Source organism: Thauera sp. (assembly GCF_047601425.1).
Classification (GTDB): Bacteria; Pseudomonadota; Gammaproteobacteria; order Burkholderiales; family Rhodocyclaceae; genus Thauera.
Genome location: NZ_JASGJL010000002.1, coordinates 1 through 110878, shown reverse-complemented (window position 1 = coordinate 110878; position 110878 = coordinate 1). Strand labels below are relative to the sequence as shown.

Sequence of the window (110878 nt, the reverse complement as noted above, 5' to 3'; positions counted from 1 at the left end):
TTGACCACTTCCTGGATGGAAATCTTCACGAAGGGCGTGGTGTCGTAGGGCACGACGTACTCCACCCCCGCCGGGAAGTAGCGCTTCATCTCGTCGAGCCGCTCGCGCACCGCAGTGGCGGTCTCGAGCGCGTTGGCACCCGCAGCCAGGCGGATACCGACACCGGCGGCGGACTGGCCGTTGAAGCGCGCCACGGTACCGTAGTTCTCGGCGCCGATCTCGACCCGCGCAACGTCCTTCAGCCGGACTTCGCCGCCCTGCGTGCTGCTGCGCAGCAGGATGTTCTCGAACTGCTCGACGGTCTGCAGCCGGCTCTGCGCGGTGATCGTCGCGGTGAAACCCTGGCCCGGCACCGCCGGCGTGCCGCCGAGCTGGCCGGCCGACACCTCGGCGTTCTGCGCCACGATGGCGGCACGCACGTCGGCCGTGGTGAGCTTGTAGTTGGTCAGGCGGGCGGGATCGACCCACACCCGCATCGAATACTGCGAACCGAACACCGTCACTTCGCCGACGCCATTGACCCGCGACAGCGGATCCTGCACCGAGGCGACGAGGAAGTCCGACAGGTCGGTGCCGGACTGGCTGCCGTCCGCGGACACGAAGCCGATCACCATCAGGAAGTTGCGCGCCGACTTGGCGACCGTGACGCCCTGCTGCTGCACCGGCTGCGGCAGCAGCGGCAGCGCGGTCTGCATCTTGTTCTGCACCTGCACCTGGGCGATGTCCGGGTCGGTATCGGCGGAGAAAGTCAGCGTGACCGAGGCCTGGCCGTACGAATCCGAGTTCGAATTCATGTACAGCAGGCCGTCGATCCCGGTCATCTTCTGCTCGATGACCTGGGTGACCGAATCCTCGACCGCCTTGGCCGATGCGCCGGGATAGCGGGCATTGACGACGATCGCCGGCGGCGCGATGGACGGATACTGGGACACCGGCAGTTCGAGGATCGACAGCGCGCCGGCCAGCATGATGACGATTGCGATGACCCACGCGAAGATGGGCCGGTCGATGAAGAAGCGTGCCATGGAGCGCTACCTCACTTCGCTTCAGGCGCGGCAGGCGCCTGCGCGGGCGCACCGCCCGCCTCCTGTGCCTGCACCTGCGCGCCCGGGCGCACCCGCTGCAGGCCTTCGACGATGATGCGCTCGCCGCCGGCAAGCCCGCCGGTCACCACCCAGTTGGAGCCGATCGACTGCACCGCCTGAACGGTCCGTGCCTCGACCTTGTCCTCGGCGCCGACCACCATCACCACCGCATTGCCGTGCGGATCGCGCGACACCGCCGCATGCGGCACCAGGATGGCTTCGTTGCGCATGCCTTGCGGCAGGCGCGCACGCACGTACATGCCGGGCAGCAGCACGCCGTCCGAGTTCGGGAAGCGGGCGCGCAGCGTGACGCTGCCGGTGCCCGAGTCGACCGTCACTTCCGACAATGCCAGGCGGCCTTCGGCGCCATATTCGGTGCCATCCTCCAGGATCAGCTTCACCGGCACGTCACCCTTGGCGTTGGTCTGCAGGCGGCCGGCCTCGATTTCGCGGCGCATGCGCAGCATCTCGGCGCTGGATTGGCTCAGATCGACGTAGATCGGATCGAGCTGCTGCACGGTGGCCAGCGTCTGGGCCTGATTGGCAGTGACCAGGGCACCGGGCGTGACCGCCGAACGGCCGATGCGGCCGGCGATCGGCGACTTGAGCTGGGTGTAGTCGAGGTCGATGCGGGCCTTGTCCAGCGCCGCCTTTGCCGCCGCGACTTCGGCCCTGGCCTGCTGCAGCGCGGCCTGGGCGTTGTCGTTGGCCTGCTTGCTGACCGCTTCGATCTTGACCAGGCCGGCATGGCGCTGGGCCGTCAGGCGCGCCGCCTCGGCATTGGCCTCGGCACGCGCGAGCGACGCCTTCGCACTGTCGAAAGCGGCCTGGTAGGGAGCGGGATCGATGCGGTACAGCACCTGCCCGGCCTTGACCTCGCTGCCTTCGTTGAAGGCACGCTGGGTGACGATGCCGGAAACCTGCGGACGAAGCTCCGCGATCAGATAGGGACTCGTGCGCCCCGGCAGTTCCGACACCATCGGCACCGCTTCGGTCCTGACCGTCAGCACGGTGACGGCAGGCGCCTGCGGCGCGGCCTGCTGTGCCGAAGCGCCCCCTTGCTCTGCACCGCCGCCGCAGGCAGCGAGGAACAGGGTACTCAGCGCAAGCACGACAGCAGGCTTGATGACGGCGCTATTGATTCTCTTCATTGGAGCCTCGTGAATTCGAGAAACAGGATCGTCATGGGAGATCTTCCGTCGCACGATGATCCCGCCCTTTTAGAAGGGTTGTTCTAGATTGAACGCTCATTCTATGTTAGCCTCTGCTGCATCGCAAGAACTTCCACCCTGCAGCGACAGCAGGGCCCGGCTCTATATCAAACGCATGCAAGACACGGATACGACGACGCCCCACGCCGACGCCCCGCGCGCCACCGCCCGCCGCCAGCAGATCCTGTGCGCCGCCGCGCAGTGTTTCCGTGAACATGGCTTCCATGGCGCCAGCATCGCCAAGATATCCGCCATCGCGGGCATGAGCCCCGGCCACATCTACCATTACTTCGAGAACAAGGAAGCCATCATCGCGGCGATCGTCGCCCAGGATCTCGAAAGCGTGCTGGAGATGACCGCGCAGTTCCGCGCGGCATGCAACGTCCGCGCCGCACTGATCGAACGCGCCGCCGAAGGCGTCGCCAAGCAGCTGGACCCCGCCGCCGCCGGCCTGAAGCTCGAGATCGTCGCCGAAGCCGCGCGCAATCCGCGCGTGGCGCAGATCGTCAGCGAGGCCGACACCACTTGCCGGCGCGAACTCGCCGCCCTCATCCGCGACATCCGCAGCCGTGCCGGCCTCCAGGACAGCGATGCCGCCATTGGCGGCATGGTGGAAGTGCTGGCCTGTCTGTTCGAGGGGCTGGTGCTGCGTACCATCCGCAACCCCGGCCTCGACCGCAACCTGGTCACACAGCGGCTCCAGATCGCCATCAGCGACCTGCTCAACCAGCCCTGCACGGACACACCTGGATCGCGCCCATGAAGAAACGCCCGCCCCGGCATCGGCCAGGGCGGGCGCAGCGTCGTGATGGAACCTGTCAGGGCGCGTTCAGACGCGGAAGTGCTCCACGCTCCGCTTGAGCCGGCTGGCGACCTCTTCCAGCGCCTTGCTGGCCTCGGCCGACTGGCGGGCATCGGCATTGTTGCGCTCCGCCATCTGGGCAATCTGCTCGACCCCTTGCGCCACGCTGGCGGCAGCCGCGCTCTGCTCCTTGGCTGCATTGCTGATGCTCGCCACCGCCTCCGAAGTCCTCATCGCACCATCGTAGAGGCGCCGGATCGCCTGGTCGGCCTCGGTCGCCAGCTTGACGCCGCTGTCGACCTGCTCGACGCCCTTGTTCATGCTCGCCACCGCGTCCTCGGTGTCATGCTGAATGTGATCGACCATGCGCGAGATTTCCTTGGTCGAACTCGAGGTGCGCTCGGCCAGCTTGCGCACTTCGTCGGCCACCACGGCGAACCCCCTGCCCTGCTCGCCCGCCCGCGCGGCTTCAATGGCAGCGTTGAGCGCCAGCAGGTTGGTCTGTTCGGCGATCTCGTGGATCGTGTTGACGATGCTGGAGATTTCCTTCGACGACTGCCCCAGCTGGCTCAGCTTTTCCGATGCCTGGCCGACGGTGCCGGCAATGTCCTGCATCGCCTCGGTGGCGAGCCGGATGATGCGCGAGCTGTCGGCCGATATCTGCGCCGCTTCCGAACTGGTCTCGCGCGCTTCGTCCGTATTGCCCGCGATCAGGTCGATGCTGGTGCTCATCTGCTCGACCGCTGCCGCCATCCCGGCCGTCGCGTCGCTCTGCTTGTCGGAATTGACCGCGACCTCATCGGCCTGCCGCCTCAGCACATTGGCATCATCGCTCACCGTGGTGGCGGCGTCGCGCACTTCGGCAATGGTCTTGCCCAGGCCGCCGACCATGCGCCCCAGCGCCGCCATCAATTGCCCGGCTTCGTCCTGCGAGGCAGCACTGACCTTGACACTCAGGTCGGCATCGGCGACGCGCGTGGCCAGCGTCACCGCTTCCTTCAGCGGCTTGCTCACCCAGTGCCGGGTCGCCACGACGATGATCAAGGTCACGATCGGCACCAGCACCAGGAACAGCAGGATCATCCCCTGTCCCACCAACCGGCTTTCGCTGTTGAACTCATCCAGATAGCTGCCGGAGATGATCACCCAGTCCCACGGTTCGTAGTAATTGAATACCGCCACCTTGTCGCGGGCATTGCTTTCGCCCGGGTTTTTCCACACATAGGACTGGAACCCGTTCTTGCGGTCGAGCATTTCGGCAATGAACGGCCGGCCCGCGGCATCGACGGCGGAAAGCAGGGACTGCCCTTGCACCTCCGGATGCACCATCACCGTGCCACGTTCGCTTCCGCCTGCGCTGATCGCGTAGGGATAACCCGTCTCACCGATCCGGATGCTGGTGATGGAACGCCGCAGATCCGCAAGCCCGCCGGTGAAATCGATGGCGACGGACAGAGCGCCGATGACCGTGCCGGAGGCGTTCTTGATCGGCTGATAGTGCGTCATCAGTTCCCGGCCGGAGACCGTGGCCTTGCCGGAAAAGGATTCGCCGCGCAGCAGCCGGGCCGTTGCCGGGTGAGCCGCGCCCAGGAAAGAGCCCGTCAGGCGCTTGCCCTGGCTATCGGTCAATGACGTCACGACCCGCAGGAAATCGTTGTCGGCCAGCCGCATCACCGTCGGCGCCGCACCCGAATCCCTCGTGAAATCATCCAGAACCCTGGTGTCATGCTCGGAGATCGGCACCCCACCATGGTAGAGCGCGCCCTGCCGCAGTTCGAACCCTTCCGGGAACTCCCTGGCAAACAGCCTGCCCAGGCGCTCGGTACTCAGCGTCAGCCCGCGGTTGAAAACCTCGATCATCTTGACGACGCTGGCATTCGTGTCCTCCAGTACCCGTACCGATCGTTCCTCCAGTTTGGTGCCCAGATAATTCGACAGCCCTGCAGTGCCGGCCAACAGCAGGATGCTGATGGAAGCAACCAGAATCAGGCTGAGCTTGAGGCCGATGGAAAGGTTCTTGAACATGATTTCGCTCTGCTTGTCGTTGTCCGGCGTGCCGATGCAGCCGTCACGCCATTAGCGGCAGGGAACGAAAAAACTTGAACCTGGCCTGCAGCTCGTCGGGCGGCGGGGTCCGTTCCTCAGGCGTGCTGTCCGAAAACCAGCGTGAAGCAGGTGCCCCTGCCGTCACCCACCGGCGAAACCACGTCCAGTGTCCACGACTGCATGATGCAGACGCGCTTGGCGATCGCCAGCCCGATGCCCGCCTGGTCCATGCCCGCGGCGGCACCCGGCTCACGCTGTTCATGCGGGCGCTGGTCGACGCGGCGGTTGCTGAAATAGCGATCGAACACATGCGGCAGTTCGGACGGCGCAATGCCGGGGCCGGAATCGGTGAACTGCAGGCCATGCGCGACGCTCGAGACCGTCAGCCTTGCCGGCGCCGCATGCAGCACCGCGTTGCGCACGATGTTTCGCATCACCGTCAGCAGGGCATGGCGGCTGATCGTTTCCTCGTGCCCCGGCTGCACGGCATTCACGAACTCGAGGCCCGCCTTGCCCGCCTCCACGCTCTGGCTCTCGAAGATGTCCTCCACGCAGGCATGGATGTCGACGCACCCCTTGTCATCGAAGCGGGCATGGGCAAGGCTGAAGGTACTTTCCAGCGACTGGCTGATCTCATGCACCGACTTGACGATGCGCTCCAGCCGCGGCCGCCGCTGTTCCAGCCCCATCGTGGAATATCTGAGCATCAGTTCGGCATCGCTGCGGATCACCGTCAGCGCGGTGCGGATCTCGTGGTGCAGGTTGGCGGAAAACTCACGCTGGTCGGCGATGGCGCCATCCACCTGATCCTGCACCCGATTGAACACTTCCATCAGGCGGTCTGCCTCGTTGGCATGCGGACTATCCACCGCGACCGAACTCGGCACCCAGCGCGTCAGCCGCTCGGTGAGCGCATTCAGTGGCATGACGAGCCGCCGCGCCACCCCGCTGCTGAGCAGCATGGCGACGATCGAACAGCCGATAACGATGGCCAGCAGGGCGCGGGTGAAATCGTGCAGCTGCTTTTCCAGCACCACGGTGTCGTAGACCACGTACAGCAGCCCGTCCCTCGCTTCGACCACCGCCACATGCCAGGTGCTCTTGTCCCTGGGCAGTTCGTGCAGGCCGATGGAAAGGCCGCGCAATTCGTCGGGCAGGCTGGCTGCCCGCACCGTGGCCGACTCGGCCCAGACGTACATCGACGGCCCCATGTCGCGCTCCAGGGCCTCCGTCCATTTGTCGCCGAAGCGCGACACCCGCGGCACCAGCCGCTTCGACTCGGTGTCGATCAGGTCGCGGATCATCTTCTTCTCGACGTGGAGATAGACGCCATAGGTCAGCGCCGCCGTCACGCACACGGCCAGGCTGACGAGGCCGGTAAGCACCAGCGTGATGCGCCGCTTGAGCGATTTCTTCATGGCTGCATGGCATTCGGCACCAGCCGCCAGCCGATGCTGTGCACGGTCTCGATGCCATCGAAACCGTGTGTGGACAGCGCCTTGCGCAGCAGGTGCATCTGGCTGCGCAAGGCCTCGGCCGAGGGCGGTTCCCCCTGCCACAGGTATTCCTCCAGGCGGCGGCGCGGCACCACCCGTCCGCCATAGCGCAGCAACAGTTCGAGAATCATCAGGTTCTTGCGCGACAGCTTGATCTCCCGCCCGTCCACGGTGACGAACTGGTCCGCCACCACATAGCGCAAGGGTCCGTAGTCGAGCACGAAGGCGGTGTCGGAAAGCTGCCTGGAACGGCGGATCAGCGCCTTGCTGCGCATCAGCATCTCTTCCAGCGCAAAAGGCTTGACCAGATAGTCGTCGGCGCCGCTGGAAAAACCCAGTGCCTTGTCCTCCAGCGTGGAGCGCGCGGTCAGCATCAGCACCGGCGTCGATAGCTGCAGGTCTTCCCGCATCTGCCTGAGCAGGGCATAACCATCCATGCCGGGCAGGCCGATGTCGAGCAGCACCAGATCATAGGGCTCGTGCCCCAGCCGTTCGAGGGCAGCGGCGGCGTCCCGTGCCATGTCGGCGATGAAGCCTTCGGTCTCCAGGGCAAGAAGCAGGTTCTCCGCAATGGCAAGTTCGTCCTCGACGATCAGGACGGTATAGGGAATCTGCTGCTTCTTGCGGGGTGGCATCCAGACCTCGCGGCGACCACGCGGGTCGCACGGCACGTATATCGGCAAATCAGCGCGTTCGGGCAGGCTATCAGCTCGCATGTGAAAAAAACGTCGAATAACAATCACGTAAGAATCTAATGAGTACAGTTCTCATTATTCTTCCGTTCCGCGTTCTTTTTCAACGGAAATTCGACGCACGGCTTCCTATTCTTGCGTGGGCTCTACCCCGACAGGTCAGGCCACTCCTGCGCCGGGCCTGGACGTTCGGCGCACTGCGTCCGCATGCAGCGTGCTGGGCGGCGCATCTTTTTCCCCAGAATCCGCAAAGGAAGCCGTGTACATGAACAATGATGGAAAGCAGACGGCACCGGCCGTCACGCTGTTGCCGCTGGAAAGTTTCCAGTCGGCCTTCGAGCCTGCCCGGACCAGCGTCCGGACCAGCTCCGTGCTGATGGGTGCAATGATCAGCGGCGCGGTCGCCATCGCACCGGCGGCCCATGCCCAGGATGCGACCCTCTCGCCCGTCCTGGTCGAAGGCCAGCACGAAAACGCCTATCAGGCTCCGGCGGCAGCCAGCAGCCCCAAGATCACCGCACCGCTGCTGGAAACGCCCAAGACCATCACCATCATCACCGAGGAGCTGATCAGGCACCGCGGCGCCACCTCGCTGACCGATGTGCTGCGCACCACGCCGGGCATCACCCTCGGCGCCGGCGAAGGCGGCACGCCGAACGGCGACCGTCCCTTCGTGCGCGGTTACGAAGCCAGTACCGACATGTTCATCGATGGCGTGCGCGACTATGCCCGCGGCTCGCATGAAACCTTCAACCTCGAAGCCGTCGAGATCATCAAGGGCCCCAGCTCCGCCTATACCGGCCGCGGCGGCACCGGCGGCAGCATCAACCTGCAGACCAAAAAGCCGAAGCTGGAGAATTTCGCCGAGGTCACCGCCGGATTCGGCAACGCCAACCAGTGGCGCACCACGGTGGATGGCAACTTCGTCCTCGCCGAAACCATTGCCGCACGCCTGAACGTGATGAAGATGGGCGGCGAGATCCCCGGCCGCGACGGCGTCGACATCGACCGCTGGGGTATCGCCCCCTCGATCGCCTTCGGCCTGGGCACGCCGACACGCCTGACGCTGGCTTACTCGAAGGTCGAGAACCACGACATGCCCGACCAGGGCATTCCGTTCAGCAACGCAGCACATCCCGAACTGAAGAAGCCGCCCAAGGTCGACCGCGACAAGTTTTATGGCCGGCTGAAAACCGATTTCCGCGAAAACGACATGGAGACGACGACCGCGACGATCGAGCACGACTTCTCCAATGAGCTGAAGCTGCGCAACATCACGCGCTACACCGAAACCGTCAACCACTACCTGCTGTCGCGCCCGTCGTTCGACAATTGCCGTGCCGGCAGCACCAGTGCGGCCTGCGACCCGCGCAGCCCCAACGCCCAGTTCACCCGCGGCAACCGCACCTGGTGGCGCGGCAGCGATTCGCTGATCAACCAGACCGATCTGTACGGCAGCTTCGTCCTCGGCGGCTTCAAGCACACCTTCAGCACCGGCCTGGAATTCGGCAAGGAGAAGATCTACAACCGCTCGATGAGCGGCGCCCCGGCCAACGACATCGATTCGCTGCAGAACCCGACCGCCGACCGCCATTACAACTACAGGCTCGTCTATGGCAAGCGCACCGGCGCGGGCGAAATCAAGACGCGCTCGTTCTATCTCTTCGACACCATGGAGATCAACGAGCAGTTCTCGATCAACGTCGGCCTGCGCCGCGACCATTTCGATGTCGACAACTACACGACCAGCCGCAGCGATGGCTTCTGGAACTACCAGGCCGGCATCGTGTACAAGCCCGCGCCGAACGGCAGCATCTATCTGTCCTACGGCACCTCGTCCAACCCCGCCGGCGAGAACCTCGGCCAGGGCGGCGGCGCGGACGGCGTTGCCGGTGGCGCGCAGATCCGCGACCTGAAGCCGGAAGAGAGCCGCAGCTGGGAGCTGGGCACGAAATGGGACGTCATGAACGGCATGCTGTCGCTGACCGCCGCGGTGTTCGAGACCAAGAAGACCGACGCGCGCACCACCGACCCGTTCGGCTGGGTCACGCTCGACGGCAGCAACCGCGTGCGCGGCGTGGAGTTCGGCGTGGCCGGCGCCATCACGCCGAAGTGGAACGTGTGGGCGGGCTACACCTACCTCGATCCGGAAGTCCTGAGCTATCGCAGCGGCGCCACGTTCGACGGCAACCGCATGAAGTTCATCGCCAAGCAGAGCGCCAGCCTGTGGACCACCTATGAGGTACTGCCGGGCCTGACCCTGGGCGGCGGCGCCACCTACATGGGCATGCGCTACGCCAACGACGCGAACACGCTCGAACTGCCGAGCTACACCCGCTACGACGCCATGGCCAGGTACGAGATCAACAAGCGCTTAAACCTGCAGCTCAACGTCAACAACATCACCGACGAGGAAATGCACGAAGCCTCGCACGTCGGCCTGTTCGCGATGGTGGCTCCGGGCCGCTCGTACATGCTCAATGCAACTTATCGCTTCGACTGACGGTCAATGACCCTTTCGGGAGCACGGCCATCGCATCCGGCCGTGCCCCCGGAATGCCCGATGGCCGCATCCAACGGAAACACCCGACCATGATGCTCGTGATTCCAGACGTGCTGACCCCGCAGGAAGTCGCCGAAATGCGCAGCCGGCTCGACCAGGCCCACTGGCACGACGGCCGCGAGACCGCGGGCTACGTCGCGGTGAAGCAGAAGAGCAACGAACAACTGCAGGTGCAGGACGAAACGGCCGTCGAACTCGGCCGCATGATCCTTCGCGCCCTGTCCACCAATTCCTGTTTCATCTCCTTCGCGCTGCCGCTGAAGATCCTCCCGCCGATGTTCAACCGCTACCGGAGCGGCGGCGAATACGGCTTCCACATCGACAATGCAATACGCGTCGCCCCAGCGTCCGGCGAACGCATCCGCACCGACATCTCCACCACCGTGTTCCTGAACGAGCCCGGGGAGTACGAGGGCGGCGAACTGATCATCAATGACACCTATGGCGTCGAGAAAGTCAAACTGCCCGCCGGACATGCCGTGGTCTATCCCGGCACCAGCCTGCACCGCGTCAGCCCGGTCGTGCGCGGCCAGCGCCTGGCCTCCTTCTTCTGGACCCAGAGCATGGTCCAGGACGATGCAAGGCGCGCCATCCTGTACGACCTCGACAACAGCATCCAGCGGCTGGCCACCCGGCCGGACAACGCCGACGAGGTCAATCGCCTCACCGGCACCTATCACAACCTGATACGACAATGGGCGCAAACCTGATGATGCTGAGTCCGGAAACCCGCATGCCTTCCCTGGTCCACGCCAACGATTCGACCAGCGCCGCCATCCACGCCGTGCGCAAGGCCGGCGTCTCCGTCACCGTGCCCCGCCTGGCGGTATGGACGGTGCTGGCCCAGGCGGACGAGCCGCTGCAGCCCTACGACATCCAGGCCTGCCTCACCGAGAACGGCGTCACCCTGTCGCTGTCGTCGATCTACACCGTGCTGAAGCGCTTCGTCGAAGCAGGCGTGCTGACCCTCCATGCCATCGATGCCGGGAAATCCCACTATTCCCTGGCTGAAAAGGACTTCCGCCAGCACATCCTGTGCGAAGACACCGGGCGCGACTACTGGCTCGCCGACGAAGCACTCAGCCATGCCATCGAAGATTTCTGCCGCCAGCACGGCTTCGAGCTGTCCACCTACTCGTTGATGGTGAAGGCGAGGCCATCGAGTTCGACGGGCGACGTGCGCAAGACCCGACCCACCTGAACAGCCCCCGCCGACGTATTCCGGCACACAGGAGACAGCATGATGAAGAAAAGCAAAACGGCCCTGCTCATCTTCTGCTGCGGCTTCGTCCTGCTCGGCGTCCTGGCCTTCTTCATCGCCCCGCCCGCCCTGTTCTCCTTGCTGTCGGGCGGTGCCTGCTATGGCTTCTGGGTCCTTTTCGGACGACTCGCCGGCGACAAGCCAGACGATGGATCGCCGCTCTTCGGCATCCCGCAGGTGAAGTTCGGCTCCGCCAGCATCGTGATCGGTCTGCTTGCCTTCATCACCGCCATCTTCATCGACTCCCTGTTCCTCACCTCCATCAGCAGTGGAATGATGCTCTTCGGCGCACACATGGCGATCGGCTGTCTCAGGACGCAGGAAGAGCGGGCCAACGCAAACTCGGCCCAGGCCTGACGCACGCCCCCGGCCGTTTCCTCTGTCCCGGCGCAATCGCGCACGAGTCGCCGAAAAAATTCCACAAGCATCAACCGGCCGGTACCCGCACACGGGCCATGCACCATTCTGGTCATGCCGCCCCATCTTAGAGCATTGAAAATACTGATTAATTTTCGCTTTCCATCCCCATCCAGCTGCCTCAGAATGCGCCCCGATCAAACGACCAGACTGAGCACCATGTCCTTCATCGACGCGCAATTCTCCCCGGCCGCAGCTGCCGCCCGGCTCGGCTACAACCACGGCTATGCCTTCGACGGCGATCAGGTCAGCCTGCGCGCCGACATCCGCATCCTCGACCCGCTGGCGGCGGCCGGGCGGAACTGGGTGCTGCAGCTGTGGGCGGGCGACACGCTGATCGCCAATGCAGGCTGCGGTGCGCTGTGGGCCGATGCATCCGGCAACACGTCGGTGCAAACCACGGTGGCTGCCATGCTGCCTGCCGGTACGGCCGAACATGCGCTGAGCCTGGCGCTGGCGTGTGACGACGGCAATGGCCTGCAGCGCTGCGACAGCGCCGGTTATCCGCGCAGTGAACGCTTCTGCCTGCCGCGCATCGACGGCTCGGTCGGCTACACGCTCGCCGCGGGGCATACCGCCATCCACGCCGACAGCATCAGCAATCCGCGCACTGCCGGCAATCTGTCGGGCTCGCTCATCCTCGAACTGTGGGCGCTGCCCGAAACCTACCGCGGCGGTGCGTTCAGCGGCATCCTGGTCGGCAGCACGGACCTGGGCTGCATCGCCGGCCAGCATGCGACGGGCGCGGTGGACGCCGAATTGCCCGCCTGCACCTTGCCTGCCGGACGCTGGCACCTGACCCTGATGCTGCGTGAATGGACCGGCTGCGGCTATGTGACACGCGACTATCGGACTTTCTCGCTGCCGGTCGACGGCCCGCTGCCCGCCCCCACCGCCGAACTCGCCGCCGCCGCAGCGGAAGCGGAAGCGGCCCCCGATGCTGCACCCGCAGCCATCGAAGCCGTTCCCGAGGTGGCCGTCGAGGCCGACGAAGCGGCCGCTGCGCCTGCCGAAGCGCCGAAGCCCTCCCGGCGCACCCCGGCCCGCACAGCAAAGGCCGCCAAGCAGACGCCGGCAAACGTGCAGATCTCGATCAACGACGCCGACGCCGCGACACTTGCCGGGCTGAAAGGCGTCACCGCCGCGATCGCCAAGGGCATCGTCGCCGGCCGGCCATGGAAGTCGGTCGATGCGCTGATCGAAGTCAGGGGCATCGGCGCCAAGCTGCTCGACAAGCTGCGTCCGCAGCTTCGCGTCTGACGCTCCGTCAGTCCATCACCCAGCGCAGGCCGCCCGGCTCGCGTTCGAACAGGCGCCAGCCGCCTTCGCGGCCGCACAGCCCGTAGCGGAAAGGCGTCTCGTCGCGGCCCGGGGTAATGAAGCGCAGGTCGACGAAGTTGGCGCAGAACTGGCCGGACGGCCCGCTCCCGGCATGGTCGAGCACCGGGAACATCGCAAACCAGCGGAAGAAGGCGAAATCCTCGGCGCTCCAGACCTGCTGGACAAGCCGGCTCACGCCATTGTCGCCGAAGCGCTCGCGCACCTCCCACCGTGCCTGGGCAAGCGGCTGGTAAGGGGCGGAAAAGCGGCGGATGAAGTTGTCGCCGTCTCCGGCAACGAGCGGCTCGCTGCGGCGGGTGTTGATGTGGGCGTAGTGGTAGCGCTCGCCGTCGAAGACGATCGCCGTCCAGTTGAAGGGCGAGGCCGGACGCGGCGCGGCATCGACCAGCACAGCCCGGATGCCCTGCCGCTCGGCATAGGCATGGGCCGCATCGATCGCCTCGCCGCGCCCGGTGGCCTGGACGCCGATCCAGCCTGCCAGTGCCACCAGCGCCAGCGCCGACGGCACCCGGCTGCGCTGCCACAAGGCGCTGCCGAGCAGGCCGGCGAGGATGATCCCGGTCAACGGCAGGTCGATGATGAAGCTCGTCCCCCAGCCGAAGCGGCGCTCGGAAAACGGCGCGAGGATCATGGTACCGAACTGGGTGATGAGATCGCCCAGGATGTGGATCAGGATCGCCGCGCAGACGACGACATACAGGCTGCGCCAGTCCGGTCCGCGGCGGCGGCCGCGCTGCCAGAAGCGCGACAGCAGCCAGGCGATCAGCAGCCCCCACAGCGGCAACAGCAGCAGCGAATGGGTGACGCCGCGATGGCCGCGCAGGTAGGTCAGCTCCGACACCCAGCCGAGGACGAAATCGAGGTCGGGGAAAGTTGCCGCAACGGCACCGGCGGCCACCGCCTGCCAGGGTCTCGGCAATGGCACCGCTGATGCGGATTTGCCGCGCGGTGCCAGCAGGCGCCCCACCAGCGCGCCGGAAAGTGCATGCGTCAGCGTATCCATGTTGCCTCCCGCACGAATGTGCCCTGCACCAGCGCCAGTTTCTCCATCGCTTCTCCAGATGGCGTCAGGCTGCCCCGTCTCTCAGCGGCAGCCCACGCCCTTGCACATGCGCCACGCCGGTTCTCCAGCCGCGCGCTCCGGCTTCGAGCGCGTTGCGCGTGACAAGTTGCGCACGGGATCTCATTCGACACCGGTTCCGGCGCCCGACGATACACGTACCGTGTCTTTCTTCCTCATTCCCAGCGGACGGAATGGTCAGAATTGCCATCAACAGCTTATTTCGCAATTCTCTCTTCAACGCGAACATCGCGCGGGGATGTCGTACCCGGATGAATGTTCAGCTCACCAAGGAGCCCATTTGATGATCAAGACCCGCATTCTCGCCCCTGCCCTGCTGGCCGCCTCGCTGTCCGCGATCTCCACCACCGCAGCGGCAGCCTTCGTGGTCACCTACGAAGCAGCGGGCGTGACCAACACCACCGCCTCGTTCAAACCGGGCTCCAGTACAAAGGGCGAGGAAATCGTCGGCGTCGAGCGTTTCGATTCGCTGTTCAACCGGCGTCGTCGGCACCTACGACTCGAATTTCGGCAATGCGGACCTCGGCATCACCGGCACCTACCGCGGCGTGAACATCAGGCCCGCCGACCAGTATGGCGGCGCCGGCGGCCAGGGCAGCTATGCGGTCTCCGGCCTCGGCACCACATCCAGCTATTCGATCAGCTTCGACCAGAGCCTGACCTATTTCGGCTTCTGGCTGTCCGCGCTCGACGGCGGCAACCACGTCATCTTCTACAGCGGCGGCGACGAAGTGTTCTCCTTCAGCCCGGTGGATGTGCTCAATCTCGTGTCCGGCATGCCGGACTACCGTGGCAACCCGAACGGCAAGTTCAGCGGCCAGAACCGCAGCGAACCCTACGTCTTCCTGAACTTCTTCGCCGACGACGCTTACAGCTTCGACAAGATCGTCTTCAAGCAGACTAACGGCGCAGGATACGAATCGGACAACCATACGGTCGGCATCTGGAAGGAACAGTCCGGCACCGTGGTGCCGAACTCGCAAGTGCCCGAACCCAGTTCCCTGCTGCTGCTGATGGGCGCCCTGCTCGGCGTCGCAGGCACCCGCACGCTACGGCGCCAGGCCTGACACAGCCGGCCGGAGGCGCGGACGGCGAGGAGAAGGCTTACGCACCGCTGCCCCTGCGGCCGGGGCAGCGGACGGCCGCGTGCCGTCATGGGATGAGAACAAGTTCCTGGTTTGTCGCCCAGCATTTGCGACATAATCCCGCACCATCTCATTTGACATAACCGGAAGCCTCCCATGCGCGCCCTTCCCGTCTCCCGCAAGCTCGCCACCACCTGCGTTCTGGCCGCCGCCATCCTTGCCGGCTGCGCCACCGAACAGCACCGCACGCTCGAAGTCCCCAAGGTGGCATCGGCGACTACGCCCTACACCGGCCAGCGCAGCCTGATCGCGGTCGGCAAGTTCGACAACCGCTCGAGCTTCATGCGCGGCATCTTCAGCGACAACGTCGATCGGCTCGGCAGCCAGGCCAAGACCGTGCTGATCACCCACCTGCAGCAGACCGGCCGCTTCAATGTGCTCGACCGCGACAACATGGCGGAGATCAAGCAGGAAGCCGAACTGTCCGGCGCCGCGCAGAAGCTCAAGGGTGCCCGCTACGTCATCACCGGCGACGTCGCCGAGTTCGGCCGCAAGGAAACCGGCGACCGCCAGCTGTTCGGCATCCTCGGCCGCGGCAAGTCGCAGGTCGCCTACGCCAAGGTCAACCTCAACGTCGTCGACGTCGCCAGTTCGGAAGTGGTCTTCTCGACCCAGGGCGCCGGCGAGTACAGCCTGGACAATCGCGAAGTCGTCGGTTTCGGCGGCACCGCCAGCTACGACTCGACGCTGAACGGCAAGGTGCTCGACCTCGCCATGCGCGAAGCGGTCAATCGCCTGGTCGAAGGCATCGAATCCGGTGCCTGGCAGCCTGCCCGCTGAGCCAGCGCCGCCACGACGACCAGACCAGCATGAAGTCTCTTGCCCTCGCCCGCCTCGCGGCCGCACTGCCGGCCGCGAGCGTGCTGCTGCTGGCCGGCTGCGCCAGCAGCACCCATCACCCGCTTTACTACTGGGGCGAATACCAGCCCGCGTTGTACGGCCATTTCACCAAGGAACAAGGCCCGCAGGAGCAGATCGCCGCGCTCGAGGCCGGGCTGGAAAAAGCCCGCGCCAAGAGCCTGCCGGTGCCGCCGGGCTACCACGCTCACCTGGGCATCCTGTACGCCGAAAGCCAGCAGCCCGACCAGATGCTGCGGCACTTCGAGGCCGAAAAGTCCCTGTATCCGGAAAGCACCGCCTACATGGACTTCCTGATGCGCAAGGCAACCAAATCCGAGTGAGATCCCGATCGATGCATTCCACGACATCCGGCCGCCTTCGCCTGAGGACCGGCCTCATCGCCGCATTCACGGCCTTGTTCGCCTCCGGTTGCGCGACGCAACAGGCCAGCTACGACTATTCAGCCTTCAGGCAGAGCCGCCCTGCCTCCATCCTGGTACTGCCACCGCTCAATGGTTCGCTGGAAATCGAGGCCACCTACAGCATGCTGTCGCAGGTCACGATGCCGCTGGCGGAATCTGGCTACTACGTGTTCCCGGTCAGCCTGGTCGACGAAACCTTCCAGCAGAACGGCCTGCACAATCCGGGGGAAATGCACGGCGTGCCGCTGGCCAAGCTGCGTGAAATCTTCGGCGCCGATGCCGCGCTGTACATCAACATCGAGCAGTACGGCACCAGCTATGCCGTGCTTGCCAGCGAAAGCCGCGTCACGGCACGGGCACGCCTGATCGACCTGCGCTCGGAACAGACACTGTGGCAAGGCTCGGCAACCGCCTCCAGCGCCGAAGGCCGCAACTCCGGAGGCGGCCTGGTCGGCATGCTCATCACGGCGGTGGTCAACCAGATCGTCGAGAGCAGCACCAACCGCTCGCACCCGATCGCCGGCATTGCCAGCCACCGTCTGCTGCAGGCCGGCCCGCCCAACGGCATCCTGTACGGTCCGCGCTCGCCGAGATACGAACTGGAAGCGACGCCGCGCTGAGCGCGGCGCCCGTTCAGCTCAGCTCAGAGGTAGCCCAGGCGGCCGGGCAGCCACAGCGCGATCTGCGGGAACACCACCATCAGCGTCAGCGCGCCCAGCATCGCCAGCAGCAGCCAGGTCACCCAGCGGAAAGTCTCCTCCATGCCGATGCCGGCGATGCGCGAGGTGATCATCAGCGACACCGCCATCGGCGGCGTGAACTGGCCGATGGCGAGGTTGATCGTCATCATCACGCCGAACCACACCAGATCCCAGCCCATCGCCACCGCGATCGGCACCAGGATGGGCAGCAGGATCAGGAAGATCGAGATCGCATCGAGGAACATCCCCGCCACCAGCAGCAGCAGGTTGATCGACACCAGCATCATCCATTCGCTCGAATGCAGCCCGACCAGGGCCCTGGCGGCGACGTCGAAGATGCCCAGCGTATTGCCCGCCCAGGCGAACACCGAGGCGATGCCGATGACCATCATCACCACGGCCGACAGTTCGCCGGCATCGACCATGATGCGGAACAGCCCTTTCAGGCTGATGGTGCGATACACCACCATGCCGACGAAGATGCCGTAGGCCACCGCCACCACCGCTGCCTCGGTCGGCGTGAACAAGCCGGTGCGCAGACCGCCGAGGATGACGATCGGCGCCAGCAGGCCCCAGATCGCGTTGACGAAGCTCTTGCCCAGCGGCGGCCGCTCGGCCTTGTAGCCGCGGCCGAAGCCGTACTTGCGGCTGATCAGGATCGCCGGCAGCAGCAGGCTCAGCGCCGCGAGCATGCCGGGGAACAGGCCGGCGGCGAACAGCGCCGGCACGGTCGCGGCCGGCACCATCACGCTATAGACGATCAGCGCCACCGACGGCGGCGTCACGATCGCGGTCGAACCGGATGCTGCGATCAGGCCGGCAGAAAAGCCCTTGGGATAACCGCGCGCCACCATCGACGGCAGCATCACCGCCGCCACCGCCGCCGCATCGGCCGGGCCGGAGCCGGACACGCCGCCCAGCAGCATCGACACCAGCACCGCCACCACCGCCAGCGAGCCCGTCCATTCGCCGACGATGGCGGTGACGAAGCGCACCAGCCGCACCGCCACGCCCGAACGCTCGAAGATCATGCCGGCCAGCACGAACATCGGTATCGCCAGCAAGGGATACTTGGCGATGCCGGCGTAGATGTTGGTCGGCACCGCAAGCTGGTCGAAACCCGCCATCGCCAGCACGATGACACTCGCCACCCCCAGTCCGACCGCCAGCGGCACGCCGGCCACCAGCAGGAGCATGAACACCCCGATCAGCATCGCGCCGGTCATGCGCGCCTCCGCAGGCGATTCACCACCAGACGCAGCACCAGCGTCACGGACAGCACCGGCATCCACACCGTGTACCACCACTGCGGCACACCGAGCGCCGGCGAGGTTTCCTCGAAACGGTACTGGTCCCAGGTCAGCAGCCCGGCATACCAGGCGATGAAGGCAAACAGGCCGGCAGTGACGGCGAAGGACAGCCAGTCGAAAAAGGCCCGCGCCCGCGGCGACATGCGCTCGACGAAAAAGCTCACGCGGATGTGGCGGTCGAAGGCGAAGGCCACCGACGAACCGAGAAAGGCAACCAGAATCATCAGCGCGATCGAGAACTCCTCGGTCGCCGCAAAGGACTGCGAGGTGAAGTAGCGCACCAGCACGTTGCCGAAGGTGACCAGCACGATCAGCGCCATGGCGACGCCGGTCAGGACCTGTTCGATCGTATAGGACGGCGGGGCGGCCTCTGACTCGGCCGGCGGCACTTCCACTTCGGTACTCATGGCGTGAAACGGTCCATCAAGATTGGAAAAAAATCATGCGGCCAGCGCCCGCCCCGGAGGGGACGAGGCTGGCCGCAGTCTGATCCGGCATCAACCGTGCCGGAGCGTCACTCAACGCTTGGCGACGTCTTCCTCGGCCTGCTTGACCAGGTCTGCGCCGATGCGCTCGGCCCATTCCTTGTACACGCCGGCCGTCGCCTTGCGGAAGGCGTCGCGCTCGGCGTCGGTCAGGCGCACCACGGACACGCCGTTGGCTTCGATCTCCTTCAGCAACGACTGGTCATCCGCCGAAATGCCGGAGCGGGCGCGGGCGATCTCCTCGGTAGCGGCCTGCTGCGCCGCCTCTGCGACCAGCTTGCGGTCGGCCTCGGTCCAGCTGTTCCACACCTTCTTGTTGACCACGAAGATCAGCGGATCGGCGACGTAGCCCCACAGCGTCAGGTGCTTCTGGCCGACGGTGTGCAGCTTGGCGGCATTGAACACCGCCAGCGGGTTCTCCTGGCCATCGACCGCCCCCGTCGCCATCGCCGGCTGCGCGTCAGCCCAGCTCATCTGCGTGGGGTTGGCGCCGAGCGCATTGAAGGTCGCCAGGAACAGCGGCGAACCGACCACCCGCACCTTCATGCCTTTCACGTCCTCGGGCGTGCGGATCGGCTTCTTCGAGTTCGACACCTCGCGGAAACCGTTCTCGCCCCAGGCCAGCGGCACCACGTCGCGCGCGGACAGGATCTCGAACATCTTCGTGCCGACACGGCCCTGGGTCAGCGCATCGATCGCCTTGTGGTCCGGCATCAGGAAAGGAAGCGCGAACAGGTTCAGCTCCTTCACCTGCGGCGACCAGTTGATCGTCGAACCCACCGCCATGTCGATGATGCCCTGGCGCAGCGCGGTGAACTCCTTGGTCTGGTCGCCCGACACCAGCGAGGTGCCCGGATAAACCTTGATCTTGATCCGCCCCTGGGTCTTCTCGGCCACCAGATCGGCCCAGCGCTGCGCGCCCCAGCCCCACGGGAAGGCATCGCCGAGCACCGTTAACAGGTTGTACTCGTCCTTGTACTGCTGGGCCGTGGCCGGCATCGACAGGCCGAGCGCGGCCGAAGCGAACAGGCCGGCGATGAGGGCGGTGAAGCGTCGTTTCTGCATGGGATGTCTCCGTTTCTCGTTTTTGGGCGCAAGGCCCGGTGAGGCGGCACTGGCGCAGGGGAAGGGGCGATTCTACAAACCGGGGGGCTTGGGGGCCAGCGCAAAATCATGCGGGACCGGATGCTCCAAGCCCTACAATCAAACCCGCAAGTGACCGATGAAGAACACAGACAGCGGGTCAAGCCGATACCGGGTCACCATCTTTCCCCCTGAAACAACCATGGCTCGAATCGAGGAAAACGGCGGCGCCGCCAGCATTGCCCATAGCTGGAGCGAGGACATCCAGGCGCTGCTGACCAGTTCCATCATCCTGAGCCTGGGTCTGCAGTGCTTCTCCAGCGCCCAGGTATTCCCCGGCGGCGTGACGGGCCTGGTACTGCTGATCCAGCACTGGACCGGCTGGCCCTTCGGGATCGTCTTCTTCGCCCTGAACCTGCCTTTCTACGGCCTGGCGATCCGGCACATCGGCCTGCGTTTCACGATCAGGACGCTGGTTGCCGTCAGCCTGGTGTCCATCATGTCTGAAGTCGCGCCACACCTCATCGGCATCAGCAGCATCAACCCCGTGTACGGCGCAATCATCGCCGGCGTGCTGTTCGGCCTCGGCCTGCTGATTCTCTTCCGCCACCACGCCAGCCTGGGCGGTTTCAGCGTCCTCGCGCTGTACCTGCAAGCCCGCCACGGCCTGCGCGCGGGCTACGTGCAGATGGCCATCGACGCCGTGATCGTCGGCGCTTCGGCGATGGTGGTGAGCCTCGAAGCGGCAGCCTGTTCGATTCTGGCGGTGATCGTGCTCAATCTGGTGATCGCGTCGAACCATCGGCCGGGGCGCTACATGGGCGTCTGAGCATGGTGCTTCACCAGGCAGCCTGCAGCACCTACGGATCAACTTGCCCGCCCCATTCGAGACGGGTCAATAAACCAGTCCATAGCCACAGAAGCGCATGAACCTCGAGATCGGCTCGTATCACGCCACGCACGCCCCTACAACGCCCCCGATTCCACCGCCTCCCTCACCCTCTCCAAGGCCCACCGCAAGCGCGCCACATCCACCGACCCCAGCGCCAGCCGCAACGCGCCGGGCACATGGACGGTCGTGGCGAAGGGCTCGGCAGTGGATACCGCGATGCCCTGCTCGTTCAATGTCGCCGCGACCCGATCGGCGCGGCAGTCGGGGCCGAGCGGAAGCCAGATGAAATAGGAGCCGGGATGGCACACCATCGGCAGTCCGGCCAGCACTTCGGCTGCGATCGCCTGCCGCTGGCGGGCATCCTCGCGCTTCTGCGCCTCCAGGCGGGCGGCCGTGCCATCCTCGATCCAGCCACAGGCAATGGCGGTCATCAACCCGGGGGTATTGGACGTCGTCGCGCGGATGGCGCGCTCGATGCTGCGGATGTGGGCCGGTGCTGCCGCGACGAAACCAAAGCGCAGGCCGGTGGCGACGCTCTTGGACAGGCTGGAGACGTATATCGTGCGCTCTGGCGCCAGTTGGAACAGCGGCGGCGGGGGCTGCTCGACGAGGAAGGCATAGGCGGCATCCTCGATCAGCAGCAGGTCGTGGACACGGGCCAGGGCCACCAGCCGTTGCCGCGTGGCTTCATCCATCACACAGCCCAGCGGGTTGTGCAGCGTGGGCATGACGTACACCGCGCGCACCGGGCGTGTGCGGCAGAGCTGCGCCAAGGCTTCCACATCCGTGCCCTGCGGGCCGACGGGGACGGGCAGCAGTTCCAGCCCCCGCATGTCGGCCAGCACACGGAAGCCCGGGTAGGTCAGCGCGTCCACCGCCACCACGTCGCCCGGCCGCAGCAAGGCCATCAAGGTCACTGCGAGGCCGTGCTGCGCGCCGTCGACGATTGCCACCTGTTCGGCTTCGACCCGTAGCTGGCGGCTGCGCAGGTGGCGCGCCACGATGGCCCGCTCATGCATCCGTCCGGCGTGCGGCTGGTAATGCAGCGCCGGCTCCAGGTCTCCCGCGCGAGCCAGCCTGCGCAACGCGTCGCGCAGCAGGCCGGCCTGTCCGGGCACGCTCGGATCGCTGTAGTTGAGATCGACCATGCCGGGCGCCGCCAGCCGCAGATCGCTGCCCAGATCGCGGGGCCAGGCAGCGTCGCGCACGAAGGTGCCGCGCCCGGTTTCGCCGCTCACCAGGCCCATCGCTTCCAGTTCGGCATACACCCGGGTGGCGGTGCCCAGCGCCAGTTGGTGGCCGCGGGCCAGCATGCGGTGCGTGGGCAGGCGCTCGCCCGGGCGCAAGCGTCCGGCACGGATGTCGGCGGCCAGCTTGTCCACCACCTCCTTGTAACGTGTCCGGGCCATCGGTACTTCCATTGTATCTATGACAATTTTTTGATTGTATCGATTTCGGCACCTACGATCCATCTCCCACGTCCTGGAGAACTCGCATGCACATCGCCATCCTGACTTTCGACGGTTTCAATGAACTGGACTCGCTGATCGCGCTCGGCATCCTGCGCCTGGCCGCCCAGCCTGCCTGGCGGGTATCGATCGCCAGCCCCTCCGCTCGCGTCACGTCGATGAACGGCGTGGTCGTCGAGACGCAGGCGACGCTGGCCGAGGCGGCCACGGCCGATGCGGTGATCGTCGGCAGCGGGCTGGCCACGCGCAGCATCGTCGACGACCCGGCGATGATGGATGCGCTGCATCTCGACCCGGCGCGACAACTGGTGGGCGCACAGTGCTCCGGCGCGCTGGTGCTGGCACGCCTGGGCCTGCTGGGCGAAGTGCCCGCCTGCACCGACCTCACCACCAGGCCATGGGTGCAGGCGGCCGGTGTCCGCGTGCTTGAGCAGCCCTTCTTCGCGCAGGGCAAGGTCGCCACCGCCGGCGGCTGCCTGGGCTCGCAATACCTGGCGTTCTGGATCGCCGCCCGCCTGGGCGGCATCGAAGCGGCAACGCGGGCCCTGCATTACGTGGCACCCGTCGGTGAAAAGGACGAGTACATCGAGCGGGCGTTTCGGAATGTGGTGCCGTACCTGCCGACCCGGCACGAAACCGCTGCATCACTCCCTTAGCTCACCCCGACCATTCGCACCCTGCTCCCCCTCAGCCCCTGCACCACCTCGATCGCCGTGCCGATCTGCTGTTTCATGTCCTCGACGTGCGAGATCACGCCCACGGTGCGGCCGCGCTGCTGCAGGTCGATGAGGGCACGCATGGCCATGTCGAGCGATTCGGGGTCGAGGCTGCCGAAACCTTCGTCGATGAACAGGGTGTCGAGCTGCACGCCGCCGGCGTAGGCCTGCACCACGTCGGACAGGCCGAGCGCGAGCGACAGCGAGGCCATGAAGCCTTCGCCGCCGGACAGCGTGCTGGCCGGGCGGGCGCGGCCGGTGTAGTCGTCGAACACTTCCAGATCCAGCCCGGCGGCGCGACGGGCGTCGGCGACGTCCTCGCGCCGCTGCAGCAGGTAGCGGCCGCGGCTCATCGCCTTCAGCCGCAGCGAGGCGGCACGCAGCACGTCGTCTAGCAGGGCGGCGAGCACATAGCGCTGGAAGGTGAGGTTGCGGCCGTTGCCGCCGTTGGCGACCTCGGCCAGGTGGCCGACGACACGGTATTCGGCTTCGATGGCGCCGTGCTCGCGGGCGATGTCGTCCAGCAATGAAAGCGTGCGCGCGAGCTTGTGCTGCTCGCCGCGGTTGTGGGTGATGCGGGCGACGACCGCTTCGACCTGTTCGCGGCAAGCGGCGGCGCGGGCGTCGAGGGCGGCGAGATCCGGCGCCGTCAGTCCGGCGATGGCCTGCGCGGCGCGTCGGCTGCGCTCCTGCGCGGCGGCGAACTGTTCGTCGGCGCCGCGGATCTGCCGGGCGAGTCCGTCCATCTGCTCGGCAGGCAGCACGGCCGCCCGCCAGGCGGCTTCGGCGGTATCCGGCCTGGCGCTGCCGGCCGTGCCTGAGCCGGCCGCAGCGAAACCTGCTGCATGCAGCGCATCGGCAAACTGCGCGGCGGCTTCGGCCACGCGGACCTCGGCGGCGCGGGCGGCGAAGGCCTGGGCATCGCGCTGGGCGCGTTGCGCTGCATCGTGGTTCAGGGCCTGCCGTTGCGCTTCCTGCGCGGCCCGCAACGCCGCCTCCAGTTGCTGGCGCCCGGCCCGCGCCGCCGCCAGTGCGGTGCCGAGCGCCTGCGGCGAGCGCAAGGCTTCTGGCACGGCGCCGCGCCTTTCCTCGGCCACGCGCAAGGCGCCTTCGGCCATGCTGGCCGCCGCCGCTGCCTGTTTGCGCGCATCGTCGAACGCAATCCGGGCAGCAGCCAGTGCAGCCTCCCTTTGCTGCAGCTGTCCGCGTACTTGCTCGACTTCGGCCGCCGCGGCACGCGCGGCCTGCAAGGCTGTCCGCAATGCGGGCAAGTCCTCGTCGACACTGGAGCCGAACAGGTCTTGCTGTACCTGATCATCGGCAGCGCCTCCGTGCAGCGCAGCCCGGCGTGTGTCCACTTCGGCTTGGGCAGCAGCGCGTTGCTGCGCGGCAGCATCCCTGCCGTGGCGGGCGGCTTCCATCACGGCCTCGGCTTTCCGAAGAGCGTCGCGCGCGGCCTGCAAGGCCTGCTCGGTGGGCAGTTCGCCGTCGAAGCGGGCCGGCGACGGGTGCGAGGCGCTGCCGCACACCGGGCAGGCGTCGCCGTCGTGCAGGTGCTGGGCGAGGATGGCCGCCTGCGCGCGGCGCCAAGCCTCATCAAGCGCATCGCAGACTTCGCGCCGGCACAGCATCTGCTGCTGCGCGGCTTCGAATGCCCGCCGCTTCCCATCCTCCAGCGCTTGCACCTGCTTCAGCCTGGCGAGGCTGGCATCGAGGCCGGCGCGGGCCTGCTCGCGCCGTTCGGCCTGCTGCGCGCGCAAGCCCAGCGCCACGACCTGCGCCGCCTGGGCCTGCAAGGCGTCGATGCGGCTGGCGAACTGGCCGCGCTGGCTTTCGAGCGCCTTGCACTCGGCCTCTGCCTGCGCGAACCGTGCATCGGCCGCTGCACGCTGGCGCAAGCAGGCCTGCAAGGCGGCTTCCGCTTCGGCGAGGCGGGCGACGGCATCGGACAGGGCTTCGAGCCGCATCTGTTCGCGTTGCGCGGCTTCGCGCTCGTCACTACGCGCGGCCTCGGCCTGCAGCGCTGCATCGGCGTCGTGCAATGCCTTGGCCGCCTGCCCGGCGGCTTGCGCGGCCTGCCACGCGCGCTGTTCGGCCTCGGCTGCATCACCGCGGGCGGCCGACAGTGCGGTAGCGGACGGCGACACCTGTTGCGCACGCCGGGCCTCCTCCAGGCGCAGGCGCTGGGCATCGGTTTCCGCCCGCCCGGCCGCCAGTGCGGCAAGTACCGCAGCAGCGGCCTGCGCTTCGGCGAAATCGGCCGCGGTCGCCTGGCCCTGCCGCAGCGCGGCGCGGGCGGCCGCATCCGCATCACGGGCGGTTTTTTCCTCCGTTTCCAGTCCCGCCAGCGCAGTGCCGAGCGCACCCAGGCGAGCAGCCAGGTCTTCAGCAGACTCTGCCTCGGCCTGCTGCAGCAAGGTGGCGCGCCGCAGGCTGGCCTGCTCGCCGCGTTCGCGCAGCGCGGCGGCCTCGGCTTTCAGCGCGTCCTGCAGGCGCTTGTAGGCGGCGGTGCCGAACAGGGTTTCGAGGATCTTCTCGCGCTCGGCCGAACTCGCCGCCAGCAGCTTGCGGAACTGTCCCTGCGGCAGCAGCACGACCTGGCGGAACTGCTCGGCCTTGAAGCCGAGCAGGGCTTCGACCTGCTGGGTGACTTCGGTCGTTCGCTGCGCCAGCGGCTGCCAGCTTTGGCCGTCGGCATCGAGGCGGAAGAGTTCGGCCTTGGCCGGCGCATTGACCACGCCGCCGCCACGCTGGGCCGCGCGCACTTGCTCCGGCACACGTCGCACCCAGTAGTGCTGGCCGCCGAGAGCGAACTCCAGTTCGACTTCGGTCTGCAGCGCGGCGTCGGCATGGTCGCTGCGCATTTCGCGCGCGCTGCGCTCGCCGCCGGAGGTGTCGCCGTACAGCGCGTAGGTGATGCCGTCGAGGATCGAGGTCTTGCCCGCGCCGGTAGGGCCTGAGATCAGGAACAGCGCGCCGGGCGGCAGGCGGGTGAAATCCACCGTCTCGCGTCCGGCGAAGGGCCCGAAAGCCTGCAGGGAAAGCTTGAGCGGCTTCATGCGTGGCGCGCCTCCCGCTCCAGCCGCTCGGCGACGCGCTCGAGCACCGTCGCGCCGGCGTCGTCGAGCGGCTGGCCGGTGGTGTCGCGATGGAAGCTGGCGAACAGATCCTGCATGCGCACGCGGCGATGGTCCGCCCCTGCGCGCCCCGGCCCATCACCTGCGAGCAGCGGGCGCTCGATGGCGAGCGCATTGGGATAGGCGCTGCGCAGCCGGCCCATGGCATCGAGCAGCGCGCCGCTGTCGGTGAGGCGGGCGAGGATGTAGTCGTCGCGCGCCGGATCGGCTGCACCGGCGGCGAGGATGGCGTCGAGCGGACCTTCGACGATGCGCAGGTCGCGGCGCGGCGTCAGTGCGATGCGCTCGACGGTGCAGGCGCCGGCAGCGTCCAGTTCGACCAGATTCACCGACTTGACGTGGTCCGCCTCGGAAAACGAATACTTCAGCAGCGAACCGGAATACTGGATTCGCCCTTGCCCCACCTGCTGCGGCCGGTGCAGGTGGCCGAGCGCGACGTAGTCGAAGCCGTCGAACAGCGCCGCATCGACCGCGCCGCTGGCGCCGACCGACAGCGGCCGTTCGGACTCGCTTTCGCTGCCGCCGAGCACGAAGGCATGGGCGACGACGACGCTGCGTGTTCCCGGCGGCTGCGCCGCACGCGCCGCCTGCAATTGCACGGCCAATGCAGCCTGGTGGCAGTCGATCACGCGGACACCCTCTTCGCCGTCCCCGCCCTGCCGGCTGGCGACCGCGCTGCGCACGACGGCAGGCTCCGCGTAGGGCAAGGCATGGACCGCCACCGTTCCGTGCGCGTCGTGCAGCAGCAGCGGCCTGGCTTGCGCGTCGAACGGGCCGCGCACGGTCAGCCCCGCACCGCCGAGCAGGCCGGCGCCAAAGGCAAGGCGGTCGGGGCCGTCGTGATTGCCGGCGATCATCACCACCGGAATGCGCAGCCCCTGCACCAGTTCGGTCAGCACCAGGTCGAGCAGGCGCACCGCTTCGGCCGGCGGCACCGAGCGGTCGTAGATGTCGCCGGCCAGCAGGATGGCGTCGGGCCGGGCGTCGGCGGCGAGGCGGACGAACTCGTTCAGGATGTGGGCCTGGTCCTCGAGCAGCGAAATGCCGTGATGCACACGGCCGAGGTGCCAGTCGGCAGAATGGAGGAAACGCATGGCGGCTGGAATGTTCGGTGGATGCCGGATGGCAATGCGAAGCGGCTGACAGAATCGTCCTACATCGCAATCCGCGCTGTCGGACAGCACCGGAATGGCCCCGAGGATACATTTGAATCGCACCTGCAGGCGGACGCCAAACCCGCCGCCAATACCACAAAGATCCATGCGTACCGAGGAGAGATCATGAAACACACTGCCGCCACCCTCGCCCTGTCCGGTCTGCTCGCCTTCACCGCAGTCGGCTGCGCCGTCACCCGTGACCAATCCACCGTCGGCGAGTACGTCGATGACGCCACCATCACCACCCGGGTGAAGGCCAAGTTCGCCGAAGACCCGACCGTCAGCGCCATGGCGATCAGCGTCGAGACACTGAAAGGCACGGTCCAGCTTTCGGGCTTTGCCAAGAGCGCGGCCGAACGCGGCCGCGCGGCCGAAATCGCCCGCGGCACGCCGGGCGTGAAAGCGGTCAAGAACGACATCGCCATTCGCCGGTAGGCCTGGGCTGCAGCATGCGCGGGAAGGGGGGCAATCCCCCTTCCCGCGCATGCTGCGCCATCAGGGTATGGCCCGTCTGGTCGATGCGGCATGCATCCGCTATAACCTCCCCACGACCCGACGACACCACTTGCCGAGAAGCCTCTTGCCCCGCCTCCCTTCCCGCCTGCCACGCGCTTCCACCTTGCTTCTGCTGGTGGTGCTGCTGCTTGGCTTCGTGCTGGGAGCGGTATGGCTGATGGCCGCACAGCATCATGCCGAAGCGAGCCGCGACGCACTGCAGAAACTGCAGCAGCAATCGAGCCGCGTCGCCCACCTGGACAGCCTGCTGGTGCATCTGCTCGACGCCGAATCGGGCGTGCGCGGCTTCATCCTGACAGGCGACCCGGTCCACCTCGCGCCCTATCGGGATGGCGCTGGCGACATCGAAATCGCACTCGCCGCCCTGCGGGCCGAACGCTGGCCGGACGCCAGCCAGCGCGATACGGTCGAACAGCTGGCCAGGCGGGTCGAAACCCGCTGGGCGCTGCTGGCGCGGGCCATCGAGCGCAGCGCGAGCCCCGAGGCCGGCGGCGACGCTGAAAGCGGTCAGCAGATCACCCAGGACATCCGCAGCTTCGTCGAAACGCTGCGGACACAGACGATGGACCAGATCAACACCACCATCCTGAGTTCGTTCGACAACCTGAGGGATGCGCGGCGGACCAATACCGTGCTGGGCATGGGCGTGCTGGCGCTGCTGGCGACGATCATCGTCCTGCTTTACCGCCAGGACCGCCTGAGCGACCAGCTCGGAGCGCTGCTGCAGTCCGAGAACGAGCGCCTGCAATCCCTGGTCGAGGTGCGTACCGCCGCGCTGAGCAACCTCGCCACTTACTTGACCAATGCCCGCGAAGCCGAGAAGGAAAGCCTTGCCCGCGAACTTCACGACGAGCTCGGCTCGCTGCTGACCGCAGCGAAGATGGATGCCGCCTGGATCGTGCGCAAGCTGCCTGGCGAGGCCATCGCCCCGCTGCGCGAACGCTTCGACCGCCTGCTCGACACGCTGAGCCAGATCATCTCGATCAAGCGCCGCGTGGTCGCCAACCTGCGCCCGCCGCTGCTGTCCGACCTGGGCCTGGTCGAGGCCCTGCGCTCGCTGGCACAGCCGGGAACGGGGGAGGAAGACGGCGGCCGGATCACGCTCGACCTCCCTGACACCCTGCCCGATCTGCCTGCGCCGGTGTCGCTGGCGCTGTACCGCATCGCGCAGGAGGCGCTCACCAACATCCGCCGCCACGCCCAGGCCACGCAGGTCCGCCTGAGCCTTGCGGAGGAAGCCGACCGCATCGTGCTGAAGGTGGAAGACAACGGCACCGGCTTCAACCCCGCGGTCCGCCAGCCCATGCGCCACGGCCTGACGGGCATCACGCACCGCGTGCAGATGCTGGCCGGCCAGCTCGACATCGACAGCCGCCCGGGCGGCGGCACCCGCATCGTGGCGCGCATCCCGCTTGCGGCGGCGGAGCGCTGAGGACAGGTTCAGCGCCCTGCGGCAGCGCGCTGGATGAATTCGAGCAGTTCGTCCATCTGAAAGGATTTGTCGAAGAAATGCTCGACGCCCAGCGCCTTGCAGCGGGCCCGCAGCGTGCTGTGCCCGTAGTTCGAGAACACCACCGCGCACGGGCGGCCGTAGCGCTCCGGCTCGGCCTGCAGACGGCCCAGAACGCCAAGTCCGCTGCCCTGGCGCAATTCCAGGTTGACGCTGACGACGTCGGGCCGGTGGCATTCGAGTTCGGCCAGCGCCTCATCCTCGCCGTCCGCCTCGCCCACGATCTGGACACCCTCGAGTTCATTCAACATGTCGCGCAGCATCGCGCGGAGGATCGGCGAATCCTCGACCAGCACGACGCGTAGCGCAGAAAAAGACGTGGTGGCAGCCATGATTCAAAACCGGTCATTCAATCATTCGAGAATCAGCCCATGGCGCAGGGCATAGGTCGCCAGTTCGGCATTGCTCGACACCTGCAGCTTTTCGAGCAGGCGCGAGCGGTAGGTGCTGACCGTCTTGACGCTGAGATTGAGCACGGCGGCGATGTCGGACACCGACTCGCCGCGCGCGAGGCGCAGGAAGACCTGCAGCTCGCGGTCGGACAGCTTTTCGTGCGGTGCGCCGCCACCTCCGCCGGTCAGTTCTTCGGCCAGCAGTTCGGCGGTGCGCGGCGACAGGTAGCGACGGCCCTGGGCAACGGCATGGATCGCGCTGATGAGGTCCTCGCGCGAGCAGTCCTTGCACAGGTAGCCATCGGCCCCATTGCGGATCATCGCCAGCGCGTAGCGTTCTTCCGGAAAGCCGGACAGCACCAGGATGCGCAGCTTGTCGTAGCGCTGGCGCGCTGCACGCAGCACATCGACGCCGCTCTGGCCAGGCAACGACAAGTCGAGCAAAAGAACATCCACCTCGTGCTCGCGCAGGCCCTTCAGCGCCTCTTCGCCGGACGCCGCCTCGAATGGAAAGGCGAAGCCCAACTCATCGGCAAGCATCTCGCGAAAGCCTGCGCGCACGATCTGGTGGTCATCGACAATGGCGATACGCAACATCTCGGTTCATCCGGTCCGGGGTCGGTCATCGCCCCCTGAGGAGATTGACCAGGAAGCTGGCAATCGCCATCACCAGGAAGACGACGAACAGGATCTTGGCGATGCCCGCCGCTCCAGCGGCAATGCCGCTGAAGCCGAACAGGGCCGCGATCAGGGCGATGACGAAGAAAACGACTGCGTAGTGAAGCATGGTTTTCTCCTTGCAGGTCGGAAAGTTCACCGGAAACCCGCCCGGAGGCGGGAAACCGGCGACGAATGAAGGCGCTCATCGGCGAACGGGCTCAAAGACGGCTCTGCCAGTCCTTGACCTGCTTCTCTGCCTCGTCGCGGCTGATGCCGTAGCGTTCCTGGATGCGGCCGGCCAGCTCGGTGCCGCGGCCGGCGATGACGTCGAAGTCGTCGTCGGTGAGCTTGCCCCATTGCTGCTGGACCTTGCCCTTGAGCTGCTTCCAGTTGCCTTCGATGATGTCCTTGTTCATGGCGGCTCTCCTTCGGGGTTGGGATGCGGCTCGGTGTCTGAGCACGCCTTCACTTTAGGCAAGGCTGCCCGCGCGCCCCATCAGCCCGATCCGAAAGCCGCGTCGGACGATTCCGACAGCCGGCCGCCATCATTCCCGAGGCCCGCTCCAGCTGGCGCGGCGCACGCCCAGCTGCAGGCGCTGGATGCGCCGGTGTACCGTGGAACGGCTCACACCCAGGCGCCGCGCCACTTCCGAGACGTTGCCGCGGCATTGCGCCAGCAGCTGTTCCAGTGCCACGGCCGTGCCGAACTGCAAACGTCCGCCAGCGCCGTCCGCCGCGTCCAGCCCGGCGGTGCAGTCCATCTGCGGCATGGGAGGCCCGGCATCCAGCACATCGGCCGCCTGCAGGCTGTCGGGCAAATGGGCCGGCTCGATGACGCACTCCCTGACACACTCCCAGGCCGCCGCGCCGGCCTGCGGCCCGTCGCCGCACAGCGCGACGGCGTAGCGCAGCACGTTGTGCAGTTCGCGCAGGTTGCCGGGCCAAGGGTGGGCGAGCAGCATCGCCCGCGCCGCCTCGCCGAGGCTGTACTGGCTGCCCAGCTCGGCCAGCATCCGGTCCATCATGCCGCCGAGGTCGCGCCGCCAGCGCAGCGGCGGGAGCTGCAGCTCCGCGGCGTTGAGGCGGTAGAGCAGATCCTGGCGGAACTGGCCGGACTGCACCAGTTCCGCCAATGGTCGGTGCGAGGCCGACAGCACGCGGATATCGACCGTGCGCGGCTCGCGCGCGCCCAGCGGCAGGACCTGCGACTCCGACAGCACGCGAAGCAGCTTGGCCTGCAGCGCCAGCGGCATGTCGCCGATCTCGTCGAGGAACAGGGTGCCGCGATGGGCGGCTTCGATCAGGCCCTGACGGCCCTTGCTGGCGCCGCCCGTCCATGAGCCGGGCAGGTAGCCGAACAGCTCGCTCTCCAGCAGCGACTCGGGAATCGCCGCGCAGTTAATCGCGACGAACACGCCGCTGCGGCCGCTGGCGCCATGGATGGCACGGGCGAGGAATTCCTTGCCGGCGCCGGTTTCGCCCTGCACCAGGATCGGCAGGTTCTGCGGCGCCAGCCGCGCGGCCTTGTGCAGCAGCGCATCCATTGCCGGGTCGCCGGCGCTGAGCGTCTGCAATGCGGCGGGCAGCGGCGCGGGCGCCGCCGGCCGTGAGGCCGGGCTCAGCACCCGCATCGGCTCGATCGCGTGGGCGAACAGCACCCTGCCGTCGCAGGCGCGGACGATGCGCTGTTGCGCCGGGCGGTCGGCGCGCAGACTGGGCAGGTGGCGCGCGTCGAACTGGAAGAAGCGTTCCAGCGGCTGGCCGATCAGGGCATGGCGCTGCCGCCAGTCCAGCCGTGCCGCTGCAGCCAGCAGGCGGGCACCGGCGTGGGTCATGGCGTTGATGCGGCCATGCGCATCGAGCGCGATGGCGGCGTCCGGGTCCACGTCGAGAAAGTCTGGCGACTGGGAAAAGCGCAGCACCCAGTCCCTGCGCGACTGCGCCATCAGGTTTGCCAGCTCCACGCGCCGTGCCGCCGCAACCACCAGGTTCAATGCCAGGCTCTGGCTGGCGCGCTCCTCGGGTGACCTGAGCTGGGAAAGATCGAGCACCGCTGCCAGCTCACCGCGCAGGTCGTAGATCGGTGCCGCGGTGCAGGACAGCCGCGTGTGGGTGAAGTCGAAATGATCGCTCTGGTGCACCGTCAGGGCATCGCCGGTGGCCAGGCAGGCGCCGACGGCGGAGGTGCCGGCACGGTCCTCGCGCCATTCGGCACCCAGGTACAGGCCTGCGCGGCGCAGGTCGCCGCTGGCGGCTTCCTGACCGAGGAAATCCACCGCCACGCCGTGGCGGTCGGCCAGCAGCAGCACGTAGTCCAGGCCCTTCAGTTGCTGGTAGAGCCGCTCCAGCCCGCTGCGGGCGATGCGGATCAGCGACTCGGATTCTTCCCGGTGCTGACGCAACTGCCCTTCGGGAACGATGACGGCTTCGCAGGTCCGTGCCGGGTCCAGCCGGTGGTGGTCCAGGCAACGCCGCCAGCTGTCGAGCACGGCTTCGTCCCTGCTGCCCCCCCCCGTGCATGGGCTGCCCCAGCCCGAAGGCTTCGATCTCCTTGATGTGCGAGGCATAGGACTGGGGTGGCATCGCAGACTCTGGCGCAGGGTGTTTGCACTCCGACGAAGGGCTGCCACAGGCACGCCCCCCGTCCCCGCGCTGCAGTTTATCGGCTGTCAGCGCAGCACGATACCGCCATCGATCATGATGGACTGCCCGGTCATGTAGTCCGAATCGGGCGAGGCCAGGTAGTGAACGAAATCGGCCACGTCCTTGGCCGTCTGCGGGCGGCCCAGCAGGATGCCCGCCGAAAAGCGCTCGAAGGCTTCGCCCGGCTTGGTGCCGAGATACTTGCCCATCTCCTCGTCGATGCGGTCCCACATCCTGGTCGCCGCGACGCCGGGGCAATAGGCATTGACGGTGATCTTGTGCCGCGCCAGTTCCTTGGCGGCGCTTTGCGTCAGCGAACGCACGGCGTGCTTGGTGGCGCAATACACGCTGAGGAATTCATAGGATTCATGGCCCGCAATGCTGCAGGCATTGATGATCTTGCCGCCCGTGCCCTGCTTCTTCATCTGCTCGGCGGCAGCCTGCGTGCCATAGACGACGCTGTAGACGTTCACCGCAAAGACTTTCTCCAGATCCGGCTCGCGCACCGCATCCAGCGGCATCACGTCCTCGATGCCGGCATTGTTGATGAAGACATCGACCTGGCCGAAAGCGGCCACGGCATGCGCCACCAGCGCGAACTGCTCGTCGCGTTTGGCGACGTTGCCGACGAAGGACGCCACTTCGAAGCCATTGCTCCTGAATTCCTGCTCGGTCGTGGCGAGCAGCCCGGCATTGATGTCCGACAGCACGATGCGAAAACCGTCTGCGGCGAGACGCTCGGCAATCCCCTTGCCCAGGCCATCGGCGGAACCGGTGACGACTGCGACTTTCTTGCTCATGAAGCCTCCTCGTAATTGAACGATCGAAAAACCGACAACACCGAAATTGAAGAACCAGCCAGCAGGCAGGGCAGCTCATCCAGGCACACCGGGTTTTGAATGACTGGCATGGATATCCGCCATATTCACGCCCGGAATCCGAATTGCCTGAACGACGAGGCATATTGCGCGGCGGAAAGTGCCAGGGATTCTGGAATCAAAGCATCTGGGCGTGAATGACGGTTTACCCAGAAACTGCATTGCACCGCAGCATGGGCAATGCGACACCTGTCGCACCCATTGCAACAGCTGAAGCGGCGAAATGGGCCAGCACGGCACAGCGCCTCGATCCGAGGCTCGGCAAGGCATTGATTTCATGCTGTTCGAGTTGCCCGGGCAGGCATGGCACGGCGTTTGCGATACCTCCTCCGCCCGCACACCGCTCGGGCACACATCAACAACAATTCTGGAGACATCATGACCACAAGCCCCGCCGCCTGCGCCCAGGCAATGCTGGACCAGCTCAATGCCGCGCTGGCCAGGCGCGACACCCAAGCCGCAGCCGCGCTGTTCGCCGACGAATCCTACTGGCGCGACCTGGTGCTGCTGACCTGGAACCTGAAGACGATGGAAGGCCAGGCCGCGATCCGGCAGATGCTGAATGCGCAGCTGGACACCGCCGCGCCTGTCGTCTTCAGCCTCAGCCCCGGCGAAACGGTGGATGAAGCCGACGGCGTGGTTTCCGCGTGGATCGACATCGACACCCGGCTCATCGCCGGCCACGGCCACATCCGCATCAAGGACGGCCGCATCTGGACGCTGCTGACTACCGCGCAGGAACTCAAGGGCCACGAGGAGCCGCTGGGCCCGCGCCGGCCGATGGGCGCCGAGCACGGCATCCAGCGCGGACGCAAGACCTGGCTGGAACGCCGCGAGGAAGAAGCGGCCGAACTGGGCCGCAGCCAACAGCCTTTCGTGCTGGTGATCGGCGGCGGCCAGGGCGGCATCGCGCTGGGCGCGCGGCTGCGCCAGCTGGGCGTGTCGCACATCGTCATCGACCGCTATCCCCGCCCCGGCGACCAGTGGCGCAGCCGCTACAAGTCGCTGTGCCTGCACGACCCGGTGTGGTACGACCACCTGCCCTACCTTCCCTTCCCGCCGAACTGGCCGGTGTTCGCGCCCAAGGACAAGATCGGCGACTGGCTGGAGATGTACACCAAGGTCATGGAAGTCAATTACTGGTGTTCCACCAACTGCGTGGGCGCCCGCTACGACGAGGCCCGCAAGGAATGGGAAGTGACGGTGGAGCGCGAAGGCGAGACGCTGGTCATCCGGCCGAAGCACCTGGTATTCGCCACCGGCATGTCGGGCAAGGCCAACGTGCCGAAGATCGAGGGCCAGGACGTCTTCAAGGGCGAGCAGCAGCATTCCTCGCAGCACCCGGGGCCGGACGCCTACAGCGGCAAGAAGGTGGTGGTGATCGGCGCCAACAACTCGGCGCACGACATCTGCGCCGCGCTGTGGGAACACGGCGCCGACGTGACCATGGTGCAGCGCTCCTCGACCCACATCGTGCGCTCGGACTCGCTGATGGACATCGGCCTGGGCGACCTGTACTCCGAGCGCGCCGTCGCCAGCGGCGTGACGACCAAGAAGGCCGACCTGATCTTCGCTTCGCTGCCCTACCGCATCATGGCGGACTTCCAGGTTCCGATCTACGACCGCATCCGCGAACGTGACGCCGAGTTCTACCGCAAGCTCGAGGAAGCCGGCTTCATGCTCGACTTCGGCGACGACGGCTCGGGCCTGTTCATGAAATACCTGCGCCGCGCCTCGGGCTACTACATCGACGTCGGCGCCTGCGACCTGGTCATCGACGGCAGCATCAAGCTGCAGTCGGGCAAGGGCATCAGCCACCTGAGCGAGAACGCCGTGGTGCTGAACGACGGCACCGAGCTGCCCGCCGACCTCATCGTTTATGCCACCGGCTACGGCTCGATGAACGGCTGGGTGGCAGACCTCGTCAGCCAGGAAGTCGCCGACAAGGTCGGCAAGGTCTGGGGCCTGGGTTCGGACACGACCAAGGACCCCGGCCCCTGGGAAGGCGAACAGCGCAACATGTGGAAGCCCACGCAGCAGGAGAACATGTGGTTCCACGGCGGCAACCTGCACCAGTCGCGCCACTACTCGCTCTACCTGGCGCTGCAGTTGAAGGCGCGCCAGGAAGACCTGCCGGTGCAGGTTCTACGGCATGCAGGAAGTGCATCACCTGCGCTGAGGGAGGTTTCCGGAGCGCCTCCCCGGCAAGGGGCGAGGTGCTCCGGCGACGGCCACAGGAATTCACAACCACGGAGTTTGATCCATGAAGGCAGCACGCTTTTACGACCGCGGCGACATCCGCATCGAAGACATCCCCGAACCCGTCGTGGCGCCGGGCACCGTCGGCATCGAAGTGGCCTGGTGCGGCATCTGCGGCACCGACCTGCACGAGTTCATGGAAGGGCCGATCTTCATTCCGCCCTGCGGCCATCCGCACCCGATTTCCGGCGAGTCCGCCCCCGTCACCATGGGCCACGAGTTTTCCGGCGTGGTGTATGCCGTCGGCGAAGGCGTGACCGACATCCGGGTCGGCCAGCACGTGGTGGTCGAGCCCTACATCGTCGCCGACGACGTGCCCACCGGGCCTGGCGAGAACTACCACCTGTCGAAGAACATGAACTTCATCGGTCTGGGCGGCCGCGGCGGCGGCCTGTCGGAGAAGATCGCCGTCAAGCGCCGCTGGGTGCATCCGATCTCCGACAGGATCCCGCTGGATCAGGCTGCGCTGATCGAGCCGCTGTCGGTGGGCCATCACGCCTTCACCCGCAGCGGCGCCAAGGCCGGCGACGTCGCCCTGGTCGGCGGCGCCGGCCCGATCGGCCTGCTGCTATCGGCGATCCTGAAGGCCAAGGGCCTGACCGTGATCATCACCGAGCTGAGCGCCAAGCGGAAGGAGAAGGCCCGCGAATCCGGTGTCGCCGACCACATCCTGGACCCGTCCGAAGTGGACGTGGTCGCGGCAGTGATGAAGCTGACCGGCGGCAAGGGCGTGGACGTGGCCTTCGAATGCACCAGCGTGAACAAGGTGCTGGACGCGCTGGTGGCCGCGACCAGGCCCACCGGCGTGGTGGTGATCGTGTCGATCTGGAGTCATCCGGCCACCATCAACGTGCACAGCGTGGTGATGAAGGAGCTGGACGTGCGCGGCACCATCGCCTACTGCAACGACCACCAGGAAACCATCAAGCTGGTCGAGCAGGGCAAGATCGACCTCGAACCCTTCATCACCCAGCGCATCCAGCTCGACGACCTGGTTTCGCAGGGCTTCGAAACGCTGATCCACAACAACGAATCGGCAGTGAAGATCATCGTTCAGCCGCGCCTGAAGTAAGCAGCACTCCTCCTGTCCTCCTTTCACCCCTCCCGCGCCCCGCTCCGGTGGCGCCGGAGGGTTTTTCTTTGCTGGAGCTGCCGCGGCGTCCATGTGCGTCACCGTCCTGCAACACTCACGACCAACAGCCTGAGCTATAATGCAAGGCTTTGTTTTATCTGATAAACAGGATTTTCCGTGCTCGTCGCAGCCAACATCACCATGCAGTTCGGGGCCAAGCCCCTGTTCGAGAACGTTTCCGTCAAGTTCGGCGACGGCAACCGCTACGGCCTGATCGGCGCCAACGGCGCGGGCAAGTCGACCTTCATGAAGATCCTGTGCGGGATTCTCGAACCCTCCGCCGGCAACGTCTCCAAGGACGTGCATGAGCGCATGGCCTACCTGCGCCAGGACCAGTTCGCCTACGAAAGCATGCGCGTGCTCGACGTCGTGATGATGGGCCACGAGGAACTGTGGGCCGCCATCCAGGAGCGTGACGCGATCTACGCCAACCCGGAAGCGACCGAGGACGACTACATGCACGCCGCCGAGCTGGAAGGCAAGGTCGGCGAATACGACGGCTACACCGCCGAGGCGCGCGCCGGCGAACTGCTGCTCGGCGTCGGCATCGACACCGCCCTGCACAACGGCCCGATGAGCGAAGTCGCCCCCGGCTGGAAGCTGCGCGTGCTGCTGTGCCAGGCGCTGTTCGCCAACCCCGAGATCCTGCTGCTGGACGAGCCGACCAACAACCTCGACATCAACACCATCCGCTGGCTGGAAGACGTGCTGAACAACCGCGACTGCACGATGGTCATCATCTCGCACGACCGCCACTTCCTGAACCAGGTCTGCACCCACATGGCCGACCTGGACTACGGCACCATCACCATCTACCCGGGCAACTACGACGACTACATGGAAGCGTCGACGATGGCGCGCGAGCGCCAGTCGGCCGCCAACGCCCGCGCCAAGGACAAGATCCAGGAACTGCAGGCCTTCGTGCGCCGCTTCTCGGCCAACAAGTCCAAGGCCAAGCAGGCCACCAGCCGCCTGAAGCTGATCGACAAGCTCAAGCCCGAGGACGTCAAGCCGTCCAGCCGCCAGTACCCGTGGATCCGCTTCGACTACGACGAAAGGGACAAGCTGCACCGCCTGGCCTGTGAAGTCGACAACATCAGCTTCGGCTACGAGGGCATGGAAAAGCCGCTGATCAACAAGTTCTCGATCGCCATCGAGGCCGGCGAGAAAGTCGCCATCATCGGCGAGAACGGCGTCGGCAAGACCACCATGCTGAAGCTGCTGGTCGGCGAACTGAAGCCGCAGAAGGGCCAGGTTAAGTGGGCCGAGAAGGCCAAGCCCGGCTACTACGCCCAGGACCACTCGGCCGACTTCGCCGAGGACGTCAACCTGACCGACTGGATCGCGCCCTACTCCCGCATCACCGCCGCCGCCACCGGCGAGGACAACGAGACCCTGCTGCGCGGCACCCTGGGCCGCCTGCTGTTCTCGGGCGACGAGGTCAAGAAGTCGGTGAAGGTGATCTCCGGCGGCGAGCAGGGCCGCATGCTGTTCGGCAAGCTGATGCTGTCGCGGCCCAACGTGCTGCTGATGGACGAGCCGACCAACCACCTCGACATGGAATCGATCGAGTCGCTGAACGGCGGCCTCGACAAGTTCAACGGCACGCTGATCTTCGTCTCGCACGACCGCGAGTTCGTGTCCTCGCTCGCCACCCGCATCATCGAGATCAAGCTCGACGGCCAGATCATCGACTATCGCGGCACCTACGAGGAATACCTCTCGAGCCAGGGCCTGGAATAAGCAGTCCCGCGCGCTCCCTGTCGCCCAACGCCCGAAGGCCCGCAAATCCGCGGGCCTTCGGCGTTTTCGGGGCGGCGTGCCGATGTAGGCCTGGGCCTACGCCATGTCGGCGACATCCCACACACGCAAGCGGCATGCGCCTATGCACGCGTCCTCCCCCGCCGCCTATCTTGTAGACCACAGGGACGACGGACGCGGCGACGCTCCCCGAGCTGCCGAACCGCCACTCCCGGTCACCCGCAACCCGGCTGCAAAGGAGATCGCCATGCGCTCGCTTCTGCTGTTCCTGCTCGGCGTACCCATCCCGATCATCATCCTGATCTGGTTGTTCACCTGACACGCCGCACGACCGTGTCCTTGCACGGTCCCCAATCCCAAAAGGAGACTCGACCATGAACAAGGTTCTCGCCACCACGCTCACCGTCATCGGCCTTGCCGCGCCGGCCGTCTTCGCAGCCAGTTCCGACATGGCTCCCGCCGAGCAGAGGCCTGCAGCCAGCGACAGCAAGCGGGAGTCCGGCTCGGTCGGCCAGTTCATCGATGACGCCACCGTCACCACCCGGGTCAAGACCGCGCTGGCCAGGGACGAACTGACCAAGGCACGCAACATCGAGGTCGAAACCGTCAAGAACGTCGTGACGCTGAAAGGCGAAGTCGACTCCCGCGCCGAAATCGAGCGCGCCTCGGTGGTCACCACCGGCATCGAAGGCGTGTCCTCGGTCAACAACATGCTGACCGTCAAGCAGTGACGGACAGGCCGGCACCCACGCCGGCCCACGACAAGGAGACAGCCATGAACTACACCACCACCCCTGCCGGCGCCAGCACCGCACAATCGCTGCAAGGCGCCAGGATCATCGGCGGCAACGACGATCACGACGGCCCCGGCCCCGCGATCATGGCGGCCGACACCCTTGGCGGCAACGAGGTCTACAACCTCAACAACGACAAGCTGGGCACCATCGAGCACATCATGCTCGACGTCGGCCACGGCCGCATCGCCTACGCGGTGCTCGCCCGCGACGGCGTGCTGGGCATCGGCGAAAAGCTGCACGCGATCCCGTGGAGCGCGCTGACGCTCGACGCCGAACGCAAATGCTTCATCCTCGATGCCGACAAGGAAAAGCTGAAGGAATCCGACGGCTTCGACAAGGAGCACTGGCCTTCCTTCGTCGATCCCGACTGGGCCGCCGACCAGTACGCCAACTACGGCAGCGCGCCCTATTGGCAGCCTCGCCTCTGAGGTCTGCCAGGACTTGCAGACAGGCGGCCGGCAAAAGGCTCCCCCTTGCCTCGATGCGGGAGTCATTTGCCGGCCGCCTGCATTGCTTCTCCCTCACCCGCCCTGCCGTCTCCTCACAACCACAACTCGCTCAGCAAACTCTCCGGAGAAAAGCGATGCGCCACCTGCGCCTGCAGCAGTTCGGCGGTGGCGAGCGCGTCGGTCAGCGCGTGGTGGGCACGGTAGCGCGGCAGCCTGTAGCGGCTACGGCTGTCGGCGAGGCGGATCGATTCGGTCCGCCGGCGCCGGCCCAGCAGCCAGCCGAAGAAACCGGGCGGGCTGCGGTACAGGCGGGCTTCGAGCTCCATGGTGTCGATGACCGGGAACTCGATGCCTTCGCCGATGCGCGCCCTCAGCGCGGCATCGAGGAAGCCGCGTTCGATACCGCGGCAATGGACGACGACGATGCGGCCGGCCAGCGCTTCCAGCAGTTCGCCGAGAACTGCATCGAGGTCCGGCGCTTCGTCGACCTGGGCATGGGTGATGGTGTGGATCGTCACCGACTCCGGCTTCAACTCCCCGTTCGGGCTCACCACCCAGTAGCGCGAGGCGCTGGCCCGGATGTAGGCCACCGTCATCGGCACCACGCCGATGCTGACGATCTCGTCACGCGCCGGGTCCAGGCCGGTGGTTTCGATGTCGAGCGCGGCCATCGGGCACGTCCTTCAACAGACAGTCGCCGGCCGGTGCCCCCTGCGCGTAGAAGGCACGCAGGCGCGGGTCGCGCGCTGCGGCAGCGAGCGTGGCGAAACGCCGCGGCCAGTCGACACCTGCGGCAGCACCTGCCTGGCGCGAACTGCGCGCGAGCTTCGCTTTCACATTGCCCAGATGCAGCATCGTGCCGTGCTCAGTTGGCCCGCCCGGGCTGGTAGCGATATTTGAGGTACTTCTGTGCGTTGCCCAGGATCAGGAAGGCGTCGCGCAGGCTCTTGCGTTCGAATTCGGACAGCTTCTCGGGTTCGATGCTGTTGTCCGGTTCGTTGCCGACGGCGAGGTCCTCCGCCTGGTTGCGCGCCCGTACGGCCGAGATGAACTCGAGCGCATCGTACAGATCCTGCCCGCGCCCCAGCGGCAGGATGGCTGCATCGATGATCTCGCGCAGGCGTTCGAAGGAGTTCAGCGACTGCGCGCCGATCGCCAGCGCATGGACGCGGATCAGGTCGGACAGCGGCCCGGTGCCGCGGCGCTTGATGTTGATCGCGCGCGAGTGGCGGCCGTCGGATTCGACGACGAAGTCCTTGAAGAAGCCCAGCGGCGGCGTGCGCAGCAAGGCGTTGCGTGCCATACAGGCGAGAAAGCGCGGATTGTTGCGGGCCTTGCGCGCGACCAGTTCGCGCAGGCGCACGGCCCATTCGGTGCGCCCCCAGACGCCGTCGAGATCGAAGAAGATGCCGGCGTGCAGCAGCGACTCGGGCATCGGACGCTCGATCCAGTCGGTGAAGCGGCGCTCCCACTCCCCGAGCGGCTGGCGCCACTTCTCGTTGCTCGCCATCACGCCGCCGGTACAGTAGCTATAGCCGCAGCGCGCCAGCCCGTCGCAGACGAAGTCGCCGAGCGCCTTGAAGTAGCCGTCGTGGCGTGCGGGATCGAAGCGGTTGTGCAGGATCAGCGCGTTGTCCTGGTCGGTGACGATCAGCTGTTCCTGGCGCGCCATCGAGCCCAGCGCGAGGAAACAATAAGGCACCGGCGGCGGGCCGAGTTCGGCCTCGGCCAGTTCCAGCAGCCGCTGCTTGAAGCTGCGGCCGATCGCCGCCATCGCGCTGCCCACCATGTGGGCGCTGGTTTCCTCGCCGGCCATGCGGCTGAAACAGGCGCGTACGTCCGGCACCAGCGCGACCAGATCATCCACCGACTGCGCACGGAAGATGCTGCCGACCACGAACAGGCTGTTGCGCGATTCGTAGCGGATGATGTCCGACAGCGCGACGATGCCGAGCGGGCGCTGGTGCCTCATCACCGGCAGGTGATGCACGTTCCGGCGCAGCATCGCCAGCATGGCTTCGAACACCAGCTGGTTGTGCTCCACCGTGACCACGCCCGGGCTCATGATCTCGCTCACCGGCGTGTCGTGGCCCAGGCCCGGCGCCAGCAGGCGGGTGCGCAGGTCGCGGTCGGTGAGGATGCCGGACAGCAGCGGCAGTTCGGGCACGTCCGGGTTGTCATCGACGATCAGCAGCGAAGAGACGCCCTCCTCGGTCATGCGCTGCGCCGCCTCGCGCGCGGTGGCGCCGCTGCCCAGCGTCACCGCCTCGCGGCCGACGAGGGTTTCGACGGTGGCCGACAGCAGGTCGTTGGCGTCCTCGCGGCGCGACATCACCTGCCGCAGCCGGGTGCGGTCCTCGACTTCGACGTAGTCGGCAAAAACCTCGTTGCCCTCGAACAGCTCGAGGAACACCGGCTGCGGAATCAGGTAGAGCAGCGAGTCCTCCAGCGCGCACACCGGAAAACGCACCCGGCCATGGCGCAGCAGGCCGAACTCGCCGAAGTAGCCGCCTGAGGTCAGGCGGTTGTACAGCGTGCCGTTGCGGCGGAAGACCTCCACCGCGCCGCTGCGCACCACATGCCAGAACTCGGCAGGCAGGCCGAACTCGATGATCTGCTCGCCGGCCTTGTAGTAGCGCACATCGACCGCCGCCGCCACGCGCTGCAGCACGTCTTCCGGCAAGGTGTCGAAAGGCGGATGGGCGCGGAGGAAGTCGAGGATTTCGAGCTGTTCGACCTGCATGGGATGGATCAGTGAGTGTCGGTCGAGGCGAACATACACCGGGACGGCGGTTTCAGTCGCCGTCCGGCTGCATGTTCGCCCCCGTCGCCGTCATCTGGCCAGGCGAGGCGCCGCTGCCGGGCGGGGTTCCGATGCCAGGCCCTTGACGATTGCCAGGCTTGCCACCAGCAGCACGACGGCGAACGGCAGCCCGGTCAACACCGCCATCGCCTGCAGCGACACCAGCCCGCCGCCAAGCACCAGCGCGACCGCCACCAGGCCTTCGAAGATCGCCCAGAACACGCGCTGCGGCATCGGCGCGTCCATCTTGCCGCCCGCCGAGATCGCATCGATGACCAGCGAGCCCGAGTCGGACGAGGTGACGAAGAACACCACCACCAGCACGATGGCGAGGAAGGAGGTGATCTGCGCCAGCGGCAGCGCGTCGAGCGTCAGGAACAACTGCAGCGGCAGTTCGGCATCGCGCGCAGCCTGGTAGCCGTCGCGCACCACCTGGCTGATGGCGGTCTCGCCGAACACCGTCATCCACAGCGTGCAGGCGAGCGAGGGCACGATCAGCACCGAGACGATGAATTCGCGCACGGTGCGGCCGCGCGATACCCGCGCGATGAACATGCCAACGAAGGGCGACCACGAGATCCACCATGCCCAGTAGAAGGCGGTCCATCCCTGCAGGAAGTTGGCGTCGTCGCGGCCGACCGGGTTGGACAGCGCCGGCAGGTGCTGCAGGTAGGCGCCCAGGTTGGCGAAGAAGCCGCCGAGGATGTCCAGCGTCGGCCCGACGGCGATCACGAACAGCAGCAACAGCAGCGCCAGGATCATGTTGATCTCGGACAGCAGCTTGACGCCGGCATCCAGCCCGGACACGACCGAGCCGAGCGCGATCGCGGTGATGCCGATGATCAGCACGATCTGGGTGGTGGTGCCCAGCGGCACGTCGAACAGGAAGTTCAGGCCCGAACTCGCCTGCGCCGCGCCGAAGCCGAGCGAGGTCGCCAGGCCGAACAGCGTCGCCAGCACGGCGAGGATGTCAACCAGGTGCCCGGGCCAGCCCCACACCCGCTCGCCCAGCAGCGGGTAGAACACCGAGCGGATCGTCAGCGGCAGCCCCTTGTTGAACGAGAACAGCGCCAGGCCGAGCGCCAGCACGGCGTAGATCGCCCACGGGTGCAGGGCCCAGTGGAAGATCGTCGCCGCCATGCCCAGGCGTGCAGCCGCTTCGGCATCGCCGGCCGCGCCGCCGAGCGGCGCCCAGTCGGTGCGCACGCCGTTCTCCATCGCCGTGCCGCCGAAAGCCGCGCCGAAGTGCGACAGCGGCTCCGACACGCCGAAGAACATCAGGCCGATGCCCATGCCGGCAGCGAACAGCATCGAGAACCAGCCGAGGTAGGTGTAGTCGGGCTTGGCCTCGGTGCCGCCCAGCCGCACCCGGCCCAGCGGCGAGAACGCGACGATGAAACACACCAGCACGAAGATGTTGCCAGCGACGAGGAAGAAGCCGTCGAGGTTGGAGGTCAGCCAAGTCCGCATGCCGCTGAACAGCGGCTCGACCTGGTCGTGGAAAGCCAGCGTCAGTGCCACGAACAGCACCACCAGGCCGCCCGAGATGGCGAACACGCGGTTGTGGATGTCGAGGCCGAAGGGGCCGACGTTGACGATGATGTTGTCCTGGCCGATCTGGTAGTCGGTATCGATGGGGTTGACGTCCCCGTCGGGGATCATGGGGTCTTTTTTTTCTGTCATCCGTACTCTCGAAGAACCGCCCGGAACATGGCAGTAATTACCTTACAAATATTTGTACAAAACAAGTTTAACAGCCTTGCGACAATGCTCAAAACCGGATTCCCCAATCAGATCTGTGGTTTGGCTGCCGACACAAACCATTCATCATATTTTCGGCAATGGATTTCAGGCTTGCCGCACCGCGCGCCATGCCTCGCCGCCATCGGCTAGAATCGCCCGCTGTGGAGACGGAAACGAAATGATCGGAATCTTTCTGGTGACGCACGGCTCGCTCGGCGAATCGCTGATCCAGTGCGCCTGCCACGTGCTCAACAAACGCCCGCTGCAGGTGGCGCAGCTGGGCCTGTCGGCGCAGGACGATCCGCTCGACATCCTCCCCCAGGCACGCCAGATGCTGGCCTGGACCGACAGCGGCCATGGCGTGCTGATCCTGACCGACATCTACGGCGCCACGCCGTCCAACGTCGCCGCCAAACTCACCGATCCCGGCCGGATCGAAGCCGTCGCCGGCGTCAACCTGCCAATGCTGCTGCGCGTTCTCACCTACCGCGAGCGCGACATGGAAACGCTGCTCAAGCGCTCGGTGTCCGGCGGCTGTGACGGCGTGATGCACATCGAAACGAACCAGGCGCCCTAGAGCGCGGACAGCAACACCGGGGGAGAACACACCATGCCAAGAGCCGAAGCGGAAATCATCAACAAGCTCGGGCTGCACGCCCGCGCATCGGCCAAGCTGACGCAACTGGCGAGCAGCTATCCGTGCGAAGTCTGGCTCGAACGCAACGGCCGCCGGGTCAACGCCAAGAGCATCATGGGCGTCATGATGCTGGCCGCCGCCAAGGGCAGCACCATCGCCATCGACACCGAGGGCGACGATGCCGGCACCGCCCTGCAGGCGCTGCTGGAACTGATCGCGGACCGCTTCGGCGAAGGAGAATAAGCATGACCTTCGCCCTGCACGGCCTGCCGGTCTCGCAAGGCATCGCGATCGGCCACGTCCACCTGGTCTCGCACGCGCTGCTCGAGGTCAATCACTACCACGTCGCACCACGCTACCTGGACGACGAGCTCGAACGCCTGAACGACGCCGTCGCCACGGTCCAGGGCGAACTGATCGGCCTCAAGGCCGCCGCCACCTCGGCCCAGACCCACAGCGAGGTCGGCGCCTTCGTCGACCTGCAGCTGATGATGCTGGCCGACCCGCTGCTGATCGATGCCGCCCGCCACCTAATCGAAACCCGCCGCTGCAATGCCGAATGGGCGCTGGTGCAGCAGATGGAACAGCTCGTCGAACAGTTCCGCCAGATCGAGGACCCCTACCTGCGCGAACGCCAGGCCGACGTCGTGCAGGTGGTCGAACGCCTGGTCAAGGTGCTGCTCGGCCACCCCGGCCACCTGCCGCCCAAGCGCCGCGACGGGCTGGGCACCATCATCGTCGCCCACGACCTGTCGCCCGCCGACACCATCGGCTTCCGCGACCACAACATCTCCGGCTTCGTCACCGACGTCGGCGGCCCCACCAGCCACACCGCGATCGTCGCCCGCAGCCTCAAGATTCCGGCCGTGGTCGGCCTGCACCACGTGCGCGACCTGCTCGAAGACGACGAGCTGATCATCGTCAACGGCACCCGCGGCGTCATCATCGTCGCCCCCGACGAAACCATCGTCGAGGAATACCGCCTGCGCCGCAGCGAACTGGAGATCGAGCGCTCCAAGCTCAACCGCCTGCGCGACACCAGCGCCCGTACGCTGGACGGCGCCAGCATCAGCCTGCTCGCCAACATCGAAGGGCCGAAGGACCTGCCGGCAGTCAAGAACGCCAACGCCGACGGCGTCGGCCTGTACCGCACGGAATTCCTCTTCATGGGCCGCGACGTCCTGCCCGACGAGGACGAGCAGTACGAAGCCTACCGCAGCGTGGTCAAGGCGCTGCCGAACAAGCCGGTGACGATCCGCACCTTCGACGTCGGCTCTGACAAGGCGCTCAATGGCGCCTACGCCCGCTTCGAGCCAAACCCGGCGCTCGGCCTGCGCGCAGTGCGCTACTCGCTGGCCGAACCCCAGATGTTCCTGACGCAGCTGCGCGCCCTGCTGCGCGCCTCGGCCCATGGCAAGCTGCAGATCATGATCCCGATGCTGTCTCACGCACAGGAAATCGACCAGTGCCTGGCGCTCATCAACAAGGCCAAGGCCGAGTTGCGCGCCGAAAAGATCAAGTTCGACGAAGGCGTGCAGGTCGGCGGCATGATCGAAATCCCCGCCGCCGCGCTGTCGCTGGGCATGTTCATCCGACGGCTGTCCTTCCTGTCGATCGGCACCAACGACCTGATCCAGTACACCCTGGCCATCGACCGCTCGGACGAAGCCGTGGTGCATCTCTACGACCCGCTGCATCCCGCGGTCCTGAAGCTGATCGGCGCCACCATCTCGACCGGCGCGCGCTACAGCGTGCCGGTATCGGTCTGCGGCGAGATGGCCGGCGACCCCGCCTACACCCTGCTGCTGCTCGGCATGGGCCTGCGCAGCTTCTCGATGCATCCGGGCAACATCCTGGAAATCAAGCAGCAGGTGCTGCGCGCCGACCTCGGCGAACTCGCGCCCAGGGTGCAGCGCATCCTGAAGGCCGACGAACCGGCGCGCATCCGCGAGGCAGTGGAGCGGCTGGCCGGCTGACAGGCGCACGCCGGCATTGCGCAGGGAAGCCGGGAATCATAGAATGGCCGCCTCTTTCGCGCCGGCCATTCTGTTGCCGGCCAGGCATGCGGGCGTCGTATAACGGCTATTACCTCAGCTTCCCAAGCTGATGACGAGGGTTCGACTCCCTTCGCCCGCTCATTCCGCTGACGACCAAGGAAAGTCAGGGACGTCTACTGAGTGATCAAGTTTTTGATCTAAAAGGGAATTTCCTTCTGAAGGATGTCCACAGACATCCAGGGAAATCCACCTACAGCTACTCCAAATAAGTACATTTTTCAGTCCATCAATAGGGTGGGCCGGCGTACCGCATTGCTGCTGTCAGCGTGTCGCTGGAGCAACCATCATGACGCATCTCCCGTCTAATCTGGGATTTGGAGTCGAAGCATGGCGCTCACTGATTTGCATGTTCGTAACGCAAAGGCAACGGGGAAAACGTACACCCTGGGCGACTACGATGGCCTGTCGCTGTTCGTGTCGGCCAAAGGCAGCAAGGCGTGGCACTTTCGCTACCACTGGTTAGGCAAGCAGTCGAGGCTGTCTTTGGGCAGGTATCCCGAGCTAAGTTTGCGCGATGCGCGTGCCATGCGAGACGAGGCCCGCAGGCAGCCCGCTTGGCGAGTGAATACACGTTCATGACAGCGTATGAGCAGTGGTTGTCCTATCGAACGCTGGCATTGGTGGAAGGGCGGCAAAGCACATTGGCGCAGATCCGCAGAGTGTTCAAGAAGTGCCTTTGATGGGTTGTCCTTTCCATTTCAGGGGGGGCATGAAAGGGCGCCCGACAAACAGTTGGCAAGCCTAGCCCCAAAGAAGCAGGGCTGCCGTAAGGCAGCCCTGCTTGAGCCACGCTACTTGGACCTTACCAAAAACCGCCAAGATTGATGGCCATATGCCCAGGCATCAAGAACCTTGTCGCTGTTCTTGACGCGTCGGAAGCGGCAGTACACCCACCGAAATCCGGGCGGAGCTTGTTTCTCATTTGTCATATATGACTCCGGGCGCGTCGGGAAGCTAGACGTGCCTATTTGCTTGACAAAGGAGAATCCACTAGACTTTTAGGTGCCAACCGTAGGTCGAGTGGGCTTCCCATTCTCCTACTGCGGAGGGGGTGTCAGAGCCTCCTCCGCAATTCTCTAAGCCATGGCGTATGCCTTGATAATTGCAGCAAGGCGTGAAGCCTCGGCCTCTGTTAGATCAGCCGGTAAACCGGTGATCTGTACTGTCACTCCCTCTCTAAGTGGTACCGGCACGTTCACACTGCCTGGGCTGCTTGCGTGCATCGCCATAGGCGGGGTTGGAGTCCCTGCGATTGGCTTGGCTTCTGCACGTTGCTCATCTGCCTTGCGTATAGTTTTTGCCGGCTTCTTCGCCGTCGCCGATCCATTAGCTTTGAGTGAGGGTCGAAATTGAGCTGGGTTTTCGACGTACTGGAAGAAGTCGTTGAGAGCTGAGCCCAGTCTGCTACGGTAAACCATCAAGCTATCCGGCTTGTAGTCTTTCCCGGCCTTATTCGCGAATCGCTGGAATACCAAGTCCAAATCTAGCTTCGTGAGATCTGAGGCCTCTTGCTCATCAAGGACACCCAGGATCTTATTTGCCGCCCCCTTTCGACTCTGAACAGTGTTCTTGTTCAGGAGGTGCTTGTTAGCCAGATAATCGAAGAACTCGTTAAGAGCCCGCAAGGAGTAGTCTTTAGTCATGGCGTCATCCACGAGTCGTTTGATGGCGCCATCGTAGGGGCGCTTGATGGGCTTGTCAAGCCATCAAGTCATCAGGAATATTGACGGCTTGATGGCCTCCCGGGGGGCTCCCGAATCCAGCGAAACGACCTAATAGCCCTACTTACCCACAACACAGGAACGCACCATGAAGCTGGAGCAGATGAGCATGAAGGACTTGCTGGCCTTCACTGATAGTCAGTATCCGCAGGCGTGGAAGCGGTTTCTCTGCCTCCGGCGCAGTACGGTGCTTGACCTGTCTATCTACTGCGCACGAAACTCCGCATGAGCCGAGAAGGCAGCCTCCGTCAGCTCAATGTCGGCGCCTGAGATGCCAGCCCTGCGCGCCGCATCCTGCCAGCCATCAACCGCCGCTGCCACTTCCTCCACCGCCTGGCGAGCAGGGCCGTCATCAAGCCCGTAGAACGCCGCCGTGCCGAGAACCGTCTCCAGACTCGGCCGGTTGTCGACATCGTCGATGTTTAGGACATGCTCTGCCTTGTCGATGTTCGGGTTAACATCAAACGCTGGCGCGAGTCGCCACCCGGTCTTGCCAAGCACGAGGCCATGGTTTCGCAGATGATCGTCCCGGTTGCCGACCGCGACGTTGAATGCCACGCGTCGAAATAACTGCGCCATGTCTGCATCCACATTCTCCGCATCGCCTTGGGCCCGGATGAACTGGGCCAGTTCCAGGTAGCTCGTGCCCTCGCTCTGCGTCTTGCGCAGCAGTGTCATCGCCGAAGCATAGAAGCGCCTCGAGCCATGTGCGCGATCGAACCGCTGCACGCAAAAGGTGTGGAAGTCGTTGCCCAGCCTGATCAGCCTCGCGGGCGGTACCTCCACGCCTGCCTTCCGGGCCAGTTGGTGAACCACGTACTCCCAGGCACCGACATCCCGGTCATCATCGCGGGCGGGGAACTTGGCGATCCAGAGCGAACCGTCGGCTTCGGTGAAATTGGCCTTCGGCCTGGCCCCGCCCAGCGAGGCACCTGGCGCGACGAGCACCGCCAGCCACCTGCGCAGGGCATCGAGGTCGTCGATGCGCCGGTTGCTGAGCTGATAGGCCACCGCTTCCAGTTCGCGCAAGGTCGTCACCGGAGGCGCCGCCATCTTCTCGTCACCAAGGAAGGTTTCCGTACCCGGCCGGCGAAAGCGCAATGCGCCCTGACGGGTCTGGTCCTGTACGCCGATGAGGAAGTCCCAGGCGTAGAGCGTGCGGGGTGGCCGCTTCTCGTCCTTGGCCTGCAGCGCCTCGCGGCGCTTCATGAGCGTTTGGCCCCAGCGGTCCGGCGATGAGTCCAGGAAGATCCCGAAGTTGCCCAGTTCCGGCTTCGGAAAGAAGGGGTGCTCGTCCAGGGAGAGATCGGGGTCCAGCGCAAAGGCGCGAGGGTCCTTGAGCCAGTCCGGTTCATAGTGGAAGCGGATCTGGCCACGGTCATGAGCTAGCGTGCCGACCAGACATGGGGGACCGAGGTTATCGGCCAGCCAGACTTCCAGGGCATTGTCTTGCTTGCTCATACAGACCCCTCGCGATTCTGGGTCGGCGAAGAGGGGACCTTTCGGCGGCTGGCGTCTGATGGCGACTCCAGCGCCAGATCCTGCAGCTTGCGCCCGATCCGGTCGTCGGCGGCCAGCAAATTGAGATCGCCTTCGAGGCCCAGCACGGCCAGCACCCGGATATAGGCCCCCAGGGTTGCACCAGGATCGCCGGCCTCGACTTTGTACACGGTGGTTCTGGAAACCCCCGCTCGCTGGGCCACCACCGCGTTGCTCAGCTTGCGCCTCTTGCGGGCAAGGCGTAGCCGTTCGCCCAGCTCGGAGAGCAGGCGCTGCTCTTGGGGAAAGACAACGGGAGGTTTGCGAGGCATGTTCGCTATTAAAGACAAAAATTACTATATTTGTCCACGATAGCGAAATATTAGACCTATGGCTAGAACTTGCCAACAGGCATCAAACTTGTATTATTTCTGGCCCAAACTGGATATCTGGACTGTGAAAATTCTTTGTTAATCAATTGGTTGAATTCTATATTCTGTTCCCATCACCCGCTCCAGTTCGACAATCCAAGGACTTCCACCGAACGCCAAGGAGTGTCGTCAGCAGTTGTCAGGATTGAAGTTTTTCAGCCAGTCTTGATCTACCGACTTCCAGCGCAAGCCACCGGCAGCCAGCTCAAACTGCTACAAAAAGTGGCCCAAAACACCATGCGAGGCTCCCGAATCGCATTGTTGCTGGAGTAGCCTGGGCCTATGAGTTCCAACCGGCCGCTGCCGCAGCGGCGGTCTATCAGGCCAGCAGCATCGGCTGCCAGGTCCAGCCAGCAGAACGCACTGTCTCGATCACCGGCGCCTTGAGCGCCTGCAAGTCCAGGCCCAGCGTGCGCTGCCACTCACCGGTGGGTCGGCCCTGGGCATCCAGTTGCAAACCCAGTACGGTGTGCCGGCTGCGTTCGAAGAAGCGGATGCCGTGCGCGGCATGCCATTGCAGCTGCAGGCCGGCGGGGCCGGCATCGGCGGCGAACCGGCTCCACTGCTCGCCGACCTGCACGCGCTGCCGGGCCGGGTCCACGCGCAGCAGCAGCCGGCCGGTGCGGCGCAGCCCGTGCAGGCCGGCCCCGTCCAGCCAGCGCGCGTCGTCGTGGCGCCAGGTGATCGCGATGCGGCCGTCGGCCAGGGTCTCGGCTCGCAGCGGCCAGCTGCCGTCGCCCAGCGCCAGCAGCCGCTGGCGCAGGCCATCCGCCGACACGGCCGCCGTGCCTGCCGGCGGCGACACCCGGCCGGCCCAGGCGCTGCCGATGAAGAACCAGGCCACGCCGGCGGCCACGGCCAGCAGCACGCCGCCCGCTTGCAGCGCGACCGAGCCCTGGAAGGCGCGTGCCAGCGGTTGCAGCGCGGGCAGTAGCGGGTAGTTCGGTGTATCGGGGATCGCGATCGTCGCCGGCCAGGGCTGGCCCAGGCCGGCTTCATCCAGCGCGGTGCGCACGTCCAGGTGCTCGCCTTCGCGGCGCAGCCAGGCCCAGCCGCCACCCAGGCCGCGCGGGCCGATCAGTTCGATGCCGCTGCGGTCCCGTTGCGGGGCCAGCTGGTGCAGCCGGGCGTAGGCCAGCAGTCCGTCCGCGGCGGCAGCTTCGTCGGCAAAGCGCAGGCGCAGCCAGCCCTGGCCGGTGCCGGTGTCGGCCGACTCCGCGGCCAGCAGGCCAATCATGCTATTGGCATATATGGCGCGCTGGGCCTCGTCGGCCTGCAATCCCGGCGGGGCAGCAGCAGCGGGTACCGCGGGCGGCCCGGCACCCGGCCATACCGCCAGTGCGAGCTGACCCAGCAACTGCGGCAGCAGCACCAGGCCCATGAACACGGCGATGAACACCAGGCCGCGCAAAGCCGTGGCCTGGCCGCGCAGCAGCCAGGCCATCCCGCCCAGGACGAGCGCGCCGCCCAGCACCAGGCCCAGCACGATGGCCAGCCCCGGGTTGGCGTGCAGGACCTCGATCAGCGCCGCCATGCGATCGATCCACTCGGGTCGTGGAGGCTCATCGCGCCTCCGGGTCGGCACTGAATTCGCGCAGCGCCCATTGGCCGCCCTCGGCGTCGAAGTGCAGCGCGTAGGGGGCGCAGAACAGTGCCCGTTCGCCGGGCTGGCCGGGTTCCGCCACCGGCTCGGCGCGCGCCCAACAGCGGCGCAGCGCGGGGGTGAACAGCGCCGGCCAGGCGTGGCGCCTGAAGCCGGCGACGTCGAGCGTGCGGCCTTCCCACAGGAACGGGCCGCGCACCTGGCGAGCCACCGCGTCGGCATCGCCCCGGGCGACGGCGGCGCGCCAGTCGGCCAGGAACGGCTCGAAGCCGGGTTCGGCCGCCACCCGGGCTGGCGCCGCGAGCCATGACGACGCCAGCAAGGCCAGCATCCAGAGCGATCGGTCCGGGTTCATCGTCGGTCCGCGTCTTTCTTACAGCGCCGCGGCGGCAAAGCTCGCCCAGTCCACGTCGCAGGGGATCGCGCGACCGCAGATCTCGGCGATCTCCTGCGCGCGTGCGGGCAGGACTTCTTCCCGCAGTTCCTTGATCTTGCGGCGTTCGGCCAATCCCATAGTCATGTTCCTTTCGAGGTCGGGGGTGGGGGGAAGGAGGGATCGGGGTTGCCGAGGCGCTCGCACAGCTCGGCGATGGCGGCTGCGCGCGCGGCCGGATCGTCGGTCGCGAAGCGCAGCACGAAGGGGCGGTGCTCCAGCGCCAGGCGCTGGCGCGCGAGCCCGTGGATGTGCAGCAGCAGTGCGGCGAAGCGGGGCGCCACCTGGGCGTCGCGCTCGCGCAGACCTTGCCACAGTGCGTGCATCACCGGCGCCGGGTGCCAGGCCGTGGCCTCGTCCAGCGCCTCGGACAAGCCTTGCATCGGCTCGGCCTCGTCCAGTGCGTGCAGCAGCGACGCAGTGCGCGTGGCCGCGTCGGCGAGCTGCGGGCAGCGGCGCACGATGCGCATCCGCACCTGCACCAGGCCGTCTTGCAGCACCCGGCGCAGCGCAGCCAGCGCGCTCGGCGAGGCCACCTGCGCCAGCGCGTCAACGTCGCGCCAGTCGCGCACGCCGCGGTCGAGCAGCACCTGCACCATGCTGTCCTGCGCCTTCGCGGGCAGCGCGGCCAGGGCTTCGAGGTCGTAGCCGGTGCCTTCGCGCCACTTCTCGTGGTCGATGTCCAGGCTGTCGAGGAAGCGCTTCCTCAGCAGCGCGTCCGGGCTGGAATCAGTCATGGCCGCCCCCGGCGGCGCGCGCCATTGCGTCGCGCGCTTGGCGGATGTCCTGCGAGCGCGCGTAGCCGTCGCCGCCGCTGGTGGCGCAGGCGCCCCAGGCGTGCCAGAGCTGCAGGCTGCGTTCGCGCAGCCAGTCGAACTCGGGGTCGCCGTCGGCGCGCAGGCATTGACCGGCGCGCTGGAGCGCGGCGCCGGTCAATGCCTGCGCCTCGCGCCACAGTGCGGACTCGTCGGCCTGCGCGAGCCGGCGCTCCAGTTCGGCCGCCAGCGCTTGCAGCGTGGGTGGCGGCGTCATGGCAGTGTCTCCAGCCAGGTTGCGGGCAGCGGCAGCGAGCGCGGCAGCAGCGTGGGTTGCCAGTGCCAGCCGGCATCGGTGACCAACGCCGTCAGCGGGCGCTTGAGCGTGTGGTGATCCAGCCGCAGCGGCCCGTTGCCCGGCCCCGCTCGCTGCTCGCTGTGGAAGAAGCTGATGCCCACGCTTTCCTGCCAGTGCAGCGCCGCGGCGCCGACACCGGCGCGCCACTCGAGGGCGCCGACCTGCTCGCGCACGCGCACCGAGCGACGTGCGGCGTCCAGGCTGAACAGCAAGCGTTGCGTGTGGCGGTGGCCTCCGGCCTGCGCCACTGCAGTCCAGCGCGCGTCGACCAGATCGTAGGCGATGGCCAGCGTGCCGTCGGGCAGTGCCTGCCACTGCACAGGCAGTTCGCCGCCGTCGGCCCAGGCGACCAGGGCCTGGCGCAGCGCGGCCTCATCCAGCGGTGCGGCGACAGGCCGCGCATCGATCCGCGCGACCCAGGCCGCGCCCCACAGAAACCAGGCGAGCACGGCGCCCAGGTTGAGCAGCACGAAGGGGAGCATCACGCGCCAGCTCAGGTGGGCGATCACCTGCCGCCCGTGCTGCCGGGCCCGGCGCTCGGCCAGGTGGACGGCCGCCTGCGGGCCGGCGACGAGCAGCAGCGCGACGTCGAACCACGCCAGCGGCTTCAGCGGCAGCCCGCCGGCGTTCATTGCCAGGCCGATGACGAGGTTGAGCACCAGCACGACCGCGAGGCCGAAGCCCAGCCCCGCCAGCAGCGGCTCGCGGCGCAGCGCGGCAGTCATCGCGGTCGCATTCATCGACCTGCCTCCTGCAGCAGCACGCGCAGGCTGGCGCCGCGGCGATCGATGATGTCGTCGACGCGCCAGCCTGCGCGTGTGCGCAGCAGCTCGTAGTGCAGCGCGTGGCTGCGCGCGCCGTCGCTGAAGTGCACCGTCACGCGGGCGCTCTCACCGTGCAGCTCGACCGCGCCGACGGTGAAGCGCTGCGGCGGCTCCTGCGTGTCGGTGAACGGGTCGCCGTCGATCTCCGGCTCCTCGTCCTGCTGCTCGGCGCGCGCCCGCTCCGCTTGCAGGCCGGCCAGCAGCGCCGGTGAGAGCCAGGGCGCCGTGCGCTGCAAGCCGGCCGCCGGATCGGCCATGCGGCCGGCGAAGTGCGCCTCCAGCAGGCGCTGCACCGCGGCCTGCGGCGTGCCAGCGAAGGCCGCCGCGGCCGACAGCAGTGCCGCAGCGACGAGTGTGCGGAAACAGTGCCGGGTCTTCATGCCGTCCAGTCGTAGGTGCGCGCGAAGATGTCGGCGTCGCAGATGTAGAGCTCGCCGTCGATGCCGCGCATCAGCACGTCGCCCGGCTTGCCGAGCTTGAAGTCGCCTTCCAGGCTGCGCACGCGGAAGGGCTGGTCGATGCGGCGGGCGTGCACGATCACCGGCTTCTTGATGCAGGGCCGCATGCCGGGCACGTCTTCGTAGGTGTCGAAGGTGCGCGGCGCGGCGCGGGGGGTGTCGTTCATCGAAGGGTCTCCGGCCAGGGCGGCGGTGGGGTTGGGATGACGGGAAGTGTGCGGCGGAGGCGGCCGTGTTGTCGTCAGCGAACCGTCAGCGTGCGGTTAAATCGTCGCGCGGTCAGCGCAGCATGCCCGGCACCACACCGGCGACGATGCGCTGCGCCAGCAGCTCGGCCTGCCAGAACGCGGCCTCTTGCAGCATCTGGTCCACGTGCCGCGCGTCGTCCAGCGCCGGCGGCTGGTAGTAGTGGCGCTGGAGGATGAAGTGCGCCGCCTCGCGCGCGCCGGGCACGGCGTCCAGCCGCGCTGCCACGGCCTGCTCGAAGGGCAGCAGCGGGTCGCTATCGCGCGCCTTGCCGTCTTGGACGTCGCTGAGCTGCCAGCGCTCGAGCCCCGGGTTCCAGTACAGCATCCGGAAGCCCAGCTCCGGCAAGCCCTTGACGGTGGGGCGGTCGTACTGCCCGGGCTTGAGCAACAGCGGCAGCAGCGGGCGGCCGCGGCGGTCGCGCGGCGCGGTCGCGGCCAGCGGCAGCGAGGCCAGCAGCCGCATGGCGCGCAGCGCGCGGCGCTTGTCGCCCAGCCAGGCCGCGACGCCGGGCCCGAACACGGTGCCGCCCGGCGCCGGCGGCTGCAGCGCCAGCGACTTGAAGAACGCCGCGATGCGCGCTTCGCGCAGTTGCTGCAAACGCTCCTCGGGCGTGCCGCTGCGGTCGAAGTGCGCGGCCAGCGCGGGCGTGGCCTGCAGCGAATCCAGCACGCCGCGCAGCAGCACCAGCGCCTGCTCGCGCTGCATGCGCCGCTGCCAGACGAAATAGTCCAGCCGCACGCCGCGCGCCGTATCCAGCAGGGTGACGGCCCAGCGCGGCTGATGGTCGCTGCTGAAGTGGTCGTTCATCGCCAGCACGCGCCAGTGCAGCGTGCCTTCGCTGCCTTCCTGCCAGCGCGGGTCGGCCAGCGGGATGGTGGTGCCGGTGGGCGAGTGGTAACGGGCTATGCTGAACTGCTTGAGCGCTTGCGCGCCGCGCTGCGGCGGCGGCAGCAGCACGATGTTCAGCAGTTCGGGGTCGCGCGCGTGGCCGCCCCAGTCGTAGCTGGGGTCGCGCGTGAAGCGGAAGATCAGCGGCTGCCGGTGGTCGTGGCGCTCCAGTTGATCCGCGGGGGCGAGGCTGCGGTCGGCGCCGTCCAGGCCCAGCGCGCGAAAGCCGCGCGGCAGATCCACCCGCGCCAGGCCGTGCAGGTCGCCCGCTGGGCGTTCGGCGGGCGCCGCCGCAGCGGCCTGCCCGGCCGGCACCGTGCCTGGCTGTGCCTGCGTAGGTCCCACCACGCACCCGATCACGACCAGCGCCACGAGCACCGCAGCAGCACCGATCAACATCATCTTCAACATGGGAGTCCTCTCAATCCAGCACGATGTGGCGGTCGTGGCGGCCGCTGGCCAGCTCGGCATCCATGGCCTGGGCGATGCGGCGCAGTACCGGGATGCAGGCCGCGGCTTCGCGGTCGCTGGCCGTCACCGGGTACAGGCCGACGCTGCCGCCTGCGGTGTCCAGCGTCGCTTCGTCGCTGCCCGGCTCCGGGAACGCCTGGTCCAGCTTCGTGAGCCCGAACAGGCAGCCGTCCACTCGCAGCGTGTAGCCGTCGATGCCGCCCTTCGGGTCCAACCAGTCGGGGGCCGGTTCGGCGCCGGGCTGCTGCAGCGCGACGCGGCGCAGCTCCGGGATGAGGCCGCTGCGGGCGCGCGGCACGCTGTAGCCGATGCGCCTGCCGTCGGCGTCGTTGGCAACACGGAGGATGCCGCGCCAGGGCAGTGGGCTGGCGCCGGCGCGCGGCACCAGCCGTTCGCGCCCGGCGGCGTCTTTTTGCCAGGCGAAGTAGTGGCTGATCCAGGCGCCGTCCATGGTCTCGAGGTCGGCGAAGGGCATGCGGCGCCGGTCCACCTGCAGTTCGTAGTTGGGAGCGCCCTGCAGGTCCACGACGATGAGGCCGTGCACCAGCCCGTGGCCGCGCGCGTAGTCGTTCTGCCAGCCGGCGAGCACGTACTGCGTGCGGCCGGGCGAGAAGGCGCGCACGCGGTCACCGGCGCGCGCCAGGCTGACGTCCGGCTGGCCCGGGGGCGTCGGTGCCCAGGGCTGCATCGCATGCAGCGCGAGCTTCTGCACGTCCAGCACCAGCCGGGAGCCCAGCAGCAGGAAGCGGCCGCCCCGCAACACGGTCTCGGTGGCGACGTTGACCCGGCCCATGCCCCAGATCAGCGGTTCGCCGGGCTGGCCGTCCTCGCTGTCCAGCCATTGCGCCTCGGCCAGCGAATTGCTGGCGCTGGACAGGGGCTGCACCTGCAGCTGCCCGTCCTGCTCGGTGACCAGCGTGAAGTCGCGCTGCACCAGCAGCAGTGCGGGCTGTGGCGCGTCCGGCAGGCGCAGCACGTTCCAGAAACGGTCGCCGCGGCCGGGCACCTGCACGGCCTGGCCGCGCCAGCGCACCGAGAACCCCATGACCTCGCGCGTGGCGAAAGGGTTGCCGCCCTGGTTGGGGAAGGTGCCGGTGGAGATGCGCCGGCCGTGCACCGCGATCTCGAAAGGGCCGTGCTGCAGCGTCTCGGCCTGCGGCGGCGTACGGGCCATGCCGCAGGTGGGCAGCAAGGTGCCGACGAGGGCGAACAAGGCGGTGGTGAGGCGGTGGCGGGGCATCGTGGTGCTCGGGTTGTCTTGTGGGCGTGTGGGTCGTGTGCTGGCATGGGCGCTTCGCGGCGGGCAGGAGCCCATGCCATCGACAGGAGCCCCGCAATCGAACGCTTCGTCACCATGCTTCGGCGCTGCACGGCCAGGCAGGTTTGAGCCGGGGACGGTGTTCGTGCGCATGTGCGGGCCTCGGCGCGAGGCCGTGAGCGGACCGCTATATCCACAGTACGAGAAGATGGGTTCCAAGTCTCGACACTGGCGGCCCTGCGTATGGACAGATTCGGCACCATGGAGCGGTTGCGCTGCACAGTGTCCGTCATGCCTTTGGCCGCAGCCCAAGGCGCATGCCAGGTTTGTCCTTGTTGTCGCGGGTGGCCTTCACAACTACCATGGACAGGTCGAGCGCGGTTGCTCGGCACCATTCCGGGGGCGCGCACCGGACCAAGGACATCGGCGCATGACGGATTTCAGGCCGATCGAGATTTCGACCGACAACTTGCCTGCCTACCATCCCGATGAGTTCGCACGCGAGTTCTTCGGCAAGCTCGGCCAACGCATGGAGCTGGAACCGGCGCGCCATGCGCCGATTCAAATCCGCGCGCACGCGCTGCCGCTGGCGGCCGGCGTCGTCGTTGGCGGTGGCAGCATCAGCCCCATGGCGTCGCACCGCACCAACGCCATGTGCAGCGACGGCAATTCCGACGTGCTGATCTGCTTCCCGATGCAGCGGATGATCATGCGCGAGCACGGCGGGCGGGAATGCATCGCGGGACCGGGGCAGGCCGTGCTCGGCTCGCTCGACCGCCGGGTGAGCTTCGTATCGCCGGAGCGGCACAACGATTTCCTGACGCTGCAGTTGTCGCGCAAGGCGCTCGCGCCCTATGTCGCCTCGCTGGACGACCAGATGGTGCGCGCGTCCGAGGCGGGCGATCCGTGTTTTCGGCTGCTCCGCGACTATGCCGCGAGCCTGGCAGCGGATGCGCTCGCGCTGCCGCGTCTGCGCGACACGGTCGCGCGGCACTTGCTGGAACTGGCCGCGCTGGCGATCGGCCCCAGTGCGGACGGCCGCGACATGGCGCTGCGAGGCAGCGTACGCGCCGCCCGGCTGGCGGAGGCGAAGCGCATCACCATGGCGTATCTCGAACAGCCTGGTCTCTGCCCGGCCCTGGTCGCAGCGCGCCTTGGCGTCTCGGAGCGCTATCTGCGCAAGCTGTTCGAGGCCGAGGAGGAAAGCTTTGCCGGGTTCGTCACGGCCCAGCGGCTGGAACGGGCCATGGCGATGCTGCTGGACCCGGCCAGGCGGAACCGGCGGATCCTGGACATCGCCCTCTCGCTCGGCTTCGGTGACGTGCGCACCTTCAACCGCACATTCCGCACCCGCTTCGGCCTCGCGCCTTCGGAACTGCGGGCCGCCCGCGGTCAGACGTGAGGAGCCACCGCCAAGCGCCCGCCGTCCGGCCGCCGCCGCGCCCTCGTCATGCCGATCGCGTCCATTCCGAGGAGCATCATGGCCAAGGTGCCGGGGTCGGGAACGGCGCCGGCAGGCGGCGCCGCCGCTGTTGGCGCGAAGGCGATGCCGCCTTGTGCGGCTGGTGGCCCGGCATCAGTTGCAGGCCGGCGATACATTGAAGCCCGCCGGGTTGCGCAGGCAGATCTCGTCATAGGCGAACGCACAGTTCTCGCGCCGGCCTTGCTTCATGTACACGAGCGAACCCAGTGGCAGACCTGCCTTTCCGATACAGATCTGAACCTGCTGGCGGCAGGGTGCAGCGGCGGCGATCACAGGGCGCCCGACGCGCTGACAGGCTTGCTGCGCACACGCTTGGGCAGGGAGGCCTGGGAGATGTGGCGACGCCGACGCGCCAAGGATATGTCGCTGCCGAGCTTCCGGATGGCCCGCTCGACGGGCGTGGATCTGGTTGCCCTGACGCCCTCTTGAGCAGGTCCCCGTACCTGCCATACAAGCTCGCCTCGCCCAGTTCGCTGAATCACCTCATCTGAGATGGGACAGGACATGATCAAGCATGGTAGCGACTCACCACCAAGGGCTGTGAAGTGGTGTGTTTTGTGGCCCAAAATGGATTTTATCCCCAGAAAATAATTCTATAAATCAACATATTAATGGGCATACAGCGGATCGGTGCATGCTTGAGCCGACCGAGTTCATGGCAAGGCTGGCGTGAAATCAGCACTATCCTGAGGGCTTGTCGTCACCCATCTGCCACAATGAGTGGCGAGCAGATACTTCATCGGAAGAGGTCTGGATCCGAGCGCTGTTGCCGGGGCGTCTCCTGCCCGGCGGCTCGTCATCGAGTTGCTCATGCACAGCCTGAATCCACGGCTGGAATGAACCTGGCCGCCACCCTGCACAGGGAGTACCCGGCATGACGATCGAAATCGTGACGGTCCTCTTCATTGCGCTGACCGCCATCGTGCTGTTCGCGACGGAAAAGCTGCGCATGGACGCGGTCGCCCTGCTGGTGCTCGGCAGCCTGGCGCTGACCGGCCTGGTCACCCCAGGCCAGGCGCTCGGCGGCTTCAGCAATCCGGCGACGGTGACGGTCGCGGCGATGTTCGTGCTGGCCGCCGGACTGCAGAACAGCGGCGCGCTGTCGGGCATCGGCAGCCTGCTGGGGCGGGCCGGATCGCCGCTGCAGTTCCTGATCGTGCTGTTCGCGGTGCTGGCGGTGATCGCGCCCTTCGTCAACAACACCGCGGTGGTGGCGGTGTTCATGCCGATCGTGATGGCGGCGACGGCCAGCGTCGGCATGTCGGCCTCGAAAGCGCTGATCCCGCTGTCCTACGTGTCGCAGATGGCGGGGGTCTGCACCCTGGTGGGCACCTCCACCAACCTGCTGGTCAATGCGATTGCGAGAGACATGGGCCACCCCGGCTTCGGCATGTTCGAGTTCACTTCGCTGGGCCTGATCTGCATGGCGGCGGGCTGTTTCTATCTGCTGACGCTCGGGCGCTGGCTGCTGCCGGATACGCGGGGCGCGGAGCTGGTCGAGCACTATCAGTTGGGCAAGTACATCACCGAGCTGCGGGTGATGCCCGACTCGTCGCTGATCGGCACCTCGGTCGGCGAGGCCAAGCTGGGCGAGGAGTTCGGCGTCTTCGTGCTGGAGCTGCTGCGCGGCGACGAAAAGGTCTGGTCGCCCAGGGCGCAGACGCTGCAGGAAGGCGACGTGCTGCTGGCGCGCGGCGACTGGTCGCAACTGGACGAGCTGCGCAAGAAGGCGGGCCTGGAAGTGAATTCGCAGTTCAGGCTCGGCCGGCAGGATTTCGCAGCAGTGGCCCAGGTGCTGACCGAAGTGATGATCGCACCCCGCTCGCGCCTGCTCGGCAGCACCCTGGCGATGCTGGCGCCGCGCTGGCAGCACGACGCCACGGTGCTGGGCATCCATCGCCGCGGCCAGGTCCTGCGCGACAAGCTGAGCGAGGTGCGCCTGCGCACCGGCGACATCCTGCTGATGCTGACGCCCGAAGCGGAAATGCCGGCGCTGCGCAAGGACAAGAACGTCATCGTGCTGTCCGAGCGCGACGCCCGGCAGCCGGGCGGCTGGCGGGCGCCTTTCGCGCTGGTGGTGATGGCGCTGGTGATCGGGGTGTCAGCGCTGGACTGGGCGCCGATCGCGGTCACTTCGCTGATGGGCGCGGTGGCGATGACGCTGGCCGGCTGCCTGGATGCGGACGACGTCTACGACGCCGTCGACTGGCGCATCATCATCCTGATGGCCGGCCTGCTGCCGCTGGGCGTGGCGATGAGCGAAACCGGCGCAGCCGCGTTCCTGGTGGAGAACACCATCGGCCTGGTGCGCGATTCAGGGCCGCTGGTGGTGCTGGCGGTGCTGTACCTGATGGCGCTGCTGCTGACCGAATTCATGAGCAACGCGGCAGCGGCGGTGCTGCTCACGCCGATCGGCATGTCCACCGCGCGGATGATGGACGTCGACGCCACCCCTTTCCTGATCGCGGTGACCTTCGCCGCTTCCACCAGCTTCGCCACGCCGGTGGGCTACCAGACCAACACCATGGTCTACGGCGCAGGAGGCTACCGTTTCAGCGACTTCGTCAAGGTCGGCCTGCCGCTGAACCTGATCTTCTGGGTGCTGGGGGTGATCTTCATCCCGGTGTTCTGGCCTTTCCATGGAGCGGGCAGCTGACCCGCGCTGACTGCTTCCGCCTGCGGGCATCATTGCGGTTTGACCTTCCCATCATGGCAAGGTCTAGCCTGTATGCTGTGAAGGCTTCAACGCGAGGAAAGGAATCATGAACGCATCCGCGAAAGCGCAGGCCCGGCCAGTCACGGCGACGGTCAGCCTGCCGATCGAAGGGATGACCTGCGCCAGTTGCGTCGGCCGCGTCGAGGCGGCGCTGGCCAAGGTCGAGGGCGTCGCGCAGGTTTCGGTGAATCTGGCCACCGAACGGGCGGACATCCGCCTGGCGGCTCCGGTTGACCGCATGACGCTGATCGCCGCAATCGAGAAGACCGGCTACGACGTACCGCCCGGCACCACCGAGCTGGCGATCGAAGGCATGACCTGCGCCTCCTGCGTCGGCCGTGTCGAGAAGGTGCTGCAGGCCGTACCCGGCGTCGCCGAGGTCAGCGTGAACCTGGCTACCGAACGCGCCACCGTGCGCGGCGTGGCCGACGTCGCAGCGCTGATCGCGGCGGTGGACAAGGCCGGCTACGATGCCCGCGCGATCGAAGCCACGGCGCCGGCCGGCGACGACGAAACCCTGGCGAAGAAGGATGCCGAACGGACCGAACTACAGCGCGACCTGCTGATCGCCACGGTGCTGGCCCTGCCGGTGTTCATCCTCGAGATGGGCTCGCACATGATCCCGGCGATGCACCACTGGGTGTCGCACACGCTGGGCACCCAGACGAGCTGGATCATCCAGTTCGTGCTGACGACGCTGGTGCTGATCTTCCCCGGCCGGCGCTTCTACGCCAAGGGCTTTCCAGCGCTGTTCCGCCTGGCGCCGGACATGAACTCGCTGGTCGCGGTGGGCACCGTCGCAGCCTATGCGTATTCGGTGGTCGCCACCTTCCTGCCCGGCCTGCTGCCGGCCGGCACGGTCAATGTCTATTACGAGGCGGCAGCGGTGATCGTGGCGCTGATCCTGCTCGGACGCTTCCTGGAAGCGCGCGCCAAGGGGCGTACTTCGCAGGCCATCCAGCGCCTGGTCGGCCTGCAGGCCAAGGTGGCGCACGTGGTACGCGGCGGCCGCACGGTCGACATTCCGATCGGCGACGTGGCAACCGGCGACGTCGTCGAGGTCCGCCCCGGCGAGCGCGTGCCGGTGGATGGCGAAGTCATTGACGGCCGGAGCTACGTCGATGAATCCATGATCACCGGCGAGCCGATCCCGGTCGAGAAGTCCGCAGGCAGCGCGGTGGTCGGCGGCACGGTCAACCAGAAGGGCGCGCTGAGCCTGCGCGCCACCGCGGTCGGCGGCCAGACCGTGCTGGCGCAGATCATCCGCCTGGTCGAGCAGGCCCAGGGCTCCAAGCTGCCGATCCAGGCGGTGGTGGACAAGGTGACGCTGTGGTTCGTGCCGGCGGTGATGGCGGCCGCGCTGTTCACCTTCCTGATCTGGCTGGCCTTCGGACCCTCGCCGGCGCTGAGCTTCTCGCTGGTCAATGCGGTGGCGGTGCTGATCATCGCCTGCCCCTGCGCGATGGGCCTGGCAACGCCGACCTCGATCATGGTCGGCACCGGCCGCGGCGCGGAAATGGGCGTGCTGTTCCGCAAGGGCGAAGCGCTGCAGTTGCTGAAGGACGCCAAGGTGGTGGCGGTGGACAAGACCGGCACGCTGACCGAAGGCCGGCCGGCGCTGACCGACCTGGAAGTGGCCGAAGGTTTCGAGCGCGCCGAAGTGCTGGCACGGGTCGCCGCGGTGGAGTCGCGCTCCGAGCATCCGATCGCCCGCGCCATCGTCGAAGCCGCCGAGCAGCAAGGCATGACCCTGCCCGCGCTGGAGGCTTTCGAGTCCGTCACCGGCATGGGCGTGCGCGCCACGGTCGGCGGCCAGCGCGTGGAAGTCGGCGCCGACCGCTACATGCGCTCGCTGGGCCTGGATGTCGGCCTCTTCGCAGCCAGCGCCGAGCGCCTGGGCAGCGAAGGCAAGTCGCCGCTGTACGCCGCCATCGACGGCCGCCTGGCCGCGATCCTCGCCGTCGCCGACCCGATCAAGCCGAGCACGCCCGCCGCCATCGAGGCGCTGCACAGACTGGGCCTGAAGGTGGCGATGATCACCGGCGACAACGAGCGCACGGCGCGCGCCATCGCTGCGCGGCTGGGCATCGACGAAGTGGTGGCCGAAGTGCTGCCCGAAGGCAAGGTGCAGGCGATCCAGCGGCTCAAGGCCGAGCATGGCGTGCTGGCTTTCGTCGGCGACGGCATCAACGACGCGCCGGCGCTGGCCGAAGCCGACGTCGGCCTGGCCATCGGCACCGGCACCGACGTGGCAATGGAAGCGGCCGACGTGGTGCTGATGTCCGGCAACCTGCAGGGCGTGCCGAACGCGATCGCGCTGTCGAAGGCCACGATCGGCAACATCCGCCAGAACCTGTTCTGGGCCTTCGCCTACAACACCGCGCTGATCCCGCTGGCGGCGGGTGCGCTCTACCCCGCGTACGGCGTGCTGCTGTCGCCGATCTTCGCCGCCGGCGCGATGGCGATGTCCAGCGTGTTCGTGCTGGGCAATGCGCTGCGGCTGCGGCGCTTCCAGCCGCCGCTGGCGGCCGACGCCCAGGCATGAGGAGGAAGGACGATGAACATCGGTGAAGCGGCCAGGGCCTCGGGCGTCTCGGCCAAGATGATCCGCTACTACGAGTCGGTCGGGCTGATACCGCCGGCGGCGCGCACCGACTCGGGCTATCGCGCCTACACCGAATCGGACGTGCACATGCTGCGCTTCATCCGCCGCGCCCGCGACCTGGGCTTCGCCGTCGCCGAGATCCACGATCTGCTCGGGCTGTGGCGCGACCGCTCGCGCAAGAGCGCCGACGTCAAGCGCGTCGCGCAGCAGCACATCGCCGACCTTCAGCGCCGCATCGACGAACTGCGGCAGATGGCCGACACCTTGCAGACGCTGGTGGCCTGCTGCGCGGGCGACGACCGGCCCGACTGCCCGATTCTGGCGAATCTGGAGAATACCGAAGGTCTGGCGGCTGACGGGCACGAGCAGCATTGCTCGAGATCCTCCAGGCCGCCGCACTGAAAACACCGGCGCAAAAGAAACGACTCAACTCCAATGCAGGGGAAACGATGTCCCTGTGCTGGAGCTGAGCCGCCCGTACCATCCACCCGTCTCGGCCGCCTGCCACAGGCGGCCCGGTATCGTGAACGCCTCAGGCCGCCTTCGGCGGGAAACCTGCCTCCTGCAGCGCCGCCTCGATCTGCGCCTGGGGCGCGGACGATTCGACTTCGACCAGACGATTGGGCGGATCGGCCGTCACCTTGGCGTCGGCATCGACCGACTGGATCGCCTTGGTCACGCCGCGGGCGCAGCCGCCGCAGGTCATGTTTTCGATATGGAATTTCATCAGGGGCTCCTTGGGAAGTGTTGCGTCCGGCAGCATGAGGCTTGCCACGATGGAAAGGTTAACAGGCGAGCCCGTACCCTCGCCTGCGTGCATGCTGCAAGCACCGTGAATCAGGCCTTGCGCAGGCGCTCGACCCAGGTCATGAACCTGTCCATGTAGCCTTGCAGGAAATCACGGCTGGCGGCACCCACATTGCCCTCGGCATCGATCAGTTCGTCGTGCCAGCGGATGTAGCCCTCGGGCTGCCCCATCGTCGGCATGTCGAGGCAGGCAATCACGTTGCGCAGATGCTGCTGGGCCATCGAAGTGGCCGGTCCGCCGCCCGCCGTGCCGATGACGGCAGCCGGAATGCCCGCCCAGGCGCTGCTGCCATAGGGCCGGCTGGCCGCGTCGATCGCATTCTTCAGCAGCGCGGGGATCGAGCGATTGTGCTCCGGCGTCACGAACAGGATGCCGTCCTGGGCCCGCACCTTGTCCTTGAAGGCCTGGAAGACGGCCGGATAGTCGGCGTCGTCATCGCGGTTGTACATCGGCAGCTGGCCGAGGTCGATGAACTCGAAATCCGCCCGGTCCTGCGCCAGCTTCACCAGCGCCTGGGCCAGCTTGCGGTTGATGGAGGTCTGGCTGGCGCTGCCGACGATCACGCCAATACGAAGTTTGCTCATGATTTCTCCTCGGAAATTTACAACTGAACACATCCTGGTCCGCAGCTGCGGCTTCGGCGGCGATGCCCGTGGCTACCGGCTGCGCGGCGATTCGCCCCACCGTGAGGCGAATCAAGGGCCGCAGTGCCAGCGCCGCGATTCATTCACGTCATATACCACGCGGCGGAGATCGTCAAAACCCGGCCAGGTAATGCCTTGTTGCACGGCCCCATCCGCCGCTTCGAGGAACACCCGGCTCACCACCCGACAGCGCAGGCCATGGATGCGGCGACTGCTCGGCACATGGCCATTTCCTCCCCCGAGCCATGCGTCGGCACCCGCCGGATCGTGGCAGAATCCGCGACCGTGGCCTCCGCCACCCGTCATTTCAGTCCCGCCTCCCGCATCATGTCCCCTGCACCCGCCTCCCCCCGTCCGCCGGCCCCGGCGGACGCCGCCGCCGTTTCTCCTCCGTCGCCCACCCTGACCGACCGCCAGCGCTGGCTCAGCGTGATCGCGCTGGCACTGGGCGCATTCGTGTTCAACACCACCGAATTCGTGCCGGTGGGGCTGCTCAGCGACATCGGCGCCAGCTTCGGCATGCCGGTCGAGCACGTCGGCCTGATGCTGACCATCTATGCCTGGCTGGTGACGCTGGTGTCGCTGCCGGGCATGCTGCTGACCCGCAACATCGACCGCCGCCGCCTGCTGATCGGCGTGTTCGTGCTGTTCATCCTCAGCCACATCCTGTCGGGCTTCGCCTGGAGCTTCGAGGTCCTGATGGCGAGCCGCGTGGGCATTGCGCTGGCGCATGCGGTGTTCTGGTCGATCACCGCGTCGCTGGCGGTGCGCATCGCGCCGGCAGGCAAGGCGACGCAGGCCCTGAGCCTGCTCGCCGCCGGCACCACGCTGGCGATGGTGCTGGGCATTCCGCTGGGGCGCGTGATCGGCGGGCTGCTGGGCTGGCGCGCCACCTTCCTCGCCATCGGCGGCGTGGCGCTGGGGGTGATGCTCATCCTGGCCCGGCTGCTGCCGCCGCTGCCCAGCCTCAACGCCGGTTCGCTGTCCAGCCTGCCGCTGCTGTTCCGCCGTCCGGCACTGGTGGCGCAGTACGTGATGATCGTGGTGGTGATTTCCGCGCAGTTCACCGCCTACAGCTACATCGAGCCCTTCGTGCAGCAGTTCGGCGGCTTCGACGGCCACGTCACCACGCTGGTGCTGCTGCTCTATGGCGGCATGGGGCTGGTCGGCAGCCTGCTGTTCTCGCGCTACAGCCGGCGCTGGCCGCGCGCCTTCCTGCTGGTCAGCACCGGCGTGCTGGCCTGCTGCCTGCTGTTGCTGACCACCGCCGTCGGCGACAGCCAACTGCTGTATGTGCTGGTTTCGGTCTGGGGTGCGGCGATGGTGGCGATGGCGCTGACGATACAGGCCAAGGTGCTGCAACTGGCCAAGGATGCCACCGATGTGGCGATGTCGATGTTCTCGGGCCTGTTCAACGTCGGCATCGGCGCGGGCGCGCTGATCGGCAGCCAGGTGAGTTCGCATGCCGGGCTGCAGCACGTCGGCCTCGTCGGCGGCCTGCTGGCGCTGCTGGGCGCGGCATGGTGGCTATGGGCGATGAAGCTGGGAGCCGGGCCGCAGCGCGGACACACGCCGTGATCAGGCTTGCGCGGCAGGCTGGCCCTTCATCCACCAGGCCGCGCAGACGGCAGCCAGCATCGTCAGGCCGATCAGCAGGAAACCCTGGGCGTAGGCGAGCGGCAGGCCATCCGGCTGCCCAGCCAGCGCCTGCACCCGCCCTTCGGTGAACACCGCAAGCACCGCCACGCCGAACACCCCGCCGAGTTGGCGCGCATAGCTGACCACCACCGAGGACTGGGCGTGATGATGCGCCTCCAGGTCGCGGACCGTCGCCAGGTTGAGCGCCGGCAGGATCAGGCCCAGGCCGATGCGGCCGAGCACGGTGGCAACGATCAGTTCGGTGTAATCGACCTTGCCGCCGAGGGCGAAGAAGATGAAAAAGGACAGGCCGAACAGCACCAGGCCCCAGATCGTCACCTGCCGGGGCGAGAACCTGTTGACCATCCGGCCCGCGACCGGGGTCGACAGGATCAGCGCAATGCCGCCAGGGATCAGCACGCTGCCGGCCGCCGTCGCGGTGTAGCCCAGCGCGTGCTGCAGGAACACCGGGATCAGGTAGGTCGAACCGAACAGGCCGAAGCCGTAGGTGAAGGACACCAGCGTGCCCATCGAGAAGGTGCGCGAGCGGAAGATGTCCGGGCTGATGATCGGCTGCTGCGCGCGCCGGGCGTGCAGCACGAAGCCGACGACAAACACGGCGGCGAGCAGGAAGCTGCCCAGCGTCCACACCGCGACGAGGCCGCTGTGCTGCAGGCTGGCGATGCCTTCGACCATCGCCAGCGTGGCGCCCGACAGCAGGCCCGCGCCCAGCCAGTCGAACGGATGCCGGCGGATCTCGCGCGGCGTGGGCAGCAGGAAGATGCCGGCCGCCAGGGCCAGCAGGCCGAACGGCAGGTTCAGATAGAAGATCGACTGCCAGCCGAAGCGGTCGATCAGCACGCCGCCGAAGGCTGGCGCCACCGCAGGCGTGAGCCCGAGCCCCAGCATCAGCAGGCCGGAGGCCTGGCCCTGCAGGTGGGGCGGGAACAGGCGCAGGATCACCAGCGCGCTCAAGGGCTGAAGCACGCCGGTGGCACAGCCCTGCAGCACGCGCGCAGCGACCACCATCGGAAAGCTGGTGGCCAGGCTGCCGGCGATGCTGCTCAGCACCAGCAGGATCAGCGCGGACATGAAGAGCTTGCGGAAGCCGATGCGGTCGAGCAGCCAGGGCGCGGGCAGCATGGCCAGCGTCATCGCCGCCATGAAGCCGGTCATCGCCCACTGCACGCGCTCCTGGCCGAGGCCGAAGTCCTGCGCGAGCGCGTTGATCGCGACGTTGAAGCTGGAAGTGGAGAGCACGCCGGCCACGGTGCCGATGCCGACCACGATCAGCAGCATCCACTTGTAGCGCTCGCCATAGCGTTCGGTGAGCGTATCGAAGGAAGGAGGGGCAGGAAGGCGCATTTGAGCCAAAGCCTTTTTCGGAGGCGGGAAGAGGAGGGAAGTCAGGGGAAAACGGAGGCGGCGGCCACTTCAGCCACTGCTGCCCGCGTCCTCCCCGCTGCCTTCGCGTTGTTCGCCGAATTCGATATCCCCGATGCGCTCGGCGATGCGGGCGAGCACTGCGCGGGTGATCGCGACATCTTCCGGTGCGATGCCCTGCAAGGCTTCGGCTTCGAGGCTGCGGGAAGCGCCTTCGATCTCCCTGACCTGTTCCCACCCGCTTGCCGTCAGTGAAATCAGCTTGGCGCGCCTATCCTCGGGGTCGGCCGTCCAATCGACCAATGCCGCTTCGCGCAGTTGGTTGAGGATGCGGACCATCGACGAAGTGTCGAGGAACAAGTGATCCGCCAGTTCCTTCTGCCGCATGGGCCGCCCGGCCTTGGACAGGGCGAGCAGCGGCGCCCAGCTGGCGTCGGTGAGGCCATGGGCCTTGAGGCGCCGGTTAAGCACCTTGCGCCATTGGCGATAGATGAAGCCGACCTGGCTGGCGAAGCGCACGGGCGTGCGCGGCGGGTCGGCGAGCGGCGAAGAATCGGGCGTAACGGTTTGCATGCAAACAATTCTAGCAACGAGAAAGTTTGTATGCAAACCGAAATTTTTGCCGGATGTCTCCGGCGTGAGGCGGAACGGGCGTCAGTCGTCCTTGTAGGGTCCTGCGCCGAGTCCAATGGGGGCGGGCGCAGCGGCGACCAGCTTGGAGAAGATGCGGCCGAAGTCCTCCTGCCCGCCCGCGTTGCGCGTGCCGCCCATCGGGTCGCGGTTGGCGGCGAAGCCGGCATCGGCGCGCGCCCAGTCCTCGGGCGTGAGATGCTTGATCAGCAGCGGAATGACCTCGCGCTCCTCGGTCATCATGTGCAGGCGGTAGAACTCGGCATAGGCGTCGAAGGCCTCGCTGAAGCCCTCGAAGCCACAGGGCTCGCCCGCCTGGTAGCGCGCCAGCGCGGCTTCCAGCGTCTTGATGCGGGCGTCCGCTTCGGCGTGCTCCCGCCCCAGGTGGGCCAGCACTTCCGCCCCTTCCCGGGTGCGCGCCATCAGCGGCCCGAAGAGGAACTCGTCCTCCTTCGGGTGGTGGCGCTTCTCGGGGTAGGCGTCCAGGTATTCGACCATCGCCTTCAGCAGCTTCTGATCCGGCTCGAGCCGGCCTTCGCCGATCTCCTTGATCATGTAGCGGATGGCGTGAATGATCGCCGCCAGCGACTGGTGTTCGTCCATCAAGATGCGCATCGCTTCCATCGGTCTCTCCTTGCCCGGCGCGCTCAGGTCGCCAGCATGTCCTGGTGCTTGCCGAAGCCCAGATAGGCTTCGATGACGCGGGGGTCGTCCGCCAGCAGGTGCGCCGGCCCTTCCATCGCCACCTGCCCGGTCTCGAGCACGTAGGCGTAGTCGGCCACCTGCAGCGCCGCGCGCGCGTTCTGCTCGACCAGCAGGATCGACACCCCCCGCCGGCGCAGCTCGGCGATGATGCGGAAGATCTCCCGCACGATCAGCGGCGCCAGCCCCAGGCTCGGTTCGTCGAGCATCAGCAGCTTGGGCTTGGCCATCAGCGCGCGGCCCACCGCCAGCATCTGGCGCTCGCCGCCCGACATGGTGCCGGCGGCCTGGTCGCGGCGCTCCTTCAGGCGCGGGAACAGCGCATAGACCTCTTCCAGCGTCTGTCCGTGGTCGCGCTTGCCCATCCGGTAGCGCTGGAAGGCGCCGAGCACGAGGTTGTCCTCGACGCTCATCTCGCCGAAGAGCTCGCGCTTCTCCGGCACCAGGTTCATGCCGCGCGCGACCATGCGCTCGACCTCGGGCACGACTTCCAGCGTGCCGTCGAAGGCGACCTTGCCCTTGGAGCCGAGCACCCCCATGATCGCCGACAGCATCGTCGTCTTGCCCGCGCCGTTGGGGCCGATCACGGTGACGATCTGGCCTTCGCCCACGGTCAGGCTGGCGTTGGTGAGCGCCTCGACCTTGCCGTAGGAGACGCAGAGGTCCTTGACCTCCAGCACCGGCTTCGCGGCGCCGGCATTGCTGTGTGCGTTCATTCCACACCTCCCAGATAGGCTTCGAGCACCGCCGGGTTCTTCTGGATCTCGTCGGGCAGGCCTTCGGCGATCTTCTGCCCGAACTCCATCACCACCACCCGATCGACCAGGTTCATGACGAAGTCCATGTCGTGCTCGACGATCAGCGTCGCCATGCCCTCGGAACGCAGCTTGCGCAGCAGATCGCCCAGCGCCTGCTTCTCCTTCAGCCGCAGGCCGGCGGCCGGCTCGTCGAGCAGCAGCAGGCAGGGGTCGGCGCACAGCGCGCGGGCAATTTCCAGGATGCGCTGCTGGCCGAGCGCGAGGCTGCCCGCCTCTTCGTACATGTGCTCCTTCAGGCCCACGCGTTCGATCTGCCAGGCCGCTTCCTTCAGGATGCGCGCTTCCTCGGCGCGGTCCAGGCGCCAGGCCGAGCTGAGCACGCCCTTGCCGCTTCTGAGGTGCGCGCCGATGGCGACGTTCTCGAGCACCGTCATCGTCGGCAGCAGCTTCACGTGCTGGAAGGTGCGGCTCATGCCCATGCGGGCGATCTCGCGCGAGTCGTGGCCCGCCACCGGCTTGCCGAGGAACAGCACTTCGCCCGAGGTCGGCGTGTCGACGCCCGAGATCTGGTTGAACATCGTGCTCTTGCCCGCGCCATTGGGCCCGATGAGCGCCAGAATCTCGCCGGCGCGCACTTCCAGGCTCATGTCGTTGTTCGCCACCAGGCCGCCGAACTTGCGCGTGACGTTCTTCGCTTCGAGGATCAGCTCGCCCGCCTTGGGCAGCGTGCGGCGCGGCAGCACTTCGGCCGATTCGTCGATCTTCTTGTTCACCACCGGCATCGGCGCCAGCTTCCTGAGGATGGGCCACAGCCCTTCGCGGGCGCGGTGCAGCACCAGCACCATCAGGATGCCGAACACGATCATCTCGAAGTTGCCGTTGGCGCCGAGCAGAGCGGGCAGCCAGTCCTGCAGCCACTGCTTGAGCACGGTGATGACGCCCGCGCCGACGATCGCGCCCCAGACGTAGCCGGCGCCGCCGACCACCGCCATGAACAGGTACTCGATGCCGATGTGCACGCCGAACGGGGTCGGGTTCACGAAGCGCTGCATGTGCGCGTACAGCCAGCCCGAGGCACAGGCGAGCAGCGCGGCGATGACGAAGATGATCATGCGCGAGCGCGAGGTGTCCACCCCCATCGCTTCGGCCATCACCCGACCGCCCTTGAGCGCCCGGATGGCGCGGCCTTCGCGCGAGTCGAGCAGGTTGTGCGTGGTGAGCATCGCCAGCAGCAGGAAGGCCCAGATCAGGTAGTAGATCTCGCTGCCTTCGTCCAGCGTCCAGCCGAACAGCTCGATCGGCGGAATGCCCGAGATGCCGGTGTGGCCGCCCAGGCTTTCCATCGTGCCGAACAGAAAGTACAGGCTGATGCCCCAGGCGATCGTGCCCAGCGGCAGGAAGTGGCCCGACAGCTTCAAGGTCAGCGAGCCCAGGATCAGCGCCACGGTGGCGGTGAGGATCAGGCCCGCGACCAGCGTCAGCCACGGCGACGCCCCCACCCAGGCCAGCCAGCCCGGCAGATCGGCCGCCGTGGTCAGCGCCGCGGTGGTGTAGGCGCCCAGGCCAACGAAGGCCGCCTGGCCGAAGCTGGTCAGGCCGCCCACGCCGGTCAGCAGCACCAGCCCGAGCGCCACCATCGCATACAGCCCGATGTAGTTCAGCAAGGTGACGTAATACGGCGACAGGATCGCCGGCACGGCCAGCAGCAGCGCGAGGAAGGCGCCGAGCACCAGACGGTCGGTTCTCATTCTTCTTCCTCCACGTGGTGGCTACGCAGCGAGCGCCACAGCAGCACGGGAATGATCAGGGTGAACACGATGACTTCCTTGTAGGCACTGGCCCAGAACGAGGCGAAGGCTTCGAGCAGGCCCACCACCAGCGCGCCCAGCGCCGCCAGCGGGTAGCTCGCCAGCCCGCCGATGATCGCGGCAACGAAGCCCTTGAGCGCGATCAGAAAGCCGGTGTCGTAGTAGATGGTGGTGATCGGCGCGATCAGCACCCCCGAGAGCGCGCCGATGAAGGTGGCGAGAAAGAAGGTGAGCTTGCCCGCGAGCGCCGGCGAGATGCCCATCAGCTGCGCGCCCACGCGGTTGATCGCCGTCGCGCGCAGCGCCTTGCCGTAGATCGTGCGCTCGAAGAACTGGTACAGCGCGACGATCAGCAGCGCCGACACCACCAGCACCCACAGCGTCTGCCCGGAAACCATCAGCGGACCGAGCTCGAAGCTGGCGTCGCTGAAGGACGGCGTGCGCTGGCCTTCGGCGCCGAAAAACAGCAGGCCCAGGCCCGCCATCGCGATGTGCAACGCCACCGACACGATCAGCAGGATCAGCACCGGCGCCGAGGCGATCGGCTGGTACATCAGCCGGTACATCATCGGGCCCATCGGCACCACGATCGCCAGCGTCAGCAGCACCTGCGCGAACAGCGGCAGTTCATTGGCCGGCAACGCCCAAAGCAGCCCCGCCAGCGCCAGCGGGTAGGCCAGGTTCCAGAGCGCCACCATACAGGCGCGCCGCACCTGGCCCGCCTTGAGCGCGCGGCCGGCGTCCAGCACCGTCACCAGACCCCCCATCGCCACCAGCAGCCACACCGTGGCCGGCACCGTGCCCGCCTGCATCATCGCCAGCGTCAGCGCACCGTAGGCAACAAACTCGCCCTGCTGGACGAAAATCACCCGCGTGACCGCAAACACCAGCACCAGCGCAAGCGCAAGCAGCGCGTAGATCGCACCGTTGGTGATCCCGTCCTGGCCAAGGATCAATGCAATTGACATATCCATGGATCGTCTCCACTGGCCGTCGGACGACGCCAGCCGGAAAGGGGAAAGCCATGCCGGTTGTGCGGCATGGACGGGTACGCCCTCAGCGGACGCACCCGTAGCACGAGAGAAGCGACCGAGTTACTTGAGCAGCGACCAGGTGCCGTTGCGGATCTCGATCATGACGCGCGAACGCTCGTCGAGACCGAGGTGATCATCGGCACTCATGGTGAAGATGCCGGTGGCGCCCGGCACTTCCTTGACCTTCTCGAGCGCATCGCGCAGCGCGGCACGGAACTCGGCGGTGCCCGGCTTGGCGGTCTTCAGCGCTTCCGGCACGGCGGCCTGCAGCAGCACGCCGGCATCCCAGGCATAGGCACCGAAGCTCGACACCGAACCGGCGCCATTGGCGGCTTCGTACTTCTCCACGTAGGCCAGCGCGCTGGCCTTCACCGGGTTGCTGTCGGGCAGGCTGCGTGCCATCTGCACCGGACCGACCGGCAGCAGCGTGCCTTCGCAGTCCTTGCCGCAGATGCGCAGGAAGTCGTTGTTGGCGACGCCGTGGGTCTGGTAGATCGGGCCCTTGTAGCCGCGCTCGCGCAGCGTCTTCTGCGGCAGCGCCGCAGGCGTGCCCGAACCGGCGATGAACACCGCGTCGGCCTTGGACGACATCAGCTTCAGCGCCTGGCCGGTGACCGAGGTGTCAGCCGGATTGAAACGCTCGTTGGCAGCGATCTTGATGCCGGCTTCGTCGGCGAGCTGCTTGAACTGCTCGTACCAGCCTTCGCCGTAGGCATTGGCGAAGCCGATGAAGGCCACCGACTTGACCTTGTTGGCGGCCATGTGCTCGATGATCGCCGACCCCATCTGGCGGTCGTTCTGCGGCGTCTTGAACACCCAGTATTTCTTGTCGTCCAAGGGCGCGACGATGCGGGCCGAAGCAGCCATCGAGATCATCGGCGTCTTGGTCTCCGCGGCGACGTCGACCATGGCCAGCGACGGAGGGCTGGTGGTGGAGCCGATCAGCACGTCGACCTGGTCTTCGGCCACCAGCTTGCGCGTGTTCTTGACCGCGGTGGTGGTGTCGGACGCATCGTCCAGCACGATGTAGCGCACCGTCTCGCCGCCGATGGTGGTCGGCAGCAGCGACACGGTGTTGCGCTCGGGAATGCCGAGCGAGGCGGCAGGACCGGTGGCCGACAGCACGACGCCGACCTTGATCTCGGCCTGGGCGGCAGTGGCGGCGAATGCGAGGCCGATTGCGGCCAGCAGGGTGTGACGCAGTTTCATGTCTTCTCCTCCGTTATGGATGTAATCAGCCAGCGTGGCTTCGCGACGGCACACCTCATCCGCCTCAGCATGGATACCAATGGAATCCAAGAAATTCTGAATAACGGAAGAGATTTCGCTTATTAGAAATGATACAAAACATCGCGTCAAGCTGAAATTTTGTATCGCTTGAGACCTGTGACACGCACGCCAGCCCGCGCCATGGAGAAGACGGCCAACGCTGCCTCTCAGCCCTGCTCCAGCGTGGCGCCGAGGCGGCGCGAAAGATCGGCCGCGGTGCGCCGCAGCACGGCCAGCGTGGCGCCATCGGGCGTCAGATCCATCGCTCCCTCGACACCGACGATCGCGATCGCCATCGTGATCTCGTTGTCGAAATTGAACACCGGCACCGCTGCCGCCTCGACGCCATGTGCAAAGTAGTCGCCGGTGATGACAGCCAGCCCTTCCTCGCGCACCTTCGCCAGCAAGGCACGGGCATCATCCATCGTGCTGACACCGGCCGGCGCCTTGCCCCGCTCGAGTTCGCTCTCTATCAGCGCCGCGGTCTGCCGTTCGGGCAGCCAGGCGGCGAATACCCGCCCACCCGCCGAGCGCAGCAGACTGAGGCTGGTGCCGGTCACGACGTTGACCGTGATCGGACGGCGCGGACGTTCCCAGCGTACCACCACCGGACCGCCGTCACCCCACACCGACAGCGCCACCGTCTCGTTGGTGGCGTCGCGCAAGTCGTTGATCGCCGCCAGGCCGAGGCGGATGCGGTCCACACGGTCGAGCGCGACCAGGCCGAGATTCAGCGCGAAGGCGCCGAGGTCGTAGCGCGATGTCAGGCGATCCTGCTCGACCAGGCCGCTGCGGATCAGGCTGACGAGATAGCGATGGGCCTTCGACGGCGGCATGCTGGCCGCCTGGGCGATCTCCTTGAGCATCATCGAGCGCCGGCCGGTGACCATCGCGCGCAGAATGCTCATGCCCACTTCGAGCGATTGAACCCCATGCTTGCCTTCCAGTTCGTCGTTCGCCGTGTTCATCGGAGCTGTTCCTTACTGAAGAAATGGTTTATTTATATGTAACCCAATTCAGGAGAGTACGCGTGATCAAGCCCGAACTGAAGGTTTACGCCATCGACGGCATCGTCCCGGTCGTCGACCCGAGCGCCTACGTCCACCCTTCGGCGATCCTGATCGGCGACGTCATCGTCGGCCCCGGCTGCTACGTCGGCCCCTGTGCCAGCCTGCGCGGCGACTTCGGCCGCCTGATCCTGGAACGCGGCTCGAACCTGCAGGACACCTGTGTCATGCACGGCTTCCCGGGCACCGACACGGTGGTGGAAGAGGACGGCCACATCGGCCACGGCGCCGTGCTGCACGGCTGCCGCGTCGGGCGCAATGCGCTGATCGGCATGAATGCGGTGATCATGGACAACGTGGTGATCGGCGAAGCCTCCATCGTCGCGGCGTCGGCCTTCATCAAGGCCGGCGTCGAGATTCCGCCGCGCGTGCTGGTCGCCGGCGTACCGGCCAAGATCATCCGTCCCCTCAGCGAGGAAGAGATCCGCTGGAAATCCGAGGGTACCGGCACCTATCAGGACCTGACGCGGCGCTGCCTGCAGAGCCTGTACGAGACGACGCCGCTGACGGCGGTCGAGCCCGGCCGCAAGCGCATCGAGATGCCTGACGTGGTGCCGCTGGTCGAGGCCAAGAAGCGCGAAAGTTGAAGGGGGTGACGTGCAACCGACGCGTGCCACGAACTCCGCGCATACGACCGCCCCGCGGAAACAGCACCGCCGTCGCTCAGACCGGCAGTGCGAGCGGGTCGGCGTCGCGGAAGCGCTCGTGCAGCCGCGCCGAAGCTTCGGGCACCGAGCCGTCGGCCAGTTGGAGGCAGGCGTCGAGATGGCGCTCGGAGCCGGCCAGCAGGCGGCGATAAAGCTCACGGCACAGCAGCCGCGCCTGCTGCCCGGGCCAGTCGACCGGCAGCAACACGTCGGGCAGCTCCGGATCGCGCAGCAGCAGGCGGCGGTAGTCGTGGATCAGCAGCACGCGCAGCAGGAAGGCGGTTTCGTCGGCAAGCTCGAAGCTGCCGTCGCGCAGCGAACCCAGGACAGGTTGATAGCGCGTCAGAAACGCACGGTACAGGCCCGCCAGATACGCCAGATCCCAGGCCGAACGCACCATCGCGGCGTCGCTGGCAGCGGTGCCGAGCGTCGCATCGGCCGCCACCAGCGGCTTCAGACGGTCGAGCAGGCCACCCAGCCCTTCGGCCGCCAGCGCATCGAAGACGGTGATCAGATCGACCCCGGGATGCACGAAGCAGTCGTTGCTGAGCGAGCCGAAGCCATGCCACGACAAGGCCTTGCGCAGGCGCTCGCGGTCCTTTGCCGCCAGTTCGCCAACAGTGATGATCAGGCGCCAGCGGCGGTCCCACTGCGGCGCCGCCGAGGCATAGATCAGGCGCGAGGCTTCGTCGATGCGCTGCTCGCCAGCGGCAGTCAGCAGGTAGTTGGTACGCCGTCCCGAGCGCTCGCTTGCCAGCCACTCGTCACGCACGAGGCGGAACACGGCGGTCCGCACCAGCCGCTCCTTGAGCCCGAGCGGCTCGAGCAGGCGGATCAGGCTCCCCAGCCAGATGCGCCCGCCCCTCGGCTGCACTGCATCCCCGAACACCGAGACGATCAGGGAGCCCGCATGCACGCGGTCCTGGCGACGAAAGTCGTCAAGCAGCAATTGCGGAGAGTTGGACACGGCGAGAGGCGCTGCGACGGAATTCATGACGGGCGCGAAGTCTATCGGTTTCAGTGCCTTGCGCATAGCCGGCCCCCTTGCCACCGGCTCCCTGCCGGCGCCGGCACTGCATTCCATTCCTTCCTGGCCTCTGCTCCCGCCATGGCCGCAGCGCAGGATGGGTTATCCATCAAAAATGATACATATAAATCAAAAATACAAACTTTGCGGTATCGCTACAAGCACAAAAAATCCCCATACAAAACTTCTATAAATGACAATTGGTTTAGTGTTGCGTAAAAATCATCGATTTAATTATTTGTTTTTATTGAAATTTTGATTTATGTAATCGATTTCGTATAGAAGAAATCGAGCCTGAAGCTCCAGATTTCAACGATACGACACCTTGACCATTCATGATCTCATTTGTATCGTTTATACGCAGAACAACCCGCCCGGAGAGAGACGCATGAGCCACCCCCTTCTTGAAAAGCACCAAGCCACCCTCGATGGCGCGCTGAACGCAATCGCAACGCGCGGCTACTGGACGCCGTTCCCTGAAATGCCCAGCCCGAAGCTGTATGGCGAAACCGCGCCCGACGACGGCAAGCGTGCTTTCGAAGCTCACCTGGGCAAGACCTTCGAGCTGGACCAGCCCGGCCAGACCGGCGTGCTCGGCAGCGAAGCCTCGCCCTACGGCATCGCGCTCGACGTCAGCTACCCGGTGTGCGAGCCCGAAGCGCTGATCGCCGCCGGCACCGCAGCGATGAAGGGCTGGCAGGCCGTCGGCGCCGACGGCCGCACCGGCATCTGTCTGGAAATCCTCGCCCGCCTCAACGCGCAGAGCTTCGAGATCGCCCACGCGGTGATGATGACCACCGGCCAGGGCTGGATGATGGCCTTCCAGGCCGGCGGCCCGCACGCCCAGGACCGCGGCCTCGAAGCCGTCGCCTACGCCTGGCGCGAGCAAAGCTTCGTGCCCGCCGACACCACCTGGGAAAAGCCGCAGGGCAAGAACCCCCCGCTGGTCATGAAGAAGCATTACCAGATCGTCGGCCGCGGCGTCGGCCTGGTGATCGGCTGCGGCACCTTCCCGACCTGGAACACCTATCCCGGCCTGTTCGCCGCACTCGCCACCGGCAACGCCGTCATCGTCAAGCCGCACAGCAACGCCATCCTGCCGGCGGCGATCACCGTGCGCACGATCCGCGCCGTGCTGGCCGAGAACGGCATCGACCCCAACCTGGTCACGCTCTGCGTCGCGCCGCAGCGCAGCGCCACCCAGGCGCTCGCCACCCACCCGGCGGTGAAGTCGATCGACTTCACCGGCAGCAACGTCTTCGGCCAGTGGCTGATCGACAACTGCCGCCAGGCCCAGGTCTATGCCGAGCTGGCCGGCGTCAACAACATCGTCATCGACTCGACCGACGCCTACAAAGCGATGCTGGGCAATCTCGCCTTCACGCTGTCGCTGTACTCCGGCCAGATGTGCACCACCTCGCAGGCGATCTTCGTGCCCGCCGGCGGCATCGACACCGACGAAGGCCACAAGAGCTACGACGAGGTCTGCGCCGACCTGGCCAAGTCGGTCGAACGCTTCCTCTCCAAGCCCGAAGTCGCCCATGCCGTGCTCGGCGCGATCCAGTCCAGCGCCACCGCCGAACGCATCGATATCGCCAACGGCGGCGAGCTCGGCCGCGTCGTGCTGGCCTCGCAGCGCCTCGACAACCCGGACTTCCCCGCCGCGACCGTGCGCACCCCGGTGCTGCTGGCCTGCGACGCCGGCGACGAGAAGGCCTACATGGAAGAACGCTTCGGCCCGATCAGCTTCATCGTCAAGACCGCCGACACCGCCGCCGCGATCGCGCTCTCCGAGCGCGTCGTCAGCACCCACGGCGCGCTCACCGTCGGCCTCTACTCGACCCGCCAGGACGTCATCGACGCCATGACCGAAGCCACCTGGCGCAGCAAGGTCGCGCTGTCGATCAACCTCACCAGCGGCGTGTTCGTGAACCAGTCGGCGGCCTTCTCCGACTACCACGGCACCGGCGGCAACCCCGCGGCCAACGCCTCGTACTCGGATTCGGCCTTCGTCGCCAACCGCTTCCGTGTCGTCCAGCGCCGTTACCACGCCTGAGAGGAAACGATGGAATACAACAACATCCTCTTCAGCGCCGACAACGGCATCGCCCGCCTGACGCTGAACCGCCCGGACAAGCTCAACAGCTTCACCGGCGAGATGCACGCCGAGCTGCGCGATGCGCTCGATACCATCCAGGCCGACAAGTCGGTGCGCGTGCTGGTGCTGAGCGGCGCCGGCCGTGCCTTCTGCGCCGGCCAGGACCTGGCCGACTCCGAGATGGCAGTGCAGCCCGACGGCCGCCCGGCCGACATCGGCGACGTCGTCGAACGCAACTACAAGCCGCTGGTGCTGCGCCTGCAGAGCCTGCGCGTGCCGACCATCGCCGCGGTCAACGGCATCGCCGCCGGCGCCGGCGCCAGTGTCGCGCTGGCCTGCGACCTGGTGCTGGCAACGCGCTCGGCGTCCTTCCTGCAGGCCTTCAGCAAGATCGGCCTGGTGCCCGACACCGGCAGCACCTGGTTCCTGCCGCAGCGTGTCGGCATGGCGCGGGCGATGGGCCTGGCCATGCTTGCCGACAAGCTGCCCGCCGAGAAGGCCGCGGAATGGGGCCTGATCTGGGAAGTCTGCGACGACGCCGAATTCGCCGCCAAGGTCGATGCGCTGGCCGCAAAGCTCGCCGCGATGCCGACCAAGGCGCTGGTGCGCACCCGCCAGGCCATGCACGCCGCGCCGGGCCACACGCTGGAACAGCAGCTTTCGTTCGAAGGCGGCTTCATGCGCGAACTCGGCTGGTGCCACGACTACGCCGAAGGCGTCGCCGCCTTCATGGAAAAGCGCGCGCCGCGCTTCACCGGAGAATGAGCGTGAGCGACGCCCACAACACTCAAGCACGTGCCACACCGCTCGCGCCCTCGGCCGTCGTCGCGGTGGTCGGCGCCGGCGCCATGGGCGCCGGCATCGCCCAGGTGGCGGCCGCGGCCGGCCACGTCGTCAAGCTCGTCGATGCGCGCGAAGGCGCTGCCGCCACGGCCATCGACGGCATCCGCGCGCAATACCGCAAGCTCGCCGACAAGGGCCGCATGACGGCCGAGGCCGCCGAAGCCGCTGGCCAGCGCTTGGTTGCCGCCAGCGGCCTCGGCGATCTGGCCGATGCCGCGCTGGTGGTCGAAGCCATCGTCGAGAATCTCGACGCCAAGCGCACGCTGTATCGCGAGCTGGAAGCCGTCGTCGGCGACGACTGCATCTTCGGCACCAACACCTCGTCGATCTCCGTGACCTCGATCGGCGCGACGCTGCGCCGCCCCGAGCGCCTCGCCGGCCTGCACTTCTTCAACCCGGCACCGCTGATGGCGCTGGTCGAGATCGTCTCCGGCCTCGCCACCGACAAGGCCGTCGCCGACACCCTGTTCGCCACCGCCGCAGCCTGGGGCAAGACGCCGGTGCATGCGCGCTCGACGCCGGGCTTCATCGTCAACCGCGTCGCCCGCCCCTACTACGCCGAAGCGCTGCGCGTGCTCAACGAAGGCGGCGCCGACTGTGCCACCCTCGACGCGCTGATGCGCGACTGCGGCGGCTTCCGCATGGGGCCGTTCGAACTGATGGACATGATCGGCCACGACGTCAATTTCGCCGTCACCCGCTCGGTCTGGAACGCCTTTTACAACGACCCGCGCTTCACCCCCTCGCTGATCCAGCAGGAGCTGGTCGATGCCGGCTTCTTCGGCCGCAAGAGCGGACGCGGCTTCTTCGACTATCGCGACGGCGCCACCCGCCCCGCGCCGAAAGAAGCGGTGGCGCAGAGCACGCCGACCGACATCGTGCTGCACGGCCAGTCGGCCGCCGCCCACGCGCTGGCCGACCGCCTGTTCGAGCGCGGCATCGCCTGTCGCTGGAGCGAAGGCAACGAGGGCGCGGACGGCCGCATCGCCGAAGCCGGCGGCGCGGTGCTGTACGTCACCGACGGCCGCAGCGCCACCCAGCGCGCGGCCGAACTCGGTATCGCCAACGTCGTCCTGATCGACCTCGCCATCGACTACGCCAGCGCCTCGCGCATCGCCGTCGGCGCGGCGATCAATGCCTGGGCACCGGCCATCGGCGCCGCCATCGGCCTGCTGCAGGCGGCCGGCTTCGCCGTCTCGCGCCTGAACGACATTCCCGGCCTGATGGTGATGCGCACCGTCGCCATGCTCGCCAACGAAGCCGCCGACGCGGTGAACCAGGGTGTCTGCGACGCGCGCGGCGCCGACTCGGCGATGCGGCTCGGCGTCAATTACCCGCGCGGGCCGCTCGAATGGGCCGACCGCGTCGGCCTGCCGGCGATCCGCGACGTGCTCGCCAACCTCGCCCGCTTCTATGGCGAAGACCGCTACCGCGTCTCGCCGCTGATCCAGCAACACGTCTTCGCCGGAAAGAACATCCATGACTGACACCCAGCCCCTCCCCACCGATCCGCAGGCGCTCGCCGAAGCCGTCGCCGCCGCGATGTGGTCGCGCGACCGCGCCGCCCAGGCGCTCGGCATGCGCATCGACAGCGTCGCCCCCGGCCGCGCCACCTTGAGCATGCCGGTGCGCAGCGACATGGTGAACGGCCACCACATCTGCCACGGCGGCCTGATCTTCACGCTCGCCGACACCGCCTTCGCCTACGCCTGCAACGCCTACAACCGCAACACCGTGGCCTCGGGCTGCAGCATCGACTTCGTCGCCCCCGGCAAGGAAGGCGACACGCTGAGCGCCGAGGCGGTCGAGCGTGCGCTGGCGGGCCGCACCGGCGTCTATGACATCACCGTGCGCAACAGTGCCGGCGGCATCGTCGCCCTGTTCCGCGGCAAGAGCTACCGCATCGCCGGCGAGGTCATCCCCGGCAACGAACCGCAAAGCTGAACCCGGCCACCCCAGAAGAGAAAACGAGAGGAGAGAACACCATGCCCGTGAAGAGCCCCAGCCCCGGCGACCTCGAGCCGATCGAAAGCGCCAGCCGCGACGAGATTTCCGCGCTGCAGTTGCAGCGCCTGCAATGGTCGGTGCGCCACACCTACGACAACGTCGAGCCCTACCGCCGCAAGTGCGAGGAAGCCGGCGTGCATCCCGACGACCTGAAATCGCTGCAGGATCTCGCCAAATTCCCCTTCACCGTCAAGACCGACCTGCGCGACCACTACCCCTTCGGCCTGTTCGCCGTGCCGCGCAACAAGCTTGCCCGCCTGCATGCCTCGAGCGGCACCACCGGCAAGTCGGTGGTGGTCGGCTACACCCGCAGCGACCTCGACAACTGGGCCGACCTGATCGCCCGCTCGCTGCGCGCGGGCGGCGTGCGCGCCGGCGACATGGTGCATAACGCCTACGGCTACGGCATGTTCACCGGCGGCCTCGGCGCCCACTACGGCATCGAGCGCGCCGGCTGCACCGTGGTGCCGATGTCCGGCGGCCAGACCGAAAAGCAGGTTCAGCAGATCCTGGACTTCCGCCCCGACGCGATCATGGTCACGCCGTCCTACTCGCTGGTGATCGCCGAGGAGTTCGAGCGCCTGAACATCGCCCCCGAAGACATCTCGCTGAAGGTCGGCATCTTCGGCGCCGAACCCTGGGGCGAAGGCATGCGCACCGAGATCGAGCGCAAGCTCGGCATCGACGCGATCGACATCTACGGCCTCACCGAAGTCATGGGCCCGGGCGTGGCCTGCGAATGCATCGAGACCAAGGACGGCCCGGTGATCTGGGAAGACCACTTCTACCCCGAGATCATCGACCCCGAGACCGGCGAGGTGCTGCCGGACGGCGAGGAAGGCGAGCTGGTGTTCACCTCGCTGACCAAGGAAGCCTTCCCGGTCATCCGCTACCGCACCCGCGACCTCACCCGCCTGCTGCCGCCGACCGCGCGCTCCTTCCGCCGCATCGGCAAGATCACCGGGCGCTCGGACGACATGCTGATCGTGCGCGGCGTGAACGTGTTCCCGACCCAGATCGAGGAACAGATCCTGCGCGACCCGCGCCTGTCGGGCAACTACCAGATCGTGCTGAGCCGCGACGGCCACCTCGACAACGTCGAGATCCGCTGCGAAGTCCAGCGCGAGCTGTCGGGCAAGCTCAGCCGCAACGACGTCGAGACCATCGCCCGCACGCTGCAGCAGCACATCAAGACCATCATCGGCATCAGCACCAAGGTGAACGTGATGGAATTCGACACCATTCCGCGCACGCTGACCGGCAAGGCACGCCGTGTCATCGACCAGCGTCCGAAGCAACTGTAAGGAGTTGGCGATGAACGAAGCCTCCCTGTCCCAAGCCTATATCTGCGACGCCATCCGCACCCCGATCGGCCGCTACGGCGGCACCCTTGCCAGCGTGCGCGCCGACGACCTCGGCGCCGTGCCGCTGAAGGCGCTGATGGCACGCAACCCGCAGGTCGAACTGGACCGCGGTCAACGACATCATCTACGGCTGCGCCAACCAGGCCGGCGAGGACAACCGCAACGTCGCACGCATGTCCGGCCTGCTCGCCGGGCTGCCGATCGAAGTGCCCGGCACCACCGTCAACCGCCTGTGCGGCTCCGGCATGGACGCCGTCGGCCTCTCCGCGCGCTCGATCAAGGCCGGCGAAGCCGGACTGATGATCGCCGGCGGCGTCGAGAGCATGTCGCGCGCGCCCTTCGTCATGGGCAAGGCCGAAAGCGCCTTCTCGCGCAGCGCCGCGATCCACGACACCACGATCGGTTGGCGCTTCATCAACCCGCTGATGAAGAAGCTCTACGACACCCATTCGATGCCGCAGACGGCGGACAACGTCGCGGCCGACTTCGGCATCTCGCGCGCCGACCAGGACGCCTTCGCGCTGCGCTCGCAGCAGCGCTGGGCCGCCGCCCAGGCCGCCGGCCGCTTCGCCGACGAACTGGTGCCGGTCGAGATTCCGCGCAAGAAAGGCGAGCCGCTCGTGTTCGACACCGACGAGCACCCGCGCCCCGACACCACGCTGGAAACCCTGGCGAAGCTGAAAGGCGTCGAACGGCCCCGACCTCACCGTCACCGCCGGCAACGCCTCGGGCGTCAATGACGGCGCCTGCGCGCTGCTGCTGGCCTCGGAAGCCGCCGCCGCCCGCCATGGCCTGACGCCGCGCGCCCGCGTCGTCGGCATGGCCACCGCCGGCGTCGCGCCGCGGATCATGGGCTTCGGCCCGGCGCCGGCGGTGCGCAAGGTGCTGGCGCAGACCGGCCTGACGCTGCAGCAGATGGACGTCATCGAGCTCAACGAAGCCTTCGCCGCGCAGGCCCTCGCCGTGCTGCGCGACCTCGGCCTCGCCGACGACGAAGCCCGCGTCAATCCCAACGGCGGCGCCATCGCCCTCGGCCACCCGCTGGGCATGAGCGGCGCCCGCCTGGTGACCACCGCCGCCTACGAGCTGCAGCGCCGCAACGGCCGCTACGCCCTCTGCACGATGTGCATCGGCGTCGGCCAGGGCATCGCGCTGATCATCGAGCGCGTGTGAGGCGCGAGGACAAGGCCATGAGCTACGAAACCCTCGACATCGAACGCAAGGGCGCGGTGGCGACGATCTGGATGGACCGCCCCGAGGTCTTCAACGCCTTCGACGAACGCCTGATCGCCGAACTCGACGCCGCCTGCGCCGAGCTCGACGGCGACGCTGACGTGCGCGTGGTGGTGCTCGGCGGCCGCGGCCGGCATTTTTCCGCCGGCGCCGACCTCAACTGGATGCGCCGCGCCGCCGCCAGCACCGAGCAGGAGAACCTGGCCGACTCGCGCCGCTTCGCCGCCATGCTGCGCCGCCTGGCAGGACTGTCGAAACCGAGCATCGCCCGCGTGCAGGGCGCCGCGCTCGGCGGCGGCACCGGCTTGGCCGCCGCCTGCGACATGGCGATCGCGGCCGACGATGCCAGCTTCTCCACCTCGGAGGCCCGCTTCGGCATCATCCCGGCGGTGATCAGCCCCTACGTGCTGCGCGCCATCGGCCCGCGCCACGCGCTGCGCTACTTCCAGAGCGCCGAGCGTTTCGACGCGACCGAAGCGAAGTCGATCGGCCTGGTCAACGACGTCGTCGCGGCCGACCAGCTCGATACCGCGATCGACCGCCTGGTGCAGGCCCTGCTGGCCTGCGGGCCGCAGGCCCAGTTCGCCGCCAAGCAGTTGGTCAGCGCCATCGACGGGCGCGCCATCGACGAAGCGGTCGGCGAGGAAACCGCCATCCGCATCGCCCGCCAGCGCAGCACCGACGAAGCACGCGAAGGCTTCGCCGCCTTCTTCGAGAAACGCCCGCCGGCATGGATGGCGGATTGAGGGTAAACGCGGACCACGCCCGCGGCCCGCAGCATCCCGTTCCGGCACGGCCGGAACGGCATTTGCCAGGAGGAAACACATGTACACCCAAGCAATGGACATTCCGGACGAGTCTGGAAACCCCGGCGGCAAAAAACTCAGCGTCGTGCCCCCGCCGCAGAGCGAGCAGGAAGCCGCGTTCGAAGCCCGCATCGACGCCGACGGCCGCATCGAGCCGCAGGACTGGATGCCCGAGGCCTACCGCAAGACCCTGGTGCGCCAGATCAGCCAGCACGCCCATAGCGAGATCGTCGGCATGCTGCCGGAAGGCAACTGGATTTCGCGCGCGCCCAGCCTGAAGCGCAAGGCGATCCTGATCGCCAAGGTCCAGGACGAAGGCGGCCACGGCCTCTACCTGTACTCCGCCGCCGAGACCCTGGGCACCAGCCGCGGCGACATGATCGACGGGCTGCACAGCGGCAAGGCCAAGTACAGCTCGATCTTCAACTACCCGACGCTGAACTGGGCCGACGTCGGCGTGATCGGCTGGCTGGTCAACGGCGCCGCGATCATGAACCAGATCCCGCTGTGCCGCTGCTCCTACGGCCCCTATGCGCGCGCCATGATCCGCGTGTGCAAGGAGGAATCCTTCCACCAGCGCCAAGGCTACGAAGCCCTGCTGGTGATGATGAAGGGCAGCGAAGCGCAGCGCCGCATGGTGCAGGACGCGGTCAACCGCCTGTGGTGGAAGTGCCTGGCGATGTTCGGGCCGCCGGACGCCGACAGCCCGCACAGCGCGCAGGGCATGCGCTGGGGCATCAAGCGCATCAGCAACGACGAACTCCGGCAGAAGTTCATCGACGCCACCGTGCCGCAGGCCAAGGTGCTCGGCGTGACCCTGCCCGACCCCGAGCTGAAGTGGAACGAGGAGCGCGGCCACCACGACTACGGCCAGATCGACTGGCAGGAATTCTGGAACACCGTCGAGGGCAACGGCCCCTGCAACAAGGAACGCCTGGCCACCCGGGTCAAGGCACACAAGGATGGCCAGTGGGTCCGCGACGCGGCCCTGGCACACGCACAAAAGCAACGCGCACGCGCAGACAAGGAGGCAGCATGAACACCCCCGCACTCAAGGATTGGCCGCTCTGGGAAGTCTTCGTCCGCAGCAAGCAAGGCCTCGAGCACAAGCACTGTGGCAGCCTGCACGCGGCCGATGCCGCGCAGGCGCTGCACATGGCGCGCGACGTCTACACCCGCCGCCAGGAAGGCGTGAGCATCTGGGTCGTGCCTTCGGCCTCGATCACCGCCAGCAACCCGGACGACAAGGGCGAGCTGTTCGACCCCGCCGCGGACAAGATCTACCGCCACCCGACCTTCTACGAAATTCCTGAAGAAGTGGGGCACATGTAATGAGCACCGTACCCAACAACTATCTGCTGCACCTGGCGGACAACGCCGTGGTGCTCGGCCAGCGCGACGCCGAGTGGTGTGGCCACGGCCCGATCCTGGAAGAAGACCTCGCGCTCGCCAACGTCAGCCTCGACCTGATCGGCCAGGCCCGCCTGCTCTACCAACTCGCCGCGACGCGCATCGGCAACGGCGCCACCGAGGATTCGCTGGCCTACTTCCGCGACGACACCGAGTTCCGCAACTACACCCTGGTGGAGCTGCCCAACCACGGCGCGCTGGTCGGCTATGCCGCCTCGGACCGCGACTACGCCACCACCATCGTGCGCAACTTCCTCTACAGCGCGCTGATGGTGCTGGTGTGGGATTCGCTGCAGCAGTCGTCCGATGCCGACCTGGCCGCCATCGCCGCCAAGTCGCTGAAGGAGGCGCGCTACCACCTGCACCACGCCGCCGACTGGGTGGTGAAGTTCGGCGACGGCACGGATGAATCGCACGCCCGCGCCCAGGCCGCGCTCGACCACCTGCTCCCCTACACGGAAGAGTTCTGGACGCCGAGCGCGATCGAGGACGCCGCCATCGCCAGCGGCGCTGCCATCGACGTGCGCACGCTGCGCGCCGCATGGGACGCCATCGTCGCCGACACCCTGGCCGAAGCCACGCTGAAGCGGCCCGAAGTGCGCGGCTACGTGCCGGAAGGCAAGCACGGCCGCCATTCCGAGCACCTCAGCTATCTGCTGGGCGAAATGCAGGGCCTGGCCCGCGCCCACCCCGGCGCCACCTGGTAAGGCAGACCGCCATGCACGCCACGATCGACGACGTCTGGGCCGCCCTCGACCATCTGACCGACCCGGAGATCCCGGTGGTCACGCTGCGCGAGCTGGGCATCCTGCGCGACATCCGCGAAACCGCGAACGGCATCGAGGTGGTCATCACCCCGACCTACAGCGGCTGCCCGGCGATGGGCCAGATCGAGGACGACGTGCGTGCAAGCCTGCAGCAGGCCGGCATCGAGGCACGCGTGATCACGCAGCTCGCGCCGGCCTGGACCACCGACTGGATGAGCGAGGAGGCCAAGGCCAAGCTGCGCGCCTACGGCATCGCACCGCCGCACACCACCTCCCGCGACACCAGCGTGGTCAAGTTCGTGCGCCGCGCCGACACCCGGCCGGTGGCCTGTCCGCAGTGCGGCTCGACCAACACCGCCCTGAGTTCGCAGTTCGGTTCCACCGCATGCAAGGCGCTTTACAAGTGCCTCGACTGCCAGGAACCCTTCGACTACTTCAAACCCTACTGACGCCGGAGCCAAACGCCATGTCAGCACTCCGTTTCCAAGAACTCGCCGTCAAGCGCGTGAGCCCCGAGGCCGCCGGCGCCGTGGCGATCACCTTCGACATCCCCGCCGCCGAGCGCGAGCGCTTCAACTTCGAGCCGGGCCAGTTCCTGACCCTGCGCGCCACCATCGACGGCCAGGACGTGCGCCGCAACTACTCGATCAGCAGTCCGCGCAGCCGCCTCGCCCGCAACGGCGAGCTCGAGGTGGGCATCCGCCCGGTCGAGGGCGGCCTGTTCTCGAACTGGGCCGCGCGCGCCCTCAAGGCCGGCGACACGCTGCAGGTGATGCCGCCCGACGGCCGCTTCGTGATCAGGAAGAAGCGCGCCATCCACCGCGTCGGCTTCGCCGCCGGCTCGGGCATCACCCCCATCCTGTCGATCGCCGCGACCACCCTCGAAGAGCAGCCGGACTCCAAGTTCACGCTGATCTACGGCAACCGCCGCATGTCCACGGTGATGTTCAACGAGGCCCTGCAGGACCTCAAGGACCGCTACCGCGACCGCCTGACGATGATCCACGTGCTGTCGCGCCAGGCCCAGGAAGTCAACCTGCTGCAAGGCCGCATCGACGGCGCCAAGGTGCGCGAGATCATCGCCGCGCTGCTGCCGGTGGGCAGCATGGACGAGGTCTTCATCTGCGGCCCCGACGCGATGATCAGCGACACCGAGAACGCGCTGGTCGAAGCCGGCGTGCCCACCGACCGCATCCGCACCGAACGCTTCACGGCCAACCTGCCCGCCGGCGCCCACCCGGTCGGCGCCTCCAGCACTGCCGAGGCGGTGGCCAGCGCGGCCAAGGACATCACGATGACCTTGATCCTCGACGGCAAGGAGCACGAGATCGCCATCGGCCCGGACGAGCACCTGCTCGACGCCGCGCTGAATGCCGGCCTCGACCTGCCCTTCTCGTGCAAGGCCGGCGTCTGTTGCACCTGCCGCGCCAAGGTGCAGGAAGGCGAAGTCGTCATGGACAAGAACTTCACCCTCGAACAGGCCGAAGTCGCTCAGGGTTTCGTGCTGAGCTGCCAGGCCCGCGCCACCACCAAGCAGCTCAGGATCAGCTTCGACGAGCGCTGAGCGCCACCCCCTCTTCTTCCACTTCCCGCTGCGGCCGTTTCGACGGCCGCTTTTTTTCGTTCAGGCCGCGGGCCGCTTGGCCCTGAACTGCACGCCAGGCAGGCCCTCGAAGTCGGCATCCTGTGTCCAGACGGTGGCCGAACCGGCCTGCGCAGTGGCATAGATGATGCTGTCGGCCAGCGGCAGCTTATGACGCAAGCCCAGGGCAGCGGCGCGCAGCGCCAGCGCCGCATCCAGTTCGACGATTCGGCCCTGCTGCATCACCGCCACACATTGCAGCGCAGCACCTTCATCGCGCTGCTGGGCGACACGCTTGAACACTTCGAACAGCGTGATCGCAGGCACCAGCAACTCGTGTGGCGCCTCGATGGCCGGCGCGAATTCGTCCGCATTCGGGCCATCGGCAAAGTATTCGAGCCAGGCTGAGGAGTCGACTACATTCATACCCGGTCAGCCCCGTCGCGCATCACGCTGGTGTCGATGCCACGCAACGAACCGCGCAGGTTGCGTGCGGGCTGCTGCGGGATGAACTCAACCCGGTTTTCGTACTGCACGACCTGCATCTTCAGACCGGGAACCAGCCCCAGCGACTCCCGCACGGCCTGGGGAATGACAACCTGGAATTTCGGCGAGACAGTAACGGCATCCATGAAAAGACCTCGATCGCTAATCTGTAAAACTCCTATCCGAACGATAGCACAATCTGTATCCCGCCCTGATTCATGATACAAATCATGCAACTCAATAAGTTTTTTTGGTATCAAATAAACCTCACCCTCGCCACCAGGCGCCGACCATGACCAGCCCGCACGCCCTCAGCTCCGCCTTCGACCCCGCCTCGATCGCCGTCATCGGCGCCTCGGCCACGCCCGGCTCGGTGGGCAACATCCTGTTCCGCAACCTGCTCGACGGCGGCTACCGCGGCACGCTGTACGCCATCAACCCGAAACACGACAGCATCCTGGACCACCCCTGCCTGCCGTCGCTCGAGGACGTCGGCCGCCCGCTCGACCTCGCCATCATCGCCACGCCGGCGCGCATGCTGCACAACGTCGTCGCGCAATGCGGGCGCCACGGCGTGCGCAACGCCGTCATCGTCGGCGCCGCCGGCCACACGCTCGAACGCCGCATCGTCAACAGCGCACGCGAGACCGGGCTGCGCCTGCTCGGCCCCGGCAGCCTGGGCATCGCCCGCCCGGACAGCGGACTCAACGCCGCGCTCACCCGCATCGCGGTCAAGCCGGGCGAAATCGCCCTGGTCTCGCAGTCGGGCGCGATGTGCTCGGTGATGCTCGACTGGGCGCTGACCAACGAGGTCGGCTTTTCGTCGGTGATCTCGCTCGGCGGCACGGTCAACATCGACTTCGGCGAGACCCTGGAATACCTGACCCACGACTACCGCACGCGCTACATCCTGCTGTACGTGGACCGGGTGCACGACGCCCGCCACTTCATGAGCGCGCTGCGCTCGGCGGCGCGGGTCAAGCCGATCATCGTGCTCAAGCCCGGCCGCCACGGCGACGCACCGGACGGCCAGCGCGCGGCGCCGGCCGACCTCGTCTTCGATGCCGCGATGCGCCGCGCCGGCGTGGTCCGGGTACAGAACATCGACCAGCTCTTCTTCGCCACCAAGGCGCTGTCCTGCGGCTTCCAGCCGCGCGAGGACAGCCTCGCCATCGTCTCCAACGGCAGCGGCCCGGCCGACCTCGCCGCCGACCACGCGCGGGAGCTGGGCACCGAACTGGTCGGCCTCGGCTCGCCGACCATCGCCGCGCTCGAGCGCCTGGGCGGGCGCGAGCGCCGCTGCCACAATCCGCTGGATCTCGGCGGCAATGCCGGGCCGCTGCTGTACCGCGACGCCATCCTCGCGCTGGCCGAGGATGCGGCGGTGTCCAACCTGCTGGTGATCCTGTCGCCGCATGCGCTGGTCGAGCCGGTCGAAGTCGCACAGGAGATCATCGACCTGGCCGCCCAGTTGCGGCTCAAGCTGTGCTGCTGCTGGATGGGCGGCGGCCAGGTGGCTGAAGCGCGGGCGCTGCTCGCCCAGGCCGGCATCCCGGTGTTCAGCTCGCCGGAGGCGGCGATCGAGCTGTTCCACAACATCTCGCGCTTCCACCGCAGCCAGGCGCTGCTGCTGCAGACCGCGGGCGGTGCCGCCGGCAGCGCCCAGCCCCGCAGCGGCGGTGCGCGCATGCTGGTCGAGGCCCTGCTCAACCAGCGCCGCCACACCTTGTCGGCGATGGAATCGAAAGCGCTGCTGCGCAGCTTCGGCATCGCCGTCACCCCCAGCACGGTCGCGCGCGACGCTACCGAGGCCCTGTTCGTCGCCGAGCAGACCGGCTTCCCGGTGGCGATGAAGATCGAGGCCAGCGACATCGCCAGCAAGTCCGACGCCGGCGGCGTGCGGCTGAACCTCAACACCGCCGAATCGGTGTGGAACGCCTATCACGACATCGTCAACGCCATCCGCCAGCGCCACCCCGGCGCGCGCATCGACGGCGTCTCGATCGAGCCCTACCTGTACCGCCCGCAGGCGCGCGAATTCAGCATCCGCGTCAGCCGCGACGCCACCTTCGGCCCGGTCATCAGCCTGGGGCCGCAGGACGCCCCGGCGCCGCGCTGCTTCGCGCTGCCGCCGCTGAACCCGGTGCTGGCGCGCGACCTCATCGACTCGGCGGTACCGGCCGCAGCGCAAGGCCCCCATGGCAGCGCCTGCGTGCTCAAGCGCAGCGCGATCGAGGCGGTGCTGGTGTCGGTGTCCGATCTCGTCTGCGAGCTGCCCTGGGTGCGCGAGCTGGAAATCGGCCCGCTGATCGTCGATGCCGACAGCGCCATCGCCGCCGATGCCCGCATCGCCATCGATCAGGGCCTGCCCGCCGGCAGCGACCGCTACGCCCACATGGCGATCCATCCCTATCCGCTGCACCTGGTGCAAGATTGGCAGATCGGCGACGGCCGCAGCATCCGCACCCGCCCGGTCCGCCCCGAGGACGCCGGGCTGCTGCTCGCCTTCTTCGACACGCTGAGCGCCGAGACCCGGCTGATGCGCTTCATGGAGCCGATCGAAAAACTGAGCCCGGCGATGGTCGCGCGCTTCACTCAGATCGACTACGACCGCGAGATGGCGCTGATCGCCACCACCACCGACGACAGCGGCGCCGAACAGATGATCGGCAGCGCCCGCTACGTCCTCGCCGCCGACGGCGAATCGGTCGAATTCGCCCTCGTCGTCGGCGACGGCTGGCAGCGCCACGGCCTGGGCCGCCGCCTGATGGGCGCGCTCATCGACGTCGCCCGCGCCCGGCGCTACCGCGCCATCTTCGGCGACGTGCTGGGCAACAACGGCAAGATGCTGCGGCTGATGCACAGCCTCGGCTTCCTGGTCCAGCCCCACCCGGAAGAGAACACCCTGAGGCGGGTGACCAAGCCGCTGCACGGCAAGTAAACACCGGCCGGCGCGGACGGAATCCGCGCCGGCCTCGCCGGGCAGGCATCGGGAAACTTCCTGCGGCGGACTTGCGGTGAGCGTCCGCGAATGATGAAGTCCACCTTTTTGTGCATTGCACACATCGACCGGCCGCCCGGCGAAGATCCAAGCCACAAGGAATCATCCCCCAATGAACACCGCAGAACTCACCCCATTCCAGCGCCTGGCGCAACTGAGCCTGGTGGCCCAGATCGCCATCGGGCTCGTCCTCGGCATCGTGCTGGCCCTGGTTTCGCCCGAGGGCGCGAAGGCCGTGTCGATGCTGGGCGACATCTTCATCTCGGCGCTGAAGGCGGTGGCGCCGATCCTGGTGCTGGTGCTGGTGATCGCCTCGATCGCCAACCACCGGCAGGGCCAGCCCACCTACATCAGGCCGATCCTGATGATGTACCTGGTCGGCACGCTGGGGGCGGCGGCGATTGCCGTGGTCGCCAGCTTCGCCTTCCCGACCACGCTCACCCTCACCGTGCCGGCCGTCGAGGCCGCACCGCCGGGCGGCATCCTCGGCGTGATGAAGAACCTGCTGCTGAGCATCGTCACCAACCCGGTCAAGGCGGTGCAGGAGGCCAACTTCATCGGCATCCTGGCCTGGGGCATCGCCCTCGGCCTCGCCCTGCGCCATGCCTCGCCGACCACCCGCACGATGCTCAACGACATCTCGGATGCGGTGTCGTCGATCGTGCGGCTGGTCGTGCGCCTCGCGCCCCTCGGCATCTTCGGCCTCGTGGCCGCGACGCTGGCCGAATCCGGCTTCGGCGTGCTGCTCGACTACGGCCGCCTGCTGCTGGTGATCGTCGGCAGCATGCTGTTCGTCGCCCTGGCGTTCAATCCGCTGCTCGCCTACTGGAAGATGCGCCGCAACCCCTATCCGCTGGTGTTCACCTGCCTGCGCGAAAGCGGCGTCACCGCCTTCTTCACCCGCAGTTCGGCGGCCAACATCCCGGTGAACATGGAGCTGTGCAAACGCATGGGCCTGCACGAGGACACCTACTCGATCGCGATCCCGCTCGGCGCCGCGATCAACATGGCCGGCGCCGCCGTCACCATCACGGTGATGACCCTGGCCGCCACCAACACGCTGGGCATCCACGTCAACATTCCCACCGCGCTGCTGTTGTGCGTCGTCGCCTCGCTCGCCGCCTGCGGCGTCTCGGGCGTGGCCGGCGGCTCGCTGCTGCTGATCCCGATGGCCTGCGCGCTGTTCGGCATGGATGCCGACGTGGCGATGCAGGTGGTCGGCATCGGCTTCATCATCAGCGTGGTCCAGGACTCGGTGGAAACCGCGCTCAACTCCTCCACCGACATCGTGTTCACCGCCGCCGTGTGCGCAGCCGAGAGCGGCGAGCCGCTGAAGCTGTAAACACAAGCGAAACGGCTTGGACGCGGCGAACCGCGCCCAGCCGGCAAGCCGCCTCAGCGGAAGGTCTTGAAGCGCAGTTCGTCCGCGATGAAGGTTTTCCCGGCGAACGGCTTTAGATTCGAGCCGAAGGGCATCTGCGCACGCAGATGCCACGAAGCGGGGAGGCTCCACTCCTTCGCCACGGCCTCATCGATCACCGGGTTGTAGTGCTGCAGGCTGGCGCCGATGCCGGCCTCGGCCAACGCGGTCCACACGGCGAACTGCGCCATGCCGGCCGAATGTTCGGCAAAGGTCGGGAAATTGTCGGCGTACAGCGGGAATTTCCGCTGCAGCTCCGCGATCACGTCCTGGTCCTCGAAAAACAGCACCGTTCCGGCGCCGGCTGCAAAGGCGCTCATCCTGGCATCCGTCGGCCCGAAGGCATCCGCCGGCACGCGCGGGCGCAACACCTCGCGCGTGAGGTTCCACAGTTTTTCATTTCACCATGACTCCAGCACCGAACTTTGCTGGACTACGCCCAAGCCCGATACAGCAGGTTTATCAATAACTTAGGCGAGTTCAACATATGCCGGTGCTTTCCGAAACCTGACCTGACTTCCCTGCTGGTGGCCCCTATGAGGCTCTTGGGAATCGGGTCATTCCGAGGAGTCATCATGGCGAAAATCAAGCTCACCAAGTCCGCAGTCGATGCGGCGCAACCCCAGGCGCAGGCCGTCGAACTCCGGGATACGCTGGTGCCCGGCTTCCTGTGCAAGATTACACCAGCGGGCCGCAAGGTGTTCATGCTCCAGTACCGCACGAATGCCGGCGAGCGGCGCAAGCCCGCCCTGGGCCTGTACGGGGAATTGACCGTTGAACAAGCCCGCTCGTTGGCGCAGGAATGGCTGGCCCAGGTGCGCCGGGGCGGCGATCCGGCCGCCGACAAGGCAGCGGCCCGATCCGCCCCTACGGTCACGGAACTGTGCACGAAGTTCATGGAGGATCATTCCAAGCAGCGCAATAAGCCCAGCACGCAGGTCGGCTACCAGAAGTGCATCGACAACAACATCATCCCGCTGCTGGGCCGCATGAAGGTGCAGGACGTGAAGCGCCCGGACGTTGCCGGGGCGATGAAGAAGATGGCGCACAAGCCTGCGGACGCGAACCGCACGTTCAGCGTGTTGCGCAAGATGTTCAACCTGGCCGAAGTGTGGGGCTATCGGCCTGACGGCACCAATCCGTGCCGGCACGTTCCGATGTACCCCAACGGCAAGTCCACCCACCTCATCAGCGACGAGGAAATGGGCAAGCTGTTCCGGCATCTCGATTTTCTGGAAACCGATGGGCTGGGGCTGGATCATGCCGTCCTGCCACTGGCGATCCGGCTGCAATTCGAGTTCGCGGGCCGACGCTCCGAGATCGCCTCGCTGCAATGGGATTGGGTGGATCTGGAGAACCGCCGCGTGGTCTGGCCCGACAGCAAGACCGGCGGCATGTCCAAGCCTTTGAGCGAGGAAGCCTACCGGCTGCTGTCCACCGCGCCGCGCCAGGAGGGTTGCCCGCACGTGTTCCCGTCTCCGAACCATCCGGGGGAGCACATGAGCAACGGCGAGTATTACGGCGGCTGGACACGCATCCTCAAGCGTGCCGGCGTGACCCACGTGGGCACGCACGGCATCAGGCACCGCTCGGCCACTGACATTGCCAACTCGGGCATTCCGGTCAAGGTCGGGATGGCGCTGACGGCGCACAAGACCGTGGCGATGTTCATGCGCTACGTCCATACCGAGGACAAGCCGGTGCGCGAAGCGGCTGAACTGGTGGCGAACCGGCGCAAGACGATCACAGGTGCATCCCGCGCTGCGGAGGCCACGGCATGACCAAGAAACCGCTTCAAGCGGCGGGGGAATTCCCCGCCGCCGTGCCTACCGGCTACGCAGGCATTCACGGCGGCATCGTGGAAGTGCTCGATGCCGCCCGCCGCGCGACGGCGCGCAGCGTCAATGCGCTGATGACGGCCAGCTATTGGGAGATTGGCCGGCGCATCGTGGAGGCCGAACAGCAGGGCAAGCGCCGTGCAGGCTATGGCGAACAGTTGATCGAGCGGCTGTCGGCCGACCTGACCGCGCAGTTCGGGCGCGGGTTCAGCCGCCCGAACTTGCAGCAGATGCGGTCGTTCTTCCTGACCTGGCCAATTCGCCAGACAGTGTCTAGCGAATCTTTGCCCGCGCCGTCACAAGGCCGTCCCCTGCTGGTGCGGCCTTCGCGACTGGACGAGCTGGCCCAGATGTTTCCGCTGCCGTGGTCAGCCTATGTGCGGCTGCTGATGGTCAAGGATGACTACGCCCGCCGGTTCTACGAGGCCGAGGCGCTGCGTGGCGGCTGGAGCGTGCGCCAGCTTGACCGGCAGATCGGCAGCCAGTTCTACGAGCGCACGGCCTTGTCCAAGGACAAGGCGGCGATGCTGGTCAAAGGCGCTGCGCCGAGGCCCGAGGATGCCATTACGCCGGGCGACGCCATCAAAGACCCCTATGTGCTGGAGTTCCTGAACCTCAAGGACGAATATTCCGAATCCGATCTGGAGGCCGCGCTGATCCAGCGGCTGGAGGATTTTCTGCTGGAGCTGGGCGAAGGGTTCACCTTCATTGGACGGCAGCGGCGCTTGCGCATCGACCAGACGTGGTATCGGGTGGAACTTGCTGCTGTTCCATCGCAAGTTGCGCTGCCTGGTCATCATCGACTTGAAGCTGGGCAGTCTGTCCCACGCGGACGTGGGCCAGATGCATATGTATTGCAACTATGCCAAGAAGCATTGGGCATACCCGGATGAGAATCCGCCCGTGGGCCTGATTCTGTGCGCCGACAAGGGCCACGCGCTGGCGCGGTATGCCCTGGAGGGGTTGCCCACCAAGGTCATGGCGGCTAACTATCGAACCGTGCTGCCTGATGCCGAACTGCTGCAACAAGAGCTTGAGCGCACGCGGCTCATACTGGAGTCTCGCGGCGTGACGCGCACTTGAGCGTGTGCGTTGAGGTTCTACGCCTTACAGGCGGATGCCCCCAGACTTCGGCGTTGCGAATTGCTCGGGTTCTTCGCCGAGCGGGAAGCCGACCACATATAGCATCGTGGCGGGCATCGGCTTGGCATCCGCATCTGTTCCCCACTTCACCTGCATCTTGCGCGTGGCGTAGCGCAGCGAGACGCCGAGCGCCTTGAGTGCGTCGATGTGGGATTGCATTTCGTCGTACACGTCGAACTTCTGCGTTTCGCTGTAGTGATCGGCGCAGTCGCGGTAGTCCCGGAGGTAATCCACCAGCATGGCGAACCTCTCATCTGCCTCGCGGGTCAGCTCGAAAGCCGGTTCCGACAAGTCCATCGAGCAGGTTTCCGCCAATTTGGCCAACTGCTTACCCGTGGTCAGTGCAATCGCCGTGAGGGTGACGTGCTCCTGGTCGAACTTTTCTTTTGCCGCCTTGGCTTCTTCCTCGGATGGGATGGCGAACGGCTTGTTGAGCACGTCTATGTCCTCGAAGTCGAAGGCTCGGGCAAGGGCACGGCGGGTATCGAGACTGGCGGGAAAGCCTTTCTCGACTCGTTGGATCGTTCGCACGTTGAGGCCGGAAATCGCGGCCAATTGCTCCTGCGACCATTGGCGCATGTCGCGGAACAGCTTGATGAACGCAGCCAGTTCAACGGGCGTCAGCAGGCGGGATTGTTGGGCATGTTCTGTAGCATTCATGGGTGGCTCCATCGTTTTCAGCAGACGTGACGAAGTATGGGGAGCCAGGAACAAGGACAACACGACAGCAACCCGACAGCCGGCCGACAGACAACTATAAATACCGCATAGGGCTCGCAAGGATATTCAAGGGGGAGTCCGTGCGTCCCGGCGTTCCGCCGTCGCGCTGTCGTGCTGCGCATCGAGCCTCGCTGCGCGAGTCTCGCCCCATGCGGGCTTCCATCACTGACGCCTCCGGCCCTGGCGGGCCTGCGCGCTCCGCTTGCCCCCAAAGCCGAGGGTGTGCAGTGGGCGGGGTGTAGGCGGTCTTGCTGCTCCCTTCACCGTATCACGGCGTTCTCGCCGTCAAGGGCGGCGCGCGCCATGCGCGCTTGCGTCCTGGCGGCCGTCTGCGACCCCTGACTGCTTGCGCTGCGCCGTGCTGGCCACGGTTCCGGGCAATTCCGCCCGAGCAACCGGAGCACGATCATGTCGCAACTGTCCTTTTCCTCGTTCGATTCCTCGCTGATGGTGCGTGACACGCAGGGCCGCTACCTGCTGGCGACTGCCGAGCAGATTCTGGACGCCGCGCGCCAGGCCATCGAGCGCAAGATGCAGCGCGGTACGTCGTTCACATCGCCGGCGGCGGTCAAGGAATACCTGTGCGCCAAGCTGGCCGGCTTCGAGCATGAAGTCTTCGCGGTGCTGTTCCTCGATACACACCATCGGTTGATCGAATACGCCGAGATGTTCCGCGGCACCATCGACGGCGCATCGGTATATCCGCGCGAGCTGGTCAAGGAAGCGCTGCGGCACAACGCGGCGGCGGTCATCATTTCGCACAACCACCCGAGCGGCAACCCCGAGCCGTCACAGGCCGACAAGGTACTGACGCAGCGGCTCAATGAGGCGCTGAGGCTGGTGGACGTGCGCGTGCTGGATCACGTCATCGTCGCGGGCAACAGCACGGCATCCTTCGCCGAACGCGGCTTGATTTGACCTTGGGGGCTTCGGCCCCTTTTTGCTGCGCCCGATGACGCAACTCCGGCCCTCGCGGGCCTGCGCGTGCTGCGCACTTGCCGAAAGCCGGGGTGCGTGGAGGTGTGAGGGAGGCGGTCTTGCTGTTCCCCTCATCGTGCCACGGCGTTCTCGCCGTCAAGGGCTGCGCGCCATGCGCGCTTGCGTCCTGGCGGCCGTCTGCGACCCCTGACTGCTTGCGCTGCGCCGTGCCCCGGAAGGGTCGGGCAATTCCGCCCGGCAACCTTTCAGGAGTTCACCATGAACAACGTACTCATCACTGCCGAGCAGCGCATCGTGCTGCTGGCCAACGGCCGCACATCGCTGGAGAACCCGGACTTCGACCCGACCCCGGTGGTCAAGCTGTTCACGCCGGACGGCGGCGCGACCTGGCTGCTGACCGAGATTGATCCCGATGACCACGACCACGCTTTCGGTCTTTGCGACCTGGGCCTGGGGGAGCCGGAAATCGGCTGGGTCAGCTTGGACGAGCTGGCGAGCGTGCGCGGCGGGCTGGGCCTGCCGATCGAGCGCGATCTGTCTTTCCGTGGAGAGAAGCGGTTGAGCGCCTATGCGCGCGATGCGCGGCTGGCCGGGCGGATCGTCGTCTGACTTCGCCCTTGGAGCGCCGCAAGGCGCTCCTTGCGCTTTCTCGACCATCACAGGAGATCAATGCGATGAGCAGCCATCACGACTACATCATCGAAATCACCGCGCAGCATGATGCGCTCAAGCCGTTCGCGCCGGAGAACGGCCAGCCGCTGCGCTTCAAGATCGGTGACGCGGTGATCTACACCAACGAATACGGCGTGCAGTTCCGTAGCCGCATCACCGGGTTCTACCGCCCGACCGAGCCTTCGGGACTGTATGCGCGCGGCATGCGCTACTACCTCGATTCGTCAGCGCCGTGGATGCCGGTTGCGCAATCCAGCCTGCGCCCTGACGACTCGGCCTGATGCCTTCGCGCCCCTTGCGGGGCGCTGCGCGCTGCGCTTGCCTCTAGGGGAAAGCCCTGCGGGCTATCCCCGCCGCGCGAGGCTTGGCACCCCTAAAGACCGCCGAACCGGCTGCGCCGGATCGGCCAGAAATCCGCAGCCACAGCAGAACCCGCTTCCCGATGCGCGGGGCATGTTGCGCCTGGTGCTCATCGAACCTTGAAGGCTGGGCGTCCCCGGCCACCTGGGAGATGGCCGGTCGCGCTGTCGTGCGCGTAGCGCATCGAGCCGCCTGCGGCGTCTCGCCCCTGACGGGCTTCCATCGTTCCCTCGCTCCGCTCGGCTGACGCCTCCGGCCCGGCTTCCAGCTTCGGGCCTGCGCGCTTCGCTTGCCGTGCGGTCAGCGCAAGGGGAAGGCCGTTGCCATGTCCAGCCGTCTCCCCTGACTTCATCACCTTGTCCGCGACTGTAGCCCGCGCCCGTGTGCCGTCAAGGCGCGCAGGGCCGTGTCCTCGGCTGCGCCTGCGGGCCGCACCAACCCTGCGCTTTTCTCCTTGACGGCACCCGTTCGCGCGCTCCTGACCGTCGCGGGCGATGAACTCAGGAAAGACGGTGGCAACAGGGCCAACCGGGTTCCTCGTGCCGACCGCACCAAACAGCCGAAAAGCTGGGCTCCGAATCTTGGAATCCGGTGTGCGGTGTGAACAGCAAACCTCTTTTTGTCAGGAGAAAGATCATGCAACTCGCATCCCGTTTCGCTTCCCGTTCCCCCTCGCTGCGCAGCGACTACCCGCTATCCGATGACCAGATTCACCGCGTAGCGCCGTCCATCTTCGCAGACGCGCCGCATGAGAGCCGTTCGCAGCGGTACGCCTACATCCCCACCGCCGCCGTGCTGACCGAGCTTCGCAAAGAGGGGTTTCAACCCTTCATGGTGACGCAGACCCGCGTGCGCGATGAAGGCAAGCGCGAGCACACCAAGCACATGATTCGCCTGCGCCACGCCAGCCAGATCAACGGCGCGGAGGCCAATGAAATCGTGTTGTTGAACTCGCACGATGGCACGAGCAGCTATCAGATGCTCGCGGGCATGTTCCGGTTCGTGTGCAGTAATGGCCTTGTGTGCGGTGACACCGTGGCCGATGTGCGCGTGCCCCACAAAGGCGACGTTTCCGGGCAAGTCATCGAAGGCGCTTACGAAGTCTTGCGCGGCTTCGAGCGTGTGAAGGAATCCCGCGACCTGATGCGCGGCATCACCTTGGACGATGGCGAAGCCGAAGTATTCGCCCGTTCCGCGCTGGCCCTCAAGTACGACCCCACCGACAACAAGCCCGCGCCCATCACCGAATCGCAAATCTTGATGCCGCGCCGGTTCGACGACCGCCGCCCGGACTTGTGGAGCGTGTTCAACCGCACGCAAGAAAACCTGACCAAAGGCGGCTTGCATGGCCGCAGCGCCAACGGACGCCGCCAGCAAACCCGCCCCGTGCAGGGCATTGATTCCGATGTGCGCCTCAATCGCGCCCTCTGGATGCTGGCCGATGGCCTGCGCCAGTTGAAAGCCTGATTCCCCACGCGGCAGGGGCAGGCAGCAGCCCTTGCCGCATCCCTCGCTGCTGCATCCCTGAACCGTTAGGAGTTATCACCATGAACGCCATCACCTACACCGAAGCCCACGCCGTCAATGCCGCCGCCGCTGTCCCGCTGGAAGCCGCCGACCCGACCAAGAACCTGATTCTGGTTCCGCTGTCGCGGCTGGTGCTGCGCCCCACGGGCCGCAACGTGCGCAAGACCCCGCGCATGTCCATCCCCGAACTGGCCGCGAGCATCCAGCGCGTGGGCCTGCTGCAAAACCTGATCGTGATTGCATCCGCCGATGGCGAGCATTACGAAGTCGTGGCCGGTGGCCGCAGGCTGGCCGCGTTGAAGCTGCTGGCGAAGAAGCACCGCATCAGCAAGGAATGGGAGGTGCCTTGCCTGCTGGTGGCCGATGGCACGGCCCGCACCGCCAGCCTCACCGAGAACGTGCAGCGCGAAGCCATGCACCCCGCAGACCAGTTCGAGGCATTCGCCGCGCTGGTGGCCGAAGGCCGACCCATCGAGGACATTGCAGCGGATTTTTCCGTCACGCCGCTGGTGGTGCAACGCCGCCTCAAACTCGCCAATGTCTCGCCGCGCCTGATGGCCGACTATCGGGCCGATGCCGTGAGCCTTGACCAGTTGATGGCCCTTGCCATCACCGACGACCACGCCGCGCAGGAAGCCGCCTTCTACGACGCTCCGACGTGGCAGCGCCAGCCGTCCGCGCTGCGCGACCGCCTCACCGAAAGGGAAATCGACGCCTACCGGCATCCGCTGGTGCGCTTCGTCGGGCTGGACACCTACGAAGCCGCAGGCGGCGGCATCCGCCGCGACCTGTTCGCAGAAGATGACGCGGGCGTGTATCTGACCGATGCCGCACTGCTGGAACGGCAGGCGCAAGACAAGCTGGCGGGCATCGCCGCCGAGGTGAAGGCCGAAGGCTGGGCGTGGGTGGATGCCACGCCGGGCGTGACCCATGCCGACCTGCACGCCTTCCAGCGTGCCCCGCGTGAGCGGCGCGAACTGACCAAGCGCGAAGCGCAGCGCATCGAAAAGCTGCAATCCAAGATGCAGGAACTGGCCGCAGCCGTGGATGACGCGCTGGACGCCGACGACGAGGAAAAGGCCGACGCCTTGCAGGAAGAAGGCGAAGCCGTGGGCGAGCAGTTGCAGGCGCTGGAAGATGGCTTGCAGGACTACAGCCCGACCGTGAAGGCCGCAGCCGGTGCCATCGTCACCATCGACCGCAACGGGCAAGCCGTCATCCATCGCGGCCTGCTGCGCGAGGCCGAGGCCAAGGCGCTGCGCACGCTGGAACGCCTGCGCCAAGGTTTCAGCGGCGAGGATGCCGGGAACGACGACGAAGGCGAGGATGACGAGCAGCCCAAGACCGCCGCCATGTCCGACCGGCTGTCGCAACGGTTGAGCGCCCACCGCACCGCCGCGCTGCAAATCGAAGTCGCCCGGCATCCGCAAGTGGCGCTGACCGCTCTGGTGCATGGCATGGTGCAAACGGTGCTGCAAGACAGCTACCACGGCCACGATCTGCCGCTCGGCGTGCGCCTCAACGTGCAAGACCGGCTGGAAGGCATGGCCCCGGACTGGCCGGAATCGCCCGCCGCCGTGGCACTGCGCGAACTGCAACAGGTGGCCGGTGAAACCTTGCCGCAGAACAGCGCCGAACTGTTCGCCGCGCTGCTGGCGAAGTCGCAAGACGAACTGGTGCGGCTGCTGGCGGTATGCGTGGCCGTCACGGTGGACGTGGTGACACCCCGCGCCACGCGGCAGCAGCCGGGCGAGGAACTGGCGCAGGCCGTGGGGCTGGACATGGCCGCATGGTGGAAGCCCACCGATGAGGGTTATTTCCGGCATGTACCGAAGGCTGCGATTCTGAAAGCCGTGGAGCAGTTCGCCCCGTCGCATGTCACCCGGCTGGCGAAGTTGAAGAAGGTCGACATTGCCAGCGAAGCCGAGCGGCTGGCGGATGGAACCGGCTGGATGCCCGCCATCTTCGCCACCGAAGGCACGCAGGCAGAGCCACAGGAGCAGGACGACGCCCCGGAGGATGCCGAGGCAATGGCGGATGAATCCGCCGTGGCGCTGGCCGCTTGACCTGCGCCGACAGCAAGCGCCCCGGCCTCGACCGGGGCGCTTCGCTTGAAGGAGAACGCCCCATGACCCGCACCACCACCAGCCGCCCACGCATGGCGGCGATCTACGCTCCCGGCACGGTACGCGCCCGCCGCTGGCACGGCGATGGCGACGTGCGCGGCTACCGCCCGCCCTCGGGCTGGTCAGCCCGCGCCGACCTCACCGACATTCACCCCATCACGGGCCGCGCCTTGCCGCGTGCCGTGTGGTGGCTCATCGAGACGAAGGAATAACCCGAACAGCACCGCGCCCAGGCCGTTCCGTCCTGGGCGCGGTGAAATGCAAATCCGGGCGCGGCGGTGGCCGCGCCCGGTGTTCAAGGCCAACAGCCGAACCAAAACGCCGACGCCTTCGCGGTGGCTCAGGCGGCGGCGTTGAAGGCATCGCTGTAATGCGCGACGCCTTCCGGCACTGGCCCACTCAGGGCCAGCGCCATGAAGTAGCCGGGCGGTACGCCCGGCAGTTGCAGACCCGCGTGGGCCTGAAAACCAAAGCGCGCGTAATACGCGGGATCTCCCAGCAGCACACAGCCTGCGGCCTGCATGGCTCGCAGTTCGGACAGCGCCTGTTCCATCAGGCGCGAACCGATGCCGTTTCCCTGCCTTTGCGGCAGGACGGAGATTGGCCCCAGGCCATACCAGCCTTCGGCCTCTCGCCCGTGACCATCGGCGATCGTCACCGGCGACAGCGCGACGTGGCCGACGACCTGGCCGCGTTCTTCGGCCACGATGGAAAGCGTCAGCTCGTCGGCGGCACGCAAGGCCCGCACGATGAAGTGCTCGGTGTGGCTGGTGTGCGGCGCATCGGCAAAGGCGGCCACCGTAACTGCCTCGATGGCGGAAATGTCGTCCGGGGTTTCGTGTCGTAGCTGGATGGTCATGGGTCTGTTTTGATTTCCTTCCTGAAAATATAGAACGGCCTGGGCGTGTCGGCGCGATGCGCCGCCGGGCTTTGCGGGCTTCGCCCCGTGCCGTCTTTGTCGTCACGGCCATTCGGCTTCAATCCCTCACGCCTTCGCGCCTGCGGCGCTGCGCGCTGCGCTTGCCTCCAGGGGAAAGCCCTGCGGGCTATCCCCGCCGCGCGATGCTTGGCACCCCTTGATACCGCCGAACCGGCCTACGCCGGATCGGCCCGGCCAGCGCCCCGCCGCGATGGGCGCGGCACTGGCGAACACGCTGGCGCTTGCTGCGGCAGGTTGTGCAAATGCAGGCCGTCCTCAACGCTGGCGGTTCGTACCCATCACGTCACGAAGGACGGTTCACGCCAGTTCACGGTATGCCCGCCCGGCATCGCTATGGAGCTTCCACGCCACGCCTCAAGGCCTGCGCTGCAAGGTGCGGCAGGGGCGTTCTCGCTTGTCGTCGGGTGGTTGACCTGGCCCGCGTCAGCGGGCGGGCCGGTGCAGCCTTCATGCGGGGATGCCGAGCCGGCCCCATCTCCTTTCGGAGCGGTTCGGCCCAAGGCGTCCTTGTCTCGTTGTGAATCCTGGCGGTGGCGCGGCTGCGCCTCGGGCTTCATGGCTGCAACCGTCCGGCGAAAACAATTTCCCCGCCGCTGCGCGGCTTCCTCGCGCAGCAAATTCTTTTCGCCTCCCGGTTCTCCACTGCGTTTCGACCGCAAGCGGTGCAGCCAGCCCGTCCCCCGCCGGCCGGATCACAACAAGGACGCGATGGGCGCGAACCTTGTTCAACCGAAAGGAGAAAACATCATGGCCACCATCGGCACCTTCACCGCAGACAAAGACGGCTTCACCGGCACGCTTCGCACCCTGACGCTCAACGTCAAGGTCAAGCTGGTTCCCAACGACAAGGGGGACAACGAGAAGGCCCCTGACTTCCGCTTGCAGGCGGCCAGCCACGACATCGGTGCGGCGTGGAAGAAGACCAGCGAGGCCGGGCGGGAGTACATCTCCGTGACCCTCGACGATCCATCGTTCCCAGCCACCGTCTATGCCCGCCTGATTGAAGGCGAGGACGGCACGCACGACCTGATCTGGTCGCGCAGCAAGCCCCAGGCGGCGTGACCGCCGCCCGCAGCGCCCCGCCACACGGCGGGGCGCTGCGCTGTTGGTTCGCTCCGAACTTGGCGGCAGGCAGTGGCCCGTATGGGGTTGCGTTTCCATTGGGTGCAGCGATGTTTACCGTTGCAGTCAGGGCATGGCGTGTCGGCGCGATGCGCCGCCGGGCTTTCGGGCTGCGCCCCATGCCGCCAACGGCGTCATGTCCATTCGGCTTCAATCCCTCACGCCTTCGCGCCTGGCGGCGCTGCGCGCTTTGCTTGCCTCCAGGGGAAAGCCCTGCGGGCTATCCCCGCCGCGCTGCGCTTGACGCCCCTTGAACACCGCCGAACCGGCTGCGCCGGATCGGCCCGGCTTACCCGGCCTGCGCCTACGGCTGGGCCGCTGCCGCCGCGAGCTGGCTTTCAGCCTCGCTCATCAATACCGCCGTGCTGCATTCAAGTGCGCCGGCGATCTTGAAGATAAGTGCCAGCGTGGGCATGTGTTCGCCGCGCTCGACCTTGCCCATGTGCGAACGCTCGATGCCGGCCAGGTGTGCCAGCGATTCCTGCGCGATCCCTCGTTCCGTCCGTAGCGCGCGCACCGCCGCGCCGAAGGCTTGCGCCAGTTCGGCATCGAAGGTGGTGGCACCGGCCGGGCGGCCGGGTTGGACGGATCGCTTCTGCATAGACAGAAGCGTCAAATCGCAGGACAATTAAAACCACGTTATCTTTAACTCAGTGACGAAAAATCGCTGTTCCGTGCTTTTACGGAAATCCGTATCTACGGATTTCCACAGAACCGGGGAATCGCATCCGTGTCTTTCCGGCTTCCTGCAATTGCGCTTCTGCGCTTCCGTTCTTCTACGGATGCGATGGCTTGTGCATCCGTGTTTCCACACGCACCCTCGGTTCCGTGGGGGTTCTGCCCATGACCTTGCCGCTTGTCACCGCTGATGAACGCGCCCGGCTGCTGGCCCACGGCGCGGCGCTCGCCGCTGGCCAGCGCCTCGACCTGCTGCCGGTGGTGCGCCTGTTCACCCCCGACGCGCATGTGACCTGGCTGCTGGTGTCGCTCGACCCCGCCGATGGCGATACGGCCTATGGCCTGATCGACCTCGGCATCGGCATGCCCTCGCTGGGAACGGTCAGGCTGTCCGACCTGGCTGGCATCGTCGGGCCGCGCAAGCTGCCGGTGCAGCGGGATCGGTATTTCCAGGCGGTGCGCCCGCTGTCGGAGTACGTCCGGCTGGCGCAGGAGAACGACGCGATCACGGACTGATGAACGCCAGCGCGGCCCGGCCAGCCGTGGCGCACTGTGACTATTTCAGTCTTGGTCAAGACCGGGCAGGTCTGAATCGGCATTGATGCACCGGAGCGATGCCAGTCTGCCGCAAACAGTCCTGATCTTTGGCGCGGGCTGCGGCACGGTATCCGGTGCCGCGCACCATTTCCGGGTGGCGCAGCCGTCGCATTCAGACGATTTCCCCAACACGCCGGAGCCAAACGGTCTTGACACCGACAGTTACAGCTTAACCGTTTTTGATGATGACCTGATGGCGTTTCGATAGCTCCCGCATCGCGGAAATCGTGGCGACGCATCCCAAGCACAGGGAGCTTTCGCCATGACTGATCGCAGCGCCGACCACTGGTATCCGACAGCCGCCTATCTCTACGTCCTGCACCTCGACGGCCCCGCGCTGGCCTGGGAATACCTGCGCAGGAATCCCGACTACCGCCGCGACTGGCTGCGCCGTCGCCGCCGACCGGACGCAGCGCAGGCTTGGAGCCTGCGCCTGCTGGAAGACCCAGCCCTGGATGCGCGTGACGCGCATCCGGCCTGGTTCCCTGACCACGATGCCGTGGTGCAGCTCTATCCCGACGCCGACCCGCCACCCGAAGCCCATGCCTTCGAGTTCTGGCGCGTTCCCGGCCGCAAGCAACTGATCCACGACGGCAAGCGCCTGGTGCTGGTGTCGCATTGGCCCAGCTGCTGCCTGCGGCTCGCGCTCGCGCCGGGCCTGGAGGACGGCGTGGCCTACCTCTACGCCACTCGTGCCTGCGCCACGCCCTGCGCGCGCTATCGCACGCTCGCGGCTGAACTCGACGCCCTGGCCGTCGCCACGGTTGCCGCGCCTGCGGCGGCGGCCCGTTCCCGGCCCACGCCTGCCGCACTGCTGGAGCTGCACACCTTGCAGGCGCTCGACGCGACCCTGGCGGGCGCGTCCTTGCGCGAAGTGGCCGAAGGGCTGTTCGGCGTGGAGGCCGTCGCGGCCGACTGGCACAAGGACGGTGCCTTGCGCGCCCGCGTGCGTCGGCTGGTGCGCCGTGGCGATGCGCTGATGCGCGGCGGCTATCGCCGCCTCGCACAACTTCCGCCACTGCCGTTGCAGTAGGGGGGAAGTTTTGCAGCCCCTGCAATTCGTCCCTTAGCAAGCAGCCTCGCTTTCTCGAAAGTGCCTCCATCCGGCTGCGTGGTGTGGCCGGGCTTGATGGAGGTTCATCCCATGCGACCAGCTCCCTTGCGGCCTGCCGCCACTGTCTCGACCGCTGCCGCGCAGCCGCAGCGTTATCTCACCAACGACGAAGCCGCCGAGTACCTGCGCCTGTCGCCGCGCACGCTGGAGAAGCAGCGCGTGATCGGCGGCGGGCCACGCTTTCGCAAGTTCGGCCGGCGCGTCATGTACGCCGTGGCTGACCTCGACGCCTGGGCGTCCGACCGCAGCTTCGAGACGACTTCCGATCCCGAGTACGCCGAGCACCACTCGGCGGACAGCCGTGCGCGCTGATCGCTGGCGCGCGCCAGGCCACAGCCATGTCCATCTCCGCGCTGCCATTCCGGCAGCGGCCCTCGCAAGAACGCGAACAGCTCGACCTGTTCCGCGCCTTGCCGGGCGACATGGCACCGCGCGACAGCCAGGACTTGATGGCCTATCCGTTCTTCTCGCTCGCCAAGTCCAAGCGGGTCAAGCCCATCGACTTCCGGGCGGGCAACGTCACGATCCGCGTGGAAGGCACGCAGGAGCATGGCATCGCCACGATTTGGGATGCCGATGTGCTGATTTGGGCGGCCTCGCAGATCGTGGAGGCGAAGGATGCGGGCCTGCGGCCTTCGCGGCTGATCCGCGCGACGCCCTACGAGATCCTGCGCTTCATCGGGCGCGGCAAGTCGCTGCGCGACTACCAGCGCCTCAAAGCGGCCTTGGATCGCCTGCAATCGACCACGGTGGCCACGTCCATCCGCGAGACAACCGGGCGACGCCTGCACCGCTTCTCGTGGATCAACGAATGGAAGGAGCTGGCCGATGCCAGCGGCACACCGCTGGGCATCGAGCTGATCTTGCCGGACTGGTTCTATACGGGCGTGCTGGATGCCGCCCTGGTGCTGACCATCGACCCGGCGTATTTCCGGCTGACCGGCGGCATCGAACGGTGGCTGTATCGGCTGGTGCGCAAGCACGGCGGCAAGCAGGCATACGGCTGGCAGTTCGACTTCCGCTACCTGCACCAGAAATCCGGCAGCACCGCGAAGCCCTACGACTTCGCCTGCGACCTGCGCGCGCTTGTCGCGCGGCAGTCGCTGCCCGGCTACGTCCTGGGCATCGAGCGGATGCCGGACAACGGCATGGAACTGCTGACCTTCCGGCCCGTGCCGCATACGGCACGGGGATAACTCGGGGAAAGCCTGTGAATGGCGTCGTGCTATCAGGCGTGCGGGGTATCGTGCTATCAGGCGTGGGACTATCGTGCTATCAGGCGTGCCAATCGGCCGCAAACCCGCGCCAGCACTGGGTTTGCGCGCCCTCTAACTTCCCTAACTTAATTT

Annotated in this window: 107 protein-coding genes, 1 tRNA gene and 4 pseudogenes (1 of these 112 cut by a window edge); 59 read left to right on the top strand and 53 right to left on the bottom strand. The window is 66.9% G+C overall.

Going from position 1 to position 110878, the window contains the following annotated elements:
- Together QM748_RS17020 and QM748_RS17015 are read right to left on the bottom strand one after the other, a co-directional pair.
- Positions 1-1025 carry the 5' end (the start) of an efflux RND transporter permease subunit gene (locus QM748_RS17020; RefSeq protein WP_415248188.1) on the bottom strand. Its footprint begins 2128 nt before the window's first position, so 1025 of the gene's 3153 nt are visible here — the first part of the coding sequence; it begins with the start codon at positions 1023-1025; its stop codon lies beyond the left edge, outside the window.
- Positions 1026-1036: 11 nt separating this feature from the next.
- Positions 1037-2236, bottom strand: coding sequence for an efflux RND transporter periplasmic adaptor subunit (locus QM748_RS17015; RefSeq protein WP_415248187.1), 1200 nt, complete (start codon positions 2234-2236; stop codon positions 1037-1039).
- Positions 2237-2411: 175 nt separating this feature from the next.
- Here QM748_RS17015 and QM748_RS17010 point away from each other — a divergent pair, with 175 nt between their 5' ends.
- Entirely contained in the window at positions 2412-3059 is a 648-nt protein-coding gene (locus tag QM748_RS17010) for a TetR/AcrR family transcriptional regulator (protein WP_415248186.1), read from the top strand.
- A 66-nt stretch (positions 3060-3125) separates the two neighbouring features.
- On the opposite strand, the gene QM748_RS17005 is transcribed toward QM748_RS17010, so the two are convergent.
- The 3 genes from QM748_RS17005 to QM748_RS16995 all read right to left on the bottom strand — a co-directional run bounded on the left by QM748_RS17005 (position 3126) and on the right by QM748_RS16995 (position 7275).
- Positions 3126-5123 carry a methyl-accepting chemotaxis protein gene (locus QM748_RS17005; RefSeq protein WP_415248185.1) on the bottom strand — a complete coding sequence of 666 codons (1998 nt, stop codon included), beginning with the start codon at positions 5121-5123 and terminating at the stop codon, positions 3126-3128.
- A gap of 116 nt (positions 5124-5239) precedes the next feature.
- On the bottom strand, positions 5240-6562 hold the full coding sequence (locus QM748_RS17000; protein WP_415248184.1) for a sensor histidine kinase: 1323 nt from the start codon (positions 6560-6562) through the stop codon (positions 5240-5242).
- A complete protein-coding gene (locus tag QM748_RS16995) occupies positions 6559-7275 on the bottom strand; it encodes a response regulator transcription factor (protein ID WP_415248183.1) in 717 nt (238 codons plus the stop codon). The genes QM748_RS17000 and QM748_RS16995 overlap by 4 nt, the downstream gene beginning before the upstream one ends.
- Positions 7276-7597: 322 nt before the next feature.
- Here QM748_RS16995 and QM748_RS16990 point away from each other — a divergent pair, with 322 nt between their 5' ends.
- The 5 genes from QM748_RS16990 (at position 7598) to QM748_RS16970 (ending at position 12833) form a co-directional block, all read left to right on the top strand.
- Positions 7598-9835, top strand: a complete 2238-nt coding sequence (locus QM748_RS16990) for a TonB-dependent receptor (RefSeq protein ID WP_415248182.1) — start codon at positions 7598-7600, stop codon at positions 9833-9835.
- An 89-nt stretch (positions 9836-9924) separates the two neighbouring features.
- Complete coding sequence (locus QM748_RS16985; protein WP_415248181.1) at positions 9925-10605, top strand: Fe2+-dependent dioxygenase; 681 nt, start codon at positions 9925-9927, stop codon at positions 10603-10605.
- Between the two features lie 23 nt (positions 10606-10628).
- Positions 10629-11096, top strand: coding sequence for a Fur family transcriptional regulator (locus QM748_RS16980; protein WP_415248180.1), 468 nt, complete (start codon positions 10629-10631; stop codon positions 11094-11096).
- Between the two features lie 42 nt (positions 11097-11138).
- Complete coding sequence (locus QM748_RS16975) at positions 11139-11513, top strand: hypothetical protein (RefSeq protein WP_415248179.1); 375 nt, start codon at positions 11139-11141, stop codon at positions 11511-11513.
- A 219-nt stretch (positions 11514-11732) separates the two neighbouring features.
- Complete coding sequence (locus QM748_RS16970) at positions 11733-12833, top strand: ComEA family DNA-binding protein (RefSeq protein WP_415248178.1); 1101 nt, start codon at positions 11733-11735, stop codon at positions 12831-12833.
- Positions 12834-12840: 7 nt separating this feature from the next.
- Here the strand turns inward: QM748_RS16970 and QM748_RS16965 are convergent, their stop codons facing one another.
- Positions 12841-13917, bottom strand: coding sequence for a metal-dependent hydrolase (locus tag QM748_RS16965; RefSeq protein ID WP_415248177.1), 1077 nt, complete (start codon positions 13915-13917; stop codon positions 12841-12843).
- Between the two features lie 626 nt (positions 13918-14543).
- Between QM748_RS16965 and QM748_RS16960 the strand changes: the two genes are divergently transcribed.
- From QM748_RS16960 to QM748_RS16945, 4 genes are all read left to right on the top strand, one after another.
- Positions 14544-15062, top strand: a complete 519-nt coding sequence (locus QM748_RS16960) for a PEP-CTERM sorting domain-containing protein (RefSeq protein ID WP_415248176.1) — start codon at positions 14544-14546, stop codon at positions 15060-15062.
- Between the two features lie 174 nt (positions 15063-15236).
- Positions 15237-15920, top strand: a complete 684-nt coding sequence (locus tag QM748_RS16955) for a CsgG/HfaB family protein (protein ID WP_415248175.1) — start codon at positions 15237-15239, stop codon at positions 15918-15920.
- A gap of 29 nt (positions 15921-15949) precedes the next feature.
- On the top strand, positions 15950-16321 hold the full coding sequence (locus tag QM748_RS16950) for a DUF4810 domain-containing protein (RefSeq protein ID WP_415248174.1): 372 nt from the start codon (positions 15950-15952) through the stop codon (positions 16319-16321).
- A gap of 11 nt (positions 16322-16332) precedes the next feature.
- Positions 16333-17022 carry a DUF799 domain-containing protein gene (locus QM748_RS16945; protein ID WP_415248173.1) on the top strand — a complete coding sequence of 230 codons (690 nt, stop codon included), beginning with the start codon at positions 16333-16335 and terminating at the stop codon, positions 17020-17022.
- 23 nt (positions 17023-17045) lie between these two features.
- Here QM748_RS16945 and QM748_RS16940 read toward each other — a convergent pair whose 3' ends face one another.
- From QM748_RS16940 to QM748_RS16930, 3 genes are all read right to left on the bottom strand, one after another.
- Positions 17046-18329 carry a TRAP transporter large permease gene (locus QM748_RS16940; RefSeq protein WP_415248172.1) on the bottom strand — a complete coding sequence of 428 codons (1284 nt, stop codon included), beginning with the start codon at positions 18327-18329 and terminating at the stop codon, positions 17046-17048.
- Positions 18326-18820 (bottom strand): TRAP transporter small permease, encoded by a 495-nt coding sequence (locus QM748_RS16935; RefSeq protein ID WP_415248171.1) that lies wholly within the window; start codon positions 18818-18820, stop codon positions 18326-18328. The genes QM748_RS16940 and QM748_RS16935 overlap by 4 nt, the downstream gene beginning before the upstream one ends.
- A gap of 111 nt (positions 18821-18931) precedes the next feature.
- Complete coding sequence (locus QM748_RS16930) at positions 18932-19963, bottom strand: DctP family TRAP transporter solute-binding subunit (RefSeq protein WP_415248170.1); 1032 nt, start codon at positions 19961-19963, stop codon at positions 18932-18934.
- A gap of 220 nt (positions 19964-20183) precedes the next feature.
- Between QM748_RS16930 and QM748_RS16925 the strand changes: the two genes are divergently transcribed.
- A complete protein-coding gene (locus QM748_RS16925; RefSeq protein WP_415248169.1) occupies positions 20184-20810 on the top strand; it encodes a YitT family protein in 627 nt (208 codons plus the stop codon).
- A 137-nt stretch (positions 20811-20947) separates the two neighbouring features.
- Here the strand turns inward: QM748_RS16925 and QM748_RS16920 are convergent, their stop codons facing one another.
- On the bottom strand, positions 20948-22282 hold the full coding sequence (locus tag QM748_RS16920) for a PLP-dependent aminotransferase family protein (RefSeq protein ID WP_415248168.1): 1335 nt from the start codon (positions 22280-22282) through the stop codon (positions 20948-20950).
- Positions 22283-22368: 86 nt separating this feature from the next.
- Here QM748_RS16920 and QM748_RS16915 point away from each other — a divergent pair, with 86 nt between their 5' ends.
- Positions 22369-22998, top strand: a complete 630-nt coding sequence (locus QM748_RS16915; protein WP_415248167.1) for a DJ-1/PfpI family protein — start codon at positions 22369-22371, stop codon at positions 22996-22998.
- Here QM748_RS16915 and QM748_RS16910 read toward each other — a convergent pair.
- Together QM748_RS16910 and QM748_RS16905 are read right to left on the bottom strand one after the other, a co-directional pair.
- On the bottom strand, positions 22995-26117 hold the full coding sequence (locus tag QM748_RS16910) for an AAA family ATPase (protein ID WP_415248166.1): 3123 nt from the start codon (positions 26115-26117) through the stop codon (positions 22995-22997). The two genes, QM748_RS16915 and QM748_RS16910, sit on opposite strands and share 4 nt — an antisense overlap.
- Positions 26114-27289 carry an exonuclease SbcCD subunit D gene (locus QM748_RS16905; RefSeq protein ID WP_415248165.1) on the bottom strand — a complete coding sequence of 392 codons (1176 nt, stop codon included), beginning with the start codon at positions 27287-27289 and terminating at the stop codon, positions 26114-26116. Before QM748_RS16905 ends, QM748_RS16910 begins: the two co-directional genes overlap by 4 nt.
- 186 nt (positions 27290-27475) lie before the next feature.
- Here QM748_RS16905 and QM748_RS16900 point away from each other — a divergent pair, with 186 nt between their 5' ends.
- Together QM748_RS16900 and QM748_RS16895 are read left to right on the top strand one after the other, a co-directional pair.
- Positions 27476-27787 (top strand): BON domain-containing protein, encoded by a 312-nt coding sequence (locus tag QM748_RS16900; protein WP_415248164.1) that lies wholly within the window; start codon positions 27476-27478, stop codon positions 27785-27787.
- A gap of 145 nt (positions 27788-27932) precedes the next feature.
- Positions 27933-29300 carry a CHASE3 domain-containing protein gene (locus QM748_RS16895; RefSeq protein WP_415248163.1) on the top strand — a complete coding sequence of 456 codons (1368 nt, stop codon included), beginning with the start codon at positions 27933-27935 and terminating at the stop codon, positions 29298-29300.
- A gap of 8 nt (positions 29301-29308) precedes the next feature.
- Here the strand turns inward: QM748_RS16895 and QM748_RS16890 are convergent, their stop codons facing one another.
- From QM748_RS16890 to QM748_RS16865, 6 genes are all read right to left on the bottom strand, one after another.
- Positions 29309-29710: a response regulator gene (locus tag QM748_RS16890; RefSeq protein WP_415248162.1), complete on the bottom strand. Its 402-nt coding sequence runs from the start codon at positions 29708-29710 to the stop codon at positions 29309-29311.
- Between the two features lie 21 nt (positions 29711-29731).
- The gene (locus QM748_RS16885; protein ID WP_415248161.1) at positions 29732-30367 is read right to left on the bottom strand and encodes a response regulator; all 636 of its coding nucleotides are present in this window, start codon (positions 30365-30367) and stop codon (positions 29732-29734) included.
- Between the two features lie 25 nt (positions 30368-30392).
- Positions 30393-30557, bottom strand: coding sequence for a DUF1328 domain-containing protein (locus QM748_RS16880; protein WP_415248160.1), 165 nt, complete (start codon positions 30555-30557; stop codon positions 30393-30395).
- Positions 30558-30648: 91 nt separating this feature from the next.
- Positions 30649-30846: a CsbD family protein gene (locus QM748_RS16875; protein ID WP_415248159.1), complete on the bottom strand. Its 198-nt coding sequence runs from the start codon at positions 30844-30846 to the stop codon at positions 30649-30651.
- A gap of 129 nt (positions 30847-30975) precedes the next feature.
- Complete coding sequence (locus QM748_RS16870; protein WP_415248158.1) at positions 30976-32919, bottom strand: sigma-54-dependent Fis family transcriptional regulator; 1944 nt, start codon at positions 32917-32919, stop codon at positions 30976-30978.
- Positions 32920-33099: 180 nt separating this feature from the next.
- A complete protein-coding gene (locus QM748_RS16865; protein ID WP_415248157.1) occupies positions 33100-33873 on the bottom strand; it encodes an acetoin reductase in 774 nt (257 codons plus the stop codon).
- 381 nt (positions 33874-34254) lie between these two features.
- On the opposite strand from QM748_RS16865, the pseudogene QM748_RS16860 reads away from it, so the two are divergent.
- From QM748_RS16860 to QM748_RS16835, 6 genes and pseudogenes are all read left to right on the top strand, one after another.
- Positions 34255-35442: pseudogene (locus QM748_RS16860) on the top strand (NAD(P)-binding domain-containing protein); the annotation flags it as partial.
- Between the two features lie 772 nt (positions 35443-36214).
- Entirely contained in the window at positions 36215-37282 is a 1068-nt protein-coding gene (locus tag QM748_RS16855) for a 2,3-butanediol dehydrogenase (RefSeq protein WP_415248156.1), read from the top strand.
- A 177-nt stretch (positions 37283-37459) separates the two neighbouring features.
- Entirely contained in the window at positions 37460-39085 is a 1626-nt protein-coding gene (locus QM748_RS16850) for an ABC-F family ATPase (protein WP_415248155.1), read from the top strand.
- Positions 39086-39227: 142 nt separating this feature from the next.
- Complete coding sequence (locus tag QM748_RS16845; RefSeq protein WP_415248154.1) at positions 39228-39422, top strand: hypothetical protein; 195 nt, start codon at positions 39228-39230, stop codon at positions 39420-39422.
- Between the two features lie 55 nt (positions 39423-39477).
- Complete coding sequence (locus tag QM748_RS16840; RefSeq protein ID WP_415248153.1) at positions 39478-39834, top strand: BON domain-containing protein; 357 nt, start codon at positions 39478-39480, stop codon at positions 39832-39834.
- 44 nt (positions 39835-39878) lie between these two features.
- A complete protein-coding gene (locus QM748_RS16835) occupies positions 39879-40328 on the top strand; it encodes a PRC-barrel domain-containing protein (protein ID WP_415248152.1) in 450 nt (149 codons plus the stop codon).
- 113 nt (positions 40329-40441) lie between these two features.
- Here QM748_RS16835 and QM748_RS16830 read toward each other — a convergent pair whose 3' ends face one another.
- From QM748_RS16830 to QM748_RS16815, 4 genes are all read right to left on the bottom strand, one after another.
- Positions 40442-41020 (bottom strand): 3'-5' exonuclease, encoded by a 579-nt coding sequence (locus QM748_RS16830; RefSeq protein ID WP_415248151.1) that lies wholly within the window; start codon positions 41018-41020, stop codon positions 40442-40444.
- Positions 40974-41204, bottom strand: a complete 231-nt coding sequence (locus tag QM748_RS16825) for a hypothetical protein (protein WP_415248150.1) — start codon at positions 41202-41204, stop codon at positions 40974-40976. The genes QM748_RS16830 and QM748_RS16825 overlap by 47 nt, the downstream gene beginning before the upstream one ends.
- A gap of 10 nt (positions 41205-41214) precedes the next feature.
- A complete protein-coding gene (locus tag QM748_RS16820) occupies positions 41215-43092 on the bottom strand; it encodes a DUF294 nucleotidyltransferase-like domain-containing protein (protein ID WP_415248149.1) in 1878 nt (625 codons plus the stop codon).
- 90 nt (positions 43093-43182) lie between these two features.
- Entirely contained in the window at positions 43183-44835 is a 1653-nt protein-coding gene (locus QM748_RS16815) for a BCCT family transporter (protein ID WP_415248148.1), read from the bottom strand.
- Between the two features lie 238 nt (positions 44836-45073).
- Here QM748_RS16815 and QM748_RS16810 point away from each other — a divergent pair, with 238 nt between their 5' ends.
- The 5 genes and pseudogenes from QM748_RS16810 to QM748_RS16790 all read left to right on the top strand — a co-directional run.
- A complete protein-coding gene (locus QM748_RS16810) occupies positions 45074-45472 on the top strand; it encodes a PTS sugar transporter subunit IIA (RefSeq protein ID WP_415248147.1) in 399 nt (132 codons plus the stop codon).
- 33 nt (positions 45473-45505) lie between these two features.
- Complete coding sequence (locus tag QM748_RS16805; RefSeq protein ID WP_415248146.1) at positions 45506-45775, top strand: HPr family phosphocarrier protein; 270 nt, start codon at positions 45506-45508, stop codon at positions 45773-45775.
- A 2-nt stretch (positions 45776-45777) separates the two neighbouring features.
- Positions 45778-47508, top strand: a complete 1731-nt coding sequence (gene ptsP, locus QM748_RS16800; RefSeq protein WP_415248145.1) for a phosphoenolpyruvate--protein phosphotransferase — start codon at positions 45778-45780, stop codon at positions 47506-47508.
- A gap of 88 nt (positions 47509-47596) precedes the next feature.
- A tRNA-Gly gene (locus tag QM748_RS16795) sits at positions 47597-47668 on the top strand.
- A gap of 248 nt (positions 47669-47916) precedes the next feature.
- Positions 47917-48260 (top strand): annotated as a pseudogene (locus QM748_RS16790) (Arm DNA-binding domain-containing protein); the annotation flags it as partial.
- A 405-nt stretch (positions 48261-48665) separates the two neighbouring features.
- On the opposite strand, the gene QM748_RS16785 reads toward QM748_RS16790, so the two are convergent.
- The 13 genes from QM748_RS16785 to QM748_RS16725 all read right to left on the bottom strand — a co-directional run bounded on the left by QM748_RS16785 (position 48666) and on the right by QM748_RS16725 (position 58499).
- A complete protein-coding gene (locus QM748_RS16785; protein ID WP_415248144.1) occupies positions 48666-49232 on the bottom strand; it encodes a hypothetical protein in 567 nt (188 codons plus the stop codon).
- 282 nt (positions 49233-49514) lie between these two features.
- Positions 49515-50771 (bottom strand): type II toxin-antitoxin system HipA family toxin, encoded by a 1257-nt coding sequence (locus QM748_RS16780; RefSeq protein WP_415248143.1) that lies wholly within the window; start codon positions 50769-50771, stop codon positions 49515-49517.
- Positions 50768-51121: a helix-turn-helix domain-containing protein gene (locus QM748_RS16775; RefSeq protein ID WP_415248142.1), complete on the bottom strand. Its 354-nt coding sequence runs from the start codon at positions 51119-51121 to the stop codon at positions 50768-50770. The genes QM748_RS16780 and QM748_RS16775 overlap by 4 nt, the downstream gene beginning before the upstream one ends.
- 418 nt (positions 51122-51539) lie before the next feature.
- A complete protein-coding gene (locus QM748_RS16770) occupies positions 51540-52754 on the bottom strand; it encodes a hypothetical protein (RefSeq protein ID WP_415248141.1) in 1215 nt (404 codons plus the stop codon).
- Between the two features lie 28 nt (positions 52755-52782).
- Positions 52783-53178 carry a hypothetical protein gene (locus QM748_RS16765; RefSeq protein ID WP_415248140.1) on the bottom strand — a complete coding sequence of 132 codons (396 nt, stop codon included), beginning with the start codon at positions 53176-53178 and terminating at the stop codon, positions 52783-52785.
- Between the two features lie 18 nt (positions 53179-53196).
- Positions 53197-53343, bottom strand: a complete 147-nt coding sequence (locus QM748_RS16760; protein WP_415248139.1) for a hypothetical protein — start codon at positions 53341-53343, stop codon at positions 53197-53199.
- Positions 53340-53993 (bottom strand): hypothetical protein, encoded by a 654-nt coding sequence (locus QM748_RS16755; RefSeq protein ID WP_415248138.1) that lies wholly within the window; start codon positions 53991-53993, stop codon positions 53340-53342. Before QM748_RS16755 ends, QM748_RS16760 begins: the two co-directional genes overlap by 4 nt.
- Positions 53986-54288, bottom strand: a complete 303-nt coding sequence (locus QM748_RS16750) for a hypothetical protein (protein WP_415248137.1) — start codon at positions 54286-54288, stop codon at positions 53986-53988. The genes QM748_RS16755 and QM748_RS16750 overlap by 8 nt, the downstream gene beginning before the upstream one ends.
- Complete coding sequence (locus tag QM748_RS16745) at positions 54285-55109, bottom strand: hypothetical protein (RefSeq protein ID WP_415248136.1); 825 nt, start codon at positions 55107-55109, stop codon at positions 54285-54287. Before QM748_RS16745 ends, QM748_RS16750 begins: the two co-directional genes overlap by 4 nt.
- A complete protein-coding gene (locus QM748_RS16740) occupies positions 55106-55573 on the bottom strand; it encodes a hypothetical protein (protein ID WP_415248135.1) in 468 nt (155 codons plus the stop codon). Before QM748_RS16740 ends, QM748_RS16745 begins: the two co-directional genes overlap by 4 nt.
- Positions 55570-55818, bottom strand: a complete 249-nt coding sequence (locus QM748_RS16735) for a PGDYG domain-containing protein (RefSeq protein WP_415248134.1) — start codon at positions 55816-55818, stop codon at positions 55570-55572. Before QM748_RS16735 ends, QM748_RS16740 begins: the two co-directional genes overlap by 4 nt.
- A 112-nt stretch (positions 55819-55930) precedes the next feature.
- Complete coding sequence (locus tag QM748_RS16730; RefSeq protein ID WP_415248133.1) at positions 55931-57199, bottom strand: hypothetical protein; 1269 nt, start codon at positions 57197-57199, stop codon at positions 55931-55933.
- Positions 57200-57209: 10 nt separating this feature from the next.
- Positions 57210-58499 carry a hypothetical protein gene (locus tag QM748_RS16725; RefSeq protein ID WP_415248132.1) on the bottom strand — a complete coding sequence of 430 codons (1290 nt, stop codon included), beginning with the start codon at positions 58497-58499 and terminating at the stop codon, positions 57210-57212.
- A gap of 448 nt (positions 58500-58947) precedes the next feature.
- Here QM748_RS16725 and QM748_RS16720 point away from each other — a divergent pair, with 448 nt between their 5' ends.
- Entirely contained in the window at positions 58948-59919 is a 972-nt protein-coding gene (locus QM748_RS16720; RefSeq protein WP_415248131.1) for an AraC family transcriptional regulator, read from the top strand.
- Here QM748_RS16720 and QM748_RS16715 read toward each other — a convergent pair.
- Positions 59910-59996, bottom strand: coding sequence for a hypothetical protein (locus QM748_RS16715; RefSeq protein ID WP_415248681.1), 87 nt, complete (start codon positions 59994-59996; stop codon positions 59910-59912). The two genes, QM748_RS16720 and QM748_RS16715, sit on opposite strands and share 10 nt — an antisense overlap.
- A 1-nt stretch (position 59997) precedes the next feature.
- On the opposite strand from QM748_RS16715, the gene QM748_RS16710 reads away from it, so the two are divergent.
- The 4 genes from QM748_RS16710 to cueR all read left to right on the top strand — a co-directional run bounded on the left by QM748_RS16710 (position 59998) and on the right by cueR (position 65723).
- Complete coding sequence (locus tag QM748_RS16710; RefSeq protein ID WP_415248130.1) at positions 59998-60429, top strand: hypothetical protein; 432 nt, start codon at positions 59998-60000, stop codon at positions 60427-60429.
- 445 nt (positions 60430-60874) lie between these two features.
- Positions 60875-62656 (top strand): SLC13 family permease, encoded by a 1782-nt coding sequence (locus QM748_RS16705; RefSeq protein ID WP_415248129.1) that lies wholly within the window; start codon positions 60875-60877, stop codon positions 62654-62656.
- 106 nt (positions 62657-62762) lie between these two features.
- Positions 62763-65261 (top strand): heavy metal translocating P-type ATPase, encoded by a 2499-nt coding sequence (locus QM748_RS16700; protein WP_415248128.1) that lies wholly within the window; start codon positions 62763-62765, stop codon positions 65259-65261.
- Between the two features lie 12 nt (positions 65262-65273).
- The gene (cueR, locus tag QM748_RS16695) at positions 65274-65723 is read left to right on the top strand and encodes a Cu(I)-responsive transcriptional regulator (RefSeq protein ID WP_415248127.1); all 450 of its coding nucleotides are present in this window, start codon (positions 65274-65276) and stop codon (positions 65721-65723) included.
- A 130-nt stretch (positions 65724-65853) separates the two neighbouring features.
- On the opposite strand, the gene QM748_RS16690 is transcribed toward cueR, so the two are convergent.
- Positions 65854-66048, bottom strand: a complete 195-nt coding sequence (locus QM748_RS16690; protein ID WP_415248126.1) for a heavy-metal-associated domain-containing protein — start codon at positions 66046-66048, stop codon at positions 65854-65856.
- Positions 66049-66158: 110 nt separating this feature from the next.
- Entirely contained in the window at positions 66159-66713 is a 555-nt protein-coding gene (locus QM748_RS16685) for an NADPH-dependent FMN reductase (protein WP_415248125.1), read from the bottom strand.
- Positions 66714-67100: 387 nt separating this feature from the next.
- Between QM748_RS16685 and QM748_RS16680 the strand changes: the two genes are divergently transcribed.
- Positions 67101-68351 (top strand): sugar transporter, encoded by a 1251-nt coding sequence (locus tag QM748_RS16680; protein WP_415248124.1) that lies wholly within the window; start codon positions 67101-67103, stop codon positions 68349-68351.
- On the opposite strand, the gene QM748_RS16675 is transcribed toward QM748_RS16680, so the two are convergent.
- The 8 genes from QM748_RS16675 to QM748_RS16640 all read right to left on the bottom strand — a co-directional run bounded on the left by QM748_RS16675 (position 68352) and on the right by QM748_RS16640 (position 76963).
- Complete coding sequence (locus QM748_RS16675; RefSeq protein WP_415248123.1) at positions 68352-69776, bottom strand: DHA2 family efflux MFS transporter permease subunit; 1425 nt, start codon at positions 69774-69776, stop codon at positions 68352-68354. It lies immediately after the preceding gene.
- A 69-nt stretch (positions 69777-69845) separates the two neighbouring features.
- Positions 69846-70367: a MarR family winged helix-turn-helix transcriptional regulator gene (locus QM748_RS16670; RefSeq protein ID WP_415248122.1), complete on the bottom strand. Its 522-nt coding sequence runs from the start codon at positions 70365-70367 to the stop codon at positions 69846-69848.
- 81 nt (positions 70368-70448) lie between these two features.
- Positions 70449-71048: a hemerythrin domain-containing protein gene (locus QM748_RS16665; RefSeq protein ID WP_415247831.1), complete on the bottom strand. Its 600-nt coding sequence runs from the start codon at positions 71046-71048 to the stop codon at positions 70449-70451.
- 23 nt (positions 71049-71071) lie between these two features.
- On the bottom strand, positions 71072-71842 hold the full coding sequence (locus QM748_RS16660) for an ABC transporter ATP-binding protein (protein WP_415247830.1): 771 nt from the start codon (positions 71840-71842) through the stop codon (positions 71072-71074).
- Entirely contained in the window at positions 71839-73632 is a 1794-nt protein-coding gene (locus tag QM748_RS16655) for an ABC transporter permease subunit (RefSeq protein WP_415247829.1), read from the bottom strand. The genes QM748_RS16660 and QM748_RS16655 overlap by 4 nt, the downstream gene beginning before the upstream one ends.
- On the bottom strand, positions 73629-74666 hold the full coding sequence (locus QM748_RS16650; protein WP_415247828.1) for a branched-chain amino acid ABC transporter permease: 1038 nt from the start codon (positions 74664-74666) through the stop codon (positions 73629-73631). Before QM748_RS16650 ends, QM748_RS16655 begins: the two co-directional genes overlap by 4 nt.
- 120 nt (positions 74667-74786) lie before the next feature.
- The gene (locus QM748_RS16645) at positions 74787-75935 is read right to left on the bottom strand and encodes an ABC transporter substrate-binding protein (RefSeq protein WP_415248121.1); all 1149 of its coding nucleotides are present in this window, start codon (positions 75933-75935) and stop codon (positions 74787-74789) included.
- A 227-nt stretch (positions 75936-76162) separates the two neighbouring features.
- A complete protein-coding gene (locus QM748_RS16640) occupies positions 76163-76963 on the bottom strand; it encodes an IclR family transcriptional regulator (protein ID WP_415248120.1) in 801 nt (266 codons plus the stop codon).
- Positions 76964-77025: 62 nt separating this feature from the next.
- Here QM748_RS16640 and paaY point away from each other — a divergent pair, with 62 nt between their 5' ends.
- The gene (paaY, locus tag QM748_RS16635) at positions 77026-77649 is read left to right on the top strand and encodes a phenylacetic acid degradation protein PaaY (protein ID WP_415248119.1); all 624 of its coding nucleotides are present in this window, start codon (positions 77026-77028) and stop codon (positions 77647-77649) included.
- 76 nt (positions 77650-77725) lie between these two features.
- Here paaY and paaX read toward each other — a convergent pair whose 3' ends face one another.
- Positions 77726-78703: a phenylacetic acid degradation operon negative regulatory protein PaaX gene (gene paaX / locus QM748_RS16630; RefSeq protein WP_415248118.1), complete on the bottom strand. Its 978-nt coding sequence runs from the start codon at positions 78701-78703 to the stop codon at positions 77726-77728.
- A gap of 421 nt (positions 78704-79124) precedes the next feature.
- Here paaX and paaN point away from each other — a divergent pair, with 421 nt between their 5' ends.
- From paaN to QM748_RS16570, 12 genes and pseudogenes are all read left to right on the top strand, one after another.
- Positions 79125-80792 carry a phenylacetic acid degradation protein PaaN gene (paaN, locus tag QM748_RS16625; protein WP_415248117.1) on the top strand — a complete coding sequence of 556 codons (1668 nt, stop codon included), beginning with the start codon at positions 79125-79127 and terminating at the stop codon, positions 80790-80792.
- Positions 80793-80801: 9 nt separating this feature from the next.
- Positions 80802-81599: a 2-(1,2-epoxy-1,2-dihydrophenyl)acetyl-CoA isomerase PaaG gene (gene paaG / locus QM748_RS16620; RefSeq protein ID WP_415248116.1), complete on the top strand. Its 798-nt coding sequence runs from the start codon at positions 80802-80804 to the stop codon at positions 81597-81599.
- Positions 81596-83164 carry a 3-hydroxyacyl-CoA dehydrogenase PaaH gene (paaH, locus tag QM748_RS16615; protein WP_415248115.1) on the top strand — a complete coding sequence of 523 codons (1569 nt, stop codon included), beginning with the start codon at positions 81596-81598 and terminating at the stop codon, positions 83162-83164. The genes paaG and paaH overlap by 4 nt, the downstream gene beginning before the upstream one ends.
- Positions 83157-83621 (top strand): hydroxyphenylacetyl-CoA thioesterase PaaI, encoded by a 465-nt coding sequence (paaI, locus tag QM748_RS16610; protein ID WP_415248114.1) that lies wholly within the window; start codon positions 83157-83159, stop codon positions 83619-83621. The genes paaH and paaI overlap by 8 nt, the downstream gene beginning before the upstream one ends.
- Positions 83622-83662: 41 nt before the next feature.
- Positions 83663-84988 (top strand): phenylacetate--CoA ligase PaaK, encoded by a 1326-nt coding sequence (paaK, locus tag QM748_RS16605; RefSeq protein ID WP_415248113.1) that lies wholly within the window; start codon positions 83663-83665, stop codon positions 84986-84988.
- Positions 84989-85013: 25 nt separating this feature from the next.
- Positions 85014-86221 (top strand): annotated as a pseudogene (pcaF, locus tag QM748_RS16600) (3-oxoadipyl-CoA thiolase).
- Between the two features lie 17 nt (positions 86222-86238).
- Positions 86239-87027: an enoyl-CoA hydratase/isomerase family protein gene (locus QM748_RS16595; protein ID WP_415248112.1), complete on the top strand. Its 789-nt coding sequence runs from the start codon at positions 86239-86241 to the stop codon at positions 87025-87027.
- A gap of 79 nt (positions 87028-87106) precedes the next feature.
- Positions 87107-88126 (top strand): 1,2-phenylacetyl-CoA epoxidase subunit PaaA, encoded by a 1020-nt coding sequence (gene paaA, locus QM748_RS16590; protein WP_415248111.1) that lies wholly within the window; start codon positions 87107-87109, stop codon positions 88124-88126.
- Positions 88123-88419, top strand: a complete 297-nt coding sequence (paaB, locus tag QM748_RS16585; protein ID WP_068639468.1) for a 1,2-phenylacetyl-CoA epoxidase subunit PaaB — start codon at positions 88123-88125, stop codon at positions 88417-88419. Before paaA ends, paaB begins: the two co-directional genes overlap by 4 nt.
- The gene (gene paaC / locus QM748_RS16580; RefSeq protein WP_415248110.1) at positions 88419-89204 is read left to right on the top strand and encodes a 1,2-phenylacetyl-CoA epoxidase subunit PaaC; all 786 of its coding nucleotides are present in this window, start codon (positions 88419-88421) and stop codon (positions 89202-89204) included. The genes paaB and paaC overlap by 1 nt, the downstream gene beginning before the upstream one ends.
- Before the next feature lie 11 nt (positions 89205-89215).
- A complete protein-coding gene (gene paaD / locus QM748_RS16575) occupies positions 89216-89713 on the top strand; it encodes a 1,2-phenylacetyl-CoA epoxidase subunit PaaD (RefSeq protein WP_415248109.1) in 498 nt (165 codons plus the stop codon).
- Between the two features lie 17 nt (positions 89714-89730).
- Positions 89731-90828, top strand: coding sequence for a 2Fe-2S iron-sulfur cluster-binding protein (locus QM748_RS16570; RefSeq protein ID WP_415248108.1), 1098 nt, complete (start codon positions 89731-89733; stop codon positions 90826-90828).
- Positions 90829-90888: 60 nt separating this feature from the next.
- Here the strand turns inward: QM748_RS16570 and QM748_RS16565 are convergent, their stop codons facing one another.
- Positions 90889-91272 (bottom strand): type II toxin-antitoxin system VapC family toxin, encoded by a 384-nt coding sequence (locus tag QM748_RS16565; RefSeq protein ID WP_415248107.1) that lies wholly within the window; start codon positions 91270-91272, stop codon positions 90889-90891.
- Positions 91269-91478, bottom strand: coding sequence for an AbrB/MazE/SpoVT family DNA-binding domain-containing protein (locus QM748_RS16560; protein WP_415248106.1), 210 nt, complete (start codon positions 91476-91478; stop codon positions 91269-91271). The genes QM748_RS16565 and QM748_RS16560 overlap by 4 nt, the downstream gene beginning before the upstream one ends.
- A 146-nt stretch (positions 91479-91624) precedes the next feature.
- Between QM748_RS16560 and QM748_RS16555 the strand changes: the two genes are divergently transcribed.
- Both QM748_RS16555 and sstT read left to right on the top strand, forming a co-directional pair.
- Positions 91625-94273: a GNAT family N-acetyltransferase gene (locus QM748_RS16555; protein WP_415248105.1), complete on the top strand. Its 2649-nt coding sequence runs from the start codon at positions 91625-91627 to the stop codon at positions 94271-94273.
- Between the two features lie 172 nt (positions 94274-94445).
- Positions 94446-95675 (top strand): serine/threonine transporter SstT, encoded by a 1230-nt coding sequence (sstT, locus tag QM748_RS16550; RefSeq protein ID WP_415248104.1) that lies wholly within the window; start codon positions 94446-94448, stop codon positions 95673-95675.
- Positions 95676-95728: 53 nt separating this feature from the next.
- Here sstT and QM748_RS16545 read toward each other — a convergent pair whose 3' ends face one another.
- On the bottom strand, positions 95729-96073 hold the full coding sequence (locus tag QM748_RS16545) for a nitroreductase family protein (protein ID WP_415248103.1): 345 nt from the start codon (positions 96071-96073) through the stop codon (positions 95729-95731).
- A gap of 255 nt (positions 96074-96328) precedes the next feature.
- On the opposite strand from QM748_RS16545, the gene QM748_RS16540 reads away from it, so the two are divergent.
- Positions 96329-97534: a tyrosine-type recombinase/integrase gene (locus QM748_RS16540; RefSeq protein ID WP_415248102.1), complete on the top strand. Its 1206-nt coding sequence runs from the start codon at positions 96329-96331 to the stop codon at positions 97532-97534.
- Positions 97531-98674, top strand: a pseudogene (locus QM748_RS16535) (PDDEXK nuclease domain-containing protein). Before QM748_RS16540 ends, QM748_RS16535 begins: the two are co-directional and overlap by 4 nt.
- 24 nt (positions 98675-98698) lie before the next feature.
- Here QM748_RS16535 and QM748_RS16530 read toward each other — a convergent pair.
- Complete coding sequence (locus tag QM748_RS16530; RefSeq protein ID WP_415248101.1) at positions 98699-99394, bottom strand: helix-turn-helix domain-containing protein; 696 nt, start codon at positions 99392-99394, stop codon at positions 98699-98701.
- 468 nt (positions 99395-99862) lie between these two features.
- Here QM748_RS16530 and QM748_RS16525 point away from each other — a divergent pair, with 468 nt between their 5' ends.
- The 6 genes from QM748_RS16525 (at position 99863) to QM748_RS16500 (ending at position 105290) form a co-directional block, all read left to right on the top strand.
- Positions 99863-100372: a JAB domain-containing protein gene (locus QM748_RS16525; RefSeq protein ID WP_023101689.1), complete on the top strand. Its 510-nt coding sequence runs from the start codon at positions 99863-99865 to the stop codon at positions 100370-100372.
- A 279-nt stretch (positions 100373-100651) separates the two neighbouring features.
- Positions 100652-101002, top strand: a complete 351-nt coding sequence (locus QM748_RS16520) for a DUF2958 domain-containing protein (RefSeq protein ID WP_415248100.1) — start codon at positions 100652-100654, stop codon at positions 101000-101002.
- A 65-nt stretch (positions 101003-101067) separates the two neighbouring features.
- Complete coding sequence (locus QM748_RS16515) at positions 101068-101346, top strand: hypothetical protein (protein ID WP_415248099.1); 279 nt, start codon at positions 101068-101070, stop codon at positions 101344-101346.
- 715 nt (positions 101347-102061) lie between these two features.
- Complete coding sequence (locus tag QM748_RS16510; RefSeq protein ID WP_415248098.1) at positions 102062-102892, top strand: DUF932 domain-containing protein; 831 nt, start codon at positions 102062-102064, stop codon at positions 102890-102892.
- Positions 102893-102972: 80 nt separating this feature from the next.
- A complete protein-coding gene (locus tag QM748_RS16505; protein WP_415248097.1) occupies positions 102973-105018 on the top strand; it encodes a ParB N-terminal domain-containing protein in 2046 nt (681 codons plus the stop codon).
- 62 nt (positions 105019-105080) lie between these two features.
- Positions 105081-105290 carry a hypothetical protein gene (locus QM748_RS16500; protein ID WP_019726277.1) on the top strand — a complete coding sequence of 70 codons (210 nt, stop codon included), beginning with the start codon at positions 105081-105083 and terminating at the stop codon, positions 105288-105290.
- Positions 105291-105418: 128 nt separating this feature from the next.
- On the opposite strand, the gene QM748_RS16495 is transcribed toward QM748_RS16500, so the two are convergent.
- Complete coding sequence (locus QM748_RS16495; RefSeq protein WP_415248096.1) at positions 105419-105937, bottom strand: GNAT family N-acetyltransferase; 519 nt, start codon at positions 105935-105937, stop codon at positions 105419-105421.
- Between the two features lie 828 nt (positions 105938-106765).
- Here QM748_RS16495 and QM748_RS16490 point away from each other — a divergent pair.
- Entirely contained in the window at positions 106766-107080 is a 315-nt protein-coding gene (locus tag QM748_RS16490; protein ID WP_091570701.1) for a DUF736 domain-containing protein, read from the top strand.
- A gap of 364 nt (positions 107081-107444) precedes the next feature.
- Here the strand turns inward: QM748_RS16490 and QM748_RS16485 are convergent, their stop codons facing one another.
- Positions 107445-107741, bottom strand: coding sequence for a helix-turn-helix domain-containing protein (locus QM748_RS16485; RefSeq protein WP_016254210.1), 297 nt, complete (start codon positions 107739-107741; stop codon positions 107445-107447).
- Positions 107742-107983: 242 nt separating this feature from the next.
- Between QM748_RS16485 and QM748_RS16480 the strand changes: the two genes are divergently transcribed.
- The 4 genes from QM748_RS16480 (at position 107984) to QM748_RS16465 (ending at position 110725) form a co-directional block, all read left to right on the top strand.
- On the top strand, positions 107984-108334 hold the full coding sequence (locus QM748_RS16480) for a DUF2958 domain-containing protein (RefSeq protein ID WP_415248095.1): 351 nt from the start codon (positions 107984-107986) through the stop codon (positions 108332-108334).
- A 343-nt stretch (positions 108335-108677) separates the two neighbouring features.
- A complete protein-coding gene (locus QM748_RS16475; protein ID WP_415248094.1) occupies positions 108678-109448 on the top strand; it encodes a DUF2285 domain-containing protein in 771 nt (256 codons plus the stop codon).
- Positions 109449-109559: 111 nt separating this feature from the next.
- Positions 109560-109841 carry a helix-turn-helix transcriptional regulator gene (locus QM748_RS16470; protein ID WP_024069220.1) on the top strand — a complete coding sequence of 94 codons (282 nt, stop codon included), beginning with the start codon at positions 109560-109562 and terminating at the stop codon, positions 109839-109841.
- Positions 109842-109867: 26 nt separating this feature from the next.
- The gene (locus QM748_RS16465; protein ID WP_415248093.1) at positions 109868-110725 is read left to right on the top strand and encodes a replication initiator protein A; all 858 of its coding nucleotides are present in this window, start codon (positions 109868-109870) and stop codon (positions 110723-110725) included.
- Positions 110726-110878: the final 153 nt, after the last annotated feature.

What these genes read in the sequence shown, in the direction of transcription:
- QM748_RS16935 (WP_415248171.1), bottom strand. Translation starts at nt 18,820, where the DNA reads ATGAGTACCGAAGTGGAAGTGCCGCCGGCCGAGTCAGAGGCCGCCCCG.
- QM748_RS16715 (WP_415248681.1), bottom strand. Translation starts at nt 59,996, where the DNA reads ATGCTCCTCGGAATGGACGCGATCGGCATGACGAGGGCGCGGCGGCGG.
- QM748_RS16640 (WP_415248120.1), bottom strand. Translation starts at nt 76,963, where the DNA reads ATGAACACGGCGAACGACGAACTGGAAGGCAAGCATGGGGTTCAATCG.
- QM748_RS16770 (WP_415248141.1), bottom strand. Translation starts at nt 52,754, where the DNA reads ATGGCGGCGCTGATCGAGGTCCTGCACGCCAACCCGGGGCTGGCCATC.
- QM748_RS16875 (WP_415248159.1), bottom strand. Translation starts at nt 30,846, where the DNA reads ATGAACAAGGACATCATCGAAGGCAACTGGAAGCAGCTCAAGGGCAAG.
- QM748_RS16975 (WP_415248179.1), top strand. Translation starts at nt 11,139, where the DNA reads ATGAAGAAAAGCAAAACGGCCCTGCTCATCTTCTGCTGCGGCTTCGTC.
- QM748_RS16555 (WP_415248105.1), top strand. Translation starts at nt 91,625, where the DNA reads ATGACCAGCCCGCACGCCCTCAGCTCCGCCTTCGACCCCGCCTCGATC.
- QM748_RS17000 (WP_415248184.1), bottom strand. Translation starts at nt 6,562, where the DNA reads ATGAAGAAATCGCTCAAGCGGCGCATCACGCTGGTGCTTACCGGCCTC.
- paaH (WP_415248115.1), top strand. Translation starts at nt 81,596, where the DNA reads ATGAGCGTGAGCGACGCCCACAACACTCAAGCACGTGCCACACCGCTC.
- paaX (WP_415248118.1), bottom strand. Translation starts at nt 78,703, where the DNA reads ATGAATTCCGTCGCAGCGCCTCTCGCCGTGTCCAACTCTCCGCAATTG.
- QM748_RS16985 (WP_415248181.1), top strand. Translation starts at nt 9,925, where the DNA reads ATGATGCTCGTGATTCCAGACGTGCTGACCCCGCAGGAAGTCGCCGAA.
- QM748_RS17010 (WP_415248186.1), top strand. Translation starts at nt 2,412, where the DNA reads ATGCAAGACACGGATACGACGACGCCCCACGCCGACGCCCCGCGCGCC.
- paaN (WP_415248117.1), top strand. Translation starts at nt 79,125, where the DNA reads ATGAGCCACCCCCTTCTTGAAAAGCACCAAGCCACCCTCGATGGCGCG.
- QM748_RS16865 (WP_415248157.1), bottom strand. Translation starts at nt 33,873, where the DNA reads ATGAGCAAGAAAGTCGCAGTCGTCACCGGTTCCGCCGATGGCCTGGGC.
- QM748_RS16530 (WP_415248101.1), bottom strand. Translation starts at nt 99,394, where the DNA reads ATGAATGCTACAGAACATGCCCAACAATCCCGCCTGCTGACGCCCGTT.
- QM748_RS16685 (WP_415248125.1), bottom strand. Translation starts at nt 66,713, where the DNA reads ATGAGCAAACTTCGTATTGGCGTGATCGTCGGCAGCGCCAGCCAGACC.
- QM748_RS16845 (WP_415248154.1), top strand. Translation starts at nt 39,228, where the DNA reads ATGCACGCGTCCTCCCCCGCCGCCTATCTTGTAGACCACAGGGACGAC.
- QM748_RS16670 (WP_415248122.1), bottom strand. Translation starts at nt 70,367, where the DNA reads ATGCAAACCGTTACGCCCGATTCTTCGCCGCTCGCCGACCCGCCGCGC.
- QM748_RS16665 (WP_415247831.1), bottom strand. Translation starts at nt 71,048, where the DNA reads ATGGAAGCGATGCGCATCTTGATGGACGAACACCAGTCGCTGGCGGCG.
- QM748_RS16490 (WP_091570701.1), top strand. Translation starts at nt 106,766, where the DNA reads ATGGCCACCATCGGCACCTTCACCGCAGACAAAGACGGCTTCACCGGC.
- QM748_RS16830 (WP_415248151.1), bottom strand. Translation starts at nt 41,020, where the DNA reads ATGGCCGCGCTCGACATCGAAACCACCGGCCTGGACCCGGCGCGTGAC.
- paaB (WP_068639468.1), top strand. Translation starts at nt 88,123, where the DNA reads ATGAACACCCCCGCACTCAAGGATTGGCCGCTCTGGGAAGTCTTCGTC.
- QM748_RS16705 (WP_415248129.1), top strand. Translation starts at nt 60,875, where the DNA reads ATGACGATCGAAATCGTGACGGTCCTCTTCATTGCGCTGACCGCCATC.
- QM748_RS16980 (WP_415248180.1), top strand. Translation starts at nt 10,629, where the DNA reads ATGCCTTCCCTGGTCCACGCCAACGATTCGACCAGCGCCGCCATCCAC.
- QM748_RS16905 (WP_415248165.1), bottom strand. Translation starts at nt 27,289, where the DNA reads ATGCGTTTCCTCCATTCTGCCGACTGGCACCTCGGCCGTGTGCATCAC.
- QM748_RS16775 (WP_415248142.1), bottom strand. Translation starts at nt 51,121, where the DNA reads ATGCCTCGCAAACCTCCCGTTGTCTTTCCCCAAGAGCAGCGCCTGCTC.
- QM748_RS16765 (WP_415248140.1), bottom strand. Translation starts at nt 53,178, where the DNA reads ATGAACCCGGACCGATCGCTCTGGATGCTGGCCTTGCTGGCGTCGTCA.
- sstT (WP_415248104.1), top strand. Translation starts at nt 94,446, where the DNA reads ATGAACACCGCAGAACTCACCCCATTCCAGCGCCTGGCGCAACTGAGC.
- QM748_RS16510 (WP_415248098.1), top strand. Translation starts at nt 102,062, where the DNA reads ATGCAACTCGCATCCCGTTTCGCTTCCCGTTCCCCCTCGCTGCGCAGC.
- paaA (WP_415248111.1), top strand. Translation starts at nt 87,107, where the DNA reads ATGTACACCCAAGCAATGGACATTCCGGACGAGTCTGGAAACCCCGGC.
- paaI (WP_415248114.1), top strand. Translation starts at nt 83,157, where the DNA reads ATGACTGACACCCAGCCCCTCCCCACCGATCCGCAGGCGCTCGCCGAA.
- cueR (WP_415248127.1), top strand. Translation starts at nt 65,274, where the DNA reads ATGAACATCGGTGAAGCGGCCAGGGCCTCGGGCGTCTCGGCCAAGATG.
- QM748_RS16945 (WP_415248173.1), top strand. Translation starts at nt 16,333, where the DNA reads ATGCATTCCACGACATCCGGCCGCCTTCGCCTGAGGACCGGCCTCATC.
- QM748_RS16675 (WP_415248123.1), bottom strand. Translation starts at nt 69,776, where the DNA reads ATGCGCCTTCCTGCCCCTCCTTCCTTCGATACGCTCACCGAACGCTAT.
- paaG (WP_415248116.1), top strand. Translation starts at nt 80,802, where the DNA reads ATGGAATACAACAACATCCTCTTCAGCGCCGACAACGGCATCGCCCGC.
- QM748_RS16730 (WP_415248133.1), bottom strand. Translation starts at nt 57,199, where the DNA reads ATGTTGAAGATGATGTTGATCGGTGCTGCTGCGGTGCTCGTGGCGCTG.
- QM748_RS16745 (WP_415248136.1), bottom strand. Translation starts at nt 55,109, where the DNA reads ATGAATGCGACCGCGATGACTGCCGCGCTGCGCCGCGAGCCGCTGCTG.
- QM748_RS16740 (WP_415248135.1), bottom strand. Translation starts at nt 55,573, where the DNA reads ATGAAGACCCGGCACTGTTTCCGCACACTCGTCGCTGCGGCACTGCTG.
- QM748_RS16660 (WP_415247830.1), bottom strand. Translation starts at nt 71,842, where the DNA reads ATGAACGCACACAGCAATGCCGGCGCCGCGAAGCCGGTGCTGGAGGTC.
- QM748_RS16700 (WP_415248128.1), top strand. Translation starts at nt 62,763, where the DNA reads ATGAACGCATCCGCGAAAGCGCAGGCCCGGCCAGTCACGGCGACGGTC.
- QM748_RS16855 (WP_415248156.1), top strand. Translation starts at nt 36,215, where the DNA reads ATGAAGGCAGCACGCTTTTACGACCGCGGCGACATCCGCATCGAAGAC.
- QM748_RS16680 (WP_415248124.1), top strand. Translation starts at nt 67,101, where the DNA reads ATGTCCCCTGCACCCGCCTCCCCCCGTCCGCCGGCCCCGGCGGACGCC.
- QM748_RS16930 (WP_415248170.1), bottom strand. Translation starts at nt 19,963, where the DNA reads ATGCAGAAACGACGCTTCACCGCCCTCATCGCCGGCCTGTTCGCTTCG.
- QM748_RS16910 (WP_415248166.1), bottom strand. Translation starts at nt 26,117, where the DNA reads ATGAAGCCGCTCAAGCTTTCCCTGCAGGCTTTCGGGCCCTTCGCCGGA.
- QM748_RS16525 (WP_023101689.1), top strand. Translation starts at nt 99,863, where the DNA reads ATGTCGCAACTGTCCTTTTCCTCGTTCGATTCCTCGCTGATGGTGCGT.
- QM748_RS16785 (WP_415248144.1), bottom strand. Translation starts at nt 49,232, where the DNA reads ATGACTAAAGACTACTCCTTGCGGGCTCTTAACGAGTTCTTCGATTAT.
- QM748_RS16815 (WP_415248148.1), bottom strand. Translation starts at nt 44,835, where the DNA reads ATGACAGAAAAAAAAGACCCCATGATCCCCGACGGGGACGTCAACCCC.
- QM748_RS16570 (WP_415248108.1), top strand. Translation starts at nt 89,731, where the DNA reads ATGTCAGCACTCCGTTTCCAAGAACTCGCCGTCAAGCGCGTGAGCCCC.
- QM748_RS16840 (WP_415248153.1), top strand. Translation starts at nt 39,478, where the DNA reads ATGAACAAGGTTCTCGCCACCACGCTCACCGTCATCGGCCTTGCCGCG.
- QM748_RS16720 (WP_415248131.1), top strand. Translation starts at nt 58,948, where the DNA reads ATGACGGATTTCAGGCCGATCGAGATTTCGACCGACAACTTGCCTGCC.
- QM748_RS16645 (WP_415248121.1), bottom strand. Translation starts at nt 75,935, where the DNA reads ATGAAACTGCGTCACACCCTGCTGGCCGCAATCGGCCTCGCATTCGCC.
- QM748_RS16880 (WP_415248160.1), bottom strand. Translation starts at nt 30,557, where the DNA reads ATGCTTCACTACGCAGTCGTTTTCTTCGTCATCGCCCTGATCGCGGCC.
- QM748_RS16835 (WP_415248152.1), top strand. Translation starts at nt 39,879, where the DNA reads ATGAACTACACCACCACCCCTGCCGGCGCCAGCACCGCACAATCGCTG.
- QM748_RS16595 (WP_415248112.1), top strand. Translation starts at nt 86,239, where the DNA reads ATGAGCTACGAAACCCTCGACATCGAACGCAAGGGCGCGGTGGCGACG.
- QM748_RS16565 (WP_415248107.1), bottom strand. Translation starts at nt 91,272, where the DNA reads ATGAATGTAGTCGACTCCTCAGCCTGGCTCGAATACTTTGCCGATGGC.
- QM748_RS16725 (WP_415248132.1), bottom strand. Translation starts at nt 58,499, where the DNA reads ATGCCCCGCCACCGCCTCACCACCGCCTTGTTCGCCCTCGTCGGCACC.
- paaD (WP_415248109.1), top strand. Translation starts at nt 89,216, where the DNA reads ATGCACGCCACGATCGACGACGTCTGGGCCGCCCTCGACCATCTGACC.
- QM748_RS16900 (WP_415248164.1), top strand. Translation starts at nt 27,476, where the DNA reads ATGAAACACACTGCCGCCACCCTCGCCCTGTCCGGTCTGCTCGCCTTC.
- QM748_RS16465 (WP_415248093.1), top strand. Translation starts at nt 109,868, where the DNA reads ATGTCCATCTCCGCGCTGCCATTCCGGCAGCGGCCCTCGCAAGAACGC.
- QM748_RS16950 (WP_415248174.1), top strand. Translation starts at nt 15,950, where the DNA reads ATGAAGTCTCTTGCCCTCGCCCGCCTCGCGGCCGCACTGCCGGCCGCG.
- QM748_RS16825 (WP_415248150.1), bottom strand. Translation starts at nt 41,204, where the DNA reads ATGCTGCATCTGGGCAATGTGAAAGCGAAGCTCGCGCGCAGTTCGCGC.
- QM748_RS16515 (WP_415248099.1), top strand. Translation starts at nt 101,068, where the DNA reads ATGAGCAGCCATCACGACTACATCATCGAAATCACCGCGCAGCATGAT.
- paaC (WP_415248110.1), top strand. Translation starts at nt 88,419, where the DNA reads ATGAGCACCGTACCCAACAACTATCTGCTGCACCTGGCGGACAACGCC.
- QM748_RS16505 (WP_415248097.1), top strand. Translation starts at nt 102,973, where the DNA reads ATGAACGCCATCACCTACACCGAAGCCCACGCCGTCAATGCCGCCGCC.
- QM748_RS16925 (WP_415248169.1), top strand. Translation starts at nt 20,184, where the DNA reads ATGGCTCGAATCGAGGAAAACGGCGGCGCCGCCAGCATTGCCCATAGC.
- QM748_RS16920 (WP_415248168.1), bottom strand. Translation starts at nt 22,282, where the DNA reads ATGGCCCGGACACGTTACAAGGAGGTGGTGGACAAGCTGGCCGCCGAC.
- QM748_RS16690 (WP_415248126.1), bottom strand. Translation starts at nt 66,048, where the DNA reads ATGAAATTCCATATCGAAAACATGACCTGCGGCGGCTGCGCCCGCGGC.
- QM748_RS17005 (WP_415248185.1), bottom strand. Translation starts at nt 5,123, where the DNA reads ATGTTCAAGAACCTTTCCATCGGCCTCAAGCTCAGCCTGATTCTGGTT.
- QM748_RS16915 (WP_415248167.1), top strand. Translation starts at nt 22,369, where the DNA reads ATGCACATCGCCATCCTGACTTTCGACGGTTTCAATGAACTGGACTCG.
- QM748_RS16995 (WP_415248183.1), bottom strand. Translation starts at nt 7,275, where the DNA reads ATGCCACCCCGCAAGAAGCAGCAGATTCCCTATACCGTCCTGATCGTC.
- QM748_RS16805 (WP_415248146.1), top strand. Translation starts at nt 45,506, where the DNA reads ATGCCAAGAGCCGAAGCGGAAATCATCAACAAGCTCGGGCTGCACGCC.
- QM748_RS16755 (WP_415248138.1), bottom strand. Translation starts at nt 53,993, where the DNA reads ATGACTGATTCCAGCCCGGACGCGCTGCTGAGGAAGCGCTTCCTCGAC.
- QM748_RS16810 (WP_415248147.1), top strand. Translation starts at nt 45,074, where the DNA reads ATGATCGGAATCTTTCTGGTGACGCACGGCTCGCTCGGCGAATCGCTG.
- QM748_RS16475 (WP_415248094.1), top strand. Translation starts at nt 108,678, where the DNA reads ATGACTGATCGCAGCGCCGACCACTGGTATCCGACAGCCGCCTATCTC.
- QM748_RS16485 (WP_016254210.1), bottom strand. Translation starts at nt 107,741, where the DNA reads ATGCAGAAGCGATCCGTCCAACCCGGCCGCCCGGCCGGTGCCACCACC.
- QM748_RS16890 (WP_415248162.1), bottom strand. Translation starts at nt 29,710, where the DNA reads ATGGCTGCCACCACGTCTTTTTCTGCGCTACGCGTCGTGCTGGTCGAG.
- QM748_RS16820 (WP_415248149.1), bottom strand. Translation starts at nt 43,092, where the DNA reads ATGCAGGTCGAACAGCTCGAAATCCTCGACTTCCTCCGCGCCCATCCG.
- QM748_RS16470 (WP_024069220.1), top strand. Translation starts at nt 109,560, where the DNA reads ATGCGACCAGCTCCCTTGCGGCCTGCCGCCACTGTCTCGACCGCTGCC.
- paaK (WP_415248113.1), top strand. Translation starts at nt 83,663, where the DNA reads ATGCCCGTGAAGAGCCCCAGCCCCGGCGACCTCGAGCCGATCGAAAGC.
- QM748_RS16760 (WP_415248139.1), bottom strand. Translation starts at nt 53,343, where the DNA reads ATGACTATGGGATTGGCCGAACGCCGCAAGATCAAGGAACTGCGGGAA.
- QM748_RS16540 (WP_415248102.1), top strand. Translation starts at nt 96,329, where the DNA reads ATGGCGAAAATCAAGCTCACCAAGTCCGCAGTCGATGCGGCGCAACCC.
- QM748_RS16520 (WP_415248100.1), top strand. Translation starts at nt 100,652, where the DNA reads ATGAACAACGTACTCATCACTGCCGAGCAGCGCATCGTGCTGCTGGCC.
- QM748_RS16500 (WP_019726277.1), top strand. Translation starts at nt 105,081, where the DNA reads ATGACCCGCACCACCACCAGCCGCCCACGCATGGCGGCGATCTACGCT.
- QM748_RS16885 (WP_415248161.1), bottom strand. Translation starts at nt 30,367, where the DNA reads ATGTTGCGTATCGCCATTGTCGATGACCACCAGATCGTGCGCGCAGGC.
- QM748_RS16650 (WP_415247828.1), bottom strand. Translation starts at nt 74,666, where the DNA reads ATGGATATGTCAATTGCATTGATCCTTGGCCAGGACGGGATCACCAAC.
- QM748_RS16480 (WP_415248095.1), top strand. Translation starts at nt 107,984, where the DNA reads ATGACCTTGCCGCTTGTCACCGCTGATGAACGCGCCCGGCTGCTGGCC.
- QM748_RS16560 (WP_415248106.1), bottom strand. Translation starts at nt 91,478, where the DNA reads ATGGATGCCGTTACTGTCTCGCCGAAATTCCAGGTTGTCATTCCCCAG.
- QM748_RS16545 (WP_415248103.1), bottom strand. Translation starts at nt 96,073, where the DNA reads ATGAGCGCCTTTGCAGCCGGCGCCGGAACGGTGCTGTTTTTCGAGGAC.
- QM748_RS16940 (WP_415248172.1), bottom strand. Translation starts at nt 18,329, where the DNA reads ATGACCGGCGCGATGCTGATCGGGGTGTTCATGCTCCTGCTGGTGGCC.
- QM748_RS17015 (WP_415248187.1), bottom strand. Translation starts at nt 2,236, where the DNA reads ATGAAGAGAATCAATAGCGCCGTCATCAAGCCTGCTGTCGTGCTTGCG.
- QM748_RS16710 (WP_415248130.1), top strand. Translation starts at nt 59,998, where the DNA reads ATGGCCAAGGTGCCGGGGTCGGGAACGGCGCCGGCAGGCGGCGCCGCC.
- QM748_RS16970 (WP_415248178.1), top strand. Translation starts at nt 11,733, where the DNA reads ATGTCCTTCATCGACGCGCAATTCTCCCCGGCCGCAGCTGCCGCCCGG.
- QM748_RS16780 (WP_415248143.1), bottom strand. Translation starts at nt 50,771, where the DNA reads ATGAGCAAGCAAGACAATGCCCTGGAAGTCTGGCTGGCCGATAACCTC.
- ptsP (WP_415248145.1), top strand. Translation starts at nt 45,778, where the DNA reads ATGACCTTCGCCCTGCACGGCCTGCCGGTCTCGCAAGGCATCGCGATC.
- QM748_RS16990 (WP_415248182.1), top strand. Translation starts at nt 7,598, where the DNA reads ATGAACAATGATGGAAAGCAGACGGCACCGGCCGTCACGCTGTTGCCG.
- QM748_RS16495 (WP_415248096.1), bottom strand. Translation starts at nt 105,937, where the DNA reads ATGACCATCCAGCTACGACACGAAACCCCGGACGACATTTCCGCCATC.
- QM748_RS16955 (WP_415248175.1), top strand. Translation starts at nt 15,237, where the DNA reads ATGCGCGCCCTTCCCGTCTCCCGCAAGCTCGCCACCACCTGCGTTCTG.
- QM748_RS16965 (WP_415248177.1), bottom strand. Translation starts at nt 13,917, where the DNA reads ATGGATACGCTGACGCATGCACTTTCCGGCGCGCTGGTGGGGCGCCTG.
- QM748_RS16735 (WP_415248134.1), bottom strand. Translation starts at nt 55,818, where the DNA reads ATGAACGACACCCCCCGCGCCGCGCCGCGCACCTTCGACACCTACGAA.
- QM748_RS16655 (WP_415247829.1), bottom strand. Translation starts at nt 73,632, where the DNA reads ATGAGAACCGACCGTCTGGTGCTCGGCGCCTTCCTCGCGCTGCTGCTG.
- QM748_RS16750 (WP_415248137.1), bottom strand. Translation starts at nt 54,288, where the DNA reads ATGACGCCGCCACCCACGCTGCAAGCGCTGGCGGCCGAACTGGAGCGC.